Source organism: Streptomyces sp. NBC_00322 (genome assembly GCF_036147535.1).
Taxonomy (GTDB): domain Bacteria; phylum Actinomycetota; class Actinomycetes; order Streptomycetales; family Streptomycetaceae; genus Streptomyces.
This window is the reverse complement of sequence record NZ_CP108019.1, coordinates 3,052,158-3,167,500: the sequence shown is the minus strand read 5'-3', so window position 1 is coordinate 3,167,500 and position 115,343 is coordinate 3,052,158. Positions and strand designations below refer to the sequence as shown.

Here is a 115,343-nt window from a genome sequence, read left to right as displayed (position 1 = left end):
TGGTCGGGGTTGGGGTAGCCGACGACCGTGACCCGGCGGGCCGGCACCGCGGTCCAGTCGACGGGCGTTCCGCCCACGACGTCCTGGACGTTGCGGCCCTTGGCGTCCGGCTCCAGCGTCACGAAGGCGTAGTCCACGGTGTCGGAGTCCTCGGTGTCGGCGCGCCAGCGGGCGTCCACCTGGATGGCGCGGACCTTCCACCGTCCGTACGGCGTCTTGCCCGCACCCGCGCCGCTGAAGCTGGGGGCGAAGGTGACGTTCTCCATATAGCTGCCGTACTCGAAGACACAGTGCGCGGCGGTGGCGATGACATTGCCCTTGGGGCTGTCGACGACGCTCGCGGAGCAGAAGTGCTCGCCGTCCTTGTCGAGCAGTACGCCGGCCGAGGACAGGCCCGCGAAAGCAGTCGCCGAGGACTGTGGCTCGGGCGGCGGCGGCAAGGGGGACGCGTCCCCCGCGTCGGGCGCGGCCGAAACCGGACCGCCGCACGCCGTCGTGGCGGCGAGCAGGGCTATAGCGGGCCACCTCAGCAGCCTCTTCGGGCCGGCGGGTGTCTTTCGCCAGACCCCGCGCACTGTTCCGGCCTGATCCAAAAGACACCCCCGAGCGATCCACTTCATCCGGCCATCTTGCCTGTTTGCGGCCGTCAGTCCAGCCAGCCCCGCAACGTGGCCTGCGCCCCGGCCTGGAAGCGGGTCTCGGCGCCGAGCGTCTCCAGCAGACGGCTGATCCTTCTGCGCGCCGTGTGCACATGGACGCCCAGGCGGCGGGCGATCGCCTCGTCCTTGAGGCCCGCCGCGAGCAGACCCAGTAGCTCCTTCTGCGCCTTCGCGAGCGCCGCGTCGTCGCACGCCCCGCCCGACCCGCCGAGCGGTGTGGCCCTGTCCCACACCGTCTCGAACAGCGGCATCAGCGCGTTGCGCAGCAACGCGTCGCCGATCACCAGGGCGGATGCCCTCGGGTCCGCCGGGTCGGCCGGCGGAAGCAGGGTGATCCGCCGGTCCACGGTGATCAGTTCGGTGGGCACCGCCGCCGCCACCCGTGCCCGCAGGCCCTGTTCGACGAGGCCGGTCACCGAGCCCATCCGGCCGGGACAGGCGAGTCCGTCCCGGTCCAGGACGGTCCGCACCTCCACCCCGCGGTCCAGGAGCCCCTCGATGTCCAGGGCCGGCGCGCGTGAACCGCCGTCCCCGCGTGGCCCCTTCCCGTACGGCGACCGGTCCAGGATGGCGACCTCCCGCTCCGCCGTGGCCAGCAGATACTCCGCCCGTTCGCCGATGGCCCGCGGCCCCGTCACCACCTCGATGCCACGCTCGGGTGCGCCGGTCGCCCCCGACATCAGGCGGCCCGCCAGCCGGTCCGCGGTCATCCGTAATCGTTCCAACTCGGCCGAGCGTAAGTGCAGTTCGGCCTGGCGGCGGTGGATGAGCGTACGGATCGCGGCGTCCGGCGCCGCCGGATGCGGCAGCGCGTCCCCGTCGGCCGGCAACGCGAGGCCGTGCTCGACCAGATGGCCGAGCGCCCGGTCGATGCGGTCGCGTGGCAGGCCCAGCAGGCGCGCCAACTCCTCGGCCCCGGTGGCCCGTTCCTTGAGCAGTGCCTCGTAGATGCGTTCCTCGGCCTCCCCCAGGCCGAGGGTGTGCAGTTCCCCCTCGCTCATGCGTCGGATTCTCACTCCCTCTTCACGGGCCACACAAGTGTGCGTGTCCACTTGTCAACATGCCCGCCACATTGATCGGTTGGCGTCCCGCGGGTTGCATGGCCATGACCACCTTTACGGCTTGACCAGCACGTGGGAGGGGTACGTACTGTGCGCAAGGCCAGGACAAGCACACAGAGATCGGGTATTTCCAGGGGGACCGGTCTCGTGGCACTGCTCGGCGCGGCCGGGCTGTTGCTGACGGCGGTACCGGCCCAGGCGGCCGCCCCGCCGGCCACCGCACCGCCCGCCGACGTCCTTCCGGGGGCCGAGACGGCCACCCCGTCGCTCGTCGACGGAATCAGGGAGGCGGCGGACGCCAAGGCAAGCCCGGCGGACGCGGCCCGCGGCCATCTCGCCGCCAAGGAGAGCCGCTACAAGATCGCCGACGCGCGGCGCGACCTCGCGCCGATGGGGACCGTCAAAAATGGCGCGGAAGAGACCGTGCGGCTTCAGCAGAAGCACCACGGCATACCGGTGTTCGGCGGCGAGTACGTCGTACGGATGGAGTCCAAGGGCGGCAAGCGCGTCGTCACCGGCACCTCCGGCAAGTACTTCACGGGTCTGAAGACCGGCACCAAGGCGAGCGTCACCAAGGACACCGCGGTACGCCGCGCGGTCGCGGCCACCGCCGCACGCCTCGGCGGCAAGACGCTCAGCAAGGCCGACGCGATACGCGGCAAGGGCGCCAAGTCCGCGAAGGCGGCGGCCCTCACCGGCAGCGCGGGCGGCCTCGTCGTGATCCCGCGCGGCGAGGGCATCCTCGCCCACCACGTGACCGTACGCGGCACGAACCCCACCACCGGCGAACCGGTGCTCCAGCAGGTCTACATCGACGCCCGCGCCGGCTACCCGGTGCTGCAGTTCAGCGGCATCAAGACGCTGACCGCGAAGGGGACCGCCGCGTCCGGCGCCACCGCGAAGGCCGCCCCGGCGGGGGCCCGCGCGGCCGAGGCCGACCCGGCCGCCGGGGTCAAGGGCAGCGGCGTCAAGCTCGACAAGGCCAAGGTCGACCTCGACCTCCAGCTCGACACCGCCGCGAACAAGTACCTGATGATCGACTCCACGCGGATGGCGGGCTCCACCAAGAACACCCTCACCACCTGGGACGCCCGCGACCGCGATGTCAGTGAGGTGGCCGGAACCTGGCCCGGCGGGCTGAAGGAGTTCAGCCACCCGGAGAAGGACTTCGGCAAGGACGCCACCGATTCCGGAGCGGTCGACGCGCACTGGGCGGCCGGCAAGGTCTACGACTACTACAAGCAGAACCACGGCCGCGACAGCCTCGACGGCCGCGGCATGACCATCAACTCCCTGGTCGGCGTGACCGAGTTCGGCACGCCGTACGTCAACGCCTTCTGGGACGGCCAGAAGATGGTCTACGGCAGCGGCGACGAGGACTACAAGCCGCTCTCCGCCGACCTCGACGTGGTGGGCCACGAGATGACGCACGGCGTCGTCGAGAACACCGCCAACCTCGTCTACGCCGGACAGTCCGGCGCGCTGAACGAGGCGCTCGCCGACTACTTCGGCAACGCGATCGACACCGCCGCATCCGGAGTCTCCATGGACGACCCGGACGCCGGTCTCATCGGCGAGGACCTGTGCCGTGCGACGAAGCCGCGGGCCTGCGCCTTCCGCGACCTCAACGACGGCGCGACCACCTCGAAGAACTTCCTCGGCGTCACCTTCGGCACCGACAACGGCGGGGTGCACCTCAACTCCACCGTCTTCTCCGGCGCGCTGTGGGACCTGCGCCAGGACGTGGGCGGGCAGCTCGCCGACAGCATCGTGTACAAGGCGCTGTCCGAGTACATGACTCCGCTCGACGGCTTCACCGACGGCCGCAACGCGGTACTCGCAGCCGCGAAGGACCTCGGCGTCACCGCGAAGCAGCTCACCGCCGTCAAGCGCTCCTTCAACGCCCACGGCATCGTCCCGGGCTGGGAGGACGCGCTCGGCGTCGACTCCGACCAGCTGCTCGGCAAGGTCAACACCGGGGGCACCGGAGCCCAGGCGGGCGGCGGCTGGTGGACCGCCTCGCAGTCCAACGACGACGGCTCGGAGCCGTACTCCGTGTACGCGGGCCGTACGGACGGCAAGGGCGCCCCGAAGCTGATCAGCCCCAACGACGGCCGCTACCACGTCTATCCGGCGACCGACGGCAAGACGGTCGTCTGGGTGGCGTACGGCCCGACCAGCCTCGACATCCTCTCCCGCCCCCTCACGGGCGGACCGATCAAGAAGCTGTACACCTCGTCCACCGACATCGGCGGCCTGCGCGTCGAGAACGGCGTCGTCGTCTTCGAGAGCTTCGGCATCTTCGGCGACCGGCACGTCGGCTATCTGCGCCCCGGCGACCGTGAGCCCACCTTCGTCGACGGCGGCGGCTTCGAGACCCTGACCGCCCTCCCGGCGATCAAGAACGGCAGGCTCGCCTACGCCAAGCTGTATCCGACCCCCGAGGACTACAAGCTGGGCGTCGAGGTCTTCGACCTCAAGACCGGCAAGGCCGCCCTCGCGGAGCAGCTCGGCGAACCGCAGATCCTCGGCCAGACCGGAATCAACGCCACGCACGCCTTCTGGCTGGTGGACGAGAACCTGAACGACCAGGGCCAGATGGGGATCCGCCGCTCGGGCCTGGACGGCAAGGACACGGTGGACATCAGCTCCGAGTACAAGCCGAGCGCTCTGATGCCGTTCGACCTCACGGCCTCGGACGACGCGGTCACCGTGAACAGCGCACTGCCCGACACGGCGTTCCGCAACGAGTCACTGCCGAAACTCTGGCAGCTGACCACCGACGGATCGCGCCAGGAGCGGGTCTCCTGCAACCGCGGCGAACAGATCTCCCCGGCCGCGGTCACCGGCCGCCAGGTGATCTGGATCGACGGCACGACGGGCTGGACCGACCTGGTCACCCGCGAACGCCCCGCGGGCCTGTGCGGCTGAGACTCCGGCCCCGGCCCCGATGAGAGACGGACCCCCGGCGCCCGTGCGCCGGGGGTCCTTCGCGGTCGTTCACAATGGACCCATGGAAAACCCCCTGCAGGCCGACTGCGGGAGCTGCTTCGGGCTGTGCTGCGCCGCGCTGCCGTTCGCCAAGTCGGCGGACTTCGCGATCAACAAGGACGCCGGAAAGCCCTGCCCCAATCTGCGCACGGACTTCCGCTGCGGCATCCACACCCGGCTGCGGCAGAGCGGCTTTCCCGGCTGCACGGTCTACGACTGCTTCGGCGCCGGGCAGCAGGTCTCCCAGGTCACCTTCGGCGGCACGGACTGGCGGCAGGCGCCGGACACCGCGCAGCAGATGTTCGCGGTGTTCCCTGTCGTACGGCAGCTGCACGAACTGCTCTGGTACCTGACCGAGGCGCTGAAGCTGCGGCCGGCTCGCGCGCTGCACGGCGAGATCCGCCGGCTGCTGGAGGGGACCGAGCGCCTGACCGGTCTTGCCCCCGACGCGCTGGAAAAGCTCGATGTGGCGGCGCACCGGCAGGACGTGAACGTGCTGCTGCTCCGTACGAGCGAACTGGTGCGGGCCGAAGCCGGACGCAAGAAGAAGGACCGCCGAGGGGCCGACCTGATCGGGGCGAGGCTCCGTGGCGCCGACCTCCGTGGCGCCAATCTGCGGGGCGCGTATCTCATCGCGGCCGACCTCACGGGCGCCGATCTGCGTCTCGCGGACCTCATCGGGGCGGACCTGCGGGACGCGGACCTGGCGGGCGCGGATCTGACGGGGAGCTTCTTCCTTACGCAACCGCAGCTCAACGCGGCGAAGGGCGACGCGGCGACCAAGCTGCCGCCCGCGCTGACCCGCCCTGCGCACTGGTCGTGACCCAGGGGTCGCGAAAGTGCGCGGGACGGGCTGTCACGCTCTGCTCAGCCGTTCGCGAGAGCCACGACGCGGTCCAGCGCTCCGTTGAACTTGTCGTGGTCGCCGACGATCGGTCCTGACGAGGTGTACTGCCACATCGTCTGGTAGACCCAGCCGGCCGGGAGCGTGCCGGGTGTGGTGTTGTAGCGCGCGATCCACAGCGGGTTGCTCGCGCCGAAGCCGCTGTAGTTGCCGGTGCACTGGGTCCACCAGCTGGTCGCGGTGTAGATCACCGCGTCGCGCCCGGTGCGGGCCTTGTAGCGGCTCAGGAAGTCGCGGATCCAGGTGACCATCCCGGACTGCGTCTTGCCGAAGCACGCGGCGCCGTACGGGTTCCATTCGATGTCGAGCGCGCCCGGCAGGGTCCTGCCGTCGCGGGACCAGCCGCCGCCGTTGTTCACGAAGTAGTCGGCCTGCGCGGCGCCGGTGGCGGTGTCGGGGGTGGCGAAGTGGTAGGCACCGCGGATCATCCCGACGTTGTACGAGCCGGTGTACTGCTGCCCGAAGTACGGGTTCTTGTAGTAGGTGCCCTCGGTGGCTTTGACGTAGGCCCACTTCACACCGCTGTTCCACAGGCGGGGCCAGTCGACGTTGCCCTGGTGACTGGAGACGTCGACGCCTTCCGTCTGCACCACCCGGGTGTCACGGGGGAGCCCTCCCTGGCCGTCGTGGGCGATGACCCCCATGCCCAGGTGGGCGGAGCCGCGCGGGGGTACGTCATCGGCGTTTGCCGCGCCGGGCAGCGTGAGGAGAAGGGACAGGACTGCGAGGAGGATGCCGGCTGCCGCGAGATGCGACCGGCCGGTCTTTCGGGATCTGTGCACGGGCATAGCGTGCCTCCGAAGACCTCGGTGGGGGATCTGGCGATCTGTCGACATGCCGTGGCGGAAATCTGTGGCGGGGACCATATGGTGTGGACATGTCAGCAATGAAGTTAGGCACGTGGAACCCCTTGTGGAAGGGGGGCAGGGGGCTGCCGTTGGTCTACGCCTGCGAAATACTGGCCGAGCTGCGGCGATGGGATGCGCCGGAAGAAACTTTCAGAATCCGGAAAGCGCGCGAGGGGTGCTGACGTGCACGAAAGCGGTACGGGGAGTGAAGCGAACTCGAAGGGCGGGAATGGTGTGGACCGCGAATTCCTTGCTCTGGAAAGGGAGTTGGCGGTCTTTCTGCGCCGGGCCCGGGCGTCCTCGGGCGAGATGGCCCGCGAGGTCCACCCCGAGCTGGAGCCCGCCGCGTACGGGCTGCTCGTCCGGCTGGAAGAAGCCGGGCAGCAGCGGGCGACCGAACTCGCGGCGTACTTCGGCGTCGGCAAGGCGACGATGAGCCGTCAGCTGCGCGCGCTGGACGAGCTCGGCCTGGTGACCCGCGAACCGGATCCGGCGGACGGCCGGGCTTCACTCGTCCGGCTCACCGAAGAAGGTCGGCTCCGCTTCCGCCGAGTGAGGGACGCGAGGCGGGACCGGTACGTGAGCAAGCTGGCGGGGTGGGACCGGGGGGAGATCGCGGAGCTGGCGCGGCTGCTGCATCAGCTGAACGCGCGAGCGGGGAGCTGAACGGTCCGCCTGCGGCGGGCGTTGCCCCCGCGCCGCCCTCCCCCAGACTTCGTCCGGGGGGATCCTACGAGGCTGGATGTGCGGCCCTGCCGCACATTGCAGCCCGTCCGGCGTTTGAGGACATGCGACCGAAGGTCGCATACGGGGTCCGGGGCGAAGCCCCGAACGCGTCAGAGCTCGGCGAAGACCGCCGTCGCGTCGTCGCGGAGCTTCCAGCGGATCACCTCACCCCGCTCCTGCGCCGACGTCTCCATCGACCTGACCCGGTCGATCAGGCCCTGCGGGCCCTCCTTGCGGAGCAGGGCCATGCAGTCGGCCCAGTCGCCCTCGCCGAACATGTCGACCCAGCGTGAGGCTCCGTCGGTGAGCGCCGCCACGGCGCGGACCCCGGACCGGGGCGTCGCGCCCGTCACCGCGCGCGCCGACACCGCCGGGTCCGCCGCCGCCGTGAAGAAGCCGCCCTCCGCGTTGCGCAGTGCGTCCGCCGTGGCGTGTGTGCGCAGCAGTTCGCGGGGCAGGCGGTCGATGCGGTCGTCCAGCACCGGGCGCACCTCTCCGTTCGGCGACTCCAGCAGCAGCGTCGAGTCGGAGAGGACCAGATGCTCCACGGCGTCCGCCGAGCCGCCCCAGCGCACCAGGACCACCGTCGCCTGAGGCGTACGCACGTGAGAAAGGTCACAGGTGTCGCGGTGGGAGTCGGCGGTGCGCCGGATTGCCTCGGCGAGAATTTTGGCCAGGGTCATATCCCGCCGTGAACCGGACAGTTCGATCAGCGCGCCGCCGAGCCTGGCGGTGAACCACGGCACACCGTGCACACATCCGTCCTCGCCCGCCGGAGGCGTCACACCGTCCAGTACCACGATCGTTCCGCCCTGGCCCGAGGCAGGCAGGGCCACGGATGCCCAGTCCTCGTTGAGCCGCTCGGGGGTGCCGGGTGCGCTAGCCAGTTCGATACGCATGACCCCAGTCTGCATGACTCCTTCACGATGCCCCCACGACACCGCAAATGGCTCGTATCAGCAGGTCAGAAGGGTCCCGGACCCGCGGCGGCGCGGCCTGGGGCAGCTGCGGGCGCGCATCCTGCCAAAGCCCGGCCGGAAGATCCAGCCGGACCCCGCGCGCCGCCGTATCCGTGGCCGGGGCGAGTTGTTTGTCAACTCCTCAGTGATGTTCACTCCTTCGGGTGGCGGAGCGGCCGATGCGCGCCTCCCTCCCAAAGGCGCTGGAATGGTCGTAAGCCATACCAGGGGTGGGGCTCTCACGTGTGACCGGTCGTCATCTCTGCTTCATGGGTGGACGAGTCAAGCAAGATTGCGAGCACCGGTGCAGAACAAGCGGCCGTCCCGGACGCAGGACCCCTCGCCCGAGCCCGCCGAGCGCGGTCGCGCCAAGCGCGTGCGCAACCGCCTCGTCGCCGGCGTCGCCGCCGTCACCATCGTGGTGGTCGCCGCGGGCACCCCCGGCATCCTCGCCACCTCCGCCGAACTCACCGAGTCCCAGCGCCTGGTCACCCTCGCCGGACTCGACCGCCAGGCCGTCACCCTGGCCCACTCCCTCGCCGACGAGCGCGACGAGGTCACCGCGTACATCGCCGCGGGCCGCGCGGACCAGAAGGGCGACAAGGCCGCCCGGCGCGCGGTCTCCGCCGGGTTGAGCGCCCGCGTCGACCGGCAGATCGACGAGATCCGCGGCAGCATCCCCGACGACCACGCCGATCTGGGCCGCGATCTGTCCGTCGTCCCCTCCGTCCGCCGCACCGCGCTGACCGGCAAGGGCACGGCGATGGAGGCCCACCGGGCGTACACGGCCGTCATCGCGAGCCTGCACGCCCTGGCCGACGAACTGGCCGAGAAGACCCCTCCGCGGGCGGCCAACGGCACCCGGGCCCCCGCCGAGCTCGGCCTCGCCGTCGAGCAGGCCTCCGCGACCCGCGGGCTGCTGCTGGCCGCGCTGGCCCTGCCCGCCAAGCAGAGCAACCCGGGCTTCGACCCGGTCACCGGACTGCCCGTGGAGGGCGAGGACGACGACGCCGCGGACCCCGCGCGCAACGCGCTGAGCGCCGCCGCACAGCAGTCCCGGATGCGTGAACTCGCCGCGCTCGCCGACTTCGACCGGGCCGCCGACAAGGACGCCCGCGACTCGCTGGCCGCCACCGTCACCGGGGCCGAGGTCAAGACCGCCGAGATCTACCTCGCCCGGCTGACCGACCAGCCCGAGCTCTCGAAGGCCGACCGCAAGTCCAACCGCGAGAAGCTCGAAACCTCGCTCACCGCCCGTATCGAGCAGATGCGCGGCGTCGAGTCGACGCTTGCCGCCGAGCGGATCGAGCGCTTCGAGCAGCTGCGCGACGACGATGTCACCGCACTGGAGATCCGGGTCGCGCTTCTCGGCGGCCTGGTGATCGTCGCCATCGGAGTCTGTGCAGCCGTGGCCCGTACGCTCACCCGCCCGCTCGCCGTCCTGCGGATCGGCGCGGCCCGCATCGCCGCCGCCCCCGAGGTCGAGGAGCCGGTCCGCTTCACCGGTCGCAACGACGAGTTCGCGCAGGTCGTACGCTCCCTGAACACCCTGCACGGCAGGGTGCGGGACCTAGGAGTACGCGCCGAACGCCTCGACAGCGACCGCGGCGACCTGGCCGGCGCCCGCGACACGCTCGCCGCCGAACTCGCCACGGGACGCGCCGAGCTCAAGGAGCAGACCGATCTGCTGACCGCCGAGCTCGAACGCCTGCGGCACACCGTCCAGCACACCTTCGTCAACCTCTCGCTGCGCACCCTCGGCCTCGTCGAGCGTCAGCTCGGCGTCATCGAGAAGCTGGAGGAGCGCGAGCAGGACCCCGAGCGGCTCGCGACCCTCTTCAAGCTCGACCACATGGCGACCGTCATGCGCCGCCACAGCGAGAACCTGCTGGTCCTCGCGGGCGCCGAGCACAGCCACGGCCATCCCGGACCCGTCCCGCTCGTCGACGTACTGCGGGCGGCCGTCAGCGAGATCGAGCGGTACGAACGGGTCGTCATCCAGTCGCTGCCGCCGCACGCCCAGGTCGCCGGATTCGCCGCCGACGACCTCAGTCATCTGGTCGCCGAACTCCTGGAGAACGCCACCTCCTTCTCGCCGCCGGACGCCCAGGTCGAGCTGTCGGGCTGGCTGCTGGAGAGCGGCGAGGTGATGCTCTCCGTACAGGACAGCGGCATAGGGATGACCGCCGGGCGGATCGCCGAGCTCAACGCCCGCCTTGAGGACCCGCAGGCGTATCAGACGCGGACGGGCCGGGACGGCGAGGGCCTCGGGCTGCGGGTGGCCGCGCTCCTGGCGGCGCGTCATGGCGTACGGGTCCAGCTGCGCGAGCAGAAGGGCGGCGGGATCGCCGCGGTCGTCGTCATCGCGCAGGCGCTGCTGCCGACAGGCCCGCCGGCGCCCGCGTCGCCCACGGTGACCATGGCAGGGTCCGCGCCTGCGCTGCATCTGCCCGGATCGGTGGCGGAGGCCAACTCCAACGCCCTGCCCGGCAGTTCGCGGCGTATCGACCCCCTGGTAGCGGCCGCAGAGCAGGCGATCCGCGAGGCGGAGCCGGACGCTCACGAGCTAGCGGCGGACGGCGACAAGGCCGAGGGGATCGACGCGGCCGACGGCATCGATGAAACGACATTCGCGATGCGCCTGCCGGACCCGCAGCCGGAGCCGGAGCCGGAGGCCGAACCGGAGCCGGAGCCGGAGCCGGAGCCGGAGCCGGAGCCGGAGCCGGAGCCGGAGCCGGAGCCGGAGCCCGAAGCTGAACCGCAGCCGGAGGCAACACCCGAGCCCGAGGCCGTGGAGCCCGAGGGCGTGGAGCCCGAGGGCGTGGAGTTCGAGCCCGCGCAGCCCGCCTGGGAACGCGTCACGGACAAGGGCCTGCCCAAGCGTTCCCCCAAGATCGTCAAACCCGCCGCCGCGCCCACCGGACGCACCGGCGGCATCGACGCCGACGCCCTGCGCCGCCGCCTCGGCGGCTTCCAGCAGGGCGCCAACGAAGGCCGCCGCGACGCCGAGGCGGAGATCACACAGCAGACAGAAGGCACACCTGCAACTGGCGCACGTACAACAACAGAAGAAGCGGGGGACACAGTCGAGGAGGCACGCAGTTGACTGCGACCGGGACATTCGGCCTGAGCAGTGAAGCCCGCAATCTGCACTGGTTGCTGAGCAATCTCGTGGAGGAGGTGCCAGGGGTGCGCTCGGTCGCCGTCGTCTCGTCCGACGGGCTGCTGCTGCTCTCCTCCGACCCCGCCCACAACGCCGCGGCGGCCACCACCGAGCGCCCGGAAGGACCCAAGGGCTCCAGCGCCGACCTCGCCACCATCGTCTCAGGCATCGGCAGCCTCACCATCGGCGCCGCACGGCTGATGGACGGCGGCGCCGTCAAGCAGACGATGGTCGCCATGGAGGAGGGCAGCGTCTTCGTGATGTCGATCAGCGACGGCTCACTGCTCGGCGTGCATGCCACACCCGACTGCGACATGTCCGTCGTCGCGTACCACATGGCGCTCTTCGTCGGCCGCGCCGGACACGTCCTCACCCCCGAACTCCGCAGCGAGCTGCGCACATCGATGGAGGAGAGCGCCCAGTGACGTCCGCCGCCGAACCGGCCCGCAGGCTCCCCATGCGTGGCGACGGCCGCCGCCCGGCCCGGGTCCGCCCCTACTCGCTCACCGGCGGCCGCACCCGCTTCGGTCATGTGCTGCTCGTCGAGACCTTCGTGGCCGCGCTCGAAGCACCGGCCGAGCGCCGGGAACTCCCCAGGGGCTCCTCGCGCGTCATGCCCGAGCTGCGGGCCATCGTCGAGCTGTGCCGTCGTATGCGTACCGTCGCGGAGATATCGGCGCTGCTGAAGATGCCGCTGGGTGTGGTCCGGGTGCTGCTCAGTGATCTGGCCGACCAGGGAAGGATCCGCGTGTTCGGGACCGGGCACGGCTCCGGCCAGCCCGACCGCGCGCTGCTCGAAAGGGTGCTGAGTGGACTCCGCCGCCTCTGACACGCTCGCCCCCGACCCGAGCTCGGGCACCCTGCCGGCCCCGCCCGACCCGCAGCCCGAAGAGGAGCTGCAGGCCTGGCAGTTGGACCCCACCCGGGCCCCCACCGCGACCAAGATCGTGGTCGCGGGCGGTTTCGGCGTGGGCAAGACGACCTTCGTCGGAGCGGTCTCCGAGATCACGCCGCTCAAGACCGAGGCGCTGATGACGCAGGCGAGCGAGGAGAGCGACGATCTCACCGCGACGCCCGACAAGCTCACCACCACCGTCGCCATGGACTTCGGCCGGATCACGCTCGACGACGATCTGGTGCTGTACGTCTTCGGCACACCGGGACAGCAGCGCTTCTGGTTCATGTGGGACGACCTGGTGCGCGGCGCGATCGGCGCGGTCGTGCTGGCCGACACCCGCAGGCTGCCGGACTGCTTCCCGGCGCTCGACTACTTCGAGAGCAGCGCTCTGCCGTACATCGTCGCCGTCAACCACTTCGAGGGCACGGAGCGGTTCGAGGCCGAGGACGTGCGGGAGGCCCTGACGGTTCCGCCCCACGTACCCGTGGTGATCATGGACGCACGCAGCCGGATCACGGTGGTCGAGTCGCTGCTCACACTGGTCGCCCACGCCCTCGAAGCCACCCCCCAGTAGCTACACAACGGAGAACCCCCGCCATGCGGAAGATACTCATCGTCGGAGCCGGCCAGTCCGGTCTCCAGCTCGCGCTCGGCCTCCAGTCCCAGGGCTACGACGTCACCGTGATGTCCAACCGCACGGCGGACGAGATCCGCTCCGGCCGGGTCATGTCCACGCAGTGCATGTTCGACACCGCGCTCCAGCACGAGCGGGATCTCGGCATCAACTTCTGGGAGTCCCAGGCGCCGCGCATCGAGGGACTCGGTGTCTCCGTCGCCGCCCCCGACGCCTCGCGCGCCGTCGACTGGGTCGGCAAGCTCGACGGCTACGCCCAGTCCGTCGACCAGCGCGTGAAGATGGCCGGCTGGATGGATACCTTCGCCCAGCGCGGCGGCCAGCTCGTCATCCACGGCGCCGCCGTCTCGGACCTGGACTACTTCTCCCGTACGTACGACCTGGTGCTGGTCTCGGCGGGCAAGGGCGAACTGGTCTCGATGTTCGGCCGGGACGCCTCGCGCTCCCCGTACGACACCCCGCAGCGGGCGCTCGCCGTCTCCTACGTCCACGGCCTGGGCCCGCGCCCCGAACACCCCGAGTACGACGCGGTCCGCTGCAACCTCGTCCCCGGGGTCGGCGAGCTCTTCGTGATGCCGACCCTCACCACCACCGGTCGCGCCGACATCCTCTTCTGGGAAGGCATCCCGGGCGGCCCGCTCGACGTGTTCCAGGACGTCAAGGACCCCGCCGAGCACCTTTCCCTGACGCTTGAGCTGATGGAGAAGTTCACGCCCTGGGAGTACGCGCGTGCCACCAAGGTCGAGCTGACCGACCCGGGCGCCACCCTGGCCGGGCGCTACGCCCCCACCGTCCGCCTGCCGATCGGCCGGCTCCCCGGCGGCGGCCTCGTCCTGGGTGTCGCGGACGTCGTCGTCGCCAACGACCCGATCACCGGACAGGGCTCCAACTCGGCGTCCAAGTGCGCCGCTTCGTATCTCGCCTCGATCACCGGACACGGCGACGGGCCGTTCGACGAGGAGTGGATGCAGTCCACGTTCGACCGCTACTGGGACACGGCGCAGCACGTCACCAAGTGGACGAACGCGATGCTCGGCGTCCCGCCGGAGCACGTACTCAACCTGATCGGCGCGGGCGGTCAGTTGCAGCCGGTCGCCAACCGGTTCGCGAACGGCTTCAACGACCCGGCCGACTTCGAGAACTTCTTCTACGAGCCGGAGAAGACAGCCGCGTATTTGGCGGTTGCCGGAGCCTGACGGGCTTCTGACCAGCGGTCCAACCGTCGTTGTCGGTCGTCTTCGGCCGCCCTCGGACGGCCCACGGACGGCCCGGCCCCGGTGTCCGGCAGTGCCGCTAACGTTAGCGGCACTGCTAGCGGGCGGTCCTTACTGGTCGCCCGCCTCGGGACGCTGTCGATAGCGGCCAGGGGCTGCTGTCGACAGCAGTCCTGATAGCAGCCAAAAGCAGCGCTGATCAGCGCGTTAGCAGATAGCGCCCCATCCGCCGGAACCCGCAAAACCGGCTAGTGGGGTGCACCCCACTACCCAGTAGAGGGGTGAGAGTAGCCACCCCAGCGATCGACTACCAGCACCACCCTCGGGCGATCAACACTCGCCACTACTGGCTAGATGTGGTTGAGGTGTCCGCGGCGGAGCCATTGGCGGATGGTGCCGGGCTTGATGCCGGTCTCCACTTCCGCAGCGTAGGGGTCGACGAGGAGCGGCTCGGTCATTGGCTCCATGGTGCGGGAGCACGAGCTTCGTGTTCCACTGAGCTGGGTGCTCGGTATGGCCAGGTCGGATGATCCAGGCGAGCCCGGCAGGCCGCGTGGGATGCGGGGCTGGTGGGGGCAGCTCGGCATGCTGAAGTGGGTGGTGGGTCTGGCGGCCCTCCTGCTGCTCCTCCTGGCCTCTACCGCGTTCGGCGCCATTTTGGCAGCTGTGGACAGTCCTTCTGAGCCGACATCCACGCCGGTCCCGACGTCTACGCCGACATCCAGGCCGGTCCCGACGTCTACGCCGACATCCAGGCAGGTCCCGACGTCTACGCCGACATCCAGGCCGGTCCCGACGTCTACGCCGACATCCAGGCCGGTCCCGACGTCTACGCCGACGCCCACGCCCACGCCCACGCCGTCATCCACGCCTACGCCCACGCCCACGCCCACGCCGACACCCACGCCGGTCCCGACGGTGACGGTGACGGTCGTGCCACCGACGCCCACGGTGACGGTGACGATGACCGAGACCGAGACAGCGGTTCCGCCTCCTCCGCCTCTTCCCGAACCTTAGCCACTGCCGGAGGTGTGTCTTGAGGGCAGGCGCGAGCGTCGCACGGGAGCACGACTGTGCCAGATGCGGTCGACTGCTGTGGACCGGGACAGGGTCTCTGCCAGAGGGCTGCGCAAAGTGTCGGGACTGCCGCCGCGACGGGCGTGGGCAGGCGGCTTGACACAAAACCTCTCCGAGCCGGAGAAGGCGAACGCCTACCTGGCTGAAGTCTCCGCGGCGTCCGGCGGCTCCGCCTGCGAGTAGCCGGTGTCCGGTCCCGCCGTGGCTCCGTCCGGGAGCCGCGGCGGGGTGTACGAACTCAGCGGGCTGCCGTCCGGGTCCGGGCGTACCGCACCGAGCAGCGGATTCGCCGCGACGGGGGAGACCTTGACGGTGGCTCCGGGGCGCGGGGCGTGGACCACCATGCCGCCGCCCAGATAGATCGCCACATGGGTGGCCTCGGGGAAGTAGACGACCAGATCGCCGGGGCGCAGTGAGCGCAGCGGGACCTTGGGAAGCTCCTCCCACTGCTCCTGGCTCGTCCGCGGGATCTCGCGGCCCGCCGTCGCCCAGGCCTGGGAGGTCAGTCCCGAGCAGTCGTACGACTCCGGTCCCTCGGTACCCCAGAGATACGGCTTGCCGATCTGCTCGACCGCGTACCGCAGTGCCTCCTCGCCCTCCTCGGTGGGCGTGCGGTCGCCCGCGAGCGCGCCCGAGGCGATCAGCTCCTCCTGCGCCTTGTCGGTGCCGGACTGCTCGAGCGCGGTCAGCCCGGCGATCTGCTCCGGCGAGAGCGAGGCGAGCATCGCCTCGACGGCCCTCAGTTTCGCCGTCGCGGCCTCGTTCGCCTTCTTCTGCCGCGCCGCGAGGGTCTGCTCCTTGTCGAGGGCGTCGCGGGACGCGGCCTCAAGTCCCGCGGCCCGCCGTGCTCCCGTCTCCAGCCTGGCGGTTGTCGCCAGCCGCTCAATGGCCGCGCGCTCGATGAGGTGGTCCTGGTCGAGGGCCTGGCGAGGGTTCCGGGCGAGGAGGAGCTGGAGATACGAGGAGAGCTCGGACTGGCCCTGGTACTGCAGCCGTGCCAGCCGTCCCGCCTCGCCCCGGCTCGCGCTGAGGGCATTGCGGGCCTTCGCGAGCTCGCGGCCGAGCCGCGCCGTCCCGGCCCGCTGCTCGGTGAGCTCCTCCTCCGTCGCGTTGTACCTCTCACCGGCCGCCTCCGCCTGCCGGTACAGGGTCTGAAGCTGTGTCAGCATCCGGGTGAGGTTCGCCGTCGGATCGGCGGCGGGTTCGGCCGCCGCGGGCACCGCCGCGAGAGCGGTCGCGGCTGCCAGCGCCGCGGTACAGACGGATCGGAGCACGCTGCCTGACATCTCGTCACCTCCGGCTGTGGGCTGGGCCGTCCGCCCCATCGTGCGAGCGCGCAACCGGGAGCGCCCGGCGGGTGGTCGATTCAGCGCAACGCGGTCACTCGTCGAGAGGGAGTGCGGCCCGCCTCCGGCGTGTCAGTCCACCGGCAGCGCGTAGAAGGTCCGCTCCCGCTGGACGACGAGCATCCGGCCGCCGCCCTGCAGCGGCACATAGCGCGAGCCACCCGGGACGTCGCCGGCACCCGCCTCCTGGAACTTCCACAGCCGCTTGCCGTCGCGCCCGGCGAACGCGGTGAGCTGCACGCCGTCGCCCGCGAGCACCGTGCCTCCGCTCGTGCTGAGCGCGGTCGCCGGGACGCTGCTCCAGACCGGCGCCTCGGTGGAGCGCCGCCACAGGGCCCGGCCCGTCGCCGTGTCGACGGCGCACACCTCCTGATGGCGGTTGGCGACATAGAGCGTCGAGCCCCGCAGGACCCCCTTCCCGAAGGGGAAGACCCCGGTCTCACCGGGCGCGTCGGCGGCCGTGGCCAGCCGCCACAGCCGTTTGCCGCCGCTGCTGGAGTACGCGTGCAGCTCGCCCGCCGACGCGGCGAAGACCTTCTCCGCCGCATCGCCGGTCAGGGTCGCGGTGGGCGCGATGCCCGGGAGCGCGAGCGTCTGCAGCTGCTTGCCCGTCTTCCGGTCGAACGTGAGCAGCACGGACGCGCCCTTGGACGCCCTGCGCTGCACGGGGGTCAGCGACGCCGCGTCCTGCCGTACGACGATGTCGGCGGCGCGGACGGCGATCAGGTCGTACCGCGGGATCGCGGGCGGCTGCCCCCTGGTGATCTGCGTGCGCCACTGCCAGGTGCGTGCGACCAGGTCGTACGCGAGGAAGTGCGCGGTGGTCGCGGCACCCTTCTTGATGTGCCCGGTCATCCAGAGCGTGCTGCCGTCCCAGCCCGTGACGGTCCCGACGGTCAGGGTCTCGCCGGGGCCCAGGAGGTTGGTCTTGGCGACCCGGTGCTTGATCCGGCCGTCCCGTACGGAGATCCAGAGGAACTCGGAACCGCCGTCGACGAAGCAGAGCTCCGCGTCCACGGGTACGGCACGGGCGGGCGAGGCGGCCTCCGCGATCTGCCAGAGCCGGCGTCCGGAGCGCACATCCACGCCGACGGCCTGGTCGGTGCCGGTCAGGACCAGGACCCGGTCGCCCCACACGGTGGCGTTCGGCGGCGCGTCGTCCTCCTTGCCGGGGTGCTCGTAACGCCATACGGGCTCGGGCGGCACTCCGGCGATGCGGGTGCGCAGGGGAGTGGGTGCCCGTTTGGGGGCGGACTCTGACGCATCGTCAGTGAGGGCGTAGACACCGCCGCCGCCGAGCGCGACACCGGCGACCCCGGCGGCGATCCCGACGAGCAGCGCACGCCGATCGGGCGCGGCCGGCGGTGGCGGGGCTGCGGGTGCGGGCACCGGCAGGGGTACGGCGGGCAGGGCAGGTGCGACCGCAGGTGCGACCGGTGCGGTCCGGGCGCTGGGCACCCCGAGGGCAGCCGTCGCCCGGTCGGCCCCCCGCCCACGGACGACGAGGGTGTCGCCGCCGGTGACGAGCCGTCCGCCCTCGGGTGCGCCCACCGTGCCCCGGCTCCCGCCCGCATGCTGCTGGGGGACCGCATCCATGGGCCCAGGGCCCGCCTGCGCCGGCTCACCCCCCGACCGCAGGGACTCGACCTCCGCCGCCTGCGACTCCACCGCTTGGACCAGGCCCGGCGGAAGCCAGCCGTCGCGGGCCAGGGCCGCCGCGCCCTCCAGGGCCAGTTCCGCCGCCACCGTGCCCGCCGACGGGCGGTCCTCCGGGAGCTTCGCCAGGCAGCTCGCCACCAGCGGACGCAGCTCAGAGGGCACGCCGTCCAGCTCCGGCTCGGCGTGCGCGATCCGGTCCGCGTCGCCCAGCGGGGTCGTGCCCGTCGCCGCGTACGCCAGCAGCAGACCGAGTACGAAGATGTCGGAGGCGGGTCCGGGCTTCGCGCCCACCGCCTGTTCCGGGGTCAGATAGCCGAGCCTGACGGTCAGTTGCCCGTCCGGATGCGCCTCGGCGACGGCCGCCGCGCCCAGAGCGCCGAAGGCCGTCAGCCGCGGCCCGTCCGCCGCGAGCAGCACGGTGTCGGGCGCGAGACCGTGCAGCACCGCCCCGCCCGCGTGCACCCGCGACAGCGTTTCCGCGAGCCCCGCGCCCAGGGTCCGCAGCGCTCGCTCCGGCAGCGGACCGCCGAGGGCGATCGCCTCACGCAGGCTCAGCGCCGGGACGTAGGGGCTGGCCGTCCACATCGGATCCCCGTCCGTACGGGACTCGATGGGTGCCACCCAGCCGCCGGCCAGCCGTTCCGTCCTGCGCGTCTCCGAGCGGAAGCGGCTTCGGAAGGCCGTAAGCGCGGCGAGTTCGGGCCTGGCCACGGAGACGACCGAGACCGCGCCGTCCGGCCCGTACGCGAGATAGCGGACGCAGACCGCCGACTCCCCGAAGCGCGCCAGCGCGGTGTACGGGCCGATCTGGCGCGGATCGTCCTGCTGCAGCGGCTCCATGGCGAGCATCCCCCCTGACGGACAGTCCAGTGATCTTATGGCGCGCCGTTCGGCTTCGACCAGGGCCACTTGAGTGTGCGCCGCTCAACGCCCCCCGGTGCGTACTCGTACTTCCAGCCGCGCTGCAGACCGAGCCGCTTGGTGTAGCCGGAGGGGACGCGCCGGTAGGCGTACACGGTCGGCGGCGTGCCGTCGTCGTTCGGGACAGGGACCTTGTACCACTTCGGGGGATGGCCGGTCGGCCCGACCAGGACCGGCAGGACGCGCCCGTCCAGCGGCCCGCCCTCGAAGGGGGTGTTCTCGCTTCTCACACGGGCCAGTCTCACGCAGGGCCCGTCCGCCGCCGTCACCGGGCGCGCCGCGGCGTGGCATGCACCCGTTGGAGTGCAGCGCGGGGCCCGCCCGGCAGGCACCGTTGACGCCTCAGGAGCAGTGGCGTATCACTTTCGGCTACTGCCAAAACCCCCCTGTGGGCCGGAGGTGTTACTCCTGTGAGACCGCGCCGGCCCGGGAGACGCTGATGCGTGAACCCGAACCGCTGGGTGTACCGCTCGCCGACGTCCTGCTTCTGGGCGGCACGGTCGCACCGGGACCCGGCGGCAGACCGGCCCTGTGGAATGTGTCCACGGGCAGGCCCGCCTGTCTCACCGCCGTCGATCCGGCCACCGGCGAACAGCTGGTCAGCGCGCCGCTCGCCGACGCGGACGGCGCCTGGGCCCTCACCGCCGCGCCCGACGGCGTCTACGCGGGGACGTACAGCAACGCGCATCTGTACCGCTGGCGGCCCGGCGCGGGCGACGAGGCCGAGGATCTCGGGCAGCCGCTCGACGGGGAGTCCTTCGTCTGGTCGCTGGCCTGCGACGAGGACGGCGCGATCTGGGGCGGCACCTTCCCCGGGGGAAGGGTGTTCCGCTTCGACCCGGCGGCCAAGGAGTACACCGACTTCGGGCAGGTCGTCGCGGGTCAGACGTACGTACGGAGCATCGCCTGCGCCGGCGGCAAGGTCTACTCCGGTTCGTACGCGGCCGCCCACATCGCCGAACTGGACCCGGCGACCGGGTCCGTCACCGAACTCCCGATGCCCCCGAGCCTGGACTCCGCCGAAGGAAGGGCCGTCTACGACCTGGACGCCCACGACGGACGGCTGTACGCCCGCATCGGCTCCGACCTGCCGGGACCGCTCTTCCTCTACGACCTCCAGGCACGTGCCTGGACCGACGAGATCCCCGGCGCACACGGCCTGACGGTCGCCCCGCCCGACCCCGGCGGCGGCATCCATCTCGTCCAGCACGGCGAACTGCACCGCTACGACCCGGCCACCCGGCAGCTCAGCAGCACCGGTCTCACCTTCACCGGCAAGATGCGATGCGTCCGCTCCTTCGGCTGGGCCGAGCTGCTGCTCGACGACTGGCCGGGCCCCAGCGTCGTGGGCACGCTCTCGCGCGGCGAGATGTTCCGCTACAACCCGGCCACCGGCGCGTACGCGATCACGGACATGGGGATCACCAAGAGCCCGATCGAGATCCTCGCGCTCGGCGCGGGCGAAGGGGAGACCCTCTATGCGGGCGGCTTCCTCAACGGCGGTCTGGCCTCGGTGAACACCGCCACCGGCGCAACGGAATTCCACCGTTTCGGACAGACGGAGTGCATCCTGCCCGCCTCCGACGGTTCCGTATGGCTCGGTCTCTATCCCGAGGCCAGGCTCTACCGCTACCGGCCCGACCTGCCCTGGAACAGCGCCGAATACTCGCCGGGCGGCCCGCCCGGCACACCCGTCAACCCCGAGCCGGTCCTCAACCTCGCGCCGCATCTGCAGATGCGTGCCAAATGCCTGGCGGAGGCCGACGGGAAGATCGTCGTGGGCACGGTCCCCGAGGGCGACCGGCTCGGCGGCGGGCTCGCGATCCACGATCCGGCGGCCGGGACCTACCGGTTCGTCCGCCATGTGGTCGAGGACCAGTCCGTGTTCTGTCTGACCGCGCACGAGGGTGTGGTCTACGGAGGGGCTTCGATCACCGGCGGGCTCAGCACCACCGAGTACACCCGGGAGTCGGGCGCGGTGTTCGCCTGGGACATGCAAGCGGGCGAAAAACTCTGGGAGTTGGAGCCCGTCCCCACGGAGCGGTCGGTCAGCGCCGTGGCGATCGGCCCCGACGGAAGGCTGTGGGGCCTCGCCGGTCACACGCTCTTCGCGGTCGATCTCGGCAGTCAACAGGTGGTGCGCCAGTACAGGTTGGGCAGCAGAAGCGCGGCGGGGTCCATCGTGATCTCCCGGGAAAGGCTGTACGTGAGCGTGGACAACGCATTGATCTACCGGGTCGATCCCTACGCGGAGGACGATGAACCGGCGCTCGTGGTGGGCTTCGTGCACAGGCGGCTGTGCGTCCACAGTGACGGCAGCTTCTCTTTGAACCGTGGACCCGAGCTGTTCCGGGTGGTTCCCCGTTACTGACTCATTGACAGGTCAAATCCCCCGCGACTAGTTTCGGCCCAGGCCGAAACAGCCGGGCTCCGTGCTCCCTTCGTATCAGGCCTTCCGGAGGCCCCCATGAAGACAGGCTTCAAGCGCGCCACCGCACCTCTCGCACTGTTCATGCTCGCCGCCTCGCTCTCCGCATGCGGGGACGGCGACGCGGGCTCGGACTCGAAGAAGGTCACCGTCTGGATGTATCCGGTGATCGCCGACCCGAAGGCCAGTGCGGCCTACTGGGACGGCATCGAGAAGGCCTTCGAGAAGGCGGCACCGGGCACCTCGCTCACCGTCGAGCAGCAGCCGTGGGACAACCGCGACCAGAAGATCGCCACCGCGTTCGGCGGCGGAAAGGGCCCGGACGTAGTCCTGCTGACGCCGGACCAGATTCCCCAGTTCTCCGCCAACGGCGCCATCAGGCCGGTGGACGGGGCGCTCAAGGACAGTGCCGGAAAGTTCCTGCCCGCGACGATGGGCGCGATGAAGCAGGACGGCAAGATCTACGGTGCGCCGATCTACCAGACCATCACGACCACCATCTACAACAAGAAGCTGCTGACCCAGGCAGGTATCACCGCACCGCCCGCCACCTGGGACGAGATCAAGGCCGCAGCCCCCAAGCTCAAGCAGAAGGGCGTGGCCCTCCTCGACTACTCCGCCAGCAACGAGGCCTCGCTGAACCTCAACTTCTATCCGCTGCTGTGGCAGGCGGGCGGCACCGTCTTCGCCAAGGACGGCAAGAAGGTCGCCTTCAACAGCCCCGAGGGCGTCGAGGCGCTCACCTTCCTCACCGACCTCTACAAGGCGGGCTCGGTCCCCAAGTCGTCGATGACGAACACCAACCTGCTCGCCGACCAGGCACTGGGCAAGCAGCAGGCCGCCATGGGCTTCTCCGTCGTCCTCGCCGACGCGGAACTGGCCGCCAAGACCTGGGGCCCCGAGAACGTCGTCATCGGCGCGCCGCTCAAGGGCCCCGCCCGGGAGGTCGCCTTCGGCATCCCCGGGGCGCTCAGCGTCAACGCCAAGTCCAAGAACACGGCGGGCGCGGAGAAGTTCCTCGCCTTCATGACAGCGCCGGAGCAGATCAAGTCCCTGGGCAAGGCCAGCGGCTACTTCTCACCCCGTACGGACGTGAGCGTGCCGAGCGCCTCGCCGTACGCGAAGCAGTACCAGGCCGCGCTGTCCAACGTCTCTCCCGGTGAGCCCAATCCCGCCGCACGCCAGCTGATGGGCCTGCTCGCACCGGAGATCCAGGCGGCGCTGCTGGGCAAGAAGAGTCCCAAGGACGCGCTGGACGACGCGGCCAAGGTGGCCGACGACCTGCTGGCGCGACAGCGTTGAGCGAGGCAGTCACCGACGAGGCGGTCCCGGACGAGACAGACCCGGACGGGACAGTCCCGGACGGGGCGGCCACGCGCAAGACGGCGACGCCCGAGGCTGCCGCGCGCCGGCCGGGCCGGCGCCAGGGGCGGCGGCGCGAGGCCCTGGTGGGCCTCGCGTTCGTCGCCCCGATGCTGGTGCTGTTCATCGTCTTCCGCTTCGGACCGACCCTGGGCGCTGCCTTCCTCTCGCTCACCGACTACCGGCTGAGCGGCGAATGGCAGTTCATCGGGGCCGAGAACTACACGCGGCTGTTCGGCGACGACCTGTTCTGGGAGAGCCTGGGCGTCACCGCCTTCTACACCGCCGTCTACGTCCCCATGACGGTGCTGCTCGCCCTCGGCACGGCCGTCCTGCTGCATCGCACCATCTGGCTGCGGGGCTTCTTCCGCGGCGTCTTCTTCCTGCCGTACGTCACCAGCATCGTGCTGGCCGCCGTCATCTGGAAGTGGATCTACGAGGTCGACGACGGGCTGCTGAACGCCGCACTCGGCGCGCTCTCCCTCGGCCCGGTCGACTTCCTCGGCGACGAGTCGCTCGTGCTGCCCTCCATCGCGGCCACCTCCGCCTGGAAGGGCTTCGGCTACACCATGCTGATCCTTCTCGCCGGACTCCAGTCCATCCCGCGCGAGGTCACCGAGGCCGCCACCGTCGACGGCGCGAGCGCCTGGCAGCGCTTCCGCTTCGTGACCCTGCCGATGCTGCGGCCCGTGCTCTTCTTCGTCCTCGTCATCGAGGCGATCCAGGCCTTCCAGGTCTTCGACGCGATGTACGTGATGACGGCCGGCGGACCCGTCAGGGCCAGCTATTCGCTCGTCTACTTCCTCTACGACTCCGGCTTTAAGTACTTCGACTTCGGCTACGCCAGCGCGGTCGGCCTGATGCTCTTCCTCGTCGTCCTGGTCTTCTCGCTCATCCAGCGCCGGCTCATCGGCAGAGAGGTGGACTGATGGGAGGCCGGCTGAGACTGCCCGTACTGCTGATCCTCGTCGCCTTCGTGACCGTCACACCCTTCGCGGTCATGGTGCTGGTCGCCTTCGCCCCGCCCGGTGGCCAGACGTTGCCCGGGGCCTTCGACATCACCCGGGCGACCTGGCAGAACTTCTCCGACGTCCTGGCGAGCGCGGACATCACGCGCTGGGCGCTCAACTCACTGATCTACTCGCTCGTTTCGGTCGTGCTCATCCTGCTGTTCTCGTCGATGGCCGGATACGCCTTCGCCAAGAAGCGGTTTCCCGGGCGCGAGGTGCTCTTCTGGGCGTTCCTGGCGACCTTGATGGTGCCCTTCCAGGCGACCCTCATCCCGTACTACATCCTGGTCTCGAAGATGGGCGGTGTTGACACCTACTGGGGCCTGATCGTGCCGACCCTGGCCAACTCCCAGGCCGTCTTCCTGATGCGGCAGTTCATGTACCAGCTGCCCGACGAGCTCTTCGAGGCCGCGAAGATCGACGGCGCCTCCGAGTGGCGTATCTACACCACCATCGTCATCCCGCTGATCCGGCCGATCCTCGCCACGCTGGGTGTCTTCGTCTTTCTCTGGCACTGGAACGACTTCCTGTGGCCGCTCGTCATCGGCCAGTCCTCGTCGATGCGCACGCTCACCGTCGGACTCGCTACGCTCGCGGGCGAGGACGTGGCGATCAACCAGATCATGGCGGGGGCGACCATCACCGTGGTCCCCTGCCTGCTCGTCTTCGGGCTGCTGCAGCGCTATCTGACCGACTCCATCGCCACCAGCGGCCTCAAGTCCTGACGTTCAGTCGCCCAGCCGGGGCAGCACCTTTGTGCCGAACGTCTCGATGGCGCTCAGGGCGTCCGCCTGCGGCATGCCCGGTGGCTGAACGCGCAGCACCACCCCGTCGGCGCCCATCTCGCCGTACGCTCCCAGCCGATCGACGCACCCGTCGACCGAACCGATCACCGAGCGCGCCTCGATGTCGTCCCACTGCTGGGCGTAGCGGGCCGCGTCGGCCGAGGTGCGCTTCCAGTCGCCGTAGGCGTCGTACAGACCGCGCAGCGGCGCCTCCAGCGCGGCCCGGGCCTCCTGCGAGGTGGCGGCGGCGTAACCCTCGCGGCAGACGATGACCTCGGAGCCCAGACTCGCGGCGCCGCGCGGGAAGGAGTGGTACTCCTCGATCTTTCCGGGCAGTTCGGAGTCGAGCTCGTTGAACGAGGTCGTCCAGCCGTCGCACATCCGGGCCGTGCGCTCCAGGGCCGCGGAGACCCGGCCGCCGTTCCAGATCCGTGGCCGCGGGGACTGCACCGGGCGCGGCGAGAGAAAGGCGTCCTCCACCGAGGTCCAGCGGCCGTGGTGGGTGACCTCGTCCTCGGTCCACAGCCGGGTGACCAGCTCCAGGCACTCCTCGAAACGGGACACGCGCTCGCGCGGCTGTGTGCCGAACAGCGTGAACTCCTCCGGCCGGTAGCCCAGTACGAAACCGGCCGTGAGCCGCCCGCCCGACAGCACATCGACGTGCGCGAGCGTCTCGGCGAGCCACACCGGCTGGTAGACCGGCGCGATCAGCCCGGCCGTGGCGAGGCCGATCCGCTCGGTGCGCGCGGCGAGATACGCCAATGAGGTGAGCGCCTCGTGATAACCGGGCCGGTGCAGATGCCGCTCGCCGAGCACCACCCAGTCGAATCCGGCCTCCTCGGCCAGCCGCACCTGCTCCACGGCATCGGCCAGACGCGGCCGGTCTGCCGCGTCCGCGTAGAGATTGACGTACAGGCCGAGACGCATGGGACGCTCCTTTACGGTCCGGGCCGTAAAGGCTAGCGTGTCGCCAACGACCGCAACAGACGGGAGAGATCGCCCATGTCCGCGACGCCCACCTCCGCGACGGAGGACCTGGTGCGGCGGCTGCGCGGCACCGTACTGCCCGCGGTGGCCACGCCCATGGACCCCGGCGGGGTCGTGGACTTCGGCGCACTGCGCGGGTACGCGGAGCGGATCGCGGCCGAGCGGATCGGCGGCGTGGCCGTCTGGGCGCACACCGGCCGCGGCCTCCACCTCTCCGAGTCCGACCGCCTTCAGGTGCTGCGCACCTGGCGGGAAGCGGTCCAAGGGCCGATCGTGGCAGGTGCGGGGGTGCCACGATCGGCCCGCGCGAGCAACTTGCGGGAGGCCTGGGACGCCACCGTCGCCATGGCGGTCCAGGCAGCCGACCTCGGCGCGGACGCGGTCATGGTCTACCCGCTGGCGCAGTTCGCCTCCCGGCCGGCCGGGCAGTCGGAGGCGGTACGTCTCCATGAGCGGGTCGCCGAGGAGAGCGGGCTGCCGGTGCTCGGCTTCTTCCTCCACGGCGAGGCGGGCGGCTACCCCTACCCGCCCGACCTCATCCGCCGACTGCTCGCCCTGCCGTCGGCCGCCGGGGTCAAACTCGCCACGCTGGACCGCGCGATTGCCTGCCAGGACGCGATCCGCGCGGCGCGGTCGAGCGGGAAGCTCGCCATCACCGGCGAGGACCGGATGTTCGGCCCGTCCCTGATGTGGGGCGCGGACTCGGCGCTGGTGGGCATCGCGGCGGCGAGGGTGTCGCTGACGGGGGCGGTGCTGGACGCGTGGGACGCGGGGGACTACGGGGCGTTTGTGCGGGCGTCGGGTCGGCTCGACCGTTTCGCTGAGGCGACGTTCCGGGATCCGATCGAGGGGTATGTGCAGCGGATGCTGTGGGCGGGTGTGTGGGAGGGGTTGATCCCTGAGCACGCCGCTCACGATCCGTACGGACCCGAACTCCCGGTACGGGAACGCGAATCGGTGTTCGCCTGCTTGGAGGAGCTGGCGAAGGAGAACGACTAAGCGCGGGCGGGCGGGGGCGCCTGTGGCGGGCCTGTTCCCCTACCCGCCCGAAAATCCAGCCCCTTGGGGGTCCCCCCGGACGAAGTCTGGGGGAGTTTGAGGAGCGGGGGTCCGGGGGCGGAGCCCCCGCAAGGGGTCCGGGGCGGAGCCCCGGTTAAGGGAAGGGGCGGGTAGGGGAAAGCGCCGCAGGCAACCCGAACAACCCCACCGCGTTCCCCCACAGCACCCTCTCCAGCTCTTCCGGAGAGAACCCCGCATCCCGCACCACCCCCAACGCCACGCACGGGTCGATCAGCGTCGCGTCCGTGCCGAAGAGCAGGCGTTCCACCGGGACCCCCGCCTCCCTCGCGTAGGCGATGCGGCCCGCGTCCGTCGCCGTGCGGCAGTGCTCCAGGTAGAGGCGGTCGCACGACGCGGCCGCATGCGCCGCCTCGCGCCACGCGTCGCCGCCCGCGTGGCCCATGATGACGCGCAGGCCCGGGCGGGACGCCAGGAGTTCCGGCAGGAGGGTGACCTCGTCGCCCCAGGTGTGCAGCAGCAGCGGTACGCCCGCCTCCGCGACCACGTCGAACGCCTCCGCCATCGCCCGCGCCCCGGGCAACTGCCCCGGATAGTGCGTGTGGATCTTCGCCCCGACGAACCGTCCCGTGTCCAGGCAGCGCCGCAGATCCGCCGCGCTCTCCTCGGGCCGGTTGGGGTTCACCACGGCGTATCCGTACAGCCGCGGCTGCTGCGCGAGCACCTTGCTCAGTGCCGCGTTGCCGCCCACCGCGTCGTACACGACCGCCTCCGACGCGGAGACCAGCTGCAGATCGATGCCGTAGCGGTCCATCTGCCGAAGATTTCTCTCCGCGTCACCGGCGGTGAGGTGGAACTGCCAGCGGCCCACATGGGCGTGCACATCGATGATCGGCATCAGGCCAGCAGCTCCTCGACGTTCTTCGTGGAGATCGCGGCGCGGTCGTCGTCCGTGATGTCCGCGTACCGCAGCCGCAGCGTCTGCGGCGAGATGTCCATGAACGGGGTGCGCGAGCCGAAGACGAGATGGCGCGGGCCCACCGTCTCCACCACGCGCTCGATGGAGTCGGGTCCCGACAGCATCCGGGTGGTGGCCCGGAATCCGGGTTCCTCGCGGGCCATCAGCAGGAAGTCGGCCAGCAGATAGGCGTGCAGGTCGAGAAAGAGCACGTCGGCGCCGAGACCCATGAGGGGCGGGCCGAAGCGGCGTGGGTCGCCGTCGTGGAGGAGTGTCAGGCCGCGTTCCAGGGCGAGCGAGACGACCCGGCGGTAGCCGGGGAAGCCGGGCTCGGCCATCTGCTCGATCGTGAACAGCCGCAGGAACCGCACTCCGGCCGCGGCCAGTTCGTCCAGCCGGTCCTCCGCGGTCAGCGCGTCCCGTACGTCGATCGTGCCGACCGGAAGCAGCTCCGGGCAGTCGGCGAGGTCGCGCACCGTCTCGGCGTTGCCTTCGCCGTCGTCGAAGAGCGGGCCGCGCGTCGACAGGGCCAGCGCACAGGCGACGGGCGAACGGCCCAGGCGCTCGCGGACCTCCGGGAGCCCGATGTCGCGGTGGTGCCGAGGCCACGGCCCGTACAGCACGTCCACGTCCCAGCCGATGAACTCCTCGGCGGACGGACGCAGCCACTCCTGCGCGCTCATCGGCCTTCCCCGTCGGCCAGGGCACGGGCGATCCGGTCCACGTCGTCCTCCGAGTACCCCTCGTTCCACTGGAGCACCAGCAGCGTACGGTCGATCAGCCGCTCCGCACGGGGACACAGGCCCGGTGGATATCCGGGCAGTGCCGGGTTGGCGTACAGCGGGCGCTCCAGATAGCCGGGCAGTGCCCCAATACCCGCGGCCTGGAGCTTCTTGGCCCAGCGGGCGTTGTCGTCGACCAGCAGCGGCACCACCCACCAGGCGTGGCCCGCGCGGCGCGCGGGCATCTCGACGCCCGGGATCCCGGCGATCGCCGCGGCCAGCCGCTCCGCGCGCTCCCGCCGTACGCGTACGACGTCCGCGACCTTCGTGAGCTGGGCGCGGGCGACCGCCGCGACGAGCTCGGGCATCCGGTAGTTGAGGCCGGGCTCCCGGTGGATGCGGCCCTCGGTGCGGTCCCAGCCCTTGTCCATGAACAGCCGCATATGGCGGGCGAGTGCCGGGTCGTCGGTGAGCGCGAGGCCGCCGTCGCCAGCGGTGATGTGCTTGTACTGCTGAAGGCTGAAGCAGGCGATGTCGCCCACCGTGCCGAGCAGCCGGCCCCCGGCGTCCTCGCCGAGCCAGGCCTGGGCGCAGTCCTCGATCAGTACGAGCCCGTGCCGGTCGCACACCGCGCGCAGTGCGTCGATGTCCGCCGCGCCGCCGAAGAGATGCACGGCGATGACGGCCTTGGTGCGCGGCGTGACGGCGGCTTCGACCGCTTCGGGGTCGAGGTTGCCGTCCTCGGCGCGTACGTCGGCGAACACCACGCGTGCCCCCTGCGCCAGTACGGGCGCGACCGTGCCGAAGTCCGAGATCGGCGTTGTGACGACCTCGTCGCCCGGGCCGACCCCGGCCGCGGCGACCGCCAGATGCAGCGCGGCCGTCCCCGAACTGCAGGCGACCGTGTGCGCGCGGGAGTACATCCCGCTCATCTCGGCTTCGAGGGAGCGTGCTTCACTGCCGAAGGCGCTGCACAGGACGGTGGAGTCCAGCACGCGCAGAACCGCTGCCCGTTCCTCCTCGCCGAAGGTGCGGCCGCGGGCGTCGAGAACTGTGGGCAGTGGCATTTCCCGTTCGGGCATCGGGGCACTATCCTCTCCGCAAGCATGCGGTTATGGCCTGGGCCGAAATTAGAACCGCGGTTGCCGGGCGTCAACCCCGTCCAGAAGTACCGCAGAACCACTCCAGAAGAACGGAGACCGGCCGATGGCTCTCACGGTCGGCGTGATCGGTCCCGAGGACCTTGTGCCCAAGGTGGTCGCGGTCGGCGGCTCGTCCGGGGCCGACCGTCTTGTGCCGCTCCCGTACCGCCACGAGGACGAGACCCTCGACGTGGTCGCGCGGGCGCAGGCCGACGTGGACGCGCTGCTGTTCACCGGCGTCGTGCCGCACACCCTCGCGACGGCCGCCGGTCTGCTGGACCGGCCCGCCATGTATGTCCCGTACAACGGCGCGACGCTGTTGCGGGCCCTCGTCGAACTGCTCCGGCTGGGCCACGACGTCTCCCGGATCTCCATCGACACGCTGCGCCGCAGCGAGGTCATGGAGACGCTCACCGAGGCCAAGCTGCCCACCGAGCATGTGCATGTACTGCCCTACCGGCCGGGGCTGACCTCGCAGGACCTGGCGGAGTTCCATCTCACGGCCCGTGACAAGAAGCAGACCCGGGTCGCCCTGACCTGCCTCGGCTCGGCCTTCCACCTGCTCGACCACGAGATGCACGCCGTACGTCTGGCACCCTCCCGGCATTCCATACGTTCCACGCTCCAGGCCCTCGTCCTCGCCACCGCGGGCGCGCACAGCGGAGACGCCCAGGTCGCGCTCGGCATCATCGACCTCCCGGCCGCCGACAGCGAACTGGCCGCCGACCTGCGGGTACTGGGCGGCAGCCTCGCCGATCTGCCCCACGGGGAGCGGCTGGTCGTCACCACCCGTGGCGTCCTGGAGGAGGTCAGCGAGCAGTTCACCCGTCTGCCCTTCCTCAGCGATCTCGCCGCCCGGCACGGCGCCGCGCACGTCGGCTTCGGACTCGGCCGCACCGCCGCGGAGGCCGAATCGCTCGCCAGGCGCGCGGTCAACCGGGCGCGATCGGTGGGCCCGGTCGCCGGGGTCGTCTCGATGACCGACGACGTCGACATCGTGATCGACGCGGAACGGTCCTCCGGGACGCCGGTTCCGGGCCCGGAGAGCACGGTGACGCTCGCCCGCCGCGTCGGACTGAACGCCAAAACACTCGACCGGCTGCGCGAACTGGCCGCGCAGGACGCGGACGAGGGCATCACCGCGCACCGCGTCGCCGAACACCTGGACGTCCAGCAGCGCACGGCGCGCCGCATCCTCAAGCGCCTGGAGCGGGCGGGGGTCGCCGTGCCGACGGGCAGCCGACAAGAGGGCCAGACCGGCCGCCCGCCGATCGTCTACCGGGTACGCCTTTAGGGGGTGTCTTTCGGATCTTGCCGGGCTCGCGTGCCCTGGCACGCACGCTCACTGCGTTGTCGTCAGTCGCCGACGCTCCGCGTCGGCTCTCCCCCTGCCTTCGGCGGGGGGACCCCCATCCTCCGGCCTGCGATCGCACGCACCAGACCCCGCTCGCTGATCCGGCCTGATCCAAAAGACACCCCCTGGCCGCCCCCCACACGCGCCCGCGCCCTTACGGTCCGGGCCGTAACTCGAAGGAGCCGTGCTTGAAGATCGCCTCGGTCCACACGCGCGTCGTCAGGGCACCCTACCGACGCCCCTTCGTCATCAGCAGCGGCACCAGCCCCGAACTGATCAGCCTGGTCGTCGAAGTACGCACCGCCGACGGCGAGTCCGGCTTCGGCGAGGCGTCCCCCATGACCGCCTACACCGGAGAGACCCTCGCCGGTCTCGAGGCCGCCCTCACCGAACACGCCGCCCCCGCACTCATCGGCCGCGACCCGCGCGACCTGGCCGGAGCGCACACCGCGATGGACGCCGCGATCCGCGGCCAGCATCTCGCCAAGGCGGCGCTGGACATCGCGCTGCACGACCTCGCGGCGCGGGCGGCGGGCTGGCCCGTGCATCTGCTGCTCGGCGGCTGCGTCCGCCCACGCGTCCCCACCACCTGGGTCGTCGGACTCGGCACCGTCGAGGAGATGGCGGAGGAGGCGACCGCGTACGCAGCGAAGGGCTTCACCCACATCAAGGTCAAGGGCGGCGAGGATCCGGATCTGGATGTGGGACTGGTCCGGTCCGTACGAGAGTCCGTGCCCGACTCCGTCGAACTGTCCCTCGACGCGAACGAGGGCTACGACCCCGGCACGGCCGCCAGGACCGTGGCCCGGCTCGCCGACGCGGGCCTCGATCTGGTCGAACAGCCGCTGCCGCGCTGGGACTTGACCGGCATGGCGGCGCTGCGTGGCGGTGGCGGGGTGCGGGTGATGGCCGACGAGAGCATGCAGTCGCCGCACGACGCGCTGGAGATCGTCCGCCGTGGCGCCGCGGATGTCCTCAACATCAAGATCCTCAAGGTCGGCGGGCTCCACCGGGCGCGGCAGATCGCGGCGGTGGCGGAGTCCGCGGGCCTCGCGGTGAAGATCGGCACGATGCCGGAACTGGGCGTCGCGTCACTGGCTGCGGCGCATCTGGCCGCGGCCCTTCCGCATGCGACGGTGCCGGCGGATCTGGTGGGTCCACTGCTGGTGGAGGCGGAGCCGCTGGCGCGGAGCGCGTTCGCGGGGGTGGTGGACACGGGGTGGGTGGATGTTCCGGGGGGCCCGGGGCTGGGCCACGACCTGTGACGTCGCGGGTCCGGGCGCCTGCGGCGGGCTTCACCCCGCCGCAGGCGAACCCGCCCGCTACGGCAAACCCCTCGCCTCGCCCACGACCACCCCCACCCGCCCCGCCAGCTTCCCCACCGCCCCCGACGGCGCCTCCAGCGCCACCAGTTCCGCGACCGCCTCCGCCGTCTGCGGATCCGTCGCCGCTGTCGCCGCGAGCAGCGCGATGAGGTGGTCCAGCAGCCAGTTCCGCAGCTCGGCCGCCGACGGCTGCTTCCCCTCGTCCAGCCAGATCAGCGACGCCGCCTCGACCGCCGCGATCCAGGTGCGCACCATCATCCGCAGCCGCGGTCCCGGCCGGTCCGCGCCGATGTGGACGAGGATCTGTTCGGCCGCGGCCCGCCGCACCTCGTCGACGATCGCGGTCGTACGGGACGTCTCGGCGACGCTTCCGCCCCGCAGCAGCGCGCTGAACCCCGCGTCGTGCTCGTCGACGAAGACGAGATACCGGTCAAGCACCCGGGCGACCCGCTCGGTCGGCGGGCCCGTGGGCGGCTCCGTGAAGCACAGTTCCAGCTGGTCGGCGGCGGACCGCAGTGCCGTCTCGTACAACTGCTGCTTGCCGCCGGGGAAGTAGCGGTAGACGAGGGGCCGCGAGACCCCCGCCGCCTCGGCCACGTCGTCGAGGGATATCTCGTCCGGCGGCTGGTGCGCGAAGAGGGTGAGCGCGGCCGCGAGGAGCTGTCTGCGGCGCTCCTCGACGCTGAGCCGCCGGTAGGCACGGGTCGCTGGAGCGGGACTGGTCATGCTCGCAGCGTATGCCCTGTGCGGGATCAGGCGAGGAGTCCTGAGCGCTTCCACAGCCGACGCCCCGGCCCCCGCAGGACGCCGATGTCATCGAGGAAGTCGGTCAGCCGCTTCGCGCCCGACTGCATCACCTCTCGCCGGTGTCCACTCGCGCGGACCTGGGCGACCGCCTCGCGCCGGTCGAGGCCGATGTTCGTGTACACCTGCGGATTCACGAAGCAGATGGAGAAGACCCGCGCCGCCTCCCCGCAGCTGAGCCGGGTGAACTCCTGCTGCCAGCGCGGCGCGGTCACCATCTGGCGGCGCAACTCCTCGCGGGCGTACCGGACATGGCGCGCCTCCTCCACCACGTGGATTCGGGTCACCCCGCGCACCAGGCTCTGGACGCGCTCGTCGGGGAAGGTGAGCCGCTGCATCCAGTCGAGGATCTCCTCGCCGAGCAGCGTCGCCGCGAAGGAACCGGGCGTGGTCGAGATCGTCTTCAGGACGCGCCCCAGATTGTGGTAGATCCGCGGTGGGGGATACGCCGGTGTCCCGCCCTTCTGGATCATCCTGGCGAACATCATCGAGTGCCGGCACTCGTCGGCGATCTCGGTGAGCGCGTACCGCACGTGGTTGCTGGTCACGGGCTTGTCGTAGATGTGCCGCACCAGCAGCTGCATCAGGATGATCTCGAACCAGATGCCGAGCGAGGCGAGCGCCGCGGACTCGTGCCGGGCCAGGTCGAAGCGCTGCTTCTCGGACATCGTGTGCCACAGCGGGGTGTCGTAGAGGGAGAGCAGCTCCGGCGGCCAGAACCACTTGCCCTCCTCGACCGGGGCGTCCCAGTCGAGTTCCTTGTCGGGGTCGAAGGAGTGCTTGGCGGAGGACTCGAGCAGGCGCTCGGCGACCTGCTCGCGGTCGCGGAGCGGGCCGAGTGCGTCGCGGAGCAGCCGGATGTCCTGTTCGGTCACTGTCGTCATGGCCATTATGAGACTCCCTGTCAGTAAGCCCGTCAATCCCTTGCGTACGACTTGTTGACTCTTCGTCTACCAACGTGTGAGCCTGCCAAGTGGCCTTCGGTATACGGGATATGAGGCGAAGGAGTCGCCGGTGTCGACGTACGACCGCTACACACACGCCCCCGAAACCCTCCACTGGCAGGTCCCTGCCTCCGGTGCCGCCCGTTTCAGCTGGGAGTACGAGGACGGCCGCGACCGGCTCCTCGCCCTCTACCAGAAGGGCAAGGACAAGCAGTGGGACGGCGCCAAACGCATCGACTGGGATCTGGAGGTCGATCCCTGCGACCCGCTCGGCACCCCCGACGAGGCCCTCACCCTCTACGGCTCGCGCCACTGGGCGAAGATGACCGAGAAGGACAAGGGTGAGCTGCGCAAGCACTACACGTCCTGGCAGTTCAGCCAGTTCCTGCACGGCGAGCAGGGCGCGATGGTGTGCGCCGCGCGGATCGTCGAGTCGGTCCCCGATCTGGACGCGAAGTTCTACTCCGCCACCCAGACCATGGACGAGGCCCGGCACGCCGAGATCTACGGCCGGTTCCTGCACGAGAAGATCGGGATGCTCTACCCGGTCAACGACAACCTCCAGGGACTGCTCGGCGACACCCTGCGCGACTCCCGCTGGGACATGCCGTATCTGGGCATGCAGGTCCTGATCGAAGGGCTCGCGCTTGCGGCGTTCGGCCTGCTGCGGGACACCACCGACAAGCCGCTGCCCAAGCAGATCCTCGCGTACGTCATGCAGGACGAGGCCCGCCATGTCGCGTTCGGGCGGATGGCGCTGCGCGACTACTACAAGGAGCTCAGTGACGCGGAGCTGCGCGAGCGCGAGGAGTTCGTGATCGAGGGCTGCTATCTGATGCGCGACCGGCTCAGCGGGGTGGAGGTGCTGGAGAACTTCGGCATCCCCAAGCAGGAGGCGGCCGAGCTCTCCGAGCAGTCGGAATACCTGCAGCTGTTCCGCAAGCTGCTGTTCAGCCGGATCGTTCCGTGCGTCAAGGACATCGGGCTGTGGGGCGAGCGGCTGCAGCAGGCCTATCTGGACATGGGGGTCTTCGAGCTGGGTGACGCCAACCTCGACCTCCTGATGTCCCAGGACGAGGAGATCGCCGAACAGCTCGACCGCGAACGCTTCGCCGCGGAGGAGCAGGCCCGGGTCTCGGAGGTCGAGGAGGCGATCGCGCAGGGCGCGCAGGGAGCCTAGGCCGGCGGCGGGAAGCTCGCCCTCAATGTGAACGCCTCAGGTGTCGGTCCGTGTTCGCGAAGGTGGAGCAGGCGCTTCTCCGCCTCCGCGACCGTCGGGCGGTGGCCCGAATCCACCCACCACAGGGTGGTCATCGCCTCCTGCACCCGCTCGAACCACTCGTAGCGGCGGCTCAGCAGCTCCCGGTGCTGACCTTGGTACATGAACGCGGTGAGCGCGTGGGTGTCCCGCCACACGGACATGTTCACGATCAGCCACTCGTCCGCGAAGACCGGGACGTCCGTCGCGTTGCCGCTCTCGCTCTTCAGCCTCCAGACGAAGCCGTCCGCCGCGTCCGCGACGGCGTTCACCGGGTCGAGGCCGTCGACGAAGTCCTTCAGCTCCGGGGAGTCCAATGAGAATTTGAGTCGGGCTATGTTCACCTGGGCGAGTTCGTAGGGCTTCGGTTGGTTGGTCATGGGCGCACCCTAATCGTGTGTCTCTCCGCCGCCACCGCCATTTCGAGGAGCGAGATGTCCGTGCCGCGGGCCGTCACCAGTTGCAGGCCGACCGGGCAGCCGTCGCTCGTGAAGCCCGCCGGAATGCTTGCCGCCGGGTGGCCGCTCAGGTTGAATGCCCAGGTCAGGGCCGTGGAGTAGAGCTCGCCCGGGCCGTCGTGGCCGTGCGGGCGGTTCGGGGTCGCCGGGGTGAGGAGCAGGTCCGTGTCCCTGAAGAGTCCGGCGAGCCGGCGGTCGTTCTCCGCCCGCACGTCCGCGGCGGCCGCGGGCTCCCCGCGCCGGGTCGACTGCCAGGCGTCTTTCGGGTCGAGCAGGGCGAAGGGCCGCCTGTCGACGCGTACGACACCTGCCGACGCCAGCCGGTCCACTGCCGACCGGGCGACCGACTCCACCTCCGGGTCGGTCTCGGCGTACCCCAGGTCCGGTGACCAACGCGCACAAAGCGGCAGGGGCACCCGGACCGGCTCGTAACCGTCGAGGACACATCTCAGATAGGCCCGCGCGTCCGCCGCCGAGCGGGTCAGCACACCCGCTGACGCCAGGCCCGTCCGGTCCGGCGACGGCAGCAGCCCGTTCGTCGTCTTCAGGCCGAACACCCCGCACCACGCTGCCGGGATCCGTACCGAACCCGCCCCGTCGCTTCCCGTGGCCAGCGGCACCATCCGCGCCGCGACGGCCACCGCCGAACCCGCCGACGAACCGCCCGGCGTACGGTCCGCGCGCCACGGGTTGAGTGTGCGGCCGTGGGCGCCGAGACCCCACGTCTGCCAGTACGTGCCGGGGCCCGGCACCGACGTCGAACCGACCGGGACCGCGCCCGCCGCGATCAGCCGACGGGCCGCGTACGAGCGGATTCCGGAGGGCCCCTTCACCGCGAACGGCAGACCGGACAGAGGTAGTCGGCGACCCGCGCGGTGAGCGAGAGCCCGCTCGGGCCAGACCTCGACGAACGCGCTCAGCCCGGGATCGAGCCGCCCGATCCGCTCCAGCGCCTGTTCCACCACCATGCGGTCAGTCTCTCAGTGCCGCCTCCATCACCGCCCGGGCGATCGGCGCCGCGCTGCCCCCGCCGCTGATCTCGCCGCGTACTTCAGACGCGTCCTCGACCACTACCGCCACCGCGACCGCCGGGCGGATCGCGTCCTCGGCCTGTGCCCATGAGATGAACCAGGCGTACGGCGTGGCGGAGTTGTCGAGACCGTGCTGTGCCGTGCCCGTCTTGCCGCCCACCCTTGCCCCGTCGATCGCGGCGTTCTCGCCGGTGCCCTCCTCGACCGCCCTGATCATCAGCTCCTGGAGCTGCTGCGCCGTCGCCGGGCTCATCGCCTGGTGGTACGAGACCGGGGTGTTCTGCGAGAGCGTGTGGCCGTTCGAGCGGGTCACCCGGTCCACGAGATAGGGGCGTTTGAGATCGCCGCCGTTGGCCACCGCTGCCGAGACCATCGCCATCTGGAGCGGGGTCGCCGTGGTGTCGAACTGCCCGATCGAGGAGAGAGCCACCTGGTCGACGCTCATCCGGCGGTCGAAATTGGACGTGGCGACGCCCGAGGGAATCCTCAGCGACGGGTCGTTGAAGCCGAATCTGCCCGCCGTGTCCAGCATTCCGGCCAGCCCGACCTGGACCCCGATATGGGCCATCACGGTGTTGCACGACCACTGGATGGCGTACGCGAGCGAGGCATCGCCGCAGCCCCTCGCCGTGTTGGGGAGCGTGGTGCGGGTCCCGGGCAGGACATACGGATCGGGTGCGCCGCTCGGCTCGTCGACATCGCTGACCACGCCCGAGTCCAGCGCCGCCGCCGCCGTCACGATTTTGAAGGCGGAGCCGGGCGGATAGGTCTGCCGGATGGCCCGGTTGAGCATCGGCTGATGGCCCGACGCATTGAGCCTCGCCCACGCGGTCTTGACCGGCGGCCCGGTGCCGGAGAGCTCTCCGGGGTCGTACGAGGGGCTGCTGACCAGCGCCAGGATCTTCCCGGTCGACGGCTCGATGGCCGCGACCGCGCCCCGCCGTCCGCCCAGGCCGTCGAACGCGGCCCGCTGCATGGAGGGCTTGATGGTGGTGACGACCTTGCCGCCGGCCGACTCGCCGCGGCTGATGTCGTTCCAGAAGGGCAGCGGCGCGAGCATCGGGGCCGAGCCGGAGAGGATGCCGTCCTCGGCGTTCTCCAGCAGGCTGGTGCCGTAGGTCTGCGAGGAGTAGCCCGTCACGGGCGCGTACAGCCGGCCTTCGGTGTAGGTGCGCTCGAAGCGCAGCTGCTGGCCGGAGTCCCTGGAGCCGGTGACGGCCCGGCCGCCGACCAGGATGTCCCCGCGCGGATCGTCGTAACGGGCGATCGCCACACGCCGGTTTGCCGGGTTCTTGTCGAGTGAGGTGGCCTCGAAGATCTGCACCCGGGCGGCGTTGACGAGCAGCGCTGCCATGAGCAGCAGACACAGGACGGCGGCCCGCCGGATGTAGCGGATCACCGTTCGTCCTCCAGGTCCAAGGCCGGTTCCCGGTCCGGGAGCGGGGCGAGTGCGCCCGGCTCGGGCGTTTCGGGGTGCGGCGCGCGGGCCGAATCGCTGACCGTGATGAGCAGCGCCACGATGATCCAGTTGGTGACGACGGACGAACCGCCCTGCGCCAGAAAGGGCATCGCCATACCGGTGAGCGGGATCAGGCCCATCACTCCGCCCGCGATCACGAAGACCTGGAGGGCGATGATCGAGGCGAGGCCGACGGCGAGCAGCCGCCCGAAGGGGTCGCGCAGGGCGAGCCCGGCGCGGTAGCCGCGGGCCACCAGAAGCCCGTACAGCAGGAAGATCGCGGTCAGGCCGACCAGGCCGAGCTCCTCGCCCGCGGTGGCCAGGATGAAGTCCGACTTGGCGGCGAAGCCGATGAGGACGGAGTGCCCGAGTCCGAGCCCTTCGCCGAGCATCCCGCCCGCGGCGAAGGCGAAGAGCGACTGGGCGAGCTGGCCGGGGCCCTGGCCCGCCTGGATGGAGGCGAAGGGGTCGAGCCAGTCCGTGACCCGGCTGTTGACGTGCGGTTCGAGCGAGCCGACGGCGAACGCGCCCGCCCCGGCGAGCAGCAGGCCCACGGCGATCCAGCCGGTCCGTCCCGTCGCCACGTACAGCATGATCACAAAGAGTCCGAAGAAGAGGAGCGAGGTGCCGAGGTCCCGTTCGAGGACCAGGACGACGACGCTGAGCAGCCAGATCGCGACGATCGGGCCGAGCACCCGGCCGGTGGGGAGCTGGAGCCGCCAGATCCGGCGGCCGGTGTAGGCCAGGGCGTTGCGGTTGGCGGCGAGATACGCGGCGAAGAAGACGGCGAGGAGGATCTTGGCGAACTCGCCCGGCTGGAAGGACAGTCCGCCGATCCGGATCCAGATCTTGGCGCCGTTCACGGCGGGGAAGAGGATCGGCACGATCATCAGGACCAGGGCCGCGGCGACCGAGAGATACGCGTACCGCTGCAGCACCCGGTGGTCGCGCAGCAGGACGACGGCGGCGATGAACAGGCCGACGCCGACGGTGGACCAGATCAGCTGGGCGGGCGCGGCCACCTCGCCGGGAGTGTCCAGGTCGAGGCGGTAGATGAGCACCAGGCCGATGCCGTTGAGCAGGACCGCGATGGGCAGCAGCAGCGGATCGGCGTAAGGGGCGCGCAGGCGTACGGCGAGATGGGCGAGCAGGGCCAGGACGCCGAGGCCCGCTCCGTAGCGCGCGGCGTCGGGCGGGACGGCGTTGTTCTTCGTCAGGCCCACGTCGATGTAGCCGTAGACGGAGATGAGGACGGCGCAGACGAGGAGCGAGAGTTCGACGCCCCGCCGCTTGGGGAGGCGGAGGTCGGGCGGGGGAGCGTCCGCCGGCCTCGTCGTCGTTGCGGTCATGCCTCGCAACGTAGCCGGGGCTCGGTCCCGGACCCGGTTGCTCAGGTACTGGACGGGCCGAAGTCAGCCCGTCCGGCCGTGCTCCACCGCGTTGTCGGCGACGTCGTCCGTGCCATCCACGGGCCCTGCGTACTCCGGCAGGGTCAGCCGGGCCACCGCGCCGCCCCCGGGCGCGTTCCAGAAGCGCAGCTCGGCGCCGATCACCGCCGACTGGCCGACCGCGATGGTCAGTCCGAGCCCGTGGCCCTTGCTGCCGGCGTCCGTACGGAAGCGCTGCGGCCCGTGATCGAGGAGGTATTCCGGATAGCCCGTGCCGTGGTCGGCGACCGTCACGACAGCGCCGTCCACGGTCAGCACCACCGGCGGCTTCCCGTGGTTGTGGGCATTGGCGACCAGATTGCCGAGCACCCGTTCCAGCCGGCGCCTGTCGGTCTCCACGGTCGCGTCGCGCAGGACCCGTATCTCCGTGTCCGTGGCCGAGGCCCGCACCACCCGCTCGGCCAGATACGCGAGCTCGTGCACGTCCAGGTCCACCGTCTCGCTGCCCGCGTCGAGACGGGAGATCTCCAGCAGATCCTCGGTCAGCGAGCGCATCGCCCGCACCCGGTCCCGCACCAGCTCGGCCGGACGGCCCTCGGGCAACAGCTCGGCCGCGGCGGACAGTCCGGTCAGCGGCGTACGCAACTCGTGCGCCACGTCGGCGGTGAACCGCTGCTCGCTCAGCAGCTTGCCCTGCAGGGACGAGGCCATGGTGTCCAGCGCGCCGGAGACCGTCGCGACCTCGTCCTGGGGGCGCGAAGGGTCCTTGGTGCGCGGGTCGTTGACGCGCGCGTCCAGGTCGCCCGCGCTGATCTTCCGCGCGACCTGCGCCGTCAGATGGAGCCTGCGCGTGATCCTGGTGACGGCGAACGCGCCCACCAGCAGCGTCGCCCCGATGGCCAGCACCGAGGAGCCGACGATCGCCCGGTCCAGGCCGGTGATCGTGTTCGCGCTGGTGGTGTAGTCGACGCGGACGGCGAGCGCCCGCCCGTCGGCCGGGCCCGCGGCCCACATGGTGGGGCGGCCCCGGAAGCTCTCGACCATCGTGCCGCGCTTCCCGCCCACGGCGAGGGCGCGCAGCGAGTGCGGCAGCCCCGGCGGGTCGACGCCCCCGAACCGGGGCACCGGGTCGCCCGACTCGTATGCCCGGGTGACCTCGACCAGTCGGGCCAGCGCCTTCTCCCGGGCCTGATCCACCGTCTGCCGGGTCATCGATGCGTGCACCAGCGCGCCGAGCATCGCGGCCAGTGCGCAGCACATCACGGTGATGAAGACCGCGGCCTTCCAGGTGAGGGTCGCGGTCCAGCGGGGGAGCCGAGGCCGATTCACTGCCGGGCCGCCGAGCGCTCGGGCGCGTGGGAGCGTGAGGACTTGACGCGGACGATCTCGTCACGGGTGGGCAGCATGGCGTGCTGCGGTTCGTCCCAGGACCAGGCGGTGCGGTACTCGTATCCGGGGATGCCCGCCGAGACGGAGCGCATGATCAGGTCCCGGCCGGCCAGATCCACGCTGACGACCTGGTCGGAGGTGGACATGACGCGGGTCAGGCCGCCCTTGTCGGGCATGTAGACACGCACCGCCGTCTGCTGCTCGGGCATCTTGATGCCGACGATCAGCTCCTCGTGGCCGTCGCCGGTCAGATCGCGGTAGTACGGCGCGAGGACCGGACAGGACTTCGGCTTCTCCTCGCAGGTGCCGAGCTGCTGGACGGTCTCCTGGTAGAGGCCGTCGACGCCGGTGACCTGATCGGGGTGGGCCGCGGCCTCGGCCTGCACGACGGCGACGGCGTCGAGTGCGCGGACGTTGTCGCCCGGCACCTTGATGCCGGGGACGCGCTCGGTGTCCGTCTCGCCGTAGTCGTTGGGCGGCGCGGTGACGGGCGGCAGATCGGGCCACAGCCGTACGGGGCCGACCGCCGTGGGGGTCGCGCCCGCGCTCTTCATCCGTCCCTCGTCGCCGCAGCCGGCAAGGAGTACGGCTGCGGACGCCGTGAGCAGCACGGCGTACAACAGGCGGTTCGAGCTCGGGCTCAAGATTCTCCTTGCCGGGCGGCGTGGCCCGAGGTACGGCTCTACAGGTGATGCTGGTACCGAGGGCCGGCGCCCGGCCGGCTTCCCCCCGGGCCCGTCAGTGCTGGTACGGCTGCTGACCGGGCTGCTGCTGCGGCTGCCCGTACCCCTGGGCCTGCGGCTGAACGCCCGCGGCCTGCGCCTGCAGCTGCTCCGCCTGCTCCTTGGTGATCCGCTGCTCCATGCCGCAGAAGGTGCACTGCGTCGCGAACTTCGTCGAGAACGGGAACAGCGGGATGAAGAACAGCGTGAACTTGGTGACGTACTTCCTCAGCGTGTGCGCGGACGGATTGCCGCAGTGCCCGCACACCAGCGTGAGTATCGCCAGCTGGTAGACGTAGCCCCTGCTACCAAAGATGATCATGCTCTTGGTCTCTCCCTCGTCAACGCCCGCCGGCACAGGGCCAGCAGCTTCTCGTCGGTAAAGATGTCATGACTGCCGTAGCCGCCGTCGATCGCATTGTGGCGTCGTACGGAATAGAGCTCCTCGCGCAGAATGCGCTCGGCCCCCTCAACCGACATTTCGGTCAGGCGCTGGGCGATCGCGGCCCGGGTGGCGGGCAGTTGCTCCCAGGACTTGAGCAGCACCGGCCATGCCCGCCCGGGATCGCCGGTCACCCGCCACAGCGCGATCGCCGCGTCCACCCGGGTCCACGGCTCGGCCGCCCCCAGCAGTTCACGCAGCGCGGGCGCGGCCTTCTCGCCCGCCGGGCCCAGCGCGCCGAGCGCCGTCGCCGCCGAGCGCCGTCCGCCGGAGTCCGCCTCTGACAGCGCGGCACACAGCACGGGCAGTACGGCCCCGGCATCACCCTCGACCGCCCACAGCGCGCCCGCCGTCCTCGCCGCGAGCGACGCCGAGAAACCGGAGCCGACGCCGACCGAGCGCAGCAGCGCCCGCAGGTCCGGTATCGCGTCCGCCGCGGCGGGACCGAAGGCGGTCAGCGCCCGCAGCGCCGACTCGGCGACCCACTCCCTGCGGTAGTCGGGCGCGCCCCGCAGCACCCGCAGCACCTCGGGCGCCGCCTCGGCGGCCCGCAGCGCCGTCAGCCCGTACATCAGTGGTCCGGCCCGGTCGAAGAGCCGCTCGTCCAGGTCGACCTCGCCGAGCCTGCGCCGCAGCGCCGGTGCCAGCGGTGCCGCCGCCGGGCCCAGATGGTCCAGCGCATAGCCCAGGTCGTGCGGCGGCTCCGGAAGGTCCAGCGTCCGCGCCAGCACCGGCACGGCTCGCCGGTCGCCCGCCCGCGCCAGGGCCGAGACCGCGCTGCCGAGCGTCGGTGGCCCGCCCTGCCAGTGACGCACCCAGGACTCGGGGTCGGCGGCCACCCGGTCGGCCAGGGCGTCGGCGGCGGGCGCGGCCAGAGCGAACAGCTCCCCGAGGGTGTCGGCGGCCGCGTCGGAAAGACGTTTCTCCGGGTCGGCGAGCTGCTCACCGATCAGGCTCACCAGCTCACCGTAGGCACCGCGCCAGGTCCGCAGCAGCCCGCTGCTCATCCGTACGGCATCGATCCGCTGCCCCCAGTCGGGGCTGCACAACTGGTCGACGAGCAGGGCGATCCGGTCGTCCACGCGATCGCCGAGACCGGAGTGCAGCGTCCTCAGCAGATCCGCGGTCCAGGGCGCACCACGGCCGACCGTGTCCGCCTCGTGCGCCTCGCGCAGCCGCCCCAGCAGGGTCGGCGCGGGCGGCCGTTCGGGCACGGGCTCCGCGAGGGGGGACGCGGTCACCGGCTCGGCGCGCAGCTCACGCAGCAGCCCCGTCACCCCCGGCACCACATCGGCGGGCAGAGCGTCCGGCGCGCAGCGGGCGAGCTGCGCGAGCGCGGCCAGCCGCAGGCCCGGGCAGGACGGCACCCGGGTCAGCCCCAGAAGCCACTCCACCACTTCGGGGGCGAGCCGCCGGTGCCGCAGCGCTATCCGGCCCCCGGCCTCGACGCAGGCGAAGCGCACCTCCTCGTCGGGCTCCGCGCCGAGCCGCTCCCGCAGCAGGGCGAGCACCAGCTCGGGATCGCTGTGCAGGGTCGCGAGGGCGAGCGGCGCGGCGAGCCGCAGCCCGCGGTCCTCGGCGCCGAGCAGCGCCAGGAAGACGTCCGCGCCTGCGGTCACGGCGGACGCGGCCATCGCGTAGTTGGCGGCGTACTCGAACTCCTCGTCCTCCGGGTCCAGTTCGTCGTCGTCCAGATCGATGCCGCCGATGCTGGTCAGCAACTCGACGATGCCGCCGCGGTCCTGGACCGTCGGATTCGCCACGAGTTCGAGGAGGAAGGGAATGCAGGCGAGCGTCGAGTCGTACACATCGCCCTGGTGGTGCACCGCTCCGTACATGCCGTCGAGCGCCGTCTCGCGGTCGTCCGGGTCCGCCGAGGCCAGTGCGTACAGCATTTGCGGCACATCGTCCGCCGGACCGTAGGCGTGCCCCAGTGCTGCCCAGTCGACCTCGTGGATCCCCCCGAACACGCTTGCCCCCTCCCAAGAACCTTGTGCTTGGGGAGAGTGTGCACCACCGCTCGGCATCGCGTGGATATTGCCCCGAAGGCCCCCGGGCTGTTCCCATGGTCGAGGGGTGGTGGCATGACGAGACTTCGCGTGACACCCGCACGCAGGCAGGGCCGGGACCGGCTGTACGTCAGCCTCCCGGACGGCCGCAACGTCGCCTGGTACGACAGGGACAGCGGCCGGGTCAGTCTGGTCTCCGAGCGCCATCGCGCCGATGTGCTGGCGGCCCTCGCCCCCTATCTGACCGGCGACGTCAGCATCGGACCACCGCCCGTTCCCACCTCCGCCGACCTCGCACGGCTGTCCCTCCACCCGGACGACGACCTGGCCCCCAACCGGCCCGGCGAAGGGCTCCTGGTGGAGCTCGACTCGCCGCCCGCGGGCGCCGCCCGCCGCTTCCGGCAGGACCCGCGCCGCGTCCAGCTCGCCGCCCAGCAGCTGCTCGGCGAAGCGCTCGACCGGCTGGAGGGCGCGGGCTGGCGGATCCTGCACTCGGTGCCGCTGCCGGGCGCCGACCGCATCGACCATCTGGCCGTCGGCCCTGGCGGGCTGCTGGCCGTGCACACCCTGGCGGCCCGCCGGCTGAAGGTGCGGATCGCCGACCCGATGGTGCGGGCCGGACGCGGCGGGCCGGCGCCGCTGCTGCGGCTGACCCGCCGCCGGGCCGAGCGCGCCACCCTCGCGCTGGCGGCGGCGGTGCGCCCGGTGCTCGCCGTGGTCGGGGCGGCGCGGCTCGACGTGCTGCCCGTGCCGCCCGACATACGGATCATCCGCGACGACGAAGTGCCTGCGCTGGCCAGGCTCGGCGGCGTCCTCAAGCCCGCGGACATCGAGGCGCTGTACGCGACGGCGCGGGACCGCCGCACCTGGCTGCGCGCCTAGGGCCTGTCGTTCGGATCTTGCCGGGTTCGCGTGCCCTGGCACGCACGCTCGCCGCGTTGTCGTCAGTCGCCGACGCTCCGCGTCGGCTCTCCCCCTGCCTTCGGCGGGGGGACCCCCATCCTCCGGCCTGCGATCGCACGCACCAGACCCCGCTCACTGACCCGGCCTGATCCAAACAACAGGCCCTAGGGGTGTCCCTCAGCCGAATCAATCATGATCCTCGGGAAGCCGCAGTCGCAGCACTGTGGTGACCGTGTGCCGCGTCGTGCCCTGCTCCACCTCCGCCGTCAGGCCGCTCTCGACCCTCCGGTACTCGACCTCGCCCACGCCGAGCGCCGTCGCGCTGCCTGTGTTCGTACTGGTCAGCGAGGTGAGCGCGGTCGCGGCCCGCGCCCGCAGCGCCGGGCTCAGCGGGCTGGACACAACGGGGGTGTCGTCGTCCGGCAGTACGAGGACCAGCGCGGCGGGCCGTGTCCGCGGCCCGGTGAAGCCGACGACCGCCGCATCGCGCGCGGAGGTGTGCCGAAGCTTGCGCCACGCGCGCGTGCCGCTCTTGTACGTCTGGTCCAGCCGCTTGACCACCAGACCCTCGACGCCGATCTCGGGCAGCGTCTCGAACCAGGTCGCCGCCTCGTCGGCGTCCAGCGTCATCGGTACGGGCTGGAGCGGAGGCCCGAGCGGGCCGAGCAGCGCGACCAGCCGCGCGCGCCTCTTCTCGTACGCCGACAGCCGCAGGTCCTCGCCGCCCTCGGCCAGCAGATCGAAGGCGGCGTACGAGGCGGGCAGCCGGCGCGCGAGGGCGGGAGCCCGCCCCGGTGTGGCGGCGGCGCGCTTCTGTACGGAGGCGAAGTCGGTACGGCCGTCCTTCCACACGACCACCTCGCCGTCCAGCACCGTGCCCTCCGGCAACTGCTGTGCCGCATGGGCGAGATCGGGGAACGCGGCCGTGACGATCCGTCCCGAACGGGCCTGCAGCAGCACCGTGCCGCCGACCCGGAAGATCACCATCCGGTGGCCGTCGAACTTCGGCTCGTACGCCAGGCCGTGGCCGCGCGGCAGCACGCTCACCGATTCGGCGAGCGCGACCCTCAGTGGCGGGCGCGGCACGCTCATGGCAGGGGCCTGGCGCGGTTGAGATTGATGAGTGGGCCGAGCAGATCCCCGTACCGCTCCAGCCGTGGCGCGATGTCGCCGATCCGGAAGACGAGGTTCTCGTGCGCCTCGACCTCCTCCCAGGTGACGGGCGCGGACACGGTCGGCTCGGTGCGGGCGCGCAGCGTGTAGGGGGTGGCGGTGGTCTTCTTGGCCGAGTTCTGGCTGTGGTCCACGAAGACCTTGCCGGGCCGCAGGGAGCGCGTCATCCGGTGCAGGATCAGCCCCGGCAGCTCGGCCTCGCCCTCGACGGCCAGGCTCTTCGCGTACGCCGAGACCTTCTCCGAGGGGGTCGGCTCCAGCGGTACGAGGACATGCAGCCCCTTGGAGCCCGAGGTCTTGGCGTACGCGAGCAGGCCGTCGGCCGCCAGCCGCTCCCGCAGCCAGAGCGCCACGGCGCAGCACTCGACGATCGTCGCCGGGGCGCCCGGGTCCAGGTCGAAGACCATGCGGTCGGCGATCCCCGGCTCGTCCGCCTGCCACTGGGGCGTATGGAACTCCACCACCAGGTTCGCCGCCCAGATCAGCGACGCAAGATCGTCGACGACGACCTGGTGCGCGTGCTTGTCCTCGGAGCGGGGCACCGCGACCGTCCGCACCCAGGACGGCGTACCGGGCGGCGGATTCTTGGTGAAGAACAGCTGGCCGTCCGGGCCGTCGGGATACCGGAGGAAGGACAGTGGCCGGTTGTGGAGATGGGCGAGGATCGCACCGGCCGTGGTGGCGTAGTAGTGCAGGATCTCGCCCTTGGTGGTCCCGGTGGCGGGGTGGAGGACCTTCTCCAGGTTGGTGAGCGCCAGGCGCCGCCCCTCCACCTCCGTGATCGGCGTCATACGATGAGAATCCCACGAATCCCGAAATTTCGGATGAAAGGGATCAAACGTGCGATCCATATGGAACGGCGCGATCTCCTTCGGTCTGGTCAGCATCCGGATCAAGCTGATGAACGCCACCGAGAACCACTCCATCTCCTTCCGCCAGATCCACACCGAAGACGGTGGCCGGATCCGCTACCGCAAGGTCTGCGAGCTGGAGGAGAAGGAAGTGCCGGCCTCGGAGATCGGCAAGGGATACGAGGACGCGGACGGATCGATCATCCCGATCACGGACGAGGACCTGGCGGTGCTCCCGCTGCCCACGGCGAAGACGATCGAGATCGTCGCGTTCGTGCCCGCGTCGTCGATCGATCCGCTCCAGATGGACGCGGCGTACTACCTCTCGGCGAACGGCGTCCCCGCCACCAAGCCGTACACGCTGCTGCGGGAGGCGCTCAAGCGCAGCCAGAAGGTCGCCCTCGCCAAGTTCGCCCTGCGCGGGCGTGAGCGGCTGGGCATGCTGCGGGTCGTCGACGACGTGATCGCCATGCACGGGCTGCTCTGGCCGGACGAGATCCGCACACCGGAGGGCGTGGCCCCGGAGACCGACGTGAGCGTCCGGGAGGCCGAACTCGACCTGGCCGACGCGCTGATGAACATGCTCGGCGAGGTCGAGCTGTCGTCCCTGCACGACGACTACCGGGCGGCGATGGAACAGCTGATCGCCGCGAAGGTGGAGGGCGGGGTGCTCCCCGAGGCGGCCCCGGCGGAGGGCGGCGGCCGGGTCATCGACCTGATGGCGGCGCTGGAGAGCAGCGTACGGGCGGCGCAGGAGGCGCGCGGGGCGGGCGGCGAAGCCGGCGAGGAGGTCGCCGAGGTTACGCCGATCAAGGGGCGCAAGCGGGCGGCGAGCGCGCCCAAGGCGGCGGCGGGTGCGAAGAAGTCGACGACGGCGGCGGCGAAGAAGACGGCCGCGAAGAAGACGACGAGCGCGAAGTCGACCAGCGCGAAGTCGACGAAGTCCGCGGCGGCGGCGAAGAAGTCCACGCCGAAGAAGACGACCCCGAGGAAGCACGCCTCGGCCTGACGGGTACGCCTGCGGCGGGCTTGCCCCCACCCCGCCCCTTCCCGAGCTGGGGGCAAGCCCCCAGACCCCCGAATGCGACCTTCGGCCGCATGTCCTCAAACGCCGGACGGGCTGAACGTGAGGCCAAGCCGCACCTTCAGCCCCATGGGGGTCCCCCCGGACGAAGTCTGGGGGAGTTTGAGGCGCCGGGTCTGGGGCGGAGCCCCAGTTCGGGATGGGGGTACCTCCCACCGCCGCCAGGCCGTAGGGGGAGGGCGGGGTGGGGAATAGACCCCGCGCAGCGGCTATCCGCGTCGGAGCAGCGTGTCCATCACCGACTCCAGGTACACACCCCGCTCCACCCCCACCGGCAGCGCATGCGGCACCGCATGACTCAGCTGCGTGTGGCCCAGATAGGCCGCGTACGCGAGCAGCCCCCGCCGCCGCGCCTCCTCCGGCTCGAAGCCCAATTCCTCGAAGAGGTGCGCCACATAGCCCACACGCCGCTTCGTCACCCGCTCGATCGCGGCCGCCACCTGCGGATGATCGGCCGTGGCGAGCAGTGACACCTCCAGGGGATCCTCGGCCGCCGTCGCGATCGCCTTCGTGAGGAGCCTGCGCAGCCGCCGCTCCGGGTCCGGCTCGGTCTCCATCGCGGTGATGATCTGCTCGGTGTGGATCTCCTCCCACCGCCCCAGTGCCGCTGCGATCAGCGCGTCCCGGTTGGTGAAGTGCCAGTAGAAGCTGCCCTTGGTCGTGCCGAGCCGCGCGGCGAGCGGCTCCACGGCGACGGCGGCGAGCCCGCGTTCCCCGATGGCGGCGAGCGCCGCGTCGGCCCAGTCGTGTGCCGTGAGTCTCCTGCGTGCCTGCGCCATGTCCATACGCTACCGTATGGTGAAACATACGCCACCGTATGGAGGTGCGTGATGCGCACAGTGCGGAACGTTCACGAACGACAGGTCGCAGCCCCGGCGGAGGTGGTCGGCGCCCTGCTCGACCGCATCTCGTCCGCGGACGACCCGCTCAGCCCCAGCCCCGTCTGGCCGCCCATCCGTTTCGATCGCCCCCTGGGCGTCGGCGCGGACGGCGGTCACGGTTTCGTCCGCTACTCGGTCGGTGCGTACGACCCCGGCCGCAGCATCCGCTTCGACTTCACCCCGCCCTCCAACGGCTTCCACGCCCTGGCGATAGAACCGCTGGATCCGGGCGGCTGCCGGGTCCGCCATGTCCTCGAACAGCAACAGGGCCTCAAGTCCTGGCTGCTGTGGACCCTGGTGATCCGCCCCCTGCACGACACCATGATCGAAGAGCTCCTCGACAACATCGAGCGCGCCGCCACGCCCGGCACCCTGACCCGGCCCCACCGCTGGTCCCGCCGGGCCCGTCTCCTGCACAGCCTCGTCCGGGACCGGCCCAAGGCGACAGCCGTTCCGGCCGGGGCCGAACTGGCCCATCAGGCCTTTCCCGTCCCGGACTTCGCGGACGCGTGCGCGATCCCCCTGGACCCGGGCATGCCCCGCGACCCGCACGCCTGGCGCGATGTCCTCCCGTTCGAGATCAGGGCGAGCGCCCCGGACGAGCTGCTGCTCGGCGAGGACGCCGGCCACCTCGACTTCCGCGCCTCGGTCCTGATAGCCGACGACAAGGTCACGCTCACCACCGTCGTCAAGACCCACAACTGGCGCGGCAGGCTCTACTTCGCGGTGATCAGCCGCATCCACCCGCCCATCGCCCGCAGGATGCTCCGCCGCGCCCACCGCCGCCTGGCCTTCGCGGCCCCTCCGGCCCCGCTACGTGCGCAAACGCCCGCCCAGTAGAGTGCGCCTTCGAGCTCTCCCCGTACCCGAGGTGTCCGTCCGTGAGTCCCGCTTCCCCCACCGCACCGGCCGTCACCGTCGTCGGGATCGGAGCCGACGGCTGGGACGGACTCCCTGCCGCCTCGCAGCACGCCCTGCTGGACGCCGAGGTCGTCATCGGCGGACCGCGGCAGCTGGAACTCCTGCCACCCGCCTGTGCGGGCGAGCGGGTGGCCTGGCCGTCGCCGCTGCGGCCCGCCGTGCCCGCGCTGCTCGCGGCCCACTCCGGGCGCCGCGTCGCGGTGCTCGCGAGCGGCGACCCCATGTTCTACGGCATCGGCCGGGCGCTGACCGAAGCGCTCGGCCCCGGCGTCCCGCACGTTCTGCCGCACCCCTCGTCCGTGTCGTACGCCTGCGCCCGCCTCGGCTGGCCGCTGGAGGACACCGAGGTCGTCACGCTCGTCGGCAGGCCCACCGCGCGGCTCGGCGCGGCCCTGTACGACGGGCGGCGGCTGCTCGTCCTCAGCGCCGGGGCCGCGACGCCGGGCGAGGTCGCGGCCTTCCTGCGCGAGCGGGGCTTCGGGCCGAGCCGGATGCGGGTCCTCGAACAGCTCGGCGGGGAGCGCGAAGAGCAGACCGAGGGCACGGCACAGACATGGGACCGCCCGCCCGGCGACCCGCTGAACGTCATCGCCGTCGACTGCCGCCGCGCGTCCGGCAGTCTGCGCCTCGGCGCCGTACCGGGGCTGCCGGACGCCGCGTACGAACACGACGGCCAGCTCACCAAACGCCATGTGCGCGCGGCGACGCTCGGCGCGCTCGCGCCCGCGCCCGGCGAGCTGCTGTGGGACATCGGCGGCGGCTCCGGCTCCATCGCGGTCGAGTGGATGCGTACGCACCGCTCCTGCCGGGCCGTCACCGTCGAACGCGACGCGGTACGCGCCGCCCGCATCTCCCTCAACGCCGAGCGGCTCGGTGTGCCCGGGCTGCGCGTCGTTACCGGCGCCGCGCCCGAGGCGCTCGCCCAACTCCCCACGCCGGACGCCGTGTTCGTGGGCGGCGGGCTGACCGTGCCCGGGCTGCTCGAAGCCTGCTGGGAGGCGTTGCCCGCAGGCGGGCGCCTCGTCGCCAACACGGTCACCCTGGAGTCCGAGGCGCTGCTCGCCGACCGGTACCGGCGCCACGGCGGCGAGCTGGTACGCCTCGCGGTGGCGCATGCCGTCCCCGTGGGCGGCTTCACCGGCTGGCGGCAGGCGATGCCGGTCACGCAGTGGTCCGTCACCAAATCAGGAGATCAACGATGACCGTGTACTTCATAGGCGCCGGCCCCGGCGCCGCCGACCTGATCACAGTGCGCGGCGCCCGTACGCTCGCGTCCTGCCAGGTCTGCCTGTACGCGGGCAGCCTCGTCCCGCGCGAACTGCTCGCCGAATGCCCGCCGGACGCGCGTCTGGTGGACACGGCGCAGCTCAACCTGGACGAGATCACCGCCGAGTTGATCCGCTCCCACGAGGCGGGTCTCGACGTGGCCCGGCTGCACTCCGGCGACCCTTCCGTCTTCAGCGCCGTCGCCGAACAGATGCGCCGCCTGGACGCGGCGGGGGTGCCGTACGAGGTCGTGCCGGGCGTTCCGGCCTTCGCCGCGGCCGCGGCCGCGCTGAAGCGGGAGCTGACCGTACCGACCGTCGGCCAGACCGTCATCCTCACCCGGATCGCCAACCGCGCGACGGCCATGCCCGAGGGCGAGGACCTGGCGACGCTCGGCCGCAGTGGCGCGCTGATCGTGCTGCACCTGGCCACGCGGTACGTGGACCGCGTGGTCGAGGAGCTGGAGCCGCACTACGGCTCCGACTGCCCCGCGGCGGTGGTCGCGATGGCGAGCCGCCCCGACGAACTGATCCTGCGCGGCACGCTCGGGGACATCGCGGACCAGGTGAGGTCGGCGGGGGTCCTGCGGACGGCGGTGATCATGGTGGGCCGGACGCTGGGGGCGTCGCAGTTCCGGGACAGCCATTTGTACTCGCGGGACCGGGAGAGGCACGAGCCGTGCGCGCCGGTGCCGGGTGCGCCGGTGGCGTGAGGGGGGTGTTTTCCCCAGCCCCGCCCCTTCCCGAAACTGGGGGGCGAGGCTGCCCAGCCCCCCTCGGGAGGGGGAGGGTTCGCGGGGGCTGACGCCCCCACACCCCCGGGCGAGGTAGCTCCGCGCTGCGGGCGAGCCCAGCCCAGTTCCGCCGGTGGCCATCCGGTCGGGGGCGCCATCTCAGCCTGTCCGGCGTTTGAGGACGGACACACCGGCTCACCGTGCCGTCGGCGGCGACATCCCAGCCCGTCCGGCGTTTGAGGACCGGGGGCCGGGCCGGAGCCCGGTTGGGGATGGGGGTACCTCCCACGGGCGCCAAGGCCGTAGGGGGAGGGCGGGGTGGGGAAAGAGCCCCGCAGGGACCGGCTAGCGCGGGCCGCTGCGGCCGACCACCACCCCCGCGCGGTCGATGCAGATCACGTCCACCACCACCGGCGCCCCCCGCAGCACCCCCCGCGCCTCGTCCCGCGCCGCGACCGCGACCAGGTCGCCCAGCGGGACGCTCGCCGCCGTGCACAACTGGAGTGCCGCCAGGCCCGTGTTCGCCGTGGAGACGGCTGCCGCGAGGGACTCGTCCGCGCCGCCCGCCCGGGCCAGGTCCGCCAGGAAGCCCTTGTCGACCTGCGAGCGCGCCGAGTGCAGGTCCAGATGACCCGCTGCCAGCTTCGACAGCTTGGCGAACCCGCCGCAGATGGTCAGCCGGTCCACCGGGTGCCGCCGCACGTACTTGAGTACCGCGCCCGCGAAGTCCCCCATGTCCAGCAGTGCGTCCTCCGGCAGGCCGTACTCCGCGACGACCGTCTTCTCGGACGTCGACCCCGTGCAGCCCGCGACATGCGTGCGCCCCGCCGCCCGGGCCACGTCCACCCCGCGCCGGATCGAGTCGATCCACGCCGAGCAGGAGTAGGGCACGACGATGCCGGTCGTTCCCAGGATGGACAGACCGCCGAGAATCCCGAGCCGGGGGTTCCAGGTCGAGCGGGCGATCTCCTCGCCGTGGTCGACGGAGACTGTGATCTCGACGTCGCCCGTCCCGCCGTACCGTCCGGCGACGAGCCCGACGTGCTCGCGCATCATCTGCCGCGGCACGGGGTTGATCGCGGGCTCGCCGACGTCGAGCGGCAGCCCGGGCCGGGTGATCGTCCCGACGCCCGGCCCGGCCGCGAAGACGACCCCAGAACCGCGCGGCAGCACCCGTACCGTCGCGCGGATCAGCGCGCCGTGCGTGACGTCCGGGTCGTCGCCCGCGTCCTTGACGATGCCCGCCATGGCCCGCCCGTCCGCCAGCGACTCCGCCGCGAGTGCGAACGACGGCGTCTGCCCCTTGGGCAGCGTGATCGTCACAGGATCGGGAAAGTCGCCGGTCAGCAGCGCCGTGTACGCGGCCGTGGTGGCCGCGGTCGCACACGCGCCGGTCGTCCAGCCGTGCCGCAGCCCGGTGTGCTTCAGTTGGGCGCTGCGCCCGCCCTTCGCCTCACCCATGAACGGACCAAGACCCGATGCACGTACTGATCCTCGGCGGGACGACCGAGGCACGGCAGCTCGCGGAACAGCTCCACACCACCGTACGGACCACCACCTCGCTGGCCGGCCGCGTCGCCGCCCCGAGGCTGCCCGCGGGCGACGTCCGTATCGGCGGGTTCGGCGGAGCCGAGGGCCTGGCCCAGTGGCTGCGCGAGCACGACGTGGACGCGCTCATCGACGCCACCCATCCTTTCGCCGGGACGATCAGTTTCAACGCGGCGTCCGCCGCCGCCGAGGCCCATGTTCCCCTGCTGGCCCTGCGCAGGCCCGGCTGGGTCGCGGCCGACGGCGACGACTGGCACCCGGCCGACTCCCTGGAGCAGGCCGCGGCGGTGCTTCCGGCGCTCGGCCGCAGGGTGTTCCTGACGACGGGCCGGATGGGTCTCGCGGCCTTCGCCCACCTGGACAACCTGTGGTTCCTCATGCGTTCCGTGGACGCCCCTGAACCTCCGTACCCGCCGTGCATGGAGGTGCTGCTCGACCGCGGCCCCTTCACCCTCGACGGTGAGCGCGATCTGCTGCGCCGTCACCGCATCGACGTCGTGGTCACCAAGGACAGCGGAGGGGCCGCCACCGCACCCAAGCTCACCGCCGCCCGCGAGGTGGGGCTGCCGGTCGTGGTGGTCCGGCGGCCCCCGGTCCCCGACGGCGTCCCGGTGGCGGCCTCACCGGACCAGGCCGCCGGCTGGCTGGCTCAGCTCTCCGCCCGGGGGCTCTCGGGATAGCGGCGCGGCGTCCAGACGATCTCCTCACCGTCTGAGCGCCGTACGGCCTGCGTCTGCGAGGAACCGACGATCAGGATCGTCCGCATGTCCACCTCGGCCGGATCGAGATCGCCGAGACGCACGATCCGCACGCTCTCCTGCGCCCCGCCGACATCGCGGCCGAGCACCACCGGAGTGTCCGCGGAGCGGTGTTCGAGCAGCAGGTCACGGGCCTTGCCGACCTGCCAGGTCCGGCTGCGCGAACCCGGGTTGTAGAGCGCGAGCACCAGATCGGCCGCCGCGGCGGCGCGCAGCCGTTCCGCGATGACCTCCCACGGTTTGAGCCGGTCCGAGAGCGAGAGCGTCGCGTAGTCGTGGCCGAGCGGGGCGCCCGCACGGGCGGCGGCCGCGTTGGCGGCGGTCAGCCCAGGCAGCACCCGCACCGGAACGTCCTTGTACGCGTCCTGCGACGCCGCCTCCAGCACGGCGGTGGCCATCGCGAAGACCCCCGGGTCACCGCCCGACACGACGGCCACCCGCCTGCCGCGCCGGGCCAGATCGAGGGCGAACTCGGCGCGCTCGGCCTCCACCTTGTTGTCGGAGCCGTGGCGCAGCTGGCCCGGGCGCACCGGCACCCGGTCCAGATACGTGGTGTAGCCGACCAGATCGTCCGCGGCGGCCAGCGCGCCACGCGTCTCGGGCGTGAGCCACAGCGGCCCCGCGGGACCGGTGCCGACGACGACGACCTCGCCCAGCTCCCGTACCACCGCGGGCGCGTCGACACGGCTGGGCAGCACGGCGACGGAGAAGTACGGTACCGACTCCGGCTCCACGTCCGCCAGTTGGCCCGTGCGCTCGCCCGCCATGGTGGCGCGCTCGACATACCGGGCCTCGTCAAGCCGCCCGGAGCGCTCGATCGCCCGCCGTACGGTGGGGAAGGTGCGGCCCAGCTTCATCACGACCGCGCAGTCCGTCGAGGCGAGACGCGCGGTCAGCTCCTCCTCGGGCAGCGTGCCGGGCAGGATCGTCAGCACCTCCTCGCCCTCGGCCAGCGGTGTTCCGAGCCGCGCGGCCGCGGCGCTCACCGAGGTCACCCCGGGTATCACCTCGGTCGGATAGCGGTCCGCGAGGCGCTTGTGCATGTGCATGTACGAGCCGTAGAAGAGCGGGTCGCCCTCCGCGAGCACGGCGACCGTGCGGCCCGCGTCGAGATGCGCGGCCAGCCGGGCGGCGGCCTCGGTGTAGAACTCCTCCATCGCGCCCCGGTAGCCGCCGGGATGGTCGGTGGTCTCCGTGGTGACGGGATAGACCAGCGCCTCCTCGATGTGGTCGGCGCGCAGATGCTTCGCCGCGATGGATCGCGCGATGGACCGGCCGTGCCGGGCGCTGTGGTACGCGACCACATCGGCTTCGGCGATGACTTCGACGGCACGTACGGTCATCAGGGACGGATCGCCGGGCCCGAGCCCCACTCCGTACAGACGGCCTGTGGCGTTGACGTTGCTCACTCTTCCTCGCTCGCGATCGCGTTGAGCGCGGCCGCGGCCATTGCGCTGCCGCCGCGGCGTCCCCGTACCACCAAGTGCTCAAGACCCGAGGGGTGTCCGGCGAGCGCGTCCTTGGACTCGGCCGCGCCGATGAAACCGACCGGCACCCCGATGACCGCGGCCGGGCGCGGGGCGCCTTCCTCGATCATCTCCAGCAGCCGGAAGAGCGCGGTCGGCGCATTGCCGACGGCCACCACCGCGCCCTCCATCCTCTCGCGCCACAACTCAAGTGCCGCGGCGCTACGGGTGGTTCCGAGCTTCGCCGCGAGGCCGGGGACCGACGGGTCGGAAAGGGTGCACACCACGTCGTTTCCGGCGGGCAGCCGCTTACGGGTCACCCCGCTGGCGACCATGGCGACATCGCACAGAATCGGCGCCCCGCCGCGCAGGGCCTCGCGGGCGCGGGCCACCACGTCCGCAGTGAACGAGAGATCGCGTACCAGGTCGACCATGCCGCAGGCGTGGATCATCCGGACCGCGACCTGGCTGACATCGGCGGGCAGCCCCGCGAGATCCGCTTCCGCGCGGATGGTGGCAAAGGACTGGCGGTAGATCGCCGCGCCGTCCTTCTCGTAGTCGAACACTGTGCTCTCGCTCATTTCGTCAACGCGTCACGGCGCTCGTGCGCGCAGCCGCCACGATGGCGGCGAGTTCGGAAGGGGGCATGCCGGTGCACGGCTTGTCCCCGTGTACGCGGACGTCGTAGCCGTCGGCGGTCGCGACGACGTCCACCCAGTCGCCGTGCGGATGGCCGCAACGGCGTTCGCAGCCGGACCAGTACACGGGCAGGCTCGAAGGCCCCGGGCCGAGCGCCTTCGCCGCGTCCGTCCGCACGTCGGCCAGGGACTTGGCGCAGCCGGGCCGGCCGACGCATGCGCCGACGCCGAGCCATGGGGAGGCGGGGGAGGTGATGAGCCCGGCCGTTTCGAGGGCGGCGGCGTCCTTGACCCCGGCGAGAATCACACCGCGCCAAGGGGTGAGCCGTAGTTCGCCGTTGCCGTCGTGCTCGGCCACGGCGGCCAGTTCGTGCCACTGGGCAGCGGTGAGCACGCCGAGCGGCGCGACGACGGACAGTGCGGTGGTGCGCCCGTCGGGACCCGCGACGGCGCCCGGCCGGGGCGGGTCGCCGACCGTCGTGGGAGGCACCGTCACGAGCGTGCCGTTGATCCCGTCCGCCGCCAGACGCGAGGCCACCTCGGTCATCAACTCGGCGGCATCGCCGGGCAGTTCACTCACCCGCCAGCAGCGGGTGGCGCTGCCGCGCGCGGCATCCAGGAAAGCTTCGGCGGCCAGCAGGGCGGCACGCGGCGCGTCTTCACCGCGTACCGACACACCCGCGTCGTCCGAACCCAGCCGGAGCACCGCATCCGTTCCGCCTGCCGCCGCCTGCACGGTCACGTCCGCACCCAGCGCCGCCACATCCCCGCGGCCGTCGTCGAGCGCGAACAGAAAACGCCCCGACAGCCCGGTCGCCGCCTCGCTCGCGCACAGGAGCCGGTCCAACTCCCTTACCCAGGGCTGCACATCGGCTTCGCCTCGCCCGTCGAGCCCGGAGAGCGGGGACGCGACGACATTGCGCACCCGCTCGTGCCGGGGCGAGGGCAGCAGACCCGCCGAGCCGAGCACATCGGCCAGCTCCCCACCGCAGTCTTCGGCGAGGCCGCGCAGCTGCACATTGCCGCGCGAGGTGAGGTGCAGCGAACCGTCGCCGAGCCGCTGTGCCGCATCCCACAGCGCCAGCGCCTGGCCGGTGGTCAGTGCGCCCGCCGGAATCCGTACCCGGGCCAGCGCGCCGTCGTCCGCCGCGTGGAGGCGCAGCGTGCCGGGGCAGGCGTCGCCACGGTCACGGCTCGGGGGTATCGCCCCGGCGTCGCGGGGGCCTGGGGCGGTCGGCATGGCGGCGAGCATACCCACCGCCCCTTCCACCTCACTCCCGCCCACCTGCGCCGATCATCACACCCGCCGCACGCCCGTCTGCCGCCTCCCGAGCCCTACTATGCTCAGGCGACGGGCCGGCCGGCCCGTCATCGCCTGCGACGGCGACATGGAGGAAGCCCGGTGCGAATCCGGCGCGGTCCCGCCACTGTGAGCCCGGTCCACACCGGGTGAGCCAGGAACTCCTGCCGTCCACACCGCCCGGGGCGCGGACACCCCGAGGAAGGCCTGCGCTCGCATGCTTCTGCTGCTGTCGACCTCCGACACCGACCTGCTCAGTGCCCGCGCGGCCGGAGGCCCGGTCGCGTACCGGTTCGCCAACCCCGCGCGGCTCGACCTCAGCGAGCTGCCCGCCCTGCTGGACGGCGTGGACCTGGTCGTCGTACGGCTCCTCGGCGGCGTACGCGCATGGCAGGACGGGCTCGACCTGCTGCACGAGGCCGGGCTTCCGGTCGTCGTCCTCACCGGTGAACAGGCCCCCGACGCCCAGCTGATGGAGGCGTCCACGGTCCCCGTCGGCATCGCGGCCGAGGCCCACGCCTACCTGGCCCACGGCGGCCCCGCCAACCTGGAGCAGCTGGCCCGCTTCCTCTCCGACACGGTGCTCCTCACCGGCCACGGCTTCGAATCACCGGCCCCCGCACCGACATGGGGCCCGCTGGAGCGCACCGTGCGGGAGACCGACGGCCCGACCGTGGCCGTGCTCTACTACCGCGCCCACCACATGAGCGGCAACACCGCCTTCGTCGACGCCCTGTGCACGGCGATCGAGGACGCGGGCGGCCGTCCCCTCCCGCTGTACGTCGCCTCCCTGCGCGCCCCGGAACCCGAACTGATCGACGCGCTCGGCGCCGCCGACGCCATCGTCACCACCGTTCTCGCGGCGGGCGGCACCCGGCCCGCCGAGGCATCGGCGGGCGGCGACGACGAGTCGTGGGACGCGGGCGCCCTGAGCGGCCTGGACGTGCCGATCCTCCAGGCGCTGTGCCTGACCGGTTCGCGCAGCACGTGGGAGGAGAGCGACGAGGGCGTCTCGCCGCTGGACGCGGCCAGCCAGATCGCGGTCCCGGAGTTCGACGGCCGCCTGATCACCGTGCCGTTCTCCTTCAAGGAGATCGACGCGGACGGCCTTCCGGCGTACGAGGCGGACCCCGAGCGGGCGGCACGGGTCGCGGGAATCGCCGTACGCCATGCGCGCCTGAGGCACATCCCCGCCGCCGACAAGCGCCTCGCGCTCGTGCTCTCCGCGTACCCGACGAAGCACTCGCGGATCGGCAACGCGGTGGGCCTGGACACCCCCGCGTCCGCGGTGGCCCTCCTGCGCCGACTGCGGGCGGAGGGCTACGACTTCGGTACGGAGCCCGTACCCGGCCTCGCCTCCGGCGACGGCGACGAGTTGATCTACGCCCTGATCGAGGCGGGCGGCCACGACCAGGACTGGCTGACCGAGGAGCAGTTGGCGCGCAATCCGGTCCGTATCCCGGCGGCGGACTACAAGCGCTGGTACGCGACGCTGCCGCAGCAACTGCGCTCGGCCGTCGAGGAGCACTGGGGCCCGCCGCCCGGCGAGATGTTCCTCGACCGCAGCCGCAATCCGCAGGGCGACATAGTCCTCGCGGCCCTGCGCCACGAGAACCTCCTCATCCTCATCCAGCCGCCGCGGGGCTTCGGCGAGAACCCGATCGCGATCTACCACGACCCCGATCTGCCGCCCTCGCACCACTACCTGGCCGCGTACCGCTGGATCGCCGCGTCCGCGGACGACGGTGGCTTCGGCGCCGACGCGATGATCCACCTCGGCAAGCACGGCAACCTGGAGTGGCTGCCCGGCAAGAACGCCGGTCTGTCCGCGGCCTGCGGCCCCGACGCCGCGCTCGGCGACCTCCCGCTGATCTACCCCTTCCTGGTCAACGACCCGGGCGAGGGCACGCAGGCCAAGCGCCGCGTCCACGCCACGCTCGTCGACCACCTGGTCCCGCCGATGGCACGCGCCGACTCCTACGGCGACATCGCGCGCCTGGAACAGCTCCTCGACGAATACGCCGCGATCTCCTCCATGGACCCGGCCAAACTCCCCGCGATCCGCGCGCAGATCTGGACCCTCATCCAGGCGGCCAGGCTCGACCACGACCTGGGCCTCGAAGACCGCCCGGACGACGACGGCTTCGACGACTTCCTGCTCCATGTCGACGGCTGGCTGTGCGAGGTCAAGGACGCCCAGATCCGCGACGGCCTCCATGTCCTCGGCTCCCCGCCCGCAGGCGCCGACCGCGTCAACCTGGTTCTCGCGATCCTCCGGGCGCGCCAGATCTGGGGCGGGACGTCGTCGCTGCCGGGCCTGCGGGAGGCGCTGGGCCTGGACGAGTCGGCGGCCACCCGAACGACCGCGGACGCGGCCGAGGAGAAGGCGCGCGAGCTGGTGCAGGCGATGGAGGACGCCGGGTGGAACCCCGATGCGGTCCCCGCCGGGCACGGCCCCGAGGTCGCGGCCATCCTGGACTTCGCCTCCCGCGAGGTCGTCCCCCGCCTCGCCGCCACGACCGCCGAACTCGACCATGCCGTCCACGCGCTGAACGGCGGCTTCGTCCCGGCGGGCCCCTCCGGCTCCCCGCTGCGAGGCCTGGTCAACGTCCTGCCGACCGGACGCAACTTCTACTCGGTGGACCCGAAGGCGGTACCCTCCCGCCTCGCGTGGGAGACCGGCCAGGCCCTCGCGGACTCGCTGCTGGAGCGCTACCGCACCGACAACGGCGACTGGCCGCCGTCGGTCGGCCTGTCCCTGTGGGGCACGAGCGCGATGCGCACCAGCGGCGACGATGTTGCGGAGGCGCTCGCCCTGCTCGGCATCCGCCCGGTCTGGGACGACGCCTCGCGCCGCGTCACGGGTCTGGAGCCCATCCCGCTCGCCGAGCTCGGCCGCCCCCGCATCGACGTCACGCTGCGCATATCCGGCTTCTTCCGCGACGCCTTCCCGCACACGATCGGGCTGCTGGACGACGCGGTCCGCCTGGCCGCATCCCTCGACGAGCCCGCCGAGCAGAACTTCGTCCGCGCCCACACCCAGGCCGACCTGGCGGACCACGGCGACGAACGCCGCGCCACGACCCGTATCTTCGGCTCCCGCCCGGGCACCTACGGCGCGGGTCTCCTCCAGCTGATCGACTCCCGCGACTGGCGCACCGACGCCGACCTCGCCGAGGTCTACACGGTCTGGGGCGGCTACGCCTACGGCCGCGAACTCGACGGCCGCCCGGCCCGCGCCGAGATGGAGACCGCGTACAAGCGCATCACGGTCGCGGCGAAGAACACCGACACCCGCGAGCACGACATCGCGGACTCCGACGACTACTTCCAGTACCACGGCGGCATGGTCGCCACCGTGCGTGCCCTGCGCGGCACGGCCCCCGAGGCGTACATCGGCGACTCCACCCGCCCCGAGACGGTGCGCACCCGCACCCTGGTCGAGGAGACCTCCCGCGTCTTCCGCGCCCGCGTCGTCAACCCCAAGTGGATCGAGGCGATGCGCCGCCACGGCTACAAGGGCGCCTTCGAACTCGCCGCGACGGTGGACTACCTGTTCGGCTACGACGCGACGACGGGCGTGGTCGCCGACTGGATGTACGACAAGCTCACCGAGACCTACGTCCTGGACCCGGTGAACCGGGAGTTCCTCCAGCAGGCCAACCCCTGGGCCCTGCACGGCATCGCCGAACGCCTCCTGGAAGCCGAGTCGCGCGGCATGTGGGCCAAGCCCGATCCGTCGGTCCTCGCCGCGCTGCGCCAGGTCTTCCTGGAGACGGAGGGCGACCTGGAGGGCGAGGACTGAACGAGAGGCGGACCGCGGGCCCCTGGACGACACGTCCGGGGGCCTTCGTCATGTACCGGGGGACGGGAGCCCGCACAGCGTCGGCGGGGCCGCGCAGCGTCACCACGTACTTGATCACGATTACCTTCCGTTCCCCCGCGCTTCCCATTCATTTTCCCTCCGTTCGGCCTTCACCTCGTGGTGCGCACAGGCCGCACACAAACCAGCGACTGTCAGTGCGCTGGGGGTGGGGGTTTCGGCCTGTGGCGGAAACGCATGGATGGCAGGGGGTGGTTTTGATGGTTCGGCCGCGGTTCTTGTACGTGGTGCGCGTATCGCAGCAGAGACCGGACGGGGACGAGAAGCCGGTCGGGTGGCGCCTGGTCGGCGCGAACAACCGCGAACTCGGACGCAGTGCCGAGGCGTTCGGCGGCCTCGCGGAGTGCCAGGCAGCGGTCGCTCAGCTCCGGGAGAAGGTGGCGGCGGCCCGTGTGCTGCTGACCATGCCGGATCCGGCGGGCAGCTGGACCTGGCGCCTGGAGATCGAGGGGCGGGCCGTGGCGGTGTCCGGCCGGCGTTATCTGCGCCAGCGGGAGTGCCAGTACAACCTCAGCCAGTTCCTGGTCGCTGTCCCCGTGGCCCAACTGGCCGTCGGGGTCACGAACCGGCCCCGGCCCCGCGCTCTGCCTCCGCGCGGACCTCAGCGGTCCAGATCTACGCGAGCAGAGCAGGAAGACGAAGGCCACGCCCGCCCGCACACCGGCGTCCGGGCCGGGGCGGGTGCGCGATGACCGTAGCGATGCCCGGGCTCGGACGCCCGCCGGAGGCCGAACCGGATCCCGTGGACGCGCCGCGTGCCGTGCGGGGCGGGGGAGAGCCGGCGGACCGTCTCTTCCGTGGCGCTGCACGCGGCAGCGGGGCCATCGTGCTGGCCATCATGCTGCTGGTCGGCGTCTTCCTCAGCTATCGCGCCCTGCAGGCGCTCGATGTCGCCAAGGGCTCGTTCCTCACCACCTCCGCGTGGGAGCCGGATGCCCACCGCTTCGGGATCGCGGCGGTGATCACCGGCACCGTGCTCATCGGCCTGGTGGCGATCAGCTTCGCGGTGCCACTGGCTCTCGGTACCGCGCTGTACATCTCGGAGTACGCACCGCGGCGTCTGAAGCGGACGTTCATCTCTCTGGTGGACCTCATGGCCGCCGTGCCGAGTGTGGTGTACGGGCTGTGGGGCGCGTTCTTCCTGCAGGCGCATGTGGTGGGGCTCTCCCGCTGGCTCGCCACGTACTTCTCCTGGATACCTCTCTTCAAGGTCGACGGGAGCGATCCGCGCGACCCGCTGGAGACGACGACCGTCTACACGTCCTCCACCTTCATCGCGGGCATCGTCGTGGCGCTCATGGTCACGCCGATCGCCTGCTCGGTGATGCGAGAGACCTTCTCGCAGGCGCCTCCCGGAGAGCGCGAGGGCGCGTTCGCGCTCGGGGCGACCCGGTGGGGAATGATCCGCGCGGTCGTGCTGCCGTTCGGCTGGGGCGGAGTGATCGGCGGCACCATGCTCGGTCTGGGCCGCGCCCTGGGCGAGACGATCGCCATCTACATGATCATCTCGCCGGTCTTCGTCGTACAGCCGCACATCCTGCAGAACGGCGCCAACTCGGTCTCGTCGCTCATCGCGCTGCGCTACGGATCCGCGAGCGCCTTCGGGATGTCGGCCCTGATGGCCGCGGGACTCGCACTGTTCCTGATGACCCTTGTCGTGAACTTCATCGCATCCTCGATCGCGGCCCGCAGCCGCTCGGGCAGCGGGACGGAGGCCTGAGATGACCGACCTCCTCGAGAAGCGGCCGGCGCAGACAGTACGGCCTGGCACCGAAGCGCGGGACGAGTCCCCGGAAGTGCGCCGCAACACCTCGTCGGTGCACGCCTCGGACCTGCTCGCGCTCGCCGGCGCCGCGGTGGGCGCCGTCGCGCTGACGGCACTCCTGTTCACCTGGATCGCCCCGTTCGACTCGATCCTGGGCTTCGTGGTCGTCGCCTATGTGCTCTTCCTCGGCGTCTACGCCGTACTCGTCTCCTTCGACGAGAACAGCGTGGCGGTACGGGACAAGGTCGCGGCGGTGCTGTGGCAGAGCCTCGCCACGCTGCTGCTCGCGTCGCTGGTCATGGTGGTCGTGTACACCCTGTGGCGCGGCAAGTCCGCTCTGGTGCACCTCAACTTCTTCACCCAGGACATGTCGCGCACCGGCCCGCTGCAGCCGCTCACCGACGGCGGCGTCGTGCACGCGATCGTCGGCACGCTGGAGCAGATCGCCATCTCGCTGGCGATCACTGTGCCGCTCGGGCTGGCGTGCGCGGTGTTCCTCAACGAAGTGCCGGGCCGGTACGCCCGGTTCGTACGCACCATCGTGGAGGCGATGACGGCGCTGCCGTCCATCGTGGCCGGCCTGTTCATCTACGCCACGGTGATCCTCATCCTCGGCGTCGACAAGTCCGGGTCCGCCGCCGCCCTGGCGCTCAGCGTGATGATGCTGCCCATCATCATCCGCGCCTCCGACGTGGTCATCCGGCTGGTGCCGGGCTCGCTGCGCGAGGCGTCCTACGCGCTGGGTGCGAGCCAGTGGCGCACGGTCTGGACCGTGGTGCTGCCCACCGCACGCTCCGGGCTCACCACCGCGGTGATCCTGGGCACCGCGCGCGGGATCGGCGAAACCTCGCCGGTGCTGCTCACCTCCGGCTTCGCGGCCGACCTGAACCTCAACCCGCTGACCCGTCCGCAGGTCTCACTGCCGCTGGCGACCTTCGAACTGGTGAGATCGCCCCAGCCCAGCATGATCGCCCGCGGGTTCGGCTCCGCAGCCCTGCTGATGGCTCTGGTGCTGCTGCTGTTCATCGTGGCTCGGGTGGTCGGCGGACGCGGTCCCGGTGCGCTGACCCGTAGCCAGCAGCACCGGCGCGTGCTGGCCTCGCGCCGGGACGCCGAGCGCATGAGCAGGCGCGCCCGGCCGGAGTCGGTGCCGTCGGGCGCCGCCGGTCCGTCCGATGCCTCGGGTCCGCCCTCGGACTGACCCGCCCGCCGAGCCGTACGGCTCCCCACCGCAGCCACGGAATCCGCACCGCCCCCGCACCACTCCGTACCGACCCAACCGACCAGGAGTCACCTGCCATGCCCGGATCGCCTCCGGCACGCTCCGCCCGCCTCCGCCTGAGAGCCGTGACCGCCCTCGCCTGCTTGGCCGTCCTCCTGTTCGGCGTCGCGCTGCCGGGTGCCGAGCCCGCCGCCGCGGCGACGTACGTCCCGATCTCCGGTGCCGGATCCACCTGGAGCCAGAACGCGCTCGACCAGTGGCGGGCCAACGTCAAGCAGTACGGCATGACGGTGAACTACAACGGCACCGGGTCCTCCGACGGCCGCAACCAGTTCCGCAACGGCACCGTCGACTACGGCGTCTCCGAGATCCCGTACGGCATCAAGGACTCGGGCGTCGTCGACCCGCCGCCCTCCCGCAAGTACGCCTACATGCCGATCGTGGCCGGCGGCACCTCGTTCATGTACAACCTCACGATCGGCAACAAGCGGGTGACCAACCTCCGGCTGTCCGGAGAGGTCATCGCCAAGATCTTCACCGGGCAGATCAAGACCTGGAACGACCCGGCGATCAAGGCCGACAACCCCGCGCTCGCGGGGGCGCTGCCCGCCCGCAAGGTCGTCCCGGTGGTGCGCTCCGACGGTTCGGGCACCACGGCGCAGTTCACCACCTGGATGAGCAAGCAGTACACCTCGCTGTGGGACGCCTACTGCCGCCGGGCGGGCCGCACCGCGCCCTGTGGCGCGACGTCCAACTACCCGCTCGTACCGGGCAGCGGCTTCGTCGGCCAGTCCGGCTCGAACGGTGTGTCCGGCTATGTCGCCCAGGGGGGCAACGTCGGCACCATCACCTACGTCGAGTACTCGTACGCGGTGTACACGACCGGGTTCCCGGTGGCCAAGGTGCTGAACGCGGCCGGGTACTACAGCGAGCCGACCGCGAAGAACGTGGCGGTGGCCCTCACCAAGGCGCGGATCAACGAGAACATCTCCTCGCCCAGCTATCTGACCCAGATCCTCGACGACGTCTACAACGACCGGGACCCGCGCGCCTATCCGCTCTCCAGCTACAGCTACATGGTCGTCCCGACCGCGCTGGAGTCGAACTTCAACACCCAGAAGGGCAAGACCCTCGGCGCCTTCGCGTACTACTTCCTCTGCCAGGGGCAGCAGCACGTGGACAACCTCGGCTACTCGCCACTGCCGATCAACCTCGTGCAGGCCGGGCTGAAGCAGGTCCGCAGGATTCCGGGGGTCGACGTCGAGAAGATCAATATCAAGGACTGCCACAACCCGACCTTCTCCGGCGACGGCAGCAACACCCTGGCCAAGAGTGCCCCCTACCCGCCGGCCTGTGACAAGAAGGGCGCGGCCCAGTGCTCGACGGGCACGGGCGGCGCCAAGACGCCGACCACCGTCAACGGCAACGGCTCCGGATCCTCCGGCGGTTCGTCCGGGTCCGCCCAGGGCGCTACGGGCGGCGGAGGCACCGGCCCCGGCGGGTCGGCGTCGGGCGCGGGCGGCAAGGGCACGGCCGGGTCGTCGGCCGGCACCGCAACCGGCGGTGGCACGTCCGCCGGCCCCGGGGCCACGATCGACCCGGACACCGGGCAGGTCGTCGGGGCCAACGGCGCGGCGGCCGGCGGCGGCAGCGGTGACGCGTTCGCCGTCCCCGTCACGACGGCCACGAGCATCGGCGGCGGCATGCGGACCGCTCTCATGGTGGTGGCGGGCGTACTGCTGATCGTGGTGACGGTCGGACCTCCGCTGCTGAACAGGCGCCTGAAGCGGAGTACGTCATGATCGCAGCGCTCCGCCGCTTCCTGCGGGCGACGTCCGTCGTCGCGCTCGTCCTGCTCACCGCGGTGACCTGTGCCGTCGCCGTGACCACGGCCACCCAGCGGGCCGACGCCGCCGACCAGAGGTCCGCGGTGACTGTCTCCGGACGGGGCCCGTACGCGAACCTGAAGGTGACCGTCAGCCAGACCCGGAACCTGGTCAACCAGGTGGTGAAGGTCTCCTGGAAGGGCGGCGCACCCACGGTCTCGGACACCACGTACGCGGCCAACTACCTCCAGATCATGCAGTGCTGGGGGGACAGCCCCGACAAGTGCCAGTTCGGCGGCTCGTCCGCGCAGGACACGGCCGGCACCGCCGGTGCGTACACCAACACCCGGCAGCTGTCCTACGGCGGACTGAAGGACCCGGACCAGAAGCTCCCGCCGCCGACCAGCACCGGCATCTCGTACGTCCCGTTCAAGTCGGCTACCGGTGACGTGATCACGAAGGGGAACTGGAACGAGTTCTACGACGTGAACACCACGAACGAGACCCCTTACGCCCGCAGCGGCCCCGACGGCAAGGGCGAGGTGTACTTCGAGGCCCAGACGGCCCTGGAGGCACCCGGTCTGGGCTGTGGCGAGGTGGCGGCCGGTGCCTCGAACGCGACGGCCGGCCGGCCCTGCTGGCTGGTCATCGTGCCGCGCGGCGAGAGCGAGGTGGACGGCAGCTCGTACCACTCCCAGCCGAGCGGGCTCCTGCAGTCCTCGCCGCTCACCGCGAGCAACTGGAAGCACCGGCTCGTCGTGCCGCTCGGGTTCGAGCCGATGGGCAATTTCTGCCCGATCGGCGCCGACGAGCGCAGCACCCTCGGCCACGAGATCGCCGCCGAGGCCATCGCCCGCTGGCAGCCCGCCCTGTGCCAGTCGGCGAGCAAGACGATCTACGGCTTCGCCCAGGTGACCGACGACACCGCCCGGGCCAAGCTGGTCTCCGGCAAGCCCGGACTGGTCTTCCTCGGCCACCCGGCCACCGCCGGCCAGGTGCCGTCCGGCCGGCGTCCCGTCTATGCGCCCATGACGCTGTCCGGGCTGACCATCGGCTTCTTCGTCGAGAGCCAGGCCGGTTTCAACGCACCGGGTGCCGTCACGGCGCGCAACGGAACACGGCTGACCGGACTCAATCTCACCCCGAGGCTGGTCGCCAAGCTGCTCACCGAGTCGTACCAGGACGGCAATTCGCGCCTCGCGCCGAGCACCGCCGAGAATCCGTTCAACCTTGCCCGCGACCCGGAGTTCATCAAGTACAACCCGGACTACAAGGACCTCGAATTCCGCAGCAGCCTCGGAGACGTGCTCGTACCCGAGGCGCTCTCCGACGCGGCGTGGGAGCTGTGGAACTGGGTGGACAAGGACCCGGCCGCCCGGGAGTTCCTGAGCGGCACCGCCGACAATCAGGGGCAGTACGGCAGTCGGGACTTCTCCGGGATGAAGGTCAACCCGCGCTACCGGAACGTCGAACTGCCGAGGAACGAGTTCCCGAAGAGCGACCCGTTCTGCCAGGAGTTCCCGAACAACCCGGGCCAGCCGCCGCTGTGCATCCAGGACAAGCACCCGTACGCCTCCGACATGCACACCGCCGCCCGCGCCGCGGCCCGCGGCGACACCCTGGCGCGCGCGAGCTGGGACAACACCAGTACGCCGCCCGGCTACAAGAAGACCCCGCCGCAGACCGCCGGCAAGCGCGCCGTCCTCGCCCTGACCGACACCGCGACGGCCGCCCGCTACGGGCTGGTGACCGCGAAGCTCCAGAACGCCGCGGGCCGGTTCGTGGGCCCCGACACCGCCGGTCTGCTCGCCGGCCAGGCGGCGATGAAGCCCAGCGGCGTCGCCGGGGTCGTGAGCCCGAACCCGGCCACGAAGGCTGCGAACGCCTACCCGCTCACCCTGCTCACCTACGCCGCGACTGTGCCCGAACAGCTGACCAAGCAGGAGGGTCAGGACTACGCGGCCTTCCTGAAGTACGCGGTGGGCAACGGGCAGCGGCCGGGTGTGTCGGCCGGAACCCTCCCGGAGGGGTACGCCCCGCTGCCGGGGAGCGTGCGTGCCGTGGCGCGTGCCGCAGCCGAGGCCATCGCGGCCCGGGCCGGTGCCTCGCCGTCCACTGCGGCTCCCGGCGGTGACGCCGGCGGCTCCGTCGCGGGCTCGGACTCGGCCGGCGGCGGCACGGCAGGCGGTGGTGGGGGTGACGGCGGTGGCGCGGCAGCCGGCGGGCAGTCGAGCCAGGCCACAGGCGCCGGGGCGTCCCCGGCCGCAACCACGAAGCCGTCCGGTTCGCCCTCCGCGGCGCCGGCCGCGGCCTCCGACGAGCCGATCATCCGCACCCCGGCCTGGGCGCTCGGTGCTGTGCGCTACGCCCTCCTGATCGCGCTCATCGTCGGGCTCGCCGCCGCGGTCAGCGGCCCCCTCCTGCCGAGGGTGCTGCCGCGGCTGTCGGCAGGTCTTTCGGCCTGGCGCGCCGGGGCCAACAAGCCCGGCAGCGAAGGGAGGTGATGCCCGAACCCGAAACATCGACAGGTCCGCGCCAACGAACTGTCTGAAACGCCACGCCGGGCACCACCACCCGGCGAAAGCCTATCCGAGAGGTAACGCAAGTGAACAAGAGAAAGATAGCCCTCGCCGCTGTAGGCATCACCGGTCTCCTCACCGGTACCGTCTGCGCCAGCCAGGCCGTCGCCGACCCCTCCGGGCCGCCGCCCTACCGCCAGCTCTCGGGTGTCGGCTCCGACACCACGCAGGACGTGATGAACGGCCTGGCCAACGCCATCACCATCGGCGGCCAGAAGGTCATCGGCTCGTACGACGCCACCGGCTCGGCCCAGATCACCACCAAGGACCCCGCCACCACCCCGGGCTGCACCGTCAACCGCCCGAACGGGTCGGGCGCCGGACGCACCGCCCTGCTGAACTCCCTGCAGGCGGCCAACGGTTGTCTGGACTTCTCCCGCTCGTCCAGCCTGAACCTGGGCGCCGCGAACCCGGGACTGACCTATGTCCCGTTCGCCGTGGACGCGGTGAGCTACTCGATCACGCCCACCAGCACGGTGCCGCGCAAGCTCTCCCTGGCCGACCTCAAGGCCATCTACCACTGCGACCCCAACTACGTGGGCACCGCTCCCAACTTCAGCCTCACGGCGTACCTGCCGCAGGCGGGCTCGGGCACCCGTAGCTTCTGGGAGTCCACGATGGGGATCACCGACGCCGACGTGGTCGCCGGCGTCTACCCCTGCATCAAGGACACCAAGGCCGGCGCCCCCGTCCAGGAGCACGACGGCCGTGTCCTCGACGACAAGTCGATCGTCCCGTTCTCCATCGCGCAGTACAACTCGCAGGCCACGCAGACCATCGCCGACCTCCGCGGCCGCGCGATCCTCGGCACCATCGACAACCTCGCGCCGAACACCCTCAACAGCAACTTCGGTGTGAAGCGCGACGTCTACAACGTCATCCCGACCAGCAAGATCGGGACGGCGCCCTGGAGCACCGTCTTCGTCGGCTCGAACGCCCTGATCTGCCAGCAGCCGACAGTGATCAACACCTACGGCTTCGCGACCAACGCGAACTGCGGCGACACCAGCAAGCAGACCCCCTGACGCAGCCGCAGCACCTTCGTGGTCACTCAACCCCCCATGCCTGACCCATCGCTTTCGTCACTTTCATCCTTCCAAGAAGGAGAGCACGACTGTGTGGAAGAACACCCTCTCGCGAACCCTGGCGGGCGGTCTCGCGAGCCTGGTCGCCGTACTGGCCGGCGGCCTGATCCTGGCCCCGTCGGCGCACGCCGCCGACATCGGCACCGCGGTGGTCACCCCGGCGACCGGCTCCGACGTCTCCAGCATGACGCTGACCACGTCCGGCCCCTGCCCGGCCAACGCCACCAACGTCATTGTCTCGGTGACCGGTTCGGGCTTCCCGGCCGGCGGCCAGAACGTGGTCGGCAACTCGCCGATCAGCACCTACGGATCGACGGCGGACGGCGGGCTCGTCATCCCGCTCTCCCAGACGATGCGTGACTACGCCAACACGGCGGGCTTCACCAACCTCACCGGCAAGTACAGCTTCCAGGTCACCTGCCGGACAGCCTTCAACGGCACCAGCCTCGGTGACTTCCCGGGCGCGGTGTGGTTCACCTCCAACACGGCGTACCAGAACACCGACCCGGCCGTGAAGACCGACACCACCACCTCCCTCGCGGTGTCCCCGGCCAGCCCGGTCACCGCGGGTACTCCCGTGACGCTGACCGCGACCGTCGGCCCGGCCGGCGCCGCGGGCACGGTGCAGTTCCGCGACAACGGCGCTGCGCTGGGCAACCCGGTGAACCTGTCCGGCGGTCAGGCCGCGCTCACCACGAGCAGCCTGGGCGCGGGCAGCCACTCGCTGACGGCCGCCTTCACGCCGAGCAGCACCGCCTACAACGCGTCCGCGTCCGCTGCGGTCGCGTACACGGTCAACGCCGCTCCGGCGACCGCGACCACGACCGCGCTGGCCGTCTCCCCGGCCGGTACCACGGCCCAGTTCAGCCCGGTGAGCATGTCGGCCACGGTGGCGCCCGCCTCGGCGGCCGGTTCCGTGAAGTTCCAGGACACCGTGGGCGGCACCACCACCACGCTGGCCACGGTGCCGGTTGCCGCAGGTCAGGCCGCCTACACCAGCAGCAGCCTGGGCGCGGGTGACCACTCCTTCTCGGCGGTCTTCGTCCCGACGAACCCGGCCGCTTACCTCGGCTCCGACTCCGGTGCCGTTCCGTACGTGATCGGCGCCTTCGCCGGTGTCACCGCCTCGCAGGACATCACCACCACCGTCGAGGCCGGTGCGCTGGTCATCAGCGTCGACAACCCGCATGTCACCCTGCCTTCCCCGGTGCTCAACGCCAACGGTGACCTGCTGTCCACCACGGGCGCGATCAACCCGGTCACGCTCACCGACACCCGCGCCGGTAACCCGGGCTGGTCCGTCAGCGGCCAGCTGACCGACTTCTCCGACGGCGGTACGCACCTGATCAACGGTCAGAACCTCGGCTGGACGCCGAAGCTGATCGACAAGGGCGCGTCCCAGACCGTCACGCCGGGTGCGGCCGTCGCGGCCGCCAACGGTGTCGCCCCCGCGGACGCGGGCACGGCCGGACTCAAGTCCTCCCGTTCCCTCGCCAACGGAACCGGCCTGGGCACCGCCCATGTCGGGGCGGACCTGGCCCTCAACGCGCCTACCTCGACCGTGGCCGGCACCTACACCGCCACGCTCACCCTGACGGCCATCTGACCCGCTCGGATGGTCACGGCGCGGCACCATCCCCCAGGTAGCCGCCCCGGGCCGGGGCGGGCAGCGATGCCCGCCCCGGCCGCCCACCCACCCCGCTCCACCCGTCCCGCGCCCGAACGGACGACCCGACATGATCACGACCTCCGCCCGCCGCATCGCCGCCGTCCTGGCCGCATGCCTCCTCGCCGTCCTCCCGGCCGCAGCCGGAACCGCGTCGGCCGCCTCCCCGGTTCCGGCCACCCGGCCCGGCGACGGCGGACAGGGGCGTACGACCTTCGGTGTCCAGCCGTCGGCCGCGAAGAAGCCCGACGCGCGGCCCCACTTCTCGTACGGGGTGACCCCCGGCGCCGTCGTCAAGGACCACATCGCCGTCCACAACTACGGCAAGAAGCCGCTCACCCTGCGCGTGTACGCCGGCGACGCCTTCACCACCGCCGACGGCGGCTTCGACCTGTTCGCGGCGAACCACAGGTCCACCGACGTGGGCTCCTGGGTGAAGCTCGGCAAGAACGTGCTGAGTGTGCCCGGCCGGTCCCACGTCATCGTGCCCTTCACCCTGACCGTCCCGCAGAAGGTGACCCCCGGGGACCACACCGGCGGCATCGTCGCCTCGCTCTCGGCGGTACGGACGGACAAGAAGGGCAGCAAGGTCGCGGTCGACCAGCGGGTGGGGGCGCGGATCTATCTGCGGGTGGCCGGGGAGCTCGAGCCCCGGCTGACCGTCGAGGACCTGGACACGAGCTACCACGGCACGGCCAACCCCTTCGGCACCGGCTCCGCGACGGTCACGTACACCGTGCGCAACACCGGCAACGTCCGGCTGGCAGCCCGTCAAGCGGTACGCGTGCGCGATCTGTTCGGCGGCGGCGCGAAGGTGCCGGCTCCTCGCGACATCCCCGAGCTGCTGCCCGGCGCCGCGGTGAAGATCACGACCTCGGCCACGGGCGTCCTCCCGGCCATGCGCGACACCACCACGGTCACCGTCGACCCCAGGCCCGTACGGGGCGACATCAAGCACCGTGTGCTGCCGCGCGTCACGCGGGTCGAGGACTTCTGGGCCGTGCCGTGGGCGATGCTGGCTCTGCTGCTGGTCGCCGCCGGAGCCTTGACGCTCCTGCTCGTACGCAGGCGTCGGCGCCGCGGCGCGGGCACCAGCGCACCGGACCTGCGCCCCGCCGCGGCCAGGTCGAAGCAGGCCGTCGGCCTCGCGGCGATCCTGCTCACCGCCGGAGCGGTCGTCGCGGGCGCACCTGCCGACGCGGAGGCGGCGGAGTCCGGAGGACTCGCGGTCAGCCCGGCGCGGGGCAGCGACGCCCAGCCCATCACGCTCAGTTCCGCCGCGCCCTGTCCCGCGAAGACCGCCAACGTCATCGCCCGCGTCACCGGAGCGGGATTCCCCGGCGGAGGCCAGATCGTCGTCGGCAACGCCCCGCTCGCCACCTATCCGAAGGTGCCCGGCGGCGGCCTGTCGATCCCGCTCACGTACACGATGCGGGACTACGCCAGCACGGCCGGCTTCACCACACTGCGCGGCACCTACACCTTCACGGTCAGCTGCCTGAAAGGCGCATTCGACCTGACGAGTCTGCGGGACTTCACGGGGTCCCTGCGGTTCACCGCGAAAGACGCGTACCGGGACGGTACGCGGGTCGCGGTCAAGGCTCCGGACGCCAAGGCGCCGGGGCAATCAGGGCAGCCCGTACCGCCGACCGTGTCGGGGGGCGGTACGGGCGCTGAAACAGGGAGCGCGGCGGGCGCCGGGGCGGGGGCACCCTCCGCGCCCGCGAACGGGTCCGCCGCGCCCTCGGGTGCGCCGGTCGCCGCGACGGAAGCCGCCGCCCAGGACTCCAACACCTCGCTCGTCGCCTGGTCGGTGGGCGGTTTCGCCGTCGCCCTGCTGGCCCTCCTCATGGGTGCGGCCCACTGGGCGCGGGGACGCCGGGCGCGTGCCGCCGAGCCCGAGCCGGGCGACTGAACACCACCACCATCCATACCTCTTGAACCATCAGTCACAGGGAGAGAACACCGTGTCCATCACAACCAAGTCCCGCACCTTGATATCCCGGCCGGCCGCCGTCCTGCTCGGATCGCTGATCGCGGCGTCCGGCGCGGCCGGGATGCTCACCGCGACCGCCGCGCACGCCGAGGTCGTCGGTTCGGCGGAGGTGTCCCCGGCCACCGGCACGGACACCAGTGGGATGTCGCTGACCACGTCGAAGGCGTGCCCGGACGCGGCCACGAACCTCATCGTCGCGGTGAAGGGCTCGGGCTTCCCGGCCGAGGGCCAGAATGTGGTCGGCAACTCGCCGCTCAGCACCTACGGATCGACGGCGGACGGCGGGCTCATCATCCCGCTCTCCCAGACGATGCGTGACTACGCCAACACGGCGGGGTTCACCACGCTGAAGGGCCGTTACGACTTCACGGTGACCTGCCGCACCGCCTTCAACGGCACCAGCCTCGGCGACTTCACCGCGCCGATCTGGTTCACCTCCAACACCGCGTACCGCAACACCGACCCCGCCGGGCCGACGGCAACGCCGTCCTCCACGGCGCCCACCGGCACCGCCTCCCCGTCGCCCACGGGGACCGCCTCGCCGACCGACACCGGGTCTCCGACCGACACCGCGTCGCCCACCGACACGACGCTGCCGACCGACACCGCGTCGCCCACCGACACGACGCTGCCGACCGACAGCGCCGCCCCGACGGACGCCGCGACCCCGGGCGGCGGCTCTCAGGGCATCTCCACGGACGTCAGCGGCGGCGGTTCGGGCGGCGGCAAGGGATCCCTGGCGGCCACCGGCACCGACATCGCGATGGCCGGCGTGGCTTCGGCCCTCCTCGTGGCGGCGGGCATCACCGTCGTGCGGCGCACTCGCCGGCGCGAGGAGTTCCCCGGCACCGACACCCAGAACGTCTGAGGCGGAGACAGACCATGAGGCTCTCAACCGCACGCCGGCCGCTGTCGGTCGCGCTCGCATCGCTCCTCACCGCCGGAGCGCTCGCGCTCGGCACCACCGGAGCCAGGGCCGATGTCCTCGGCTCGATGGAGGTGACCCCGGCCACCGGTACGGACACCAGCGGGGTCACGCTGACCACCGTCGGGCCGTGCCCGGCCGAGGCCACCAACCTCATTGTCTCCGTGGCCGGTTCCGGCTTCCCGGCCGAGGGCCAGATCGTGGTGAGCAACTCACCGATCGAGACGTACGGCTCCACGGCCACCGGCGGCATCGTGGTGCCGCTGACGCAGACGATGCGGGACTACGCCAGTACGGCGGGCTTCACCACGCTGCAGGGGCGCTACGACTTCACGCTGACCTGCCGGGCCGCCTTCGGTTCGACGACGTACGGCGATTTCACCGCCCCCATGTGGTTCACGTCCGACACCGTCTACCAGAGCGCCGCTCCCGCCGCCGCGACCACGACCACCCTCGCGACGGCTCCGGTCACCTCGGCCGTCCAGGGCACAGCCGTGAAGCTGACGGCGACGGTGGCCCCGGCCGAGGCGGCGGGTTCGGTACGTTTCCTGGACGGGGCGGCCCAACTCGGCACCCCCGTCGCGGTGTCCGCGGGAACGGCCACCTTGTCCACCACCGCTCTGGCGGTCGGCACACACGCGCTCAAGGCGGAGTTCACACCGTCCGACCCGGCGGTGTACGCCACTTCGGCCTCCACGGCCCTGTCGTACACGGTCAAGATCAAGCCGCCGGCGGTCGTCACACCGGCGAAGGTGACCGGCACCCTCAAGGTCGGCTATACGGCCACCTGCACCGTGGCCTTCAGCGGCGCGACGTCGATCAAGTACCTCTGGCTCCGCGACGGCGCAGTGATCAGTGGTGCCATCGCGCGCACCCGTCCCCTCGTCGCCGCCGACTACAACCACAAGACCGCCTGCCGGGCGATCGCGGCCAACAGCACCGGCAGTACCACCTCGACCAGCCCGGTCGTGACCGTGGCTGCGGGCCCGGCGCTGAAGAACGTGACGAGGCCCTCGATCACCGGAACCGCCAAGGCGGGCTACCGGCAGACCGCGAGGCCGGGGACCTGGACCCCCGCGGCCGCCTCGTACAGCTACACCTGGAAGCGCGACGGGCGGACGATCACCGGTGCGACCCGCGTGACGTACTACCCGACCAAGGCCGACCGCGGGCACCTGCTCACCGTCACCATCACGGCCAAGCGCCCCGGATACGCCTGGGGTTACGCCACCTCAGTGTCACGGAGGATCGGATGACGGCACCGGTTGCCCTGGCCGACGCCGTGACCGTGGACGGCGCTCCCGTCCGCGGCACGTCACCCGGCGGCCCCGCGCCGTCCGGCCGTCCGGCCGCCGGGCCCCGACTGCGCGTCGTCAGCGCGGCGTTGAGCATCCTCGCCGCGCTGCTGCTCGGATTCGTCGTCGACGTCACTCTCGTCGGCGACCTCCGGCACGCCCGCGACCGGCAGGTCGACTACGCCGACTTCCGGGCCGAACTGGCCAACGGCGTCGCGCCCATCGGCCGGTCCCCGGGCGGCGGCCTGGCGCCTGAGCCCGGCGCTCCGGTCGCTCTCCTCGACATCCCCGTACTCCAGCTGCGCGAAGTCGTCCGGGAGGGAACCACGGCGGAGGACCTGGCCCGCGGGGCGGGCCACCGCCGGGACACCACCCTGCCCGGCCAGGCCGGAGTCAGCGTCATCATGGGCCGCCAGGCGACGTACGGAGGGCCCTTCCGGCGCCTGGGGGACCTGACCGGCGGGGACAGGTTCACCGTGACGACGGGCCAGGGGAAGCACACGTACAGGGTCATCGGCCCTCGCCGGGAGGGCGACCCCCAGCCACCGGCCCTCACCGGGGGCCGGGGCCGCCTCACCCTCATCACCGCCGACGGCACGCCGTTCATGCCGCGCGGCATTCTGCGGGTGGACGCGGACCTGGTCTCGGACGTCCAGCCCGCACCGGCGCCCGCCGTTCCGTCCGGCGCTCTGCCGGAGGACGAGAAACCGATGGCCGTGCAGCAGACGGCCTGGCTGCCGCTCGTGCTGTGGGGCCAGGGGCTGGTGCTGGCGGCCGCGGCCGTCGCCTGGGCGCACGCCCGCTGGGGCCGGCGGCACACCTGGGTGGTGGGCGTGCCACTGCTCGGCGCCCTCGGCCTGGCCGTCGCGGACCAGGCCGCCCTGCTCCTCCCCAACCTTCTGTGATCGAGTCTCCGCCGAACAAGGACGTGCCGTGAGCGACCAGACCACCCAGACCGAGACCACTCTCCCGCTTCCGGCGCCGGCCGACGGCTTCGGGAGCACCAGGGCGACCAGGGCGACCGGGGCGACCGGCGCGACGGGGGCGACCGGCGCGACGGGGGCGACCCTTGAGGCCCGCCGGATCTCGGCCTGGTTCAGCGACCACAAAGTCCTCGACCGCGTGTCGCTGACCATGCCGACGAGCCTGGTCACAGCCCTTATCGGCCCCTCCGGATGCGGCAAGTCGACCTTCCTGCGCATCCTCAACCGCATGCACGAGCTCGTCCCGTCCGCCTCACTGGCGGGCGAGGTGCTGATCGACGGCCAGGACATCTATGGGGCCGGCCAACGCCTGACCGAGGCGCGCCGCCGGATCGGCATGGTGTTCCAGAAGCCGAATCCCTTCCCGGCGATGTCGATCTACGACAACGTCACCGCGGGGCTGAAACTCACCGGCGTCCGGCTCGGCGGCGGTGCCAAGGACGACCTCGTCGAGGAGTGCCTGACCAAGGCAGGCCTGTGGAAGGAGGTCCGCACCCGGCTGCGCCAGCCCGGCGGCGCACTCTCCGGCGGCCAGCAGCAACGCCTGTGCATCGCCCGCTCGTTGGCCATCCGTCCCAAGGTGCTCCTGATGGACGAGCCCTGCTCGGCGCTCGACCCCACCTCCACCCGCCGCATCGAGGAAACCATCCGCGAGCTGGTTCACGAGGTCACGATCGTGATCGTCACCCACAACATGCAGCAGGCGGCGCGGGTCTCCGACCAGTGCGCCTTCTTCCTCGCCGAACAGGGCACCCCGGGCGTGATCGTCGAACACGGCCCCACGCCCGCGATGTTCTCCGCGCCCTCGGACCCGCGGACGGCGGACTATGTGGAGGGCCGCTTCGGCTAGGGCCTGTCGTTCGGATCAGGCCCTAACCGCGCGTAAGCGTCCGAGGCGTCATCCCATCTCGACGGGAGCGCGCACCAGCGAGCCGTACTCGGTCCAGGAGCCGTCGTAGTTCTTGACGTCCGGGTAGCCGAGCAGTTCGTGGAGCGCGAACCATGTGTGCGAGGAGCGCTCTCCGATCCGGCAGTAGGCGATGATCTCGCGGTCGGACGTGATGCCCTGGCGCGCGTACAGCTCCTTCAGCTCGTCGGCCGACTTGAACGTCCCGTCGTCGTTGGCCGCCTGCGCCCAGGGAATGTTGGCCGCGCCCGGGATGTGGCCGGGGACCTGCGCCTGCTCCTGCGGCAGATGCGGAGGCGCCAGCTTCTCGCCCCGGTACTCCTCCGGGGAGCGTACGTCGACCATGCGGGCGGAGCTCCCCAGGCTCTCCAGCACTTCGGCGCGAAGGGCGCGGAACTGCGGGTTCTCCTGTCCCGTCACCGTGAAGCCGGTGCGCCGGCGGTCCATGACCTCCTGGGTCAGCTCGCGGGCTTCCAGCTCCCACTTCTTGCGGCCGCCGTCGAGCAGCTTCACTCTGTTGAAGCCGCGCAGCCGCAGGATCCAGTAGGCGTACGCCGCGAACCAGTTGTTGTTGCCCCCGTACAGCACCACCGTGGTGTCGTCCTCCACCCCGGCCCTGGCAAGGAGCTGCCCGAGCGCTTCGCGGTCCACGTAGTCGCGGCCCACGGCGGTGTGCAGGTCCCTGGCCCAGTTCCAGCCGACGGCGCCGGGAATATGGCCCTGCTCGTATGCCGAAGTGTCCTCGTCCACGTCGATGACGAGTACCGTCCCGTCGTCGAGGTGGGCGGCCAGCCACTCGGTGTCCACCAGTGTCTCGGGGTGGGCGTAGCCGCTGCTGCCCATGGTCTTCTCCCTTCTCTCCGTTCTCTCCGTGCTCTCAGGCTTGCGGCGTCAGGTCCCCCACCCCGCCGCTGATCACCGCGGTCACGGGGATGCCGACCCGGTCGAGCAGACTCGCCGCGATGGTCGCCCGGCGGCCGGTCCCGCAGACCGTCCAGATCTCGCGGTCCCTCGGTATCTCACCGAGCCGCCGCGGCAGTTCGGCGAGGGGCACGGCGAGCGTGCCCGGGATTCCGCCCTCGGGGCGGTCCGGCCGTACGTCGAGCACTCGCCGTTCGGCGATGTGTCCCGCCAGTTCGGCCACGTCCGCGGTACGGAAGGAACGCACCGGGCGGCCGGCGGCCTGCCAGGCGTCCACGCCACCCGCCAGATATCCCGCGACGTTCTCGTATCCGATCCGCAGCAGCTGCATCATCGCCTCGTCGGCCGCCTCCTCCTCCGGCTCGGGCAGCACCAGCGCCAGGCGCGCGCCGAACGGAACGACCTCGCCGACCAGGCTCGCGAAGCGGTCGTCCAGCTCGTCGCAGAGGGACCCGGGCAGATGGGCCGCGGCGAAGCTTCTGCGGTCGCGGCCGTCGACGAGCTGCGCACCGCCCCCGACCAGCCCCTCCACCATGCCCGGTGTGAGTGGCCGTAGTTCGGGCCGGCCACCGAGCACCTCAGGACCGGCCCGGTTGATCGGCGCCATGTAGCGGTAGTACGCGGGATACGGCGGCAGCCCCGACAGCCGCTCGCCGACGAACCTCTCCTCGTTCTGGATGGCCAGCGTCGGGTTGCTGCGCCGCTCGGCGCCCACGGTGGTCGTCCGGCTCCCGGACACCGGTCCGGCCGCGCAGGAGCTGCCCGCTCCGTGCGTCGGCAGCACGCGGGTGGCGTCCGGCAACAGCGAAAGTCGCCTCAGCGAACGGAACTGCGCCCGGGCCAGCTCCTCCGTGCGCTCGTCACCGGACAGGTCGGTGCGGCCCGCGCTGCCGACGAGCAGACTGCCTCCGGTGAAGACGGCCGTCGGCGCCAGGCGCGGGTCGTCGAACACGAGGTACGAGGTGTGCTCCGCCGTGTGCCCGGGCGTCTCCATCGCCCGCACGGTCGCGCCGCCGACGACGATCTCGTCGTCCTCGGCCAGCGGCAGATGATCAAACGCGTACGGCGCGCGGGCCGGCCCCGCCACCGTGGCGCCGGTCGCCGCGCGGACCTCCAGCGCACCGGAGACGTAGTCGTTGTGCACATGCGTCTCCAGGACGTACCGGATGCGCACCCCTCTGGACGTGCAGGACTCCATGAGTCCCCAGCTGTCGCGCTGCGGGTCGACCAGCGCGGCCTCGTCGCCGCTGACGAGCAGATAGCTGCTGTCACCGAGCGATGCGGTGGTCATGATCTCGATAGCGCTCATACCGTCACCTCTGCTCACTGCTCGGGGGCGCTCATACGACGACCAGCTCGACGGATGCGACGGGGTTGCAGCCGTAGCCGTGGGCGTTCCACGGCGCCCGGGACGGCTGGACATGGCCGTGCTCGTCCGTCGCGCGGGCGAGCAGCCGGTACCGGCCGGGCCGCTCGGGCGTCCACAGGCAGGACCATTCCCTCCAGGCGTACGCCCCCCTCGGCGCTCCGAGCACGGCGTCCTGCCAGCCCCCGTCGCTGGATCCCTCTTCGTTCTCGTACGCGGCTCGCACCTGGACCCGGCGCACCGGCACCCCGCCGCCGGACCAGGCCCGGCCCCGTACGGCGGTCTCATGACCGCGGCGCACGGCCGAGTCGGGCTCGGGCGAGATGATCAGCGACTTGACCCTCAGGGTGGTCACGGGTCCGTCGGGGGTGCCCCGCGACGCCACGTAGACGTACTCCTCGGCCTGGAAGACGCCGGTGAACGGTTCCGTGACGGCCCGCGCCCAGACCAGCCACTTCACATCGGCGACCGCGTACCGGCCGGGGACCACCAGACGCACCGGCGCCCCGTGCTCGGGCGCCAGCGGCTCGCCGTTCATGTGCGTGGCGAGGAGCGTGTCCGGGTGCAGGGCCACGGCGAGCGGGAGGCTGCGCTCGAAGGCCGTCCGGCGGCCGTGCACGGTGCCGGAGTCGGCTCCGGCGAAGACGACTTCCAGGGCGGCCGGCTCGATCCGCGCCCGGGTGGCGAGGAGACGGAACGGCACGCCCCCGAAACGCGCGCAGCCGACCGCCCGTTGGCCCCACGGCAGACCGGGCGGGCGGGGCGTCATCAGGCTGCGGCCATTGCCGGCGCATTCCAGTACGACGTCGAGCTCGCAGCGCGGCATCGCAAGAAGCTCGTCATAACCGATGTCGAAGGGCGCGGCCACGGTGCCGCCGAGCCGCAGCCGCCACCGCCTCGGTGTCGTGCGCGGCACGCCGAAGTGATCGCGTACGAAGAAGGCACCGGCGGGTGTGACCGGCTCGGCCAGCGCGGCCGAGGGCGTCTGCGCGTTGTACGGGTCGGCCGTCACCGTCTCGGGTGCCCAGGCCGTGGCGCCCGGCCCGTGGGGAATCGCCGATGCGGTCATTGGCAGCACCTTCCGTCGGGCTCATGGGGAGCCGACGAGGGTTGCTTCCAGTATCACGTCCGGGGGTCGGCCCCGCTCGGGGTCCAGCGGGAGGACCGTCCGCCCTAGGAGAGAGGAGCATGCACGGCGACGACGTTCCCTTGCGCATCCACCGTGAGCGCGACCCGCTCGACCCTGTTCGTCGCGACGAGAACGACCCACACAATGCCCCACAGAAAACAGGTGACGAGGGTGAGGATGGCGTGCAGCACATGGTTCACCGGCTCACCGCGGACCAGAACCGCCTGGGTCTCGGAGCGGGACTCCACCCGCCATCCGCTCGCGATCCGCTGATTCACCGCCCAGTCGAGGACGAGACGCCGCCGCGCCTCATCGGGCACGCCGCCTTCGGACCCGAAGTAGCCGGGCGGCGGCTGGAGGGGTTCCCCCCACCCAGGTGACACCTTGCGGAGCTTCATGGACTCACCTCCACACGTGCGGGGTCATGAGTCCAGCGTGCGTCGCGTGGCCGGTCGCAGCACCCCGAAATATGCTGGCGAAGGCAGGGAAAGTCCTGGATGAGGGAGATGTGCGCCATGGCCAAACGAGGCAATAAGCGACGCGCCCGCAAGAAGAAGAAGGCCAACCACGGCAAGCGCCCCAACGCCTGAGCCAACAGTCAGCGGCGTGGCCCCGGACAGCCGGAAGTGACCCAGTGGCCACTCCCGGCGCGGCGGTCACGCGGTCGGAACGTCGTCCACCCGCTCGCCCTCGGCCTGCGACGGCTCGGTCCTGGGCACGTCCGGGTGCACTTCCATGGCACTGCGCTCGCCTGGTTCGTCACGCTCGCCCTCGGCCTGCGACGGGGTGTGCGAATACAGCCAGGTGTCGTAATCCGAATCCGAGGCTCCGGTTTTCATGACGGGCCTCCTTCACTCGCTCACCCCCATCCTCCACCTTCGCCTGCGATTGCGGCGAGGCGAAGGCGAGACGAATCCGCAGGATTCGAACCTGCGCACAGGGAGAGACCTGCCCTTAGAGGACTCGGAAGGCCCGACTTACGCGCCCGACCGGGGCTTCATCGCCGTTCCTGAATCTCAGCCCAAACGGTCTTGCCCGATGGCGGACGCGGAGTGACACCCCACCGCGTCGCCAGGCATTCGACGAGGAGCAGCCCGCGCCCGTACTCGTCCGATGGCTGAGGATTGGGTGCTGGAGCAGGCAGCCGTTCCCCCCGGGTGTCGGCGATCTCGATACGGAGTGTCGTGGCCCTACCCGGGTGCAAGGTGACCATCAGGGTCAGCAGAAAGTCACGGCCGGGCGCGCGGCCGTGCGTGACCGCGTTCGCGGCCAGCTCACTGACGAGCAGCGCGGCGGCCTGCACGGTCCCGCTGTCCCTCGCCCAGCCCCAGTCGGTGAGCTGTTGGACGGCGAGCAGGCGTGAGAGGCGGGCGCCGCGCCGGGTGGAGCTGAGCTGCCGGCTGAAGCGAGCTGTGGGGGTGCCGAGTTGGGGTGCATGGATTTCCGACTTCACGTGACAGAGCGTGGCCGGATGCCCCTACGCTGACCAGGTCAGCCATCGGTACGGAGGGTGTGTGTACCGGTACGGCCGGTTGCCTGTCCGGGATGGCGGAGGTAACCGGCCGGGCGGGTACGTGTGTTGGGCGGTTGTGGTCATGACGGACGGTACTCATCAGAGGGGCCCTGAGCGCCGCCCGGATCCGCCGGAGGACGCGGACGGCGCGGCGGATCTGAACCGGGCGGTGGGCAAACAGCTGAAGCTGCTGCGGGAGCGGGCCGGCTGGACGCAGAAGGAGCTCGGAGACAGACTGGGGTACGGCGAGGACCTGATCTCTTCCTTGGAGCGCGGGCGCAGGACGCCACAGCCGGAGCTGTTGGACGCGGCGGACGATCTGCTGGGCGCGGGCGGCCTGTTGAAGGCAACCAAGGATGACGTGGCGCGGGCGAAGGCACGGGTCAGGCATCCGGCGTGGTTCCGGGACTACGCGCGCCTGGAGGCAGAGGCGGTCGAGGTCAACTTCTACAGCACGCTGACGGTTCCGGGCTTGTTGCAGACAGAGGAATACGCGCGGCTGATCTTCTCCGCATTTCAGCCATTGCTGGCCGAGGAGACGATCGAGCAGCGCGTGGCTGCACGTTTGGCACGGCAGGAACTGCTCATGCGATGGCCGGCTCCCACCGTGACGGCGGTCGTTGATGAGTCGGTCCTCCGAAGGCGTGTCGGTGGCTCTGAGGTGCTGCAAGGGCAGTTGAAGCACCTGATGACACTCGGCAATCTGCGCAGCACGACCATCCAGGTCCTGCCGCTCGGGTGCGAGGAGCATGGCGGCTTCGAGGGGCCGTTCATCCTGCTGACACCGAAGGGGAAGCACCAAGTCGGTTATGTCGAGGTGCAAGGAGTCAACCGGCTGATCACAGATGCGGAAGAGGTCCGTATCCTGGCGGCACGATACGGAAGCATCCGGGGGCAGGCCCTCACCCCGCGTGAGTCCCTGGCTCTCATCGAGTCGCTGCTGGGAGAGCAATGAACACCGAACGGCCCGAACAGGGCACGGCGGATCTCGCCTGGTACAAGAGCAGCTACAGCGGCGGCGATGGCGGCGAGTGCGTAGAGGTCGCCGTCGACGAATCTGCCGTCCACCTCCGTGACTCCAAGACCCGCGCCATCGCCCAACTCACCTTCCGGCGGGAGAAGTGGGCCGCGTTCGTGCGGTTCGCTGCCGAGAGCTGACCCACTCCGATTCACCGGCCGCTCAGGTTTATTCGTATTGGTCGAGTGCGGGCTGACATGGCGGACATACAGCAAACCGGTGTTGGTGCGGGTTTCGTGGAAGTAGAGGTGCGGAGTTCGGTGTTACCGCCGCTGATGCGGAGGTGAACGTGCGCTCACGCTTCCAGTTATTGCGGTTTCCGACCATCTCGCACTCCTTCATCTTGACCTTGCCGGACGGAACCAGTTATCGCGACGTCCGGCAGGTTGGCGCCCCCATCGCTCATTGCACGTATCACTCGTCCGGCGTGCTTCTAGCTGCGCAATGCGCGCATGGTGCGCAGAATTGATCGACGATGTGTTGTGTCTCCTTCATAGGGGTGAAAGACCATGCCGACGTATGTCTCATTGCTGAACTGGACCGATCAGGGGGTCCGGGGCTACAAGGACACCTCGCAGCGCTCCGAGGCCTTCGCCGCAGCGGCACAGAAGCTGGGGGTGAAGATCCTGAACCTCTACTGGACCGTCGGTCCGTACGACATCGTGGCCGTTGTAGAGGCGCCCGATGACGAGACCGCCACTGCGGTGCTCCTGCAGGTCTCCGGGTTGGGCAACGTCCGTTCCACCACCCTGCGGGCCTTCGGCCAGGAGGAGATGGACCGCATCATCGCCAAAGCCACGGGCTGAGGCCTTTCAGACCCGTTTCGCGAGTACGAGTGACCCGCCCAGGGCGGGACACTCCGAAGCCACTGGATCCGTCCCGAGCCTTGCCATATCGCGGGCCGACCTGCGCCGAGGACCGCTTTCCTGTCCACGAATAGTCCACGGACGCCGACATACGACGGCTTTGACTGGCATACGGCTGCACATACGCGAAGACCCCGTTCTCAGCTGAAGCGCTGATGGCGGGGTCTTTGGGACCTCGTACAGGGTGCCCCCGGCAGGATTCGAACCTGCGCACACGGCTCGGGAGAGATTGCGCCGATCGCCTCTCGTAACCCCTGTGAGCTGCGGCGGAGTCTGTCACGGACCAGCAGCGACTCGTGGTGTGTCGGAGATGTGTCGCACCCCGTCGCGTCGTAGGTCGCCGGATGGAGGGAGCGTGGATGTGGCAGGGATACGCCCGTCAAGAGGTCCCTGAAAGGCGCGTCTTCGCCCGCAGGACGACGGCTCTCGCCGAGCGTCGCAAGCAACCGGTGCATCTCGCTTTGCAGGATTGTCTCGGCTGGTCAGAGCCCGATCCGCAGGCGTTCACTGCTGTCCATCCTCGTACGGGCACTGGGCGGTTGAGGGTTCCACGGACCCCCGGACGAGCGCGTACGTCGATGAACGAGACGGAAACTGAGATGCAGCGACGTCGAGATGGACCAGGGCGGCCGGACGCCCCCTTGCGCGCGGCCAGGAGGAAGACAAGGCCGAACACCGAAGGGTCCGCGCCCGCAGTCACCCTTCTGCAACACCCTTGAGCGGGGCAGGTGCTCATTCGCATAGGTACAGGTACTCATGGGCTGTGTGTTGCTGGTGCGATGTAGTGTTCTTGGCTGGTGTGATCCACAGGGGTGAACGGGGGCTACGCGTGGCGTGGGACGAGTGGGAACAGATCAAAGCCGATGTGACCGGACGGCAGTCCGCAGCGATGCAGCTCAACCACGTTCCGGTTGAGCCCAGTTCCGGGCCCAGCGCCGTGACGGGCGGCCTGAAGTCCAGCAAGAAGGCGTGGGCCACGGCCGGCGAAGGGGTGGGCTCTCTTCGCCAGAGCATCGGCACCGGGCTGACCAAACTGGAGAACGGCCAGGCAGGGCTCGGCGCAACCACGGGTTGTCTGAGCGCGGCCGCGCAGAAAGACGTGTACGACTCCTGGAAGAAGTACGCCGAAAGCGTCAGCGAGCGGTGCGGCTCACTCCAGAGCATCCTGGAGCAGGTGGGCCGCGACCTGTTGACGTCCGATGAGGCGGTCAAGGGCGAGATGGGCAAGCTGAACCTCAAGTACGCGGACACGGACGCCATCGGCGGCCAGGCGAAGGGCCGGTGACGGGCGGGATGGACTACGCCACCCTCAACGCCTTCAAGCCCTCCGAGTACGAGGACGCCGCCGACGGATACCGCTCCATGGGCAACGTGGCCCAGGCAGCCAAGGATCGCGTCGAGAACACCGTGGCCGCAGGCATGCGCAAGACGTTGCAGGGTGAGGCAGCGGAGGCGGCACAGAAGCAGCTTCAAGCCCTGGCGAAGAACTTCCACTACATCCAGACCGAATGCGGCGTGATCAGCACAGCCCTCAACGGGTTCGCCTACGACATGACGGCCGCCAAGCGGAATCTGGACACGGCGATCGGGGACGCCCAGGGCTGCACGGTGAACGAGGACGGCTCGGTCACATATCCAGCGGGTAAGAAGCCAGGCGACGAGAAGGTCGCTGATGGCGGCACGGTGACGGGGAGTGCCGGAGGCAGCCCCACTTCCGATGCCCTGGAGCGCCAGGCGGCGAACATCCACCCGAACCCGAACTACGGCAAGGCGATGGGGTACGCGAACCGGATCGCCGACGCGCTCAAGGAAGCCACGGACGCGGACACGAAGTGGGCGCCGAAACTACGGGCCCTCAAGGCCGATGACGACCTGACAGTGTCCGCCCGGGACTGGACGGACGTCACGTCGGACACGGAGGGCGTGCGCGACGCGGCCGATGCCTACCTCGACACGATCAAGCCACCGCCCAAGAACGACTGGCCCCAGGACAACGCCAACTGGTGGAACGGCCTCTCCCAGGAGCAGCGCGACGCCTACGTCTCCATGCACCCCGCGAGCATCGGAGCGCTCGACGGCCTTCCCTCCGCCGTACGCGACGACGCGAACCGGATGGTGCTCGCCGAGGCCCGAGGTGCCGCGCAGGTCGAATACGACACGTGGCTCAAGAAGCATCCTGAGCCCACGCGGTACACGGACTACATCAACCCCATGACCGGCACCATCATGAAGGGCGTCAAGGTCGACAGCGTGGCGTGGAAGGAATGGAACGAGAAGAAGAAGCAGCAGGAGAACGGCTACAAGGGCATGGACGACATACAGAAACGTTTCGACAGCTACACGAGCGAGAGTAATCGCCCCTATCTGCTCGGATTCGACGGCAACAACATGGGCCGCGCCATCGTCTCCATCGGAAATCCGGACACCGCCGACAACGTGGTGACGTACGTGCCCGGGACGTTCGCCAAGCTGGAGTCCATCGACGGAGACATCGGCAGGGCTGCGGCACTCCAGTTGAAGGCGGAACGCCAGGATCCCGTCCACTCGACGGCATCGATCGTGTGGCTCGGTTACGACGCCCCGCAGGCCATCGCGACCGATGCGACGGAGACCAAGTGGGCCGACAACGCCAAGGAGCCGCTCGGCAACTTCATCCAGGGGATCGAGGAAGCCAATCACCGCGACAGCGGTGTGAACCAGACGCTCATGGGTCACAGCTACGGGTCCCTGGTGGTGGGCGAGACGATGAGCATGCACATAGACCTGCCGGTCGACAACGCGATCATGGTGGGCAGTCCGGGCGTGGGCGTGGACCACGCGAAGGACCTGAACATCCCGCCGGACCATGTCTTCGCGGCCACGGCCCAGAACGACCTCATCAACGCCGCCCCGCCCCCGGCGGGCCCCCTGGCCCCCCTCAATCCGAAGGCGTACATGGAGTTTTTCGACGACCACTCGATCGTCCACGGAACCGACCCGACTTCCGACGACTTCGGCGGCCAGGTCTTCGACGTCCCCGCCGGAAAGCTGCCGGGCACGGACTGGGAGATGATGCCCGCGCACTCCCAGTACTGGGACGAAAAGCCCCTCGTCAGCCTGGCAAGGATCGTTACCGGAGGACGTCCGTGAACCTGCGCAGAATAGTCCCGGCTGCCGCACTGCTCGCCATGACGACCATGGTGACCGGGTGCGGGGCGCAGCAGGACGGACAGGAAACCGGCGGAAGAGCACCGAAGCAGGTCACGATGAACGAGCAGCAGGCGATCGACCGGGCCGAGGAAATCATCCACCAGGCGGTGGACGGTATGTCCCCCAAGCCGACACTGGAGCGCATCGGGTCCCTGCCCGTCGGCCCCTGCATCGCCAGGGACGACCACGGCCCTGACGACCGCGTGCAGGTCACCGTCGCCTACAAGTTGACCGGTGTTCCGGGGTCCGAGGCCCAGAACCTCGTGCGGCAGGCGCGGGATGCCTGGCTGAAGCAGGGCTACAAGTACAACTCGTCGGGCGAGGCCGACTGGTCCGGCCCCTTTCCGGCGGTCTACATGCGCACGGAGCCCGACGACTTCTGGATGGACGCCATGACCGGCGTCGTAGATCGCGCCAAGGGCGAGGGCCTCGCCTCTCTCGGCGTGACATCGCCCTGCTTCCTCCCGCCCGAGAAGGCCTCGGCGTCGACCGCGGCCGACCCCGCCGCACTTGAGGACCCGCAGGCCGACGATCCCACTCGGCAGCGCGCCCTCGGCCACTCCAGCCGGATCTACGACGCCCTGCGGGTCGGATCGGCGCCCACGCAGCCCGGGGAAGGCCTCAGCACGGTCCGGGACGAGTCCGGGACCTCGGTCCACCACACCTGGTCGACCGAGCCGCTGCCGGAGGACGAGAGGGTACGGGCACTGGCACGCGCGCAGGCGTACTTCCAGAGCGCGGGATGGAACGTACGCCACATGCCGACGCTCGAGGGCATCCCGGCCGTCGTCGCCCGCCACCCCGAAGAGGGCACGATCGCACAGGTCGCGGCCTCGACCACCGGCGCGGTGCGCGTCGCGGTCACGACGCCCGTCAACGGACCGGCGTCCGCAGACGTATGACAGCGGGCCTCACGTGCGGCTGGCGAGAGGTCCGGGCGCGATCCTGAAGGTCACTGATCGGAAGTCGCCTCCGGCTCCTACGCTCTTTGCCCGGCAGTGCCGGGGGCGCCCACTCCCCTCGATAGTGAGTGTCCATTGGCGAGTCCTTCGGTTCCACGTCCAACGAGAGAGGTCGGCTTCGCCGACAGGCTGCAACACCAAAGGGTGTTGCAGCCGTCTGTGACCGGACAGCCCGGACAGCTGCACTTGGAGCTGCCCGGTTCATTTCCGCAGGTCACAGGCTTAACCGGACAGTCGGACAGCTGGGACACTCACGGGCGTTGTGTGCACGCGGCTCCGGAGGGCATGATCGGCTAGAGCGGCGCTATGCCTGTGACCTCCACGAATGCCGTTCCAAGATCACGAAGGTCGGAGTTTCACTCGCCACTCACTCGGAGGGCAGTCCCGAGTCAAGGACCGGACTGCACGGGTTGCCACAGAAATGGGAACGCGGAGGTGCTTTCGGCACCTGCGACCGTCGGGCTTGAGTGGCGGGTCCCTCGCCGTGCCCCGTGGGGGCGCGGCGACGAGCCGCAGCCCACGGTCACCAAGGTGCGGCGCTATCAGGTTGAACTTGCTGACGGTTGGGAGACTGGAACGGACGGATCTCTTACCTTCCACAGTTGCCTGCCCTAGTTGCCTGCCCTAAAGCGTGCGACGGAAAAACGAACGCTCGCGCCAGCTAGCGCTGTCTGGATGGCCTTTCAGGCACCGGCGTGCAGATACGCAGCCCACAGGGAAGGGACGGCAGGAAGCCTGGAGCGGGTGGCGCGGATCGTGCGGTGGAGTGCGTGAGCAGACCTGCTGTCGTCGATACCACCGGCGTCAGCCCACAACAGGCTGTAGAAGGTGTCGGCGATCCCGACGGCACGCCGGTCGTCGATCTCCCAAAGCGTGCCGATGACGTGACAGAAGCCGGCTAGCTGAAAGGCCGTAGTGAGGTGAATGGCCTCATCGGCCAAGGTCAACGCACCACTGAAGGCCGTGCGACAGGCCGACAGGTAAGCCAGACGGGCGCGGGTGAGCGCAATCGGGGCAAGGCTTGCGACCGTCAATGGGTTCGTCTGGTGGTCATGCAAGAGCAGATGGCTGTGGGACGGGTCTACAGGATCGACGGTGCCGTGACAGGCAAAGTGTGCGATGGCGTGCTCTGGCAGGTGGGCCAAGACCTCGGCCTTGGTCGGTTCGGGCACAAGAGTGTATTGCGGTAGCCGTGCCCGAAGCGCGGTCACCTCGTCCGAAACATGCCGCAGCGGGGTCGCGCCGGGCGTGGTGGGCATGGCGACGATAAGCGCCTTGCCACCCGGGCGCGAGGACGAGACGCGTTGCCGCGCATAGCTAAGAGCGCGGACGGTGGGCGTATAGGAAGACACGACTCGATCCATGACCGTACGTCTACTGGCCTTGGCGGCCAGTCCTGTTTGGTGCGGCGACTCACGGTGATAGCCCGCCGCATGCAGGGGGAGCAGGCTGAGCAGCCCGCCGGGAGCCCACCACACCCTCGGCCAGGCATCCGCCTCCGGCTCTTCCGTGAAGTCCAGTTCGTCCAGGACCGGCTCCATAGCAGCGCCCCATAGCCACTCAAGGACCTGGTTCAGCGTGTCCTGAGCACCCTGCCGCTGCGTGGGTGACGCATCTAGGTCATGCGCGATGTGCAGTGCTCGATGGAACGAACTGATATGTCCTGCAACACTATCTACGTCGAGCGCAGGTAGTCGTAGATTCCGAATTCCGTCGGTGGTAACCAGCAGGGCGTCGCTGCGATACCGGCTGACGTTGAACACCACCACGGGGCCCTGATGTGCCTCGTTGATGAGTTCCTCTGGTGGGGGAGGCAGGTGAAAGAATTCGAACCCCTTGCGCAACCGGATTTCCGCTACGGTCGCGGCAAACTGCGTAGCAAGCCTGTGACGGTCATCCGCCGGGATTTTGCTCAACTCTTCTGTGGTGAGAGAAGTCGCGTCGCTCAGATCCCGCAACTGAACGTAGCGTGCCGCGAGATCCGGGTGGAGCTGCCAAAGCTCGGTGAGATCGCTGCGAGTGTGCAGTGCCTGACTGAGAAGAACTGCCCGCCCCTGCTCCAGCAGCCCGAGGGCGCAGGCGGCCCGCTGTTCGTCCGATGTTGTGGGGTCCTGATGCAATAGGGCGAACGCGGCTGCGTCGCTGGCCAGACCGGACAATCCATCCAACGCGTGCTGCTGGTCTCGCCGCTGAAGCTGGCGAGGAGCCACCTCAGGGAGCAGACGCACCGCGGCGCCCAACATCTCCGCGGCATAGTTCGGGCGCGCGGCTGCCGCCAGCGGTGCTGCGGCCTTCGCCGCGCGGATGCGTACGGACGGAGCGCCCGAGACGGTGCCAACGGCTTCTGAGAAGGCGGTCAGGCACTTGTTCAGGTGAGCAGGGTGCTTGGTTCGCTCGAACAGTCCGCGCAGGGCAAGGCCCAGATTGAACGACATACCCGCCCGGTCGGGATGATTGAAGGGGATTACGTGCACGGCCTCCCGACTGACTCTGATTGCCTCCTCCAAGTCCCTCATCTTACCGCTGGTTGCGAACCGGTCCTGTAAGACGGCCCCCAGAGTGGTCAGGTGCAGAGCCCGTTCGTAGGTGTCAGCCGGGCAGCATTGAACTGCGTGGCGCATGAAACTGATCGCGTTGTTCACATCCCCTAGTGACTTGGTGTGGGCGTAGCGGATACGCAGACACAAGCCGACATTGGATATTCGGCCAGGCCGGCGGGCGTGATTGGCGTCAGTGGCCCTTACCGCCGCCCGGCCCAAGCGGATCGCTTCGTCCAGATCCTCAAGCGCCTTGGTGCGGACGAAGCGCGTACGCAAGGAAATACTCAGGTTCGACAGACTACTCGCACGGTCGATACGGCTGACAGCAGTGGCCTTTACATCCTCACGGCCCAGCTGTACTGCTTCGTCTATGTCCTCCAGCGCGCCGGTGCGTTGAAAACGGAGCTGTAGGGCGCCTGCCAGATTGAACACGGCATCGGATCGTCCCGGGCCGGAAGCGGCGGGATCTACCGCCTCGCGGCACAGCCGTATCGCCTCGTCCAGATCCTTAAGAGCCCCGGTCTGAGTAAATCGCAGGCGCAAGGCGATACTCAGGTTGATCAGATAGATAGACTTTCCCTGGCGGTGGGCCGACGCTGTCCGCACCGCCTCGTAGCCTGCCTGTATTGCATTGTCCAGGTCCGCTGTCTCTCCGGACCGCTCGAAGCGTGTCCACAAGGTGGTGGTCAGTTCAGACAGCAGGGCCGGCCGGTCGAGCTCACTGACAGCGGTGGAGTCCAATGCCTTTCGGATCGCTGCAACTGATTCGTTGAGATCCAGCAGCGACGAGGTGCGCTCATACCGTGTCCGTAGAGCGGTGCTTGCATTGCGCAGATGCATGGCCTGGTCTGGGTGATCGGGAGGAGTAATGCGGGCCGCTTCGCATGCCAGCCGTATCGCCTCATCCAGGTCATTCGACGCTCCGGCCAGCTCATACCGGCTCATCAGAGCGTCGCTTAGATTGCCGAGGTACATGCCCCGGAACTCTGCAGGTTCGTCCGAGCAGCTGGTCCGCACCGCTTCCTGTGCAGCCCGAACCGCCTCATCAAGATCCGGTTCCGCATCGTTATGCCGGAACCGCATCAATAGCGCGCGCCCCAGATTTGACAGGTAGAGCGGCGGGGTGGGACCCAGATGGGTGCACTCGATCGCTGAGCGGCAGGCCCGTACCGCCTCCTCGATGTCGGCCAGCACGCCGTACAGCTCGAAACGGGTCCGCAAGGCCAGCCCAAGATTGTTCAGGCGCCCGGCGCGGGTGGCGTCTTTTTCCGGAGTGCCGCGCACAGACTCCTCTCCCGCGCGCACAGCCTCATCCAGATCCTCCAGCATTCCACTGCGCAAGTGTCGGCTTCGCAGGAGCAAGCACAGGTTGTTCATCAACCATCCGCGCATCGGCGTTCCGGCATCAAAGAGCGTGACGGCAACCCGCTTAAGACGAATAGCTTCGTGTAAATCCTCTGCTGAGCGCGTTTGGTTGAATCGGAACTGCAGCGCGCCACTCAGGCTGGCCAGGCGCCCAGCGTGGGCGGGATGGTCAACGGTCGTCGCAGCGGTGATGCGTTGCCACAGGCCTACCACGAATGATTGGAACGCCGGGGCGGTGCGTGTTTCCGCCTGCACAAGCAGGTCGGAGGCTACACCAGCCGAGGCATCAGCGAGCATGGGGATCAGAGGCTCGGGGAGGGGGTCAAGGTCCGTAATGAAGCATGGGGCGAGCATCTCTATTGCTGACGTGAGGGCAGCGCCTCGAGCATTCTGATCATCCGGCAGCGCCGTGACCTGGTACCAGTACAGCCAGCCGAGCGCGAACCGAGCACCAAATTCCCTGGCACTATGACAACCAGTCAAGTTCTGCTCGGTCGGGGGTAGGGCCCCCAGGGCATCATCCAGTCGCTTTGCCTCGTCGATCGCGTCCGGGCAAACGGCCAGCGAGGTGTCCTCCGCAGCTTGGATATCCGCGATGCGGGTCCAAACAGCCTGGATGAGATCCTCGCTTACGATTCCCCCGGTTTCTGCCACGTCAACTCCCGGTACTCGATACGGTCGTTCTCGGCATCAGAGAGTCTGTTGATCCCCGGGAGTCATTCTCCCCGGATCTGTGGCGGCTCACGCGGACGAGGGGGACCAGATGCAGGGTGCGGCGGCAGGCGCTCTACCCAACCCGGACGTCGACCGTATAGCATATGTATGCGAACATCATGCCGTCTTACGGGAATTGCTTGAGAGGACTGGCGACGCTTCGCGCTTGGACCAGATCCTGATGGCGCTCCGCGATGACGAGGCTGCGTGCACATCCGAGTTGCTCGACGAACTTCACGATGCGCTGCAAGAGGTCGGCGACGCCGTTGGCATCCCCGGGAGCAGGCGATCTCTCATTCACCCGACGGGCCTGCCGAGTGAGCGGGGAATCCCCGCCGTACACCACAACGAGATCGTCTTTCTCTGCCCGGGCGATCGCTGCTCCCGTTATTGGTGGCCCCCCGAGGACCCCGATTCAGATACGGACGAGACGGCTCCAAACTGTGCAGTGTCCGGCAGCAGGCTGCGCTGGGAGACCTTCTGACATGGGCGGCCTGTTAGCCGAACTGGGCAAGAAGCTCGCCGAACGTTGGCTGTCCTTGCTTGTCCTGCCAGGCTGTCTGTATCTGGCGACGGTCGTCGTGGCCGATACTCTCGGTCATACCCACCCTTTTGACTCCGGTCGACTCGTCCACCGAACCAACCAGTGGGCCAACTCCCGCCCAGATAGCACAGCATGGCTGGCCATAGTCCTGCTGGCCGTGCTCCTCGCCTCAGCCGCCGCGGGGCTCGCGGCCCAGGCCGCGGGAGCCCTCACCGCTTCGCTCTGGTACGCCGTCGACTGGGCGGCATGGCCGTCACCGCTGAGGCAGTTTGCGTCCGCTCGTGTCACCAGCAGGCAGCAGCGCTGGCAGTCGGCCTCCGACTCATACGATGCACTGCTCGCTGCAGAACGCTCTCGGAGGCGAGTGCGGCGAGGCACGACGAACACGCCCCCGGTCGACCTTCAGGGTGCGCGCCTAAGAGTCACCCGCATCGCAGAGGAGCGCCCCGCCCGCCCCACGTGGGTCGGCGACCGCATCCACGGTGTCGCCGTCCGCCTCCGCCACCGCTACGGGATCGATATGGCAACCGTATGGCCCCCGCTGTGGCTCGCTCTCCCAGACACAGGACGCGTAGAAATCACCGCAGCGCGGGACTCCCTCACCCGTGCCACCACCCTCGCAGGATGGGGCCTGCTCTATCTGGTCGCGGGTGCCCTTTGGTGGCCCGGACTGCTTGTCGCCGCTGCGATTGCTGCGACCGCCTGGCGCCGTACCCGTGCCGCAGCCGACACCTACGCCCTGCTACTGGAAGCCGCCATACGTGTGTACGTCATCGATCTCGTCCGCCAGCTCGGCCTCGCACATGAGGGAAAGTTGGACAAGCGCACCGGATACACACTCACCTGGCATCTCCAAAGCAGGGACAGCCTCATCCGCGCTACTTCGCCTCATCCACCGAACCCTGCTACGTGAGTGGCCCCGTTTGGGAGGGAAAGGCTGGGCGCTTCACCGAGAAGCCGCTCAGCACGACGTTCCCGCATATATCCGTTCGGGCTCGGGCGCACTGGCACCGGCCTGACCACCTACGGCTTCCGCGGCAGGAAGTAGCGCCGGGAGAAAAGTGCCACCATCCATGCGCGCGGGGACGAGCGGGCCGCAAGGACCTTGGAGCGGTAGTGCGGGCGGACGGGCGTCCCATCTCTGCGGCAGCCGCGTACGACGGGCATGCGCTTCAGATCTCCGCGATGCGCGGGCGGGTCCGGGCTAGTGGGTGGCGTTCCGGGCCACTTCGCGCAGCCAAGCGGGGCATGTCGCCGCCGACCTACTGAAAGCCCGTGCGCGGACATGGTTGATCACGGGTTGCCCCCGGTTCTCACTCGCTACTCACTCGCGATCAGTGCGCAACAACGACAAAGAGCCGGACCCAGTGGGACTGGGTCCGGCTCTTGAAGTCTGGCACTTCCGCAGGTCAGCGGGATGATCACGCTGGTCCGGATGAAGTGCCCCCGGCAGGATTCGAACCTGCGCACACGGCTCCGGAGGCCGTTGCTCTATCCCCTGAGCTACGGGGGCGTTCCGCCGCGTTTCGGCGGCGACGGGTAGAACCCTACCAGCTCCCACACGGTCCCCGTGAACAGGTATTTCCACCTTCCCGAGCCGCGCCGCGAGCCACGCCCCGAGCCGCCCCGCGGCCCCCCTAACGTCGCCGGCGCGGGGTGGAAGTGGGCAAAACCCGGACGCAGCCCTGCCCACAGACCTACTCTTGAGTTGTGTCAGGCGCGTCCGGCCGTGTGCTCGTTGTCGACGACAACCGGGTCATCCGGCAGTTGATCAGGGTCAATCTCGAGCTGGAGGGCTTCGAGGTCGTGACCGCGGCCGATGGTGCCGAGTGCCTGGAGGTCGTGCATCGCGTCTGTCCCGATGTCGTCACCCTCGATGTGGTCATGCCCCGTCTCGACGGGCTGCGGACCGCCGCGCGGCTGCGGGATGATCCGCGGACCCGTCATCTGCCGGTCGCGATCATCAGCGCGTGCACGCAGTACGAGGTGGAGAGCGGCCTCGCCGCCGGTGTCGACGCCTTTCTCGCCAAGCCCTTCGAGCCCGCCGAGCTGGTCCGGCTCGTACGGCAGTTGATGCACCGGGAGGGCCCGCCGTCCGTCGACGGCATGCATGGTGCCGGGCGGGCGGAAAGCGCACGGGGCTGACCGCATCGCGAAACCGGTTCGCGAAGGGCCCCCCTCCCTCCCATACGCTTGTCCCGTGACCCCCGCCGAGCTCTCTCGTACCGTGCTGCACGCCGTGTGCCGCGCGGTGGAGGACGGTGTGCTGCAGGCGCCCGTGCCCGAGAGCGTCAGTGTCGAGCGGCCGCGGCCGGGGGGCCGCGGGGACTACGCCACCAATGTCGCGCTGCGGCTCGCCGGGCCGGCCCGGCAGCAACCGCGCGCCATTGCCGAGGAGCTGCGGCGGCGGATCGCCGAAAGCCCCGGGATCGCCCGCATTGAGATCACCGGACCGGGGTTCCTGAACTTCACCCTCGACGCAGGCGTCCAGCAAGCCCTCGTACGGCAGGTGCTGGAGCGGGGTCGGGCGTACGGGCACGGGGACAGCGCCGCCGGTGTCTGCGTACGCTTCCGGCCCGCCGACGAGCTCCGCGCCCGCGTCTGGGCCGAGACCGTCCTGGAGCTCCTGCGCACCCAGGGTGCCGACGTCACACAGGGCGACCCCGAAGCCCTGCATGTCGTGCCCGCCCCCGCTCAGGACCTTCTCGAGCGGCTCGGTCCCGATGCCGCCCGTTGGGCTCTGCTCTCGGGTGCCGTACACGACCGGCCGCAGGCGGGTCCCGACCTCCTCGTGCAGCACGAGCGCAATCCGCTCTTCCGGGTCCGGTACGCCCACTCCCGTACGAGGGCCCTCACCCGCAATGCCGAAGAGCTCGGGTTCGCCGGCGACCCGCAGCAGCACGTCGACGCCCCCGCCCTCACCACCGCCATCGGCGACCACCCCGCCGTCCTCGCCTCCGCCGCACGCCTCCGCGCGCCCGATCGGCTCGCCCGGCATCTTCAGAGCACCGCCGACGCCTTTCTCGCCTTCCAGCACAACGTCCTGCCGTTCGGCGACGAGAAACCCATGGCCGCCCACCGTTCCCGGCTCGCGCTCGCCGAAGCCGCCGGGACGGTGCTTGCCGGTGGCCTGTCCCTGCTCGGCATCAGCGCCCCTGACTACCTGTGAGAGAAGAATGAGCCGTTCCGCACACCCCGCCGGGCCCCGCCACGCAGACGTCCTGCCCGAAGGCCATTACACCGCCCCGCCCACTGACCTCAATGTCCTCGACGAGAAGGTCTGGGCCCGCACGGTCGGCCGGAACGACGACGGCGTCGTCACCGTCGGCGGCATCGAAGTGACGCGGCTCGCCGAGGAGTTCGGCACCCCCGCGTACTTCCTCGACGAGGCCGACTTCCGCGCCCGCTGCCGCGCCTGGGCCGACGCCTTCGGCAAGGACGCCGATGTCTTCTACGCGGGGAAGGCCTTCCTGTCACGGGCCGTCGTGCGGTGGCTCAAGGAGGAGGGGCTCAACCTCGACGTGTGTTCCGGGGGCGAGCTCACCACCGCTCTCGACGCCGGCATGCCCGCCGACCGCATCGCCTTCCACGGCAACAACAAGTCCCAGGAAGAGATCGAGCGAGCCGTCGAGGCCGGCGTCGGGCGCATCGTCGTCGACTCCTTCCAGGAGATCGTCCGCGTCGCCCACACCGCCCAGCGGCTCGGTACGCGCCAGCGCGTGCAGATCCGGGTGACCGTGGGAGTGGAAGCGCACACCCACGAATTCATCGCCACCGCGCACGAGGACCAGAAGTTCGGCATCCCGCTCGCGGGCGGTCAGGCCGCCGAGGCCGTACGCCGTGCGCTCAGGCTCGACGGCATCGAGCTCATCGGCATCCACTCCCACATCGGCTCGCAGATCTTCGACACCTCCGGCTTCGAGGTGGCCGCCCACCGCGTCGTCCGCCTCCTCGCCGAGATCCGCGACGAGCACGGCATCGAACTGCCCGAGATCGACCTCGGCGGCGGTCTCGGTATCGCGTACACCTCCGACGACGACCCGCGCGAGCCGCACGACATCGCCAAGGCGCTGGGCGAGATCGTCACTCGTGAGTGTGAGGCCGCCAGGCTGCGTACGCCCCGGATCTCCGTCGAGCCGGGCCGCGCGATCGTCGGGCCCACCGCCTTCACCCTGTACGAGGTCGGCACCATCAAGCCGCTCGAGGGCCTGCGTACCTACGTCAGTGTCGACGGCGGCATGTCCGACAACATCCGCACCGCGCTGTACGACGCCGAGTACAGCGTCGCCCTGGTGTCGCGGACGTCGACCGCCGGGCCGATGCTCGCCCGTGTGGTCGGCAAGCACTGCGAGAGCGGCGACATCGTGGTCAAGGACGCGTTCCTGCCCGCCGACCTCGCGCCGGGCGATCTGATCGCCGTGCCCGCGACCGGTGCGTACTGCCGCTCCATGGCCAGCAACTACAACCACGCTCTGCGCCCGCCCGTCGTCGCCGTCAAGGACGGCGAGGCGCGGGTGATCGTCCGGCGTGAGACGGAGGAAGATCTCCTGCGTCTTGACGTCGGATAGTTGAGATAGATGTCTCGCATGCCGGACGGAGGATAGAAACTTCCGTCCGGTGAGTGAGACTGGTCCACACCGTAGAAGTAATGAGAAGCGAGGTCGGATGATGCGTACGCGTCCGCTGAAGGTGGCGCTGCTGGGCTGTGGAGTGGTCGGCTCCGAGGTGGCGCGCATCATGACGACGCACGCCGAAGACCTCGCGGCCCGTATCGGCGCGCCCGTCGAGCTCGCAGGTGTCGCCGTCCGCCGCCCCTCCAAGGTGCGGGAAGGCATCGACCCGGGCCTCATCACCACGGATGCGACCGCCCTCGTCAAACGCGGCGACATCGACGTCGTCATCGAGGTCATCGGCGGCATCGAGCCCGCCCGCACGCTCATCACCACCGCCTTCGAGCACGGCGCTTCCGTCGTCTCCGCCAACAAGGCGCTGCTCGCCGAGGACGGCGCGACGCTCTACGCCGCCGCCGAGGAGCACGGCAAGGACCTCTACTTCGAGGCCGCGGTCGCCGGTGCGATTCCGCTGATCAGGCCGCTGCGCGAGTCCCTGGCCGGCGACAAGGTCAACCGGGTGCTCGGAATCGTCAACGGCACGACGAACTTCATCCTCGACAAGATGGACAGCTCCGGGGCCGGGTACTCCGAGGCCCTGGACGAGGCCACCGCCCTCGGATACGCGGAAGCCGACCCGACCGCCGACGTCGAGGGCTTCGACGCCGCCGCCAAGGCCGCCATCCTCGCCGGGATCGCCTTCCACACCCGCGTACGCCTCGACGACGTCTACCGCGAGGGCCTGACCGACGTCAGCGCCGCCGACATCGCCTCCGCCAAGCGCATGGGCTGCACCGTCAAGCTCCTCGCCATCTGCGAGCGCGCGGCCGACGGGCAGTCCGTCACGGCCCGCGTGCACCCCGCGATGATCCCGCTCAGCCACCCGCTCGCCTCCGTCCGCGAGGCGTACAACGCCGTCTTCGTCGAGGCCGAGGCCGCCGGGCAGCTGATGTTCTACGGTCCCGGCGCGGGCGGCTCGCCCACCGCGTCGGCGGTACTCGGCGATCTCGTCGCCGTATGCCGCAACAGGCTCGCCGAGTCCACCGGACCGGGCGAGTCCGCGTACACCCAGCTGCCCGTGAGTCCCATGGGTGACGTGGTGACGCGGTACCACATCAGTCTCGACGTGGCCGACAAGCCGGGCGTGCTCGCCCAGGTCGCGACGGTCTTCGCCGAGCACGGCGTGTCCATCGACACGGTCCGTCAGCAAGGTCGACAGGACGGAAACGGCGAGGCCTCCCTCGTCGTCGTCACCCACCGCGCGCCCGACGCCGCCCTTTCCGGGACCGTCGAGGCACTGCGCAAGCTCGACACCGTGCGCGGTGTCGCCAGCATCATGCGTGTTGAAGGGGAGTAAGGGACCCATGACGACCAACGGCACCCACCAGTGGCGCGGCATCATCGAGGAGTACCGGGACCGACTCCCGGTGACGGACACGACGCCGGTCGTCACGCTCGGCGAGGGTGGTACGCCGCTCGTCCCGGCGAATGTCCTCTCCGAGCGCACGGGCTGCGAGGTGCACCTCAAGGTCGAGGGCGCCAACCCCACCGGGTCCTTCAAGGACCGCGGCATGACCATGGCCATCACCAAGGCCAAGGAGGAGGGCGCGCAGGCCGTCATCTGCGCCTCCACCGGCAACACGTCCGCGTCGGCCGCCGCCTATGCCGTACGGGCGGGAATGGTCTGTGCGGTCCTGGTGCCGCAGGGCAAGATCGCGCTGGGCAAGATGGGCCAGGCGCTGGTGTACGGCTCGCGCATCCTCCAGGTCGACGGAAACTTCGACGACTGCCTGAAGCTCGCCCGGGCTCTGTCCGACAACTACCCTGTGGCGCTGGTCAATTCGGTCAATCCGTTCCGTATCGAGGGCCAGAAGACCGCCTCGTTCGAAATCGTCGACGCGCTCGGTGACGCCCCCGACATTCACGTGCTGCCCGTCGGCAACGCCGGCAACATCACGGCGTACTGGAAGGGGTACAAGGAGTACGCCGCGGACAGGATGTCCACGCACACTCCCCGAATGTGGGGCTTCCAGGCCTCCGGCTCGGCCCCGATCGTGCGCGGCGAAGTGGTCAAGGACCCCTCGACGATCGCCACAGCGATCCGGATCGGCAACCCCGCCTCGTGGCAGCAGGCGCTCGCCGCGCGCGACGAGTCGGGCGGTTTCATCGACGAGGTGACGGACCGTGAGATCCTGCGCGCCTACCGGCTGTTGGCCTCGCAGGAGGGCGTCTTCGTCGAGCCCGCGTCCGCCGCGTCCGTCGCAGGTCTGCTCAAGGCGGCCGAGCACGGCAAGGTCGACCCGGGCCAGAAAATCGTCTGCACCGTCACCGGCAATGGCCTCAAGGACCCGGACTGGGCCGTCGCCGGAGCGCCCCAGCCGGTCACCGTGCCGGTCGACGCGGCCGCGGCCGCCGAGCGGCTCGGTCTGGCGTAAACCCGCACTCCGACGGGATGGCGTAAACCCGCCGTCTCCCAAGCGCCCGGAAGCCCGGTAAGCAAGGCAAGCCGGACATCGGCGTACGTAGAGGCACAGGAGGCTTGCGACACGCATCGTGCGCCTCCTGTGCGCCCTATGTCGCCACTGAACCTTCCTTCGATACGCTGTACCGAACCCGCCCCGCCGCATATGCCGCGGTGTTGTTGCCATTGAGGCCCACGGGTGTTCGTACCTCTTGTTCGCAGATCTCGAAAAAATCTCGTAGCCAGAACCAAGGAGTGTCATCGAGCGATGGCCGGTCCAGCGTTCCGCGCCGCCGCCGTCCGAGTGCGCGTCCCCGCCACCAGCGCCAATCTCGGCCCGGGCTTCGATGCCCTCGGCCTGTCCCTGGGGCTGTACGACGACGTCGTCGTCCGGGTCGCGGACTCCGGTCTGCACATCGACATCGCGGGCGAAGGCGCATCGACGCTGCCCCGCGATGAGAGTCATCTGCTCGTACGCTCCCTGCGTACGGCCTTCGACCTGCTCGGCGGGCAGCCGCGCGGCCTCGAGGTCGTCTGCGCCAACCGCATCCCGCACGGGCGCGGTCTGGGCTCGTCGTCGGCGGCCATCTGCGCCGGCATCGTCGCCGCCCGCGCGGTGACCATAGGGGGCGACGCCAAGCTCGACGACGCGGCACTGCTCGAGCTCGCCACCGAGATCGAGGGACACCCCGACAATGTCGCCGCGTGTCTGCTCGGCGGATTCACGCTCGCCTGGACCGACGGGGGAGCGGCGCGCGCCATCAGGATGGACCCGTCCGATTCCGTCGTTCCGGTGGTTTTCGTGCCCAGCAAGCCCGTGCTGACCGAGACCGCACGCGGGCTGCTCCCGCGCACCGTCCCCCATGTGGACGCCGCCGCCAACGCGGGTCGGGCCGCCCTGCTGGTGGAGGCGCTGACCAGGCGTCCTGAGCTGCTGCTGCCCGCCACGGAGGACCGGCTCCACCAGGAATACCGGGCCCCGGCGATGCCGCAGAGCGTCGACCTTGTCAACCGACTGCGGGCCGATGGCGTCCCTGCAGTCATTTCCGGCGCGGGCCCCACGGTCCTCGCGCTGACCGATGACGGTGTGGCCGACAAGGTCGCACGGCTGGCGGGCGAGGGGTGGGCGGCCAACCGGCTCACCGTCGACGCCGCGGGAGCGAGTGTTCTGCCGCTCGCCCCGCAGTGACACGAGATTGCCGGTGAGGGAGAGGGGGAATGTTTGTTGGAGCCGGTAGTGTTAACCTCAAGTCTGCACCTGACGTCTTTGTGGCGCGGAGCTTCGTGTCCCCATTCGGGACCAACATTCTTCCGGGAGCCTCCCCAACTGCCTGAGCAGCCTGCCTGAGCAGTTTCGAGCACGCTCCGGAACCGGCACGAAACCCTCGCTTTTCCAGGAGTGGGCCGAGCAGGGGGACCTCGGGCCGGACCTTGCACTGAATCTCTTTCCGCCGTTCCATCCGGCGGGACCACCGCCCCGGCATCGGTTCGCGATACGCAACCGCTGCCGGACAGCACAACCGGTCGCCGAGCCAGAAGGCCGACGTCCGCTCCAGGGAAGGACCCTTCGTGAGCGACACCACCGATCTGATGGGCGTGACTGCCGACAACAACGTCGACACCACCGCGCCCGCCGCAGGTGCTGCCTCTGGCACCACCTCACGGCGCCGCCGCTCCGGCACCGGCCTCGAGGGCATGGTCCTGGCCGAGCTGCAGCAGGTCGCGTCCGGCCTCGGCATCAGGGGCACCGCGCGCATGCGCAAGAGCCAGCTGATCGAGGTCATCAAGGAGGCGCAGGCCGGAGGCTCCGCGCCGAAGAGCGCCGAGGCGGGCACCGGCGAGGCCGAGACCAAGCCGAAGCGCCGCGCCACCTCCAAGGCGCGCACCGGCGATGCCGCCGCCGCTGAGAAGGCCGAGAAGGCCGTCGCCCAGCAGCAGATCGACATTCCGGGCCAGCCGGCCAGCGACGACCAGCCGGCCGGGGAGCGCCGCCGTCGTCGGGCCACCGCGCAGGCGGGCAGCCCGGACACCAAGGCCGAGGCCAAGACCGAGTCGGCTGTCGACGTCAAGGACGTACGGACCGAGGCGGAGCCCGAGGCCAAGGCCGAGGCTGCCACCGCCGCGTCCGCGCAGGACGGTGCCGAGGGCCGCCGCGACCGCCAGGACCGCCAGCGCGGCGAGCGTGGTGAGCGCGGGGGCGAGCGCGGGCGTGACCGTCAGCGCGACCGCCAGCGCGGAAAGGGCGACGAGCAGCAGGGCGGCCAGCGCCAGCAGCGCCAGGGCGGCCAGCAGGGCGGCCAGGGCGCAGGCCCGCGTGCCGATGAGGACGACGACTTCGAGGGCGGCCGGCGCGGACGCCGTGGCCGCTACCGCGACCGCCGTGGCCGTCGTGGCCGCGACGACTTCGCGAGCGAGGTGCCGGTCTCCGAGGACGACGTCCTGATCCCCGTCGCGGGCATCCTGGACATCCTCGACAACTACGCGTTCATTCGTACGTCGGGCTACCTGCCCGGACCGAACGACGTGTACGTCTCGCTCGCCCAGGTCCGCAAGAACGGTCTGCGCAAGGGTGACCACGTCACCGGTGCCGTCCGTCAGCCCAAGGAAGGCGAGCGCCGCGAGAAGTTCAACGCGCTGGTCCGCCTCGACTCCGTCAACGGCATGGCGCCCGAATCCGGCCGCGGCCGCCCGGAGTTCCAGAAGCTGACCCCGCTCTACCCGCAGGACCGGCTGCGCCTGGAGAGCGACCCGGGTGTGCTGACGACCCGGATCATCGACCTCGTCGCGCCGATCGGAAAGGGCCAGCGAGGCCTGATCGTGGCCCCGCCGAAGACCGGCAAGACCATGATCCTGCAGGCGATCGCCAACGCGATCACGGTCAACAGCCCCGAGTGCCACCTGATGGTCGTCCTCGTCGACGAGCGTCCGGAAGAGGTCACCGACATGCAGCGGTCGGTGAAGGGCGAGGTCATCTCCTCGACCTTCGACCGCCCGGCCGAGGACCACACCACCGTCGCCGAGCTGGCCATCGAGCGCGCCAAGCGCCTCGTCGAGCTGGGCCACGACGTGGTCGTCCTGCTGGACTCGATCACCCGCCTGGGCCGTGCGTACAACCTCGCGGCCCCCGCCTCCGGACGCATCCTGTCCGGTGGTGTCGACTCGACCGCGCTCTACCCGCCGAAGCGCTTCTTCGGCGCCGCGCGCAACATCGAGGACGGCGGCTCGCTGACCATCCTGGCCACCGCGCTGGTCGACACCGGCTCGCGCATGGACGAGGTGATCTTCGAGGAGTTCAAGGGCACCGGCAACATGGAGCTCAAGCTCGACCGGAAGCTCTCGGACAAGCGCATCTTCCCGGCGGTGGACGTGGACGCGTCCAGCACCCGTAAGGAAGAGATCCTGCTCGGCAGCGACGAGCTCGCCATCACCTGGAAGCTGCGCCGCGTGCTGCACGCGCTCGACCAGCAGCAGGCGATCGAGCTGCTGCTCGACAAGATGAAGCAGACGAAGTCGAACGCCGAGTTCCTGCTGCAGATCCAGAAGACGACCCCGTCCGCCGGCAACGGCAGCGACTGACGTCGTCCCTCGTTCAACAGACCGCCCCGTCACCCAGGTGACGGGGCGGTCTCGTTTTCTCCAGCGACCCATCAGCCGCTGGTCAACACTCAGTTGACGTGCGTACCATGCGCTGGTTACCGGTGGGGGGGAATCCGCCGCAGCACCGAGAGAGGCCGGGGGGCCTCGGGTCCGGGCTGCCCTGTAGTTCGTTTGCCCCACCACACCCGTTTGTCCTCCGGTGGGGCCGTGTGCGCTCTGCCGGTTCAACCCGAGGGGTTACCGAGTGCAGATACGCACCCGTGGTGGTCGTCACAAGCGCCGCATGAGAATCGCGGTACCGGCCGTCGCCGCAGTCGTGGCGGCACTCGTCGGTACGGGCCTGGCCATGTCCGGCTCGCAGGCCGCCGAGACCGAGGGCCCCCAGCTGGGCTCCCGGCAGCAGATCGACCCGCTGTCGCAGCAGGAACTGCGCAGCCGCACGATCGAGGCGATGAAGGCCGACAAGGCCAGCAAGCGCACTCTCGTGCAGCAGCCCTCCTCCTCGTCGTCGTCCGAGACGACGTCGGCGCCGAGCGCGCGCATCATCGGTGGTCAGACGACGACCATCTCGGCGGCGCCCTGGATGGCTCAGCTCCACTTCGCGGACAGCCTGGGCAACGGCTACTTCTGCGGCGGCGTCGTCGTCGCCCCGACGAAGGTCGCCACCGCCGCGCACTGCGTCAAGGGCATCAAGTGGTACGAGACCGGCACGGTCATCACCGGTACCGACCAGCTGCCCACCGAGCTGTCCGACGGCAGCTGGGACTTCCACGGCGGTGTCCTGCGGGGCGCCTACCGCCAGTGGAACCACCCGGCGTACAGCGCGGCCACCATCGACAACGACGTGGCCGTGCTCACGCTGACCTCGCCGGTCTCCGTGAAGCCGCTGCCGATCATGCAGAACACGGACACCGCGCTGTACACACCGGGCACGGACGCCAAGGTGTACGGCTGGGGCCGCACCAGCTCCACCGAGCCCAACAGTGCCTCGCAGACGCTGAAGGTCGCCGACGCGGACATCAACTCCAACTCCGCCTGCCAGACCGCCTACGGCTCGTCCTACATCGTCGGCCACATGATCTGCGCCGGAGCCGCGCCGACCGGTGACGACAGCACGACCGAGACCACCTGCAACGGTGACTCCGGCGGCCCGCTGGTGGCCGGCGGCAAGCTCGTCGGCCTGGTCTCCTGGGGCGACCAGAACTGCTCGGCCACCGGCAAGTACGGCGTCTACGCCAAGGTCAGCACGTACTCGGCCCCGATCCGGGCCCGCGTCAACGATGCCAACTGGAGCGGCGACCACACGGCCGACCTGCTGGCCCGTCGCGCCTCCGACAGCACGCTGTTCGGCTGGACCTCGAAGGTGACCTCGCTCACCCGCCAGTACAACCACGGTTACTTCGGCGGCGTGACCCTGATGGTCCAGGCCGACCTGAACCGCGACGACTACCAGGACCTGCTCTACCGGCTGTCGAACGGTGACGTCTACTGGGCCTACGACCCGGACCTGGCGCCGAAGCTCATCGCCAAGGGCTGGGGAGCGCACAAGCAGATCCTGGTCCCCGGCGACCTGACCGGCGACGATCTGCCGGACATGATGACGGTCAACTCCTCCGGCAATGCCTACCTCTACCCGGGCAAGGGCACCGGCGCCTTCGCCGCGCCGGTCCTGATCGGCGCCGGCTGGGGGCAGTACAGCATGGTCCGCGGCCACGGTGACTTCACCGGCGACGGCAGGGCCGACATCCTGGCCCGCGGCTCCGGCGGCGCCACCTACCTGTACACGGGTACCGGCAAGGCCACCGGCACGTTCGCGGCCCGCCGTCTCGTCGGCACCTTCGGCAGCTCCTTCAACGCGCTGGTCACCACCGGCGACGTGAACAGCGACGGAAACTCCGACCTGTTCGTGCGTGACACCACGGGCAAGCTGTGGCTCTACCCGGGCAACGGAAAGCCCACCGGTGGGATCTTCGCCACACGTGTCGCCTTCGGCACCGGCTGGCAGGCGTACAACCTCTTCGGCTAAAGCTCCAGCGCACACGCCGTTTGGTGCCCACCGCGCAGTCGCGGTGGGCACCAGGCGTTTCTCAGGGGCTTCTCAGACCCCTGTGCAACCCTTCTTGGTGCTTCACCGTCTGAACCAGTGCCGACACCGCGCCTGAAACACCACGGCAGGGGGTAGCGGGACCATCGAGAGCCGAGGGGAACATGGCCGACCAGAGCAGCAGCGGCAGCCGAATACGCAGCCGCGGCAAGCGCCGTAAACAGCCCACCGCACGCCACCGGGCACTGACCGTCGCGGGGTGGTCCGTCGCGGGACTGGTGCTGGTCGGCGGGTCCGGCCTCGGCTACGTCTACTTCAAGCTCAACGGCAATCTCCAGGGCGTCGACATCAACGCCGCACTCGGCACCGACCGCCCCAAGAACATCGACAACGGCTCCATGGACATCCTGGTCCTGGGCTCGGACTCCCGCTCCGGTGCCAACGCCGAGTACGGCGTGGACGAAGGCGCCGCACGCTCGGACACCGCGATGGTCGTGCACGTCTACCAGGGCCACAAGAAGGCCAGCGTCGTCTCCATCCCGCGTGACACCCTCGTCGACCGCCCCCAGTGCACGGACGAGAAGGGCAAGCCCGCCGCCGGTGAGAAGCGGGCGATGTTCAACACCGCCTACGAGGTCGGTGGCCCTGCGTGTGCGGTCAAGACCATCGAGAAGATGTCCGGCATCCGCATGGACCACTACATCGAGGTCGACTTCACCGGTTTCAAGAAGCTCATCGACAAACTGGGCGGTGTGGAGATCACCACCACCAAGGCGATCGACGACTCCAAGAGCCACCTCGACCTCGAGCCCGGCACGCACAAGCTCAACGGGGAGCAGTCGCTCGGTCTCGTCCGCACCCGCAAGAGCGTCGGTGACGGCAGCGACCTTGGCCGAATACAGCTGCAGCAGGCCTTCATGAAGGCGTTCATCGACCAGGTCAAGCACGTCGGCGTCTTCAGCAACCCGAAGAAGCTCTTCGACGTGGCCGACACCGCCACCAAGGCGATCACGCCCGACTCCGAGCTCGACTCCGTCAATGAGCTGATGGACTTCGCCCGGGGGCTCAGCGGCCTCGGAGCCAAGGACGTACACATGATCACGATGCCGGTGGAGTACGACCCGGCCGACCCCAACCGTGTGGTGCCGATCAAGGCCGCCGCCCAGCAGGTCTGGACGGCGATCAAGCAGGACAAGCCGATTCCGGCCTCCGCGGTCAAGGACTCGGCGGGCGACAAGGGCGACGCGGGCACCCTCGTCAAGAAGCAGTAGCCCGGCCGCTCCCTGAGGGGACCCCCGGGGGAATAGTTCCGGCCGGACCCCGGTTTTGGGAGTTACGGCCGGTCCTGGCAGACTGGTACGTCGGCCCCGGTTCACGTACGAGCAATCCGCCCGTGCGACCCGGTGCCCTCCCGAAACTAGGAGACACCTTGAAGCGCGACATCCACCCCGAGTACGTCGAGACCCAGGTCAGCTGTACCTGTGGCGCGTCGTTCACCACTCGCAGCACCATCGGCAGCGGCAGCATTCGTGCCGAGGTCTGCTCCGAGTGCCACCCGTTCTACACGGGCAAGCAGAAGATCCTCGACACCGGTGGCCGTGTGGCCCGCTTCGAGGCCCGCTTCGGCAAGGCTGCCGGCTCCGCCAAGAAGTAGCGAGCCACTGCGCCGGCCCTCGGCCGCCCCTGACCGGGGTGGCCGAGGCCGGCGCTTTGTCCGTTCTGAGCAGCCCCCTTCGCGTACGAAAGACCAGGAGCCCCCGATGTTCGAGGCGGTCGAGGAACTGATCGGCGAGCACGCCGATCTTGAGAAGAAGCTCGCCGATCCCTCGGTCCACGCGGACCAGGCGAACGCGCGCAAACTCAACAAGCGCTACGCCGAGCTGACCCCGATCGTCGGCACGTACCGCTCCTGGAAGCAGACCGGGGACGACATCGCGACCGCGCGTGAATTCGCCGCCGACGACCCGGACTTCGCCGCCGAGGTCAAGGTGCTGGACAAGCAGCGCGAGGAACTCACCGAGAAGCTGCGGCTGCTGCTCGTACCGCGCGACCCCAGCGACGACAAGGACGTCATCCTCGAGGTCAAGGCGGGCGCGGGCGGCGACGAGTCCGCCCTGTTCGCCGGTGATCTGCTGCGGATGTATCTGCGGTACGCCGAGCGCGTCGGCTGGAAGACCGAGATCATCGACGCGACCGAGTCCGAGCTGGGCGGCTACAAGGACGTCCAGGTCGCGGTGAAGACCAAGGGCGGCAACGGCGCGACCGAACCCGGGCAGGGCGTCTGGGCGCGGCTGAAGTACGAGGGCGGGGTGCACCGCGTGCAGCGGGTGCCCTCCACCGAGTCCCAGGGCCGTATCCACACCTCCGCGGCCGGTGTGCTGGTCACGCCCGAGGCGGAGGAGATCGACGTCGAGATCCACGCCAATGATCTCCGTATCGATGTGTACCGCTCCTCCGGGCCGGGCGGCCAGTCCGTCAACACCACTGACTCCGCGGTGCGCATCACGCACCTGCCCACCGGCGTCGTCGCCTCCTGCCAGAACGAGAAGAGCCAGCTGCAGAACAAGGAGCAGGCCATGCGTATCCTGCGTTCGCGGCTGCTGGCCGCGGCCCAGGAGGCGGCCGAGCAGGAAGCGTCGGATGTCCGCCGCAGCCAGGTCCGCACAGTTGACCGCTCCGAGAAGATCCGTACGTACAACTTCCCGGAAAACCGCATCTCGGACCACCGGGTCGGCTTCAAGGCGTACAACTTGGACCAGGTCCTCGACGGGGATCTCGACGCGGTGATCCAGGCCTGCGTCGACGCCGACTCCGCCGCCAAGCTCGCCGCCGCCCAGTAAGCCCAGCACCCAGCAGACAGCACCAGCCCGGAGGACCAGCGTGCAGCAACATTTTGGGGGGCGACCCCCAAGCCCCCGAAGTCTGCTGCTTGCCGAGGTGGCCCAGGCCACTCAGCGGCTGGCCGACGCCGGCGTGCCCTCACCGCGCTTCGACGCGGAGGAGCTCGCCGCCTTCGTCCACAGTGTGAAGCGGGGAGAGCTGCACAACGTCCCGGATGGTGACTTCGACGCCCGCTACTGGGAGGCTGTCGCCCGCCGTGAGGCCCGCGAGCCGCTCCAGCACATCACCGGCCGCGCCTTCTTCCGCTATCTGGAACTACAGGTCGGACCTGGCGTCTTCGTGCCGCGCCCGGAGACCGAATCGGTCGTCGGCTGGGCCATAGACGCCGTACGGGCAATGGACGTCGTCGAGCCGCTCATCGTCGACCTGTGTACGGGATCGGGCGCGATCGCCCTGGCCATGGCGCAGGAGGTGCCGCGCTCTCGGGTGCACGGCGTGGAGCTCTCCGAGGACGCGCTGAGGTGGACCCGCAAGAACGCCGAGGGCACGCGCGTCACCATCCACCAGGGCGACGCACTGAGCGCCCTGCCGGAGCTGGACGGGCAGGTGGACCTGGTCATCTCCAATCCGCCGTACATCCCGCTCACGGAGTGGGAGTATGTCGCCCCCGAGGCCCGCGATCACGACCCGGACATGGCCCTGTTCTCCGGCGAGGACGGCCTCGACACCATTCGCGGCATCGAGCGCACCGCGCACCGGCTGCTGCGTCCCGGCGGCCTCGTCGTCGTCGAGCACGCGGACACGCAGGGCGGCCAGGTGCCGTGGATCTTCAGTGAAGAGGCCGGCTGGGCGGATGCCGCCGACCACCCTGATCTGAACAAGCGGCCGCGCTTCGCGACCGCGCGCAAGGCAACGCCATGACGAAGCACGTGACCACGCATGTGTACGAGGAGGCCCGCTGATGGCTCGGCGATACGACTGCAACGACGCGACGGATCGCATCACCGGTCTGCGTGAAGCCGCATCGGCCGTCCGCCGCGGCGAGCTGGTCGTGCTGCCCACCGACACCGTGTACGGGATCGGTGCGGACGCCTTCAGCTCCGAGGCCGTCGCCGACCTGCTGGACGCCAAGGGGCGCGGCCGCAATATGCCCACCCCTGTCCTCATCGGCTCGCCGAACACCCTGCACGGCCTCGTCACCGACTTCTCCGAGCAGGCCTGGGAGCTCGTCGACGCGTTCTGGCCGGGCGCGCTGACCCTCGTCGCCAAGCACCAGCCCTCGCTCCAGTGGGACCTGGGCGACACTCGCGGCACCGTCGCGATCCGTATGCCGCTGCACCCCGTCGCCATCGAACTGCTCACCGAGGTCGGCCCGATGGCCGTCTCCAGCGCCAACCTGACCGGACACCCGGCGCCGGAGGACTGTGACGCCGCGCAGGAGATGCTCGGCGACTCGGTCTCGGTCTACCTGGACGGCGGCCCGACCCCGGGCATCGTTCCGTCCTCCATCGTCGATGTCACGGGCAAGTTCCCGTTGCTGCTGCGTGAGGGAGCGCTCTCGCCGGACGAGCTGCGCAAAGTCGTACCCGACCTCGAGGTGGCCAGTTGACCGCCCCTGAGGGGCGTGGCATAGCGGAATCCGTCAGCACCAACTCCACTTTCCGCATCCTCCACGTCAGCACCGGCAACGTCTGCCGCTCGCCGATCACCGAGCGGCTGACCCGCCATGCCCTGAGCGTCCGCCTCGGCGACCCGCTCACGGGCGGCCTGATCGTGGAGAGCGCGGGCACCTGGGGCCACGAGGGCGCCCCGATGGAGGCCAACGCCGAGATCGTCCTCGCCGACTTCGGCGCGGACGCGACGGGGTTCGTGGGCCGCGAACTGCTCGACGAGCATGTGATCCGCGCGGACCTGGTCCTCACGGCGACCAGGGACCACCGGGCCCAGGTGATCTCGATGGGCCACTCGGCGGGCCTGCGCACCTTCACGCTCAAGGAGTTCACGCGACTCGTGCGCGCGATAGACCCGACAACGCTGCCGGACCCGCACGAGGGCGTCGTTGAGCGCGCCCGTGCCCTGGTCAGGGCGGCGGCGGCGCTGCGCGGCTGGCTGCTGGCGCCGAGCCCGGACGCGGACGAGGTGTACGACCCGTACGGTGCGCCGATCACCTTCTTCCGGTCGATCGGTGACGAGATCCAGCAGGCGCTGGATCCGGTGGTGACGGCGCTGACGGGGGTTCCGGCGCGCCGCTGAGCCCGGGGCTCCGTCAGGTCCTGTCCGGCCGATCTTGCCGGGCTCGCGTGCCCTGGCACGCCCATCTGCCGCGTTGTCGTCAGTCGCCGACGCTCCGCGTCGGCTCTCCCCCTGCCTTCGGCGGGGGGACCTCCATCCTCCGGCCTGCAGCTGCACGCACCGCAGTGACATCAGCCGCTCCGCGGCGGGCCGCTCACTGATCCGGCCTGATCGACCGGACAGGACCTAGGCGGGCGAGGCGGCGGGGCCCGGCCTACATTGGAGGGGCCGCCACCCCACGCGAGGCCCGGAGCCCAAGATGTCGGTCACCGCTGCACCAGACGCCGCCCACATCACCCACCACGGCGCGGACTTCGAGGCCCTGCGCCGCCAGGATCCCCAGATCGCCGAGGTGATCCTGGGGGAACTGGGCCGGCAGAGCGACAGCCTTCAGCTCATCGCCGCGGAGAACTTCACCTCGCCCGCGGTCCTCGCCGCCCTCGGCTCCCCGCTCGCCAACAAGTACGCCGAGGGTTACCCGGGCGCCCGCCACCACGGCGGCTGTGAACTCGTCGACGCAGCCGAGCGCATCGCCGTCGAGCGCGCCATGGCCCTGTTCGGCGCACAGCACGCCAACGTCCAGTCGCACTCCGGCTCTTCCGCCGTCCTCGCCGCATACGCGGCGCTGCTCAAGCCGGGCGACACGGTCCTGGCCATGGGCCTTTCGTACGGCGGTCATCTCACCCACGGCTCGCCCGCCAACTTCTCCGGCCGCTGGTTCGACTTCGTCGGATACGGCATCGACGCCGACACCGGGCTCATCGACTACGAGCAGGTCCGCACCCTGGCGCGGCACCACAAGCCCAAGGCCGTCGTCTGCGGCTCGATCTCGTATCCCCGGCACCCCGACTACGCCGCCTTCCGCGAGATCGCCGACGAGGTGGGCGCGTATCTGATCGCCGACGCCGCCCATCCGATGGGCCTCATCGCGGGCGGCGCGGCCCCCAGCCCCGTCCCGTACGCCGATGTGGTGTGCGCCACCACCCACAAGGTGCTGCGCGGGCCGCGCGGCGGAATGATCCTGTGCGGGGCCGAGCTGGCCGAGCGCATCGACCGGGCGGTGTTCCCCTTCACGCAGGGCGGCGCCCAGATGCACACGATCGCCGCCAAGGCCGTCGCCTTCGGCGAGGCGTCGACCCCCGCGTTCAGCGCGTACGCCCACCAGGTGGTCGCCAACGCGCGCGTGCTCGCCGACGGGCTAGCCGCGGAGGGCTTCACGGTACTGACCGGCGGCACCGACACCCATCTGATCAGCGCGGATCCGGCCCCACTGGGCGTGGACGGCAAGACGGCCCGCGGCCGTCTCGCCGCGGCCGGACTGGTCCTGGACACCTGCGCACTGCCGTACGGCGACGGACGCGGCATCCGTCTGGGCACCGCGGCCGTCACGACGCAGGGCATGGGCGAGGCCGAGATGGCCCATATCGCCGCGCTGTTCACGGCAGCGATGCGTGAAGAGGGAGAAGGCGCGCGAAAGGTCCGTGCGGAAGTACGAGCGCTGGCCGGTAGATTTCCGCCTTATCAGGGGTAGCCGCGAGCCGTGGAACCATCGCCGTCGCCCGTATGTCCTCAAGCATGTGGCTACCAGAGCTAGGGTGTGGGGCTGAGATGGCCAGCGATTCCTGTGGGGCAGCCCGTGCGTGATTACCTGCTGACGCTCTGTGTCACGGCTGCGGTGACCTATCTGCTGACCGGTCCGGTGCGGAAGTTCGCCATCGCGTCCGGCGCGATGCCGCAGATCCGTGCCCGAGACGTACACCGAGAGCCGACACCGCGACTCGGCGGTATCGCCATGTTCTTCGGGCTGTGCGCGGGTCTGCTGGTCGCCGACCATCTGCAGAACCTGAACAGCGTCTTCGAGCTGTCCAACGAACCGCGTGCGCTGCTCTCCGGCGCCGCCCTGATCTGGATCATCGGCGTTCTGGACGACAAGTTCGAGATCGACGCCCTGATCAAGCTCGGCGGCCAGATGATCGCCGCGGGTGTGATGGTGATCCAGGGTCTGACGATCCTGTGGATCCCCGTGCCCGGCGTCGGCGTCGTCGCGCTGACCAGTTGGCAGGGCACGCTGCTGACCGTCGCCCTCGTCGTGATCACCATCAACGCGGTGAACTTCGTGGACGGCCTCGACGGTCTCGCCGCCGGCATGGTCTGCATCGCCGCCGCGGCCTTCTTCCTCTACGCGTACCGGATCTGGTTCAGCTACGGCATCGAGGCCGCCGCCCCCGCGACTCTGTTCACCGCGATCCTGATGGGCATGTGCCTGGGCTTCCTGCCGCACAACATGCACCCGGCGCGGATCTTCATGGGCGACTCGGGCTCGATGCTGATCGGGCTGGTGCTCGCCGCGGCCGCGATCTCGGTCACCGGCCAGGTGGACCCCGACGCCCTGAAGATCTTCGAGGGCAGCACCCGCCAGGCCACGCACGCTGCACTGCCGGTCTTCATCCCGCTGCTGCTGCCTCTGACCATCATCGCGATCCCGGTCGCCGACCTGCTGCTCGCGATCGTGCGGCGTACGTGGAACGGGCAGTCGCCCTTCGCCGCCGACCGTGGCCATCTTCACCACCGGCTCCTGGAGATCGGACATTCGCACAGCCGCGCTGTCCTGATCATGTACTTCTGGTCGGCGCTGATCGCCTTCGGCGTGGTCGCGTACTCCGTGCACTCGGCGTCGATGTGGATCGTCCTGCTCATCGTCGCGCTCAGCGCGGTGGGGCTGGTGCTTCTGCTGCTGCCGCGCTTCACCCCGCGCGCCCCGCGCTGGGCGGAGGCCTTCGTGCCGCCGCGCTACCGGCGCCGTGCGGTGCCAGAGCCGGCCGCGCTGCCCGCGCTCGCGTACGAGACGGATGCTGCGCAGGAGGAGCCCGAGGAACGCACGCCCGTCGTGGCGGGCGTCAACGGCGTCAACGGAGCGACTGCCATCGGCGCCCGTTCGCGCCTCCCGGACCGGAGGAAGGCCGGGACGCACGGCTGACGTGTCGGTGTATGGGCGCCCAATACCAGACATAACGGCGTCTTGTCCTGCACACACGCGCGGGGTCACTCTCATGTGTGATGGTCGGCACACTCCTAGGTAAAGACCTCATCAAATAGTTTGTGATACCGTTCACGAAACCCGGCGACAGAGCCGAAGGGCCGTAGTGCGACGGCCCTTTGGCGCGAGGTTCACTCTCGCTCCGGGCCTACGCTCGTCCATGACGACACTCATGCCCCCACCACCTGCGGAGCTGCCGCCATGCGGTCCAATGACGCCCGAACACTCCTCCAAGCAGCCCTGCCCGCCGCAGGCGCCGGCATTCTTGCCGCCGTGATCAGTGGCGTGGTCGCGGGTGGCAAGGGAGCTGTGGGCGCCGTTGTCGCGACGGTCATTGTGATTCTCTTCATGGGAATGGGACTTGTGGTCCTCGAACGGACCGCCAAGTCCCTTCCGCATCTGTTCCAGGCCATGGGTCTCATGCTCTATGCGGCGCAGATCCTGCTGCTGTTCATCTTCGTCGCCGCATTCAAGAACACCACGCTGTTCAACCCGAAGGCCTTCGCGATCACGCTGGTCGCGGTGACCCTTGTATGGATCGCCGCTCAGACCCGTGCGCACATGAAGGCCAAGCTGCTTTACGTCGAACCCGACCCCTCCTCGAGCGAGAAGCCCGAAAGCAAGGG

The 115,343-nt window shown here is 70.4% G+C and carries 97 protein-coding genes, 1 tRNA gene and 1 riboswitch (2 of these 99 cut by a window edge); of the genes, 61 read left to right on the top strand and 37 right to left on the bottom strand.

Annotated elements, in window-relative coordinates:
• Both OG905_RS14100 and OG905_RS14095 read right to left on the bottom strand, forming a co-directional pair.
• Positions 1-620 carry the 5' portion of a trypsin-like serine peptidase gene (locus OG905_RS14100; protein ID WP_328668316.1) on the bottom strand. 256 nt of this gene lie to the left of the window's left edge, so only the first 620 of its 876 coding nucleotides appear in the window; the start codon lies at positions 618-620; its stop codon lies off the left edge, out of view.
• A 26-nt stretch (positions 621-646) separates the two neighbouring features.
• Positions 647-1,660, bottom strand: a complete 1,014-nt coding sequence (locus tag OG905_RS14095) for a helix-turn-helix domain-containing protein (protein WP_328668315.1) — start codon at positions 1,658-1,660, stop codon at positions 647-649.
• 207 nt (positions 1,661-1,867) lie between these two features.
• Between OG905_RS14095 and OG905_RS14090 the strand changes: the two genes are divergently transcribed.
• A complete protein-coding gene (locus tag OG905_RS14090; protein WP_328668314.1) occupies positions 1,868-4,651 on the top strand; it encodes a M4 family metallopeptidase in 2,784 nt (927 codons plus the stop codon).
• Between the two features lie 82 nt (positions 4,652-4,733).
• Positions 4,734-5,534: a pentapeptide repeat-containing protein gene (locus OG905_RS14085; protein ID WP_328668313.1), complete on the top strand. Its 801-nt coding sequence runs from the start codon at positions 4,734-4,736 to the stop codon at positions 5,532-5,534.
• Positions 5,535-5,578: 44 nt separating this feature from the next.
• Here the strand turns inward: OG905_RS14085 and OG905_RS14080 are convergent, their stop codons facing one another.
• Positions 5,579-6,403 (bottom strand): lysozyme, encoded by an 825-nt coding sequence (locus OG905_RS14080; protein WP_328668312.1) that lies wholly within the window; start codon positions 6,401-6,403, stop codon positions 5,579-5,581.
• A 243-nt stretch (positions 6,404-6,646) separates the two neighbouring features.
• Here OG905_RS14080 and OG905_RS14075 point away from each other — a divergent pair, with 243 nt between their 5' ends.
• On the top strand, positions 6,647-7,129 hold the full coding sequence (locus tag OG905_RS14075) for a MarR family winged helix-turn-helix transcriptional regulator (protein WP_443043939.1): 483 nt from the start codon (positions 6,647-6,649) through the stop codon (positions 7,127-7,129).
• Between the two features lie 170 nt (positions 7,130-7,299).
• Here the strand turns inward: OG905_RS14075 and OG905_RS14070 are convergent, their stop codons facing one another.
• Entirely contained in the window at positions 7,300-8,088 is a 789-nt protein-coding gene (locus tag OG905_RS14070) for a hypothetical protein (RefSeq protein ID WP_328682318.1), read from the bottom strand.
• A gap of 364 nt (positions 8,089-8,452) precedes the next feature.
• Between OG905_RS14070 and OG905_RS14065 the strand changes: the two genes are divergently transcribed.
• The 5 genes from OG905_RS14065 to OG905_RS14045 are packed head-to-tail and all read left to right on the top strand — an operon-like array spanning position 8,453 to position 14,039.
• On the top strand, positions 8,453-11,254 hold the full coding sequence (locus OG905_RS14065; RefSeq protein ID WP_328668310.1) for a sensor histidine kinase: 2,802 nt from the start codon (positions 8,453-8,455) through the stop codon (positions 11,252-11,254).
• Complete coding sequence (locus tag OG905_RS14060; RefSeq protein WP_328668309.1) at positions 11,251-11,736, top strand: roadblock/LC7 domain-containing protein; 486 nt, start codon at positions 11,251-11,253, stop codon at positions 11,734-11,736. The genes OG905_RS14065 and OG905_RS14060 overlap by 4 nt, the downstream gene beginning before the upstream one ends.
• 32 nt (positions 11,737-11,768) lie before the next feature.
• Complete coding sequence (locus OG905_RS14055) at positions 11,769-12,140, top strand: DUF742 domain-containing protein (protein WP_328682317.1); 372 nt, start codon at positions 11,769-11,771, stop codon at positions 12,138-12,140.
• Positions 12,121-12,783: a GTP-binding protein gene (locus OG905_RS14050; RefSeq protein WP_443043938.1), complete on the top strand. Its 663-nt coding sequence runs from the start codon at positions 12,121-12,123 to the stop codon at positions 12,781-12,783. The genes OG905_RS14055 and OG905_RS14050 overlap by 20 nt, the downstream gene beginning before the upstream one ends.
• A 23-nt stretch (positions 12,784-12,806) precedes the next feature.
• Entirely contained in the window at positions 12,807-14,039 is a 1,233-nt protein-coding gene (locus tag OG905_RS14045) for a styrene monooxygenase/indole monooxygenase family protein (RefSeq protein ID WP_328668308.1), read from the top strand.
• A gap of 368 nt (positions 14,040-14,407) precedes the next feature.
• On the opposite strand, the gene OG905_RS14040 is transcribed toward OG905_RS14045, so the two are convergent.
• The 4 genes from OG905_RS14040 to OG905_RS14025 form a co-directional block, all read right to left on the bottom strand.
• Positions 14,408-15,007: a hypothetical protein gene (locus tag OG905_RS14040; RefSeq protein ID WP_328668307.1), complete on the bottom strand. Its 600-nt coding sequence runs from the start codon at positions 15,005-15,007 to the stop codon at positions 14,408-14,410.
• Positions 15,008-15,268: 261 nt separating this feature from the next.
• On the bottom strand, positions 15,269-16,420 hold the full coding sequence (locus OG905_RS14035) for a C40 family peptidase (RefSeq protein WP_328668306.1): 1,152 nt from the start codon (positions 16,418-16,420) through the stop codon (positions 15,269-15,271).
• Between the two features lie 132 nt (positions 16,421-16,552).
• On the bottom strand, positions 16,553-18,979 hold the full coding sequence (locus OG905_RS14030; protein WP_328668305.1) for an outer membrane protein assembly factor BamB family protein: 2,427 nt from the start codon (positions 18,977-18,979) through the stop codon (positions 16,553-16,555).
• 35 nt (positions 18,980-19,014) lie between these two features.
• Positions 19,015-19,290: a hypothetical protein gene (locus OG905_RS14025; protein ID WP_266487325.1), complete on the bottom strand. Its 276-nt coding sequence runs from the start codon at positions 19,288-19,290 to the stop codon at positions 19,015-19,017.
• A 209-nt stretch (positions 19,291-19,499) separates the two neighbouring features.
• Here OG905_RS14025 and OG905_RS14020 point away from each other — a divergent pair, with 209 nt between their 5' ends.
• The 4 genes from OG905_RS14020 to OG905_RS14005 all read left to right on the top strand — a co-directional run bounded on the left by OG905_RS14020 (position 19,500) and on the right by OG905_RS14005 (position 24,585).
• Positions 19,500-21,431, top strand: coding sequence for a hypothetical protein (locus OG905_RS14020; RefSeq protein ID WP_328668304.1), 1,932 nt, complete (start codon positions 19,500-19,502; stop codon positions 21,429-21,431).
• A 96-nt stretch (positions 21,432-21,527) separates the two neighbouring features.
• On the top strand, positions 21,528-22,790 hold the full coding sequence (locus OG905_RS14015; RefSeq protein ID WP_328668303.1) for an ABC transporter substrate-binding protein: 1,263 nt from the start codon (positions 21,528-21,530) through the stop codon (positions 22,788-22,790).
• On the top strand, positions 22,787-23,779 hold the full coding sequence (locus OG905_RS14010; protein ID WP_328668302.1) for a carbohydrate ABC transporter permease: 993 nt from the start codon (positions 22,787-22,789) through the stop codon (positions 23,777-23,779). Before OG905_RS14015 ends, OG905_RS14010 begins: the two co-directional genes overlap by 4 nt.
• Positions 23,779-24,585 (top strand): carbohydrate ABC transporter permease, encoded by an 807-nt coding sequence (locus tag OG905_RS14005; RefSeq protein ID WP_328668301.1) that lies wholly within the window; start codon positions 23,779-23,781, stop codon positions 24,583-24,585. The genes OG905_RS14010 and OG905_RS14005 overlap by 1 nt, the downstream gene beginning before the upstream one ends.
• Positions 24,586-24,588: 3 nt before the next feature.
• On the opposite strand, the gene OG905_RS14000 is transcribed toward OG905_RS14005, so the two are convergent.
• Positions 24,589-25,572, bottom strand: coding sequence for an LLM class flavin-dependent oxidoreductase (locus tag OG905_RS14000; RefSeq protein WP_328668300.1), 984 nt, complete (start codon positions 25,570-25,572; stop codon positions 24,589-24,591).
• A gap of 75 nt (positions 25,573-25,647) precedes the next feature.
• Here OG905_RS14000 and OG905_RS13995 point away from each other — a divergent pair, with 75 nt between their 5' ends.
• The gene (locus OG905_RS13995) at positions 25,648-26,631 is read left to right on the top strand and encodes a dihydrodipicolinate synthase family protein (RefSeq protein ID WP_328668299.1); all 984 of its coding nucleotides are present in this window, start codon (positions 25,648-25,650) and stop codon (positions 26,629-26,631) included.
• 154 nt (positions 26,632-26,785) lie between these two features.
• Here the strand turns inward: OG905_RS13995 and OG905_RS13990 are convergent, their stop codons facing one another.
• The 3 genes from OG905_RS13990 to OG905_RS13980 are packed head-to-tail and all read right to left on the bottom strand — an operon-like array spanning position 26,786 to position 29,411.
• Complete coding sequence (locus tag OG905_RS13990) at positions 26,786-27,547, bottom strand: amidohydrolase family protein (protein WP_328668298.1); 762 nt, start codon at positions 27,545-27,547, stop codon at positions 26,786-26,788.
• Entirely contained in the window at positions 27,547-28,290 is a 744-nt protein-coding gene (locus OG905_RS13985; RefSeq protein ID WP_328668297.1) for a hypothetical protein, read from the bottom strand. The genes OG905_RS13990 and OG905_RS13985 overlap by 1 nt, the downstream gene beginning before the upstream one ends.
• Positions 28,287-29,411, bottom strand: coding sequence for a DegT/DnrJ/EryC1/StrS family aminotransferase (locus OG905_RS13980; protein ID WP_328668296.1), 1,125 nt, complete (start codon positions 29,409-29,411; stop codon positions 28,287-28,289). The genes OG905_RS13985 and OG905_RS13980 overlap by 4 nt, the downstream gene beginning before the upstream one ends.
• Before the next feature lie 124 nt (positions 29,412-29,535).
• Between OG905_RS13980 and OG905_RS13975 the strand changes: the two genes are divergently transcribed.
• Positions 29,536-30,765, top strand: a complete 1,230-nt coding sequence (locus tag OG905_RS13975) for a helix-turn-helix domain-containing protein (protein WP_328668295.1) — start codon at positions 29,536-29,538, stop codon at positions 30,763-30,765.
• Between the two features lie 248 nt (positions 30,766-31,013).
• Complete coding sequence (locus OG905_RS13970; protein ID WP_328668294.1) at positions 31,014-32,090, top strand: mandelate racemase/muconate lactonizing enzyme family protein; 1,077 nt, start codon at positions 31,014-31,016, stop codon at positions 32,088-32,090.
• 57 nt (positions 32,091-32,147) lie between these two features.
• Here OG905_RS13970 and OG905_RS13965 read toward each other — a convergent pair whose 3' ends face one another.
• Together OG905_RS13965 and OG905_RS13960 are read right to left on the bottom strand one after the other, a co-directional pair.
• Positions 32,148-32,876: a TetR/AcrR family transcriptional regulator gene (locus OG905_RS13965; protein WP_328668293.1), complete on the bottom strand. Its 729-nt coding sequence runs from the start codon at positions 32,874-32,876 to the stop codon at positions 32,148-32,150.
• Between the two features lie 26 nt (positions 32,877-32,902).
• On the bottom strand, positions 32,903-33,838 hold the full coding sequence (locus OG905_RS13960) for an AurF N-oxygenase family protein (RefSeq protein ID WP_328668292.1): 936 nt from the start codon (positions 33,836-33,838) through the stop codon (positions 32,903-32,905).
• Between the two features lie 130 nt (positions 33,839-33,968).
• Here OG905_RS13960 and OG905_RS13955 point away from each other — a divergent pair, with 130 nt between their 5' ends.
• Positions 33,969-35,078 (top strand): ferritin-like domain-containing protein, encoded by a 1,110-nt coding sequence (locus tag OG905_RS13955; protein WP_328668291.1) that lies wholly within the window; start codon positions 33,969-33,971, stop codon positions 35,076-35,078.
• On the opposite strand, the gene OG905_RS13950 is transcribed toward OG905_RS13955, so the two are convergent.
• The 8 genes from OG905_RS13950 to OG905_RS13915 all read right to left on the bottom strand — a co-directional run bounded on the left by OG905_RS13950 (position 35,075) and on the right by OG905_RS13915 (position 44,015).
• Entirely contained in the window at positions 35,075-35,536 is a 462-nt protein-coding gene (locus OG905_RS13950; protein ID WP_328668290.1) for a DUF3291 domain-containing protein, read from the bottom strand. The two genes, OG905_RS13955 and OG905_RS13950, sit on opposite strands and share 4 nt — an antisense overlap.
• Positions 35,533-36,582: an amidase gene (locus OG905_RS13945; protein ID WP_328668289.1), complete on the bottom strand. Its 1,050-nt coding sequence runs from the start codon at positions 36,580-36,582 to the stop codon at positions 35,533-35,535. Before OG905_RS13945 ends, OG905_RS13950 begins: the two co-directional genes overlap by 4 nt.
• Before the next feature lie 4 nt (positions 36,583-36,586).
• On the bottom strand, positions 36,587-38,044 hold the full coding sequence (locus tag OG905_RS13940; protein WP_328668288.1) for a penicillin-binding transpeptidase domain-containing protein: 1,458 nt from the start codon (positions 38,042-38,044) through the stop codon (positions 36,587-36,589).
• Positions 38,041-39,453 carry an FtsW/RodA/SpoVE family cell cycle protein gene (locus OG905_RS13935; protein ID WP_328668287.1) on the bottom strand — a complete coding sequence of 471 codons (1,413 nt, stop codon included), beginning with the start codon at positions 39,451-39,453 and terminating at the stop codon, positions 38,041-38,043. Before OG905_RS13935 ends, OG905_RS13940 begins: the two co-directional genes overlap by 4 nt.
• A gap of 63 nt (positions 39,454-39,516) precedes the next feature.
• Positions 39,517-40,821, bottom strand: a complete 1,305-nt coding sequence (locus tag OG905_RS13930; protein ID WP_328668286.1) for a HAMP domain-containing sensor histidine kinase — start codon at positions 40,819-40,821, stop codon at positions 39,517-39,519.
• On the bottom strand, positions 40,818-41,525 hold the full coding sequence (locus tag OG905_RS13925) for a hypothetical protein (RefSeq protein WP_328668285.1): 708 nt from the start codon (positions 41,523-41,525) through the stop codon (positions 40,818-40,820). Before OG905_RS13925 ends, OG905_RS13930 begins: the two co-directional genes overlap by 4 nt.
• A 94-nt stretch (positions 41,526-41,619) precedes the next feature.
• On the bottom strand, positions 41,620-41,925 hold the full coding sequence (locus OG905_RS13920; RefSeq protein WP_328668284.1) for a zinc-ribbon domain-containing protein: 306 nt from the start codon (positions 41,923-41,925) through the stop codon (positions 41,620-41,622).
• A complete protein-coding gene (locus OG905_RS13915; RefSeq protein ID WP_328668283.1) occupies positions 41,922-44,015 on the bottom strand; it encodes a PBS lyase in 2,094 nt (697 codons plus the stop codon). Before OG905_RS13915 ends, OG905_RS13920 begins: the two co-directional genes overlap by 4 nt.
• A gap of 114 nt (positions 44,016-44,129) precedes the next feature.
• On the opposite strand from OG905_RS13915, the gene OG905_RS13910 reads away from it, so the two are divergent.
• A complete protein-coding gene (locus OG905_RS13910; protein ID WP_328668282.1) occupies positions 44,130-44,936 on the top strand; it encodes a nuclease-related domain-containing protein in 807 nt (268 codons plus the stop codon).
• A 207-nt stretch (positions 44,937-45,143) separates the two neighbouring features.
• Here OG905_RS13910 and OG905_RS13905 read toward each other — a convergent pair whose 3' ends face one another.
• Both OG905_RS13905 and ligD read right to left on the bottom strand, forming a co-directional pair.
• The gene (locus OG905_RS13905) at positions 45,144-46,049 is read right to left on the bottom strand and encodes an ATP-dependent DNA ligase (RefSeq protein WP_328668281.1); all 906 of its coding nucleotides are present in this window, start codon (positions 46,047-46,049) and stop codon (positions 45,144-45,146) included.
• Positions 46,046-46,921, bottom strand: coding sequence for a non-homologous end-joining DNA ligase (ligD, locus tag OG905_RS13900; RefSeq protein WP_328668280.1), 876 nt, complete (start codon positions 46,919-46,921; stop codon positions 46,046-46,048). The genes OG905_RS13905 and ligD overlap by 4 nt, the downstream gene beginning before the upstream one ends.
• A 49-nt stretch (positions 46,922-46,970) precedes the next feature.
• On the opposite strand from ligD, the gene ku reads away from it, so the two are divergent.
• A complete protein-coding gene (gene ku / locus OG905_RS13895; protein WP_328668279.1) occupies positions 46,971-47,990 on the top strand; it encodes a non-homologous end joining protein Ku in 1,020 nt (339 codons plus the stop codon).
• A 284-nt stretch (positions 47,991-48,274) separates the two neighbouring features.
• Here the strand turns inward: ku and OG905_RS13890 are convergent, their stop codons facing one another.
• Positions 48,275-48,844: a TetR/AcrR family transcriptional regulator gene (locus OG905_RS13890; RefSeq protein WP_328668278.1), complete on the bottom strand. Its 570-nt coding sequence runs from the start codon at positions 48,842-48,844 to the stop codon at positions 48,275-48,277.
• A gap of 51 nt (positions 48,845-48,895) precedes the next feature.
• On the opposite strand from OG905_RS13890, the gene OG905_RS13885 reads away from it, so the two are divergent.
• From OG905_RS13885 to cobM, 3 genes are read left to right on the top strand one after another with little or no spacing between them, the layout of a single operon-like run.
• Positions 48,896-49,786 (top strand): DUF2867 domain-containing protein, encoded by an 891-nt coding sequence (locus OG905_RS13885; RefSeq protein WP_328668277.1) that lies wholly within the window; start codon positions 48,896-48,898, stop codon positions 49,784-49,786.
• A gap of 41 nt (positions 49,787-49,827) precedes the next feature.
• Positions 49,828-51,069 (top strand): precorrin-6y C5,15-methyltransferase (decarboxylating) subunit CbiE, encoded by a 1,242-nt coding sequence (cbiE, locus tag OG905_RS13880; protein WP_328668276.1) that lies wholly within the window; start codon positions 49,828-49,830, stop codon positions 51,067-51,069.
• Entirely contained in the window at positions 51,066-51,845 is a 780-nt protein-coding gene (cobM, locus tag OG905_RS13875) for a precorrin-4 C(11)-methyltransferase (RefSeq protein ID WP_328668275.1), read from the top strand. Before cbiE ends, cobM begins: the two co-directional genes overlap by 4 nt.
• Before the next feature lie 366 nt (positions 51,846-52,211).
• Here the strand turns inward: cobM and OG905_RS13870 are convergent, their stop codons facing one another.
• Positions 52,212-53,327, bottom strand: a complete 1,116-nt coding sequence (locus tag OG905_RS13870; RefSeq protein WP_328668274.1) for a cobalt-precorrin-5B (C(1))-methyltransferase — start codon at positions 53,325-53,327, stop codon at positions 52,212-52,214.
• Between the two features lie 17 nt (positions 53,328-53,344).
• Between OG905_RS13870 and OG905_RS13865 the strand changes: the two genes are divergently transcribed.
• Complete coding sequence (locus OG905_RS13865) at positions 53,345-54,094, top strand: cobalt-precorrin-6A reductase (protein WP_328668273.1); 750 nt, start codon at positions 53,345-53,347, stop codon at positions 54,092-54,094.
• Here the strand turns inward: OG905_RS13865 and OG905_RS13860 are convergent.
• The 3 genes from OG905_RS13860 to cobG are packed head-to-tail and all read right to left on the bottom strand — an operon-like array spanning position 54,064 to position 57,516.
• A complete protein-coding gene (locus OG905_RS13860; RefSeq protein WP_328668272.1) occupies positions 54,064-55,581 on the bottom strand; it encodes a precorrin-2 C(20)-methyltransferase in 1,518 nt (505 codons plus the stop codon). The genes OG905_RS13865 and OG905_RS13860 overlap by 31 nt on opposite strands.
• On the bottom strand, positions 55,578-56,204 hold the full coding sequence (locus OG905_RS13855) for a precorrin-8X methylmutase (RefSeq protein WP_328682313.1): 627 nt from the start codon (positions 56,202-56,204) through the stop codon (positions 55,578-55,580). The genes OG905_RS13860 and OG905_RS13855 overlap by 4 nt, the downstream gene beginning before the upstream one ends.
• Positions 56,205-56,223: 19 nt before the next feature.
• Positions 56,224-57,516 (bottom strand): precorrin-3B synthase, encoded by a 1,293-nt coding sequence (gene cobG, locus OG905_RS13850; RefSeq protein WP_328668271.1) that lies wholly within the window; start codon positions 57,514-57,516, stop codon positions 56,224-56,226.
• A 104-nt stretch (positions 57,517-57,620) separates the two neighbouring features.
• Positions 57,621-57,762: riboswitch (cobalamin riboswitch) on the top strand.
• 31 nt (positions 57,763-57,793) lie between these two features.
• On the opposite strand from cobG, the gene cobN reads away from it, so the two are divergent.
• From cobN to OG905_RS13785, 13 genes are all read left to right on the top strand, one after another.
• Positions 57,794-61,381: a cobaltochelatase subunit CobN gene (gene cobN, locus OG905_RS13845; RefSeq protein WP_328668270.1), complete on the top strand. Its 3,588-nt coding sequence runs from the start codon at positions 57,794-57,796 to the stop codon at positions 61,379-61,381.
• 302 nt (positions 61,382-61,683) lie between these two features.
• On the top strand, positions 61,684-62,151 hold the full coding sequence (locus OG905_RS13840; protein WP_328668269.1) for a hypothetical protein: 468 nt from the start codon (positions 61,684-61,686) through the stop codon (positions 62,149-62,151).
• Complete coding sequence (gene pstC, locus OG905_RS13835; RefSeq protein ID WP_328668268.1) at positions 62,148-63,179, top strand: phosphate ABC transporter permease subunit PstC; 1,032 nt, start codon at positions 62,148-62,150, stop codon at positions 63,177-63,179. The genes OG905_RS13840 and pstC overlap by 4 nt, the downstream gene beginning before the upstream one ends.
• 1 nt (position 63,180) lies before the next feature.
• Complete coding sequence (gene pstA / locus OG905_RS13830; RefSeq protein ID WP_328668267.1) at positions 63,181-64,425, top strand: phosphate ABC transporter permease PstA; 1,245 nt, start codon at positions 63,181-63,183, stop codon at positions 64,423-64,425.
• Between the two features lie 98 nt (positions 64,426-64,523).
• Positions 64,524-66,248 carry a phosphate ABC transporter substrate-binding protein PstS gene (pstS, locus tag OG905_RS13825; RefSeq protein WP_328668266.1) on the top strand — a complete coding sequence of 575 codons (1,725 nt, stop codon included), beginning with the start codon at positions 64,524-64,526 and terminating at the stop codon, positions 66,246-66,248.
• Positions 66,245-68,776 carry a hypothetical protein gene (locus OG905_RS13820; RefSeq protein ID WP_328668265.1) on the top strand — a complete coding sequence of 844 codons (2,532 nt, stop codon included), beginning with the start codon at positions 66,245-66,247 and terminating at the stop codon, positions 68,774-68,776. Before pstS ends, OG905_RS13820 begins: the two co-directional genes overlap by 4 nt.
• Before the next feature lie 101 nt (positions 68,777-68,877).
• On the top strand, positions 68,878-69,876 hold the full coding sequence (locus OG905_RS13815; RefSeq protein WP_328668264.1) for a hypothetical protein: 999 nt from the start codon (positions 68,878-68,880) through the stop codon (positions 69,874-69,876).
• Positions 69,877-69,967: 91 nt separating this feature from the next.
• Positions 69,968-71,542 (top strand): Ig-like domain-containing protein, encoded by a 1,575-nt coding sequence (locus OG905_RS13810; RefSeq protein WP_328668263.1) that lies wholly within the window; start codon positions 69,968-69,970, stop codon positions 71,540-71,542.
• A gap of 130 nt (positions 71,543-71,672) precedes the next feature.
• Positions 71,673-73,517, top strand: coding sequence for a WxL protein peptidoglycan domain-containing protein (locus tag OG905_RS13805; RefSeq protein ID WP_328668262.1), 1,845 nt, complete (start codon positions 71,673-71,675; stop codon positions 73,515-73,517).
• 52 nt (positions 73,518-73,569) lie between these two features.
• Positions 73,570-74,466 (top strand): hypothetical protein, encoded by an 897-nt coding sequence (locus OG905_RS13800; RefSeq protein ID WP_328668261.1) that lies wholly within the window; start codon positions 73,570-73,572, stop codon positions 74,464-74,466.
• 14 nt (positions 74,467-74,480) lie between these two features.
• Positions 74,481-75,779: an Ig-like domain-containing protein gene (locus OG905_RS13795; protein WP_328668260.1), complete on the top strand. Its 1,299-nt coding sequence runs from the start codon at positions 74,481-74,483 to the stop codon at positions 75,777-75,779.
• Positions 75,776-76,723, top strand: coding sequence for a sortase domain-containing protein (locus OG905_RS13790; RefSeq protein ID WP_328668259.1), 948 nt, complete (start codon positions 75,776-75,778; stop codon positions 76,721-76,723). The genes OG905_RS13795 and OG905_RS13790 overlap by 4 nt, the downstream gene beginning before the upstream one ends.
• A gap of 178 nt (positions 76,724-76,901) precedes the next feature.
• Positions 76,902-77,651: a phosphate ABC transporter ATP-binding protein gene (locus OG905_RS13785; RefSeq protein ID WP_328682312.1), complete on the top strand. Its 750-nt coding sequence runs from the start codon at positions 76,902-76,904 to the stop codon at positions 77,649-77,651.
• Positions 77,652-77,699: 48 nt separating this feature from the next.
• On the opposite strand, the gene OG905_RS13780 is transcribed toward OG905_RS13785, so the two are convergent.
• The 4 genes from OG905_RS13780 to OG905_RS13765 form a co-directional block, all read right to left on the bottom strand.
• On the bottom strand, positions 77,700-78,551 hold the full coding sequence (locus OG905_RS13780; RefSeq protein WP_328668258.1) for a sulfurtransferase: 852 nt from the start codon (positions 78,549-78,551) through the stop codon (positions 77,700-77,702).
• A 34-nt stretch (positions 78,552-78,585) separates the two neighbouring features.
• The gene (locus OG905_RS13775) at positions 78,586-79,938 is read right to left on the bottom strand and encodes an MBL fold metallo-hydrolase (RefSeq protein WP_328668257.1); all 1,353 of its coding nucleotides are present in this window, start codon (positions 79,936-79,938) and stop codon (positions 78,586-78,588) included.
• A gap of 31 nt (positions 79,939-79,969) precedes the next feature.
• Positions 79,970-81,064 carry a molybdopterin-dependent oxidoreductase gene (locus OG905_RS13770; RefSeq protein WP_328668256.1) on the bottom strand — a complete coding sequence of 365 codons (1,095 nt, stop codon included), beginning with the start codon at positions 81,062-81,064 and terminating at the stop codon, positions 79,970-79,972.
• Between the two features lie 104 nt (positions 81,065-81,168).
• Positions 81,169-81,522 carry a hypothetical protein gene (locus tag OG905_RS13765; protein ID WP_324973431.1) on the bottom strand — a complete coding sequence of 118 codons (354 nt, stop codon included), beginning with the start codon at positions 81,520-81,522 and terminating at the stop codon, positions 81,169-81,171.
• A gap of 117 nt (positions 81,523-81,639) precedes the next feature.
• Here OG905_RS13765 and OG905_RS39145 point away from each other — a divergent pair, with 117 nt between their 5' ends.
• Complete coding sequence (locus OG905_RS39145) at positions 81,640-81,714, top strand: 50S ribosomal protein bL37 (protein ID WP_100661309.1); 75 nt, start codon at positions 81,640-81,642, stop codon at positions 81,712-81,714.
• A gap of 66 nt (positions 81,715-81,780) precedes the next feature.
• Here the strand turns inward: OG905_RS39145 and OG905_RS13760 are convergent, their stop codons facing one another.
• Together OG905_RS13760 and OG905_RS13755 are read right to left on the bottom strand one after the other, a co-directional pair.
• On the bottom strand, positions 81,781-81,963 hold the full coding sequence (locus OG905_RS13760) for a hypothetical protein (protein WP_328668255.1): 183 nt from the start codon (positions 81,961-81,963) through the stop codon (positions 81,781-81,783).
• A gap of 158 nt (positions 81,964-82,121) precedes the next feature.
• Positions 82,122-82,577, bottom strand: a complete 456-nt coding sequence (locus OG905_RS13755) for an ATP-binding protein (protein ID WP_328668254.1) — start codon at positions 82,575-82,577, stop codon at positions 82,122-82,124.
• Between the two features lie 142 nt (positions 82,578-82,719).
• Here OG905_RS13755 and OG905_RS13750 point away from each other — a divergent pair, with 142 nt between their 5' ends.
• The 6 genes from OG905_RS13750 to OG905_RS13725 all read left to right on the top strand — a co-directional run bounded on the left by OG905_RS13750 (position 82,720) and on the right by OG905_RS13725 (position 88,612).
• A complete protein-coding gene (locus OG905_RS13750; RefSeq protein WP_328668253.1) occupies positions 82,720-83,592 on the top strand; it encodes a helix-turn-helix domain-containing protein in 873 nt (290 codons plus the stop codon).
• Positions 83,589-83,795 (top strand): DUF397 domain-containing protein, encoded by a 207-nt coding sequence (locus tag OG905_RS13745; RefSeq protein WP_328668252.1) that lies wholly within the window; start codon positions 83,589-83,591, stop codon positions 83,793-83,795. Before OG905_RS13750 ends, OG905_RS13745 begins: the two co-directional genes overlap by 4 nt.
• Before the next feature lie 369 nt (positions 83,796-84,164).
• Positions 84,165-84,461 carry a GYD domain-containing protein gene (locus OG905_RS13740; RefSeq protein WP_328668251.1) on the top strand — a complete coding sequence of 99 codons (297 nt, stop codon included), beginning with the start codon at positions 84,165-84,167 and terminating at the stop codon, positions 84,459-84,461.
• A gap of 889 nt (positions 84,462-85,350) precedes the next feature.
• A complete protein-coding gene (locus OG905_RS13735) occupies positions 85,351-85,806 on the top strand; it encodes a hypothetical protein (protein ID WP_328668250.1) in 456 nt (151 codons plus the stop codon).
• Positions 85,803-87,650 carry an alpha/beta hydrolase gene (locus tag OG905_RS13730; protein WP_328668249.1) on the top strand — a complete coding sequence of 616 codons (1,848 nt, stop codon included), beginning with the start codon at positions 85,803-85,805 and terminating at the stop codon, positions 87,648-87,650. The genes OG905_RS13735 and OG905_RS13730 overlap by 4 nt, the downstream gene beginning before the upstream one ends.
• Entirely contained in the window at positions 87,647-88,612 is a 966-nt protein-coding gene (locus OG905_RS13725) for a hypothetical protein (protein WP_328668248.1), read from the top strand. The genes OG905_RS13730 and OG905_RS13725 overlap by 4 nt, the downstream gene beginning before the upstream one ends.
• Positions 88,613-89,355: 743 nt before the next feature.
• Here OG905_RS13725 and OG905_RS13720 read toward each other — a convergent pair.
• Positions 89,356-93,231, bottom strand: a complete 3,876-nt coding sequence (locus tag OG905_RS13720; protein ID WP_328668247.1) for a CHAT domain-containing protein — start codon at positions 93,229-93,231, stop codon at positions 89,356-89,358.
• Between the two features lie 226 nt (positions 93,232-93,457).
• Here OG905_RS13720 and OG905_RS13715 point away from each other — a divergent pair, with 226 nt between their 5' ends.
• The gene (locus OG905_RS13715) at positions 93,458-93,775 is read left to right on the top strand and encodes a hypothetical protein (protein ID WP_328668246.1); all 318 of its coding nucleotides are present in this window, start codon (positions 93,458-93,460) and stop codon (positions 93,773-93,775) included.
• Position 93,776: 1 nt separating this feature from the next.
• Complete coding sequence (locus tag OG905_RS13710) at positions 93,777-94,748, top strand: hypothetical protein (RefSeq protein ID WP_328668245.1); 972 nt, start codon at positions 93,777-93,779, stop codon at positions 94,746-94,748.
• A 528-nt stretch (positions 94,749-95,276) separates the two neighbouring features.
• On the opposite strand, the gene OG905_RS13705 is transcribed toward OG905_RS13710, so the two are convergent.
• Positions 95,277-95,348, bottom strand: a tRNA-Arg gene (locus tag OG905_RS13705).
• Positions 95,349-95,545: 197 nt separating this feature from the next.
• Between OG905_RS13705 and OG905_RS13700 the strand changes: the two genes are divergently transcribed.
• The 17 genes from OG905_RS13700 to OG905_RS13620 form a co-directional block, all read left to right on the top strand.
• Positions 95,546-95,980, top strand: coding sequence for a response regulator (locus OG905_RS13700; protein WP_328668244.1), 435 nt, complete (start codon positions 95,546-95,548; stop codon positions 95,978-95,980).
• A gap of 55 nt (positions 95,981-96,035) precedes the next feature.
• The gene (gene nrtL / locus OG905_RS13695; RefSeq protein WP_328668243.1) at positions 96,036-97,004 is read left to right on the top strand and encodes an ArgS-related anticodon-binding protein NrtL; all 969 of its coding nucleotides are present in this window, start codon (positions 96,036-96,038) and stop codon (positions 97,002-97,004) included.
• Between the two features lie 7 nt (positions 97,005-97,011).
• The gene (gene lysA / locus OG905_RS13690) at positions 97,012-98,403 is read left to right on the top strand and encodes a diaminopimelate decarboxylase (RefSeq protein ID WP_328668242.1); all 1,392 of its coding nucleotides are present in this window, start codon (positions 97,012-97,014) and stop codon (positions 98,401-98,403) included.
• A 97-nt stretch (positions 98,404-98,500) separates the two neighbouring features.
• A complete protein-coding gene (locus OG905_RS13685; protein ID WP_328668241.1) occupies positions 98,501-99,802 on the top strand; it encodes a homoserine dehydrogenase in 1,302 nt (433 codons plus the stop codon).
• A gap of 7 nt (positions 99,803-99,809) precedes the next feature.
• Entirely contained in the window at positions 99,810-100,880 is a 1,071-nt protein-coding gene (gene thrC, locus OG905_RS13680) for a threonine synthase (protein WP_328668240.1), read from the top strand.
• A 294-nt stretch (positions 100,881-101,174) separates the two neighbouring features.
• Positions 101,175-102,095 (top strand): homoserine kinase, encoded by a 921-nt coding sequence (gene thrB / locus OG905_RS13675; RefSeq protein ID WP_328668239.1) that lies wholly within the window; start codon positions 101,175-101,177, stop codon positions 102,093-102,095.
• 380 nt (positions 102,096-102,475) lie between these two features.
• Positions 102,476-104,482, top strand: a complete 2,007-nt coding sequence (gene rho / locus OG905_RS13670) for a transcription termination factor Rho (RefSeq protein WP_328668238.1) — start codon at positions 102,476-102,478, stop codon at positions 104,480-104,482.
• 304 nt (positions 104,483-104,786) lie between these two features.
• Positions 104,787-106,529, top strand: coding sequence for a trypsin-like serine protease (locus OG905_RS13665; RefSeq protein ID WP_328668237.1), 1,743 nt, complete (start codon positions 104,787-104,789; stop codon positions 106,527-106,529).
• A gap of 182 nt (positions 106,530-106,711) precedes the next feature.
• The gene (locus OG905_RS13660; RefSeq protein ID WP_328668236.1) at positions 106,712-107,818 is read left to right on the top strand and encodes an LCP family protein; all 1,107 of its coding nucleotides are present in this window, start codon (positions 106,712-106,714) and stop codon (positions 107,816-107,818) included.
• A 158-nt stretch (positions 107,819-107,976) separates the two neighbouring features.
• Positions 107,977-108,201, top strand: coding sequence for a 50S ribosomal protein L31 (rpmE, locus tag OG905_RS13655; protein WP_266487458.1), 225 nt, complete (start codon positions 107,977-107,979; stop codon positions 108,199-108,201).
• 106 nt (positions 108,202-108,307) lie between these two features.
• Entirely contained in the window at positions 108,308-109,387 is a 1,080-nt protein-coding gene (gene prfA, locus OG905_RS13650) for a peptide chain release factor 1 (protein WP_328668235.1), read from the top strand.
• A gap of 40 nt (positions 109,388-109,427) precedes the next feature.
• The gene (gene prmC / locus OG905_RS13645) at positions 109,428-110,309 is read left to right on the top strand and encodes a peptide chain release factor N(5)-glutamine methyltransferase (RefSeq protein WP_328668234.1); all 882 of its coding nucleotides are present in this window, start codon (positions 109,428-109,430) and stop codon (positions 110,307-110,309) included.
• 40 nt (positions 110,310-110,349) lie between these two features.
• Positions 110,350-110,997 carry an L-threonylcarbamoyladenylate synthase gene (locus OG905_RS13640; RefSeq protein ID WP_328668233.1) on the top strand — a complete coding sequence of 216 codons (648 nt, stop codon included), beginning with the start codon at positions 110,350-110,352 and terminating at the stop codon, positions 110,995-110,997.
• Positions 110,994-111,641: an arsenate reductase/protein-tyrosine-phosphatase family protein gene (locus OG905_RS13635; protein ID WP_328668232.1), complete on the top strand. Its 648-nt coding sequence runs from the start codon at positions 110,994-110,996 to the stop codon at positions 111,639-111,641. The genes OG905_RS13640 and OG905_RS13635 overlap by 4 nt, the downstream gene beginning before the upstream one ends.
• Before the next feature lie 298 nt (positions 111,642-111,939).
• A complete protein-coding gene (glyA, locus tag OG905_RS13630; protein WP_328668231.1) occupies positions 111,940-113,211 on the top strand; it encodes a serine hydroxymethyltransferase in 1,272 nt (423 codons plus the stop codon).
• Positions 113,212-113,316: 105 nt separating this feature from the next.
• Positions 113,317-114,657 carry an MraY family glycosyltransferase gene (locus OG905_RS13625; protein WP_328668230.1) on the top strand — a complete coding sequence of 447 codons (1,341 nt, stop codon included), beginning with the start codon at positions 113,317-113,319 and terminating at the stop codon, positions 114,655-114,657.
• Positions 114,658-114,918: 261 nt separating this feature from the next.
• On the top strand, positions 114,919-115,343 hold the 5' portion of the coding sequence (locus tag OG905_RS13620) for a hypothetical protein (RefSeq protein WP_328668229.1). The gene runs 13 nt beyond the window's last position; the window shows 425 of its 438 coding nt (coding positions 1-425); its start codon is at positions 114,919-114,921; its stop codon lies beyond the right edge, outside the window.

What these genes read in the sequence shown, in the direction of transcription:
- OG905_RS14095 (WP_328668315.1), bottom strand. Translation starts at nt 1,660, where the DNA reads ATGAGCGAGGGGGAACTGCACACCCTCGGCCTGGGGGAGGCCGAGGAA.
- OG905_RS14085 (WP_328668313.1), top strand. Translation starts at nt 4,734, where the DNA reads ATGGAAAACCCCCTGCAGGCCGACTGCGGGAGCTGCTTCGGGCTGTGC.
- OG905_RS14080 (WP_328668312.1), bottom strand. Translation starts at nt 6,403, where the DNA reads ATGCCCGTGCACAGATCCCGAAAGACCGGCCGGTCGCATCTCGCGGCA.
- OG905_RS14070 (WP_328682318.1), bottom strand. Translation starts at nt 8,088, where the DNA reads ATGCGTATCGAACTGGCTAGCGCACCCGGCACCCCCGAGCGGCTCAAC.
- OG905_RS14055 (WP_328682317.1), top strand. Translation starts at nt 11,769, where the DNA reads ATGCGTGGCGACGGCCGCCGCCCGGCCCGGGTCCGCCCCTACTCGCTC.
- OG905_RS14045 (WP_328668308.1), top strand. Translation starts at nt 12,807, where the DNA reads ATGCGGAAGATACTCATCGTCGGAGCCGGCCAGTCCGGTCTCCAGCTC.
- OG905_RS14035 (WP_328668306.1), bottom strand. Translation starts at nt 16,420, where the DNA reads ATGTCAGGCAGCGTGCTCCGATCCGTCTGTACCGCGGCGCTGGCAGCC.
- OG905_RS14030 (WP_328668305.1), bottom strand. Translation starts at nt 18,979, where the DNA reads ATGGAGCCGCTGCAGCAGGACGATCCGCGCCAGATCGGCCCGTACACC.
- OG905_RS14020 (WP_328668304.1), top strand. Translation starts at nt 19,500, where the DNA reads ATGCGTGAACCCGAACCGCTGGGTGTACCGCTCGCCGACGTCCTGCTT.
- OG905_RS14015 (WP_328668303.1), top strand. Translation starts at nt 21,528, where the DNA reads ATGAAGACAGGCTTCAAGCGCGCCACCGCACCTCTCGCACTGTTCATG.
- OG905_RS14005 (WP_328668301.1), top strand. Translation starts at nt 23,779, where the DNA reads ATGGGAGGCCGGCTGAGACTGCCCGTACTGCTGATCCTCGTCGCCTTC.
- OG905_RS14000 (WP_328668300.1), bottom strand. Translation starts at nt 25,572, where the DNA reads ATGCGTCTCGGCCTGTACGTCAATCTCTACGCGGACGCGGCAGACCGG.
- OG905_RS13995 (WP_328668299.1), top strand. Translation starts at nt 25,648, where the DNA reads ATGTCCGCGACGCCCACCTCCGCGACGGAGGACCTGGTGCGGCGGCTG.
- OG905_RS13990 (WP_328668298.1), bottom strand. Translation starts at nt 27,547, where the DNA reads ATGCCGATCATCGATGTGCACGCCCATGTGGGCCGCTGGCAGTTCCAC.
- OG905_RS13985 (WP_328668297.1), bottom strand. Translation starts at nt 28,290, where the DNA reads ATGAGCGCGCAGGAGTGGCTGCGTCCGTCCGCCGAGGAGTTCATCGGC.
- OG905_RS13980 (WP_328668296.1), bottom strand. Translation starts at nt 29,411, where the DNA reads ATGCCCGAACGGGAAATGCCACTGCCCACAGTTCTCGACGCCCGCGGC.
- OG905_RS13975 (WP_328668295.1), top strand. Translation starts at nt 29,536, where the DNA reads ATGGCTCTCACGGTCGGCGTGATCGGTCCCGAGGACCTTGTGCCCAAG.
- OG905_RS13965 (WP_328668293.1), bottom strand. Translation starts at nt 32,876, where the DNA reads ATGACCAGTCCCGCTCCAGCGACCCGTGCCTACCGGCGGCTCAGCGTC.
- OG905_RS13960 (WP_328668292.1), bottom strand. Translation starts at nt 33,838, where the DNA reads ATGACGACAGTGACCGAACAGGACATCCGGCTGCTCCGCGACGCACTC.
- OG905_RS13950 (WP_328668290.1), bottom strand. Translation starts at nt 35,536, where the DNA reads ATGACCAACCAACCGAAGCCCTACGAACTCGCCCAGGTGAACATAGCC.
- OG905_RS13945 (WP_328668289.1), bottom strand. Translation starts at nt 36,582, where the DNA reads ATGGTGGTGGAACAGGCGCTGGAGCGGATCGGGCGGCTCGATCCCGGG.
- OG905_RS13935 (WP_328668287.1), bottom strand. Translation starts at nt 39,453, where the DNA reads ATGACCGCAACGACGACGAGGCCGGCGGACGCTCCCCCGCCCGACCTC.
- OG905_RS13920 (WP_328668284.1), bottom strand. Translation starts at nt 41,925, where the DNA reads ATGATCATCTTTGGTAGCAGGGGCTACGTCTACCAGCTGGCGATACTC.
- OG905_RS13910 (WP_328668282.1), top strand. Translation starts at nt 44,130, where the DNA reads ATGACGAGACTTCGCGTGACACCCGCACGCAGGCAGGGCCGGGACCGG.
- OG905_RS13905 (WP_328668281.1), bottom strand. Translation starts at nt 46,049, where the DNA reads ATGAGCGTGCCGCGCCCGCCACTGAGGGTCGCGCTCGCCGAATCGGTG.
- ligD (WP_328668280.1), bottom strand. Translation starts at nt 46,921, where the DNA reads ATGACGCCGATCACGGAGGTGGAGGGGCGGCGCCTGGCGCTCACCAAC.
- OG905_RS13890 (WP_328668278.1), bottom strand. Translation starts at nt 48,844, where the DNA reads ATGGCGCAGGCACGCAGGAGACTCACGGCACACGACTGGGCCGACGCG.
- OG905_RS13885 (WP_328668277.1), top strand. Translation starts at nt 48,896, where the DNA reads ATGCGCACAGTGCGGAACGTTCACGAACGACAGGTCGCAGCCCCGGCG.
- cobM (WP_328668275.1), top strand. Translation starts at nt 51,066, where the DNA reads ATGACCGTGTACTTCATAGGCGCCGGCCCCGGCGCCGCCGACCTGATC.
- OG905_RS13870 (WP_328668274.1), bottom strand. Translation starts at nt 53,327, where the DNA reads ATGGGTGAGGCGAAGGGCGGGCGCAGCGCCCAACTGAAGCACACCGGG.
- OG905_RS13865 (WP_328668273.1), top strand. Translation starts at nt 53,345, where the DNA reads ATGCACGTACTGATCCTCGGCGGGACGACCGAGGCACGGCAGCTCGCG.
- cobG (WP_328668271.1), bottom strand. Translation starts at nt 57,516, where the DNA reads ATGCCGACCGCCCCAGGCCCCCGCGACGCCGGGGCGATACCCCCGAGC.
- cobN (WP_328668270.1), top strand. Translation starts at nt 57,794, where the DNA reads ATGCTTCTGCTGCTGTCGACCTCCGACACCGACCTGCTCAGTGCCCGC.
- pstC (WP_328668268.1), top strand. Translation starts at nt 62,148, where the DNA reads ATGACCGTAGCGATGCCCGGGCTCGGACGCCCGCCGGAGGCCGAACCG.
- pstA (WP_328668267.1), top strand. Translation starts at nt 63,181, where the DNA reads ATGACCGACCTCCTCGAGAAGCGGCCGGCGCAGACAGTACGGCCTGGC.
- pstS (WP_328668266.1), top strand. Translation starts at nt 64,524, where the DNA reads ATGCCCGGATCGCCTCCGGCACGCTCCGCCCGCCTCCGCCTGAGAGCC.
- OG905_RS13820 (WP_328668265.1), top strand. Translation starts at nt 66,245, where the DNA reads ATGATCGCAGCGCTCCGCCGCTTCCTGCGGGCGACGTCCGTCGTCGCG.
- OG905_RS13805 (WP_328668262.1), top strand. Translation starts at nt 71,673, where the DNA reads ATGATCACGACCTCCGCCCGCCGCATCGCCGCCGTCCTGGCCGCATGC.
- OG905_RS13795 (WP_328668260.1), top strand. Translation starts at nt 74,481, where the DNA reads ATGAGGCTCTCAACCGCACGCCGGCCGCTGTCGGTCGCGCTCGCATCG.
- OG905_RS13790 (WP_328668259.1), top strand. Translation starts at nt 75,776, where the DNA reads ATGACGGCACCGGTTGCCCTGGCCGACGCCGTGACCGTGGACGGCGCT.
- OG905_RS13780 (WP_328668258.1), bottom strand. Translation starts at nt 78,551, where the DNA reads ATGGGCAGCAGCGGCTACGCCCACCCCGAGACACTGGTGGACACCGAG.
- OG905_RS13775 (WP_328668257.1), bottom strand. Translation starts at nt 79,938, where the DNA reads ATGAGCGCTATCGAGATCATGACCACCGCATCGCTCGGTGACAGCAGC.
- OG905_RS13770 (WP_328668256.1), bottom strand. Translation starts at nt 81,064, where the DNA reads ATGACCGCATCGGCGATTCCCCACGGGCCGGGCGCCACGGCCTGGGCA.
- OG905_RS13765 (WP_324973431.1), bottom strand. Translation starts at nt 81,522, where the DNA reads ATGAAGCTCCGCAAGGTGTCACCTGGGTGGGGGGAACCCCTCCAGCCG.
- OG905_RS13760 (WP_328668255.1), bottom strand. Translation starts at nt 81,963, where the DNA reads ATGAAAACCGGAGCCTCGGATTCGGATTACGACACCTGGCTGTATTCG.
- OG905_RS13750 (WP_328668253.1), top strand. Translation starts at nt 82,720, where the DNA reads ATGACGGACGGTACTCATCAGAGGGGCCCTGAGCGCCGCCCGGATCCG.
- OG905_RS13745 (WP_328668252.1), top strand. Translation starts at nt 83,589, where the DNA reads ATGAACACCGAACGGCCCGAACAGGGCACGGCGGATCTCGCCTGGTAC.
- OG905_RS13740 (WP_328668251.1), top strand. Translation starts at nt 84,165, where the DNA reads ATGCCGACGTATGTCTCATTGCTGAACTGGACCGATCAGGGGGTCCGG.
- OG905_RS13710 (WP_328668245.1), top strand. Translation starts at nt 93,777, where the DNA reads ATGGGCGGCCTGTTAGCCGAACTGGGCAAGAAGCTCGCCGAACGTTGG.
- lysA (WP_328668242.1), top strand. Translation starts at nt 97,012, where the DNA reads ATGAGCCGTTCCGCACACCCCGCCGGGCCCCGCCACGCAGACGTCCTG.
- OG905_RS13685 (WP_328668241.1), top strand. Translation starts at nt 98,501, where the DNA reads ATGATGCGTACGCGTCCGCTGAAGGTGGCGCTGCTGGGCTGTGGAGTG.
- thrC (WP_328668240.1), top strand. Translation starts at nt 99,810, where the DNA reads ATGACGACCAACGGCACCCACCAGTGGCGCGGCATCATCGAGGAGTAC.
- thrB (WP_328668239.1), top strand. Translation starts at nt 101,175, where the DNA reads ATGGCCGGTCCAGCGTTCCGCGCCGCCGCCGTCCGAGTGCGCGTCCCC.
- OG905_RS13665 (WP_328668237.1), top strand. Translation starts at nt 104,787, where the DNA reads ATGAGAATCGCGGTACCGGCCGTCGCCGCAGTCGTGGCGGCACTCGTC.
- OG905_RS13660 (WP_328668236.1), top strand. Translation starts at nt 106,712, where the DNA reads ATGGCCGACCAGAGCAGCAGCGGCAGCCGAATACGCAGCCGCGGCAAG.
- prfA (WP_328668235.1), top strand. Translation starts at nt 108,308, where the DNA reads ATGTTCGAGGCGGTCGAGGAACTGATCGGCGAGCACGCCGATCTTGAG.
- OG905_RS13640 (WP_328668233.1), top strand. Translation starts at nt 110,350, where the DNA reads ATGGCTCGGCGATACGACTGCAACGACGCGACGGATCGCATCACCGGT.
- glyA (WP_328668231.1), top strand. Translation starts at nt 111,940, where the DNA reads ATGTCGGTCACCGCTGCACCAGACGCCGCCCACATCACCCACCACGGC.